The sequence below is a fragment of the Bacillus cereus group sp. MYBK195-1 genome (genome assembly GCF_051916605.1).
GTDB lineage: Bacteria > Bacillota > Bacilli > Bacillales > Bacillaceae_G > Bacillus_A > Bacillus_A cereus.
Map to the genome: position 1 here is coordinate 57,672 of NZ_JBQAGZ010000009.1, position 115,343 is coordinate 173,014.

The following is a 115,343-nucleotide window of genomic DNA, read 5'->3' on the forward strand; positions in this document are numbered from 1 at the left end:
AGAACGCAAAAACATGATTGAGTTTATTGAAAAGAAAAAAGGGATTGAGCGTGACGAATTACTGTTTATGACAGACGATGAAGTAGAACATATTTATAATGTAACGTACTTTTTATATGAGGAAATTGCAGAGTAGTATAATAATCCCCACCTTATTAAAAATATAAGGTGGGGATTATTTCGTTATTTAGCCCACTATTTGCAGGCAGTAAAACTCCCACCTTAAAATTCAGGTGGAGCAAGAAGTTAAGTTGAAGTCGCGCTTTCTATAAAGCTCAATTGCTTCAACTTTATACATGAGAATGATTTTCATGTATAATACTGTAAGATTGGAGGAATTTTACTATGAGTTCGTGGCTCTTATTTGCACTATTATCAGCAATTGCTGCTGCCCTTGTATCGATTTTTGGAAAGTTTGGTTTAGACGGCATCGATGCAAACGTTGCAACAACAATTCGATCTATTATTATGGCATTATTTATGATAGGCGTTATTATCATACAAGGTAAATTTCAAAATATCGGCGACGTACTGCTAAATAAAAAAGCACTGCTATTTATCACATTAAGTGGGGTTGCAGGTGCTTCGTCATGGCTATTTTATTTTCTTGCCCTCAAAACAGGAAAGGTTTCACAAGTAGCTCCTGTCGATAAATTAAGCGTCGTATTTTCTATCATTCTCGCTATGATTATCCTCGGTGAAAAGTTAAACTTTATGACCGGTGTTGGTGTAGTCTTTATTACAGCTGGTGTATTATTTATTGCTTTCAGCTAAAAAAACCGCTATTAGCGGTTTTTCTTTTTCTTTATGTACAACCATACAACACATGTAACAACTGCTGAAATTAATAAAATCCATATTCCATAATGATGTAAACTATACTCAACGAAGCGCCACTTCTCGCCTAACTTCCAGCCAAGCCCAATAAAAACACTTATCCAAATGAACGCACCACCGTAAGCGTACAAACAAAAACGCCAAAGTGTCAAATTTGATACCCCAGCAAAATATGCCGTTAAATGACGTACTCCCGGTATAAAATAACCAATCATTAAAAGAAATGGCCCATATTTTTCAAATAAAATATGTGTTTTTTCAATGTGATGTTCTTTAATTCTAATTTTCGGCCCATATTTCTTTAAAACAGGGAGCCCAAGTTTTAAACCTAATATGTAGCTTAACGTGATCCCTAACATCGCACCAGCCATCCCACTTAAAAAAGCAGCAGTTCCTGACATAACTCCTTTTGAAACATTATAACCAACAAAGGTCAATAAAAACTCGTCTGGTATCGGTAATCCGACAATCCCACCAGCCAAAGCTATAACAATTCCAAAATAGCCATAATGCGCGATTAACTCGCCAATATGTTGTTCCATTCGGAAGACACATCCTATGCACGATCGTTATTCCACATTGTACCCTTTCTATCTTTAAGGCAAACATGGTATACATATTCACTATACATTGTTTTTATAATGAACTCTACTTCTATTCTTTCCTTTAACAGAGATAAAGTGAAACTTTAATCAGTGGGAGTTTTCTTCATCCTCTACCAATTATTAACCTAAGCCAATCTTGCTTCTACAGACATCCCGACTCCCACATAACTTACTTATATTCACCAATTTTGAGATTAGATTCTTACTGCCCGCAAATAACCCGATAAAAAATAAAAATTCATATGCGTGTTTTTTTGTTACAATAAAGGAAAGTTACTTTTCGCAACGGTTTAACTCTCAAGAAAAATGATATATCTAGCAAAAACATAGTTTGGTCTATATAATGCAACTTCTACCTATTAAAAGAACATACACCCTTTTACATACGACATCATTTTTCTAAATTATACAGGGGGGAACGAACATGACCATTGAAAATCAATTTATTCAAAAAGTTTACTATAAAACATTTTTAACAGAAGAAACTTCTACTCCTGCATCGGAAGTACTCGGTGAAGCATATATAAATGAATCTAAAAATGAATTCTCCAACATTTCTAATATTCGATTTGCTCAAGGTGAATTTTATTATCAAAATAAAGATTTTGAAGCAGCTATATTTAAATGGGAAAAAGTAAATAATGCTCTTGCACTTTGGGCGACAAAAAATATTGCAGATGCTTATTTTGAACTAGGATTCTTACCAAAGGCAGAAGAACTTTATCAATCTATTCAAACGGAAGATACAACTCTTACGATGGAGGTTTCCTTACAACTTCTTTCTCTTTATATCGAACAAGATCGTTTAGGACTCGCTTTTAAGACGATTAGTGAAGCTGTTGCATTCCAACCGGATTATCCAAATATTACTGCAATTGCACGTTCTTTCTATGAAAAACAAGAAGATTGGAACAACGCTATCGAACTAGCTGTTCAAGAAGGTATTCGAACACAATCTTTACACTGGTTTGATACGTTAATAAATTACATAAACAAAGGATTTACAAAAAATATTAAGCCTGAATATTTCTATGAGTCTTTAAAAGCTCTATATGCTGTTGATCAAGCTCAATTTAAAGAACTTGTTATTGCTCTTTGGAATAGCTATCAACATGAATCCTTATACCTTCCTTGGATTCAAAGTATCAATCATTTATTCTTGCATATTGAAACAGACAATAATGACGATTGGAATGAAATTTCTACTCGCTATCAAGAAACATACTTTGCATTAATTACCGGAAATCACTTTATGCATGAATTAAACGGACTTGTACCAAATTTATTAACAAATTGGTTCAGTTTAACGAAAGCAAAAGATTCTCTAGTTGTCTCTGCAGCAGTGTTAGCATGGAATGAAGTCTCACCTACAACTTTAGAATCATTACTCGTAAAAAGTGCTGGATCCTTACTTTCTAATACATCAGCTGAAGCAGATGTAAATATGGAAACAGTTTCTCATTTATTCGAAACAATCGCTGTATGGGCTGAGAAAAATGATGTAGATTTAAGTCATCAATTTACGCTACTAGTCCATGAACTATGTGATTTAAATATCACACCACTACTAATAGCTGGAACTAGTGACCATGATAAAACATCATTTGTTAATTCAATATTAGGAGAGAACATCTTAACTGAAACTTTAACAACTCCTATTCTATTTAAAGACGCTAGTCAAACTGAAATAACAGAATTTACCGAGTTAGATATACGAAATATCCCTAACCTTGATGAATTCCATCAAATAACGGCTACATCTGCTCAGTCAGAACTTGAGAAAAAATGTATAGAAATTAAGCTACCAAGTAGGTTTTTAAGAAAAAATAAGTTTACATTTCTTCTTACACCATCCATTCAAGAGCAATTGGATAAAAGCAATGCATACTTTGAATACTTACAAGCAGCAGATAGTCTTGTTTACGTATTAAATTCTTCTTCACCATTGCATAGTAAAGAAATTGATACATTAATTTATTTACGTGAACAAGTACCAAACTTACAAATTCACTTCGTATTACACACAAATAATACGACTACTAATGAAAAACTAATTAGTAAACTTAAAATACATTTTCCAGATGCACAATTCTTCCCATACTCTCCTTCGCAAGAGAGTAGCCAGCAACTTGGAGATGTAACAGAATCTATTCTCTCTAATCTTGCAAAGCGCGATATAGAAAAAGAACGTATAGAAAAGCTAATATGGTTTACGCAAAAGACAATTGCTTATCTCATAAATGAACGTGTGGAATTAGAAAATACATTAGTAAAATCCGTACGCTGGAATAAACACATCTCAGTGAAACTTACTGGATTTATTAATAACCTTACTGCTCTTGAAAAAGATAAAATTCGCTCTATTACCGAATCTTATCTTTTAACGAAAGAAGAAATTACACGAGATATACATTCTCAAATTCCTGAATTATTACAGAGTTGCTCTGATCTTGTTCAAGAAGATAGTGATTTCAAACTAGTTCATGAAGAATTAAATGCTGCAATGAATGAACGTGTTCAAAAGCATGTACAACAGGTACTTCTTCCTAAATTTACTGGGTCTATTCAAGAATGGATTGAAACCGCACATAATGAATTTATTCAAGCTCAAGCTTATTTAGATGAAATGAGTGAAACGTTTAATAAATTATATAAAGAAGAACGTATGAAACTTCCTTGCGATTTCAAATTATTAGATGACTGGAATCGAGATGTTGCACGAATGACAAATCGAATTACAGTAACGAACATCAATATTTTATTACGCTTTACACCGACACAGTTTTTCTTAAAAAGTGCCGGAAAATTATTTGGTAATATGCAAAAAAACCAATCTATGCTCGCCAACAAATATAAACAATATATTGAAACAGAAGACTATACAGAAATTGCTCACACAATTTCCAAACAATTCTTCCTTCAATTTGAAGTATTTGAAGGTGCATTAGAACGTGATATCATGATGTTCTTCAAAGATCCACTTAATATATTGAAACAAAATGTAGATGCAGCTCAACTTGAGATACAGGAAGACGAGCAAACATTAGCGACGCTAAGAAGTAATCCAGAAACATATCATGATCCTTTGGCGTTATTTAAGCTACAATTACTACAACATAAATTTGTTTTAAGTACTACAAAGAAACATGAAGATATCTTTGTATCAAACGAATCTCCTACTGTTTAACAAAAAAACCAAGCAAACTAAAATTTGCTTGGTTTTTTTTACTTTATTATTTTCATATGTTCAAACGGATAATAAATGCCTGCTAACTTTCCTAACACATCTTCTCTATCAATAAAACCTAAACCATTTCTACTATCTTTACTTATTAAGCGATTATCTCCCATAACAAAAATCTTATTTTTAGGAACTGTAATCGGTCCAAAGTCCTCTGTTAAATTCATAAGTTTTTTTTCTGCTTGTTTTTTATTACTATCCAAATACTCTTCATCTTTCACTTCAGAATTTACATATAATTGATCATTTCTCATCTCAATTATATCTCCAGGCAATCCAATCACTCTTTTGACATAAAAATTATCTGTTTTCACAACAATAATATCTTCTCTCCCATAGCTTTCAAATTGTTTTGCTAACTTATTAACAATCACCTTATCTCCATCTTGCAACGTTGGCCTCATAGATGCTCCTTTTACAGTCGTCGGAAAAAACACAAAAATTTTCGCCAAAAACACCAATAAACATGCAATTGCAATAGTTCCAAAGAATTCACGCCAACGTTTTTTCTTTTGCATCATTTCACCAACTCATCGTCTTTTTACTTTTATTATAAATAATACGACCGATGATTTTCTACAAAATTCTGAATTATAAAATTATAATATTAGAAATTTTAAAATAAAAATACTGATCAAATTAACAAGCAAAAAAGATACTCTCAAAATAGTCTATCCACTATTTTTGAGAGTATCTTTTTATAATCCCACATATATAATACACATTTGAGCAGCTACATATGTAAACCAAATCCAAAGTGGCTCATACTTCAATTTACGCCCTCCGATATCTGTCACGCCAATAATGAAATCAGAAATTACAAACAGTAAGCCACCAAACGCTGGTATCCACCATATCCCTGTATTTTCATAATATAAGGCGAATGCAAAGCAAGCCATTCCTCCAACCCACAATCCGTAAATTAGAGCTCCTATCGTAAACAACTTATCCTGTTTATCATTTCGGATAAAGAAGAACCATCCTACAATTAGAAAGAGCCCATATACGAGTAAGCCAATCCAAAAACCATTCCATGAAATTCCTGTTTGCAAAAATGCTTTTACATAAAAGCAATGAGCAAGAGCGAAAGTAACCATCCCTCCAATTAATCGATGACCAATTGGAATCAGCCCAGCCATAAACAAATCTCCCACAGTCGATAAAGTCATACCAAGTGCAACCCACGTACTATACTCTACAGATGGATCTTGTAACCATATGCAAATTGCACTACCTGTTAAAGAAAAACTAAGAATAAGACGAATTGCTAAAGGTAACGGCATATTATCTTTCGTTTTTTTTGTCTGCCCCATTGCATAAATTGCACCAATAAAAAAAAGAAATATTTGCCCAATTAACACCACGTAAAGTAGATTCATAATATTTTCTCCTCAATAAATGCTTTTTGTATCTTTTTTCGTTACACTTAGTCTATTATCCTTTTTCTATGAAAAAAGAAGAACAGTACTGTTCTTCCATTGTAATCGCTTTTCTGCTCTCTATGCTACTTGTTTTTCTTGCTCCATTTTTTGCTTAGCTGGTGTCCTATTTACCACAATGATTCCCGCGGCTACACATGCTAAACCGAGTAGCACAAATGAATGAATTGCTTCACCTAAAATCATGCTCGATAATAACACACCAAATACGGGTATAAAGAACATGTACATAGATACTTTTCCAACCTTGTTGTACTTCATAATTGTATTCCAAATGCAAAAACCAGCTGCAGATAAGAAAGATAAATAAATTAGCATAAGTATTACATGTAGACTAAATGTAAATGGCATGACTCCAACTTGTAAAGCCCCTATACATAATAATCCTATAGAACCAAAAACCATTTGGTATGCTGTCATATAGCCAACATCTAATGTTTTACTACCTTCTTTTGCTAATATGTTTCCATATGAATACAGCATTGCTGCACTAAGAAGTAATAAGCTTCCGATCCCAAAATGAAATGATAAGCTACCATCACTCGGCACATTTACTAAAATGACGCCACAAAAACCAATCGATACCCCAATTATTTTTCTCATATTGAGAGCATCATCTTTATATAAAAAATGGGCGAGTAAAATTTGAAAGAATGATGATGTCCCTGAAATGATAGCTCCTTCAATTCCTGAACTATAACTCATTCCAATGTAAAAACAGATATATTGAAGAAACGTTTGGAATAAACCAATTTGTATTAACTGTTTCCCTGTTCCTTTTTTGAAGCTCATATCTTTTCCTAACACTTTAAAGAATAATAAGAGCATGACTCCAGATAAAAAGAAACGATAACCGGCAAATAATATTTGCTCTCCAACTTCTTGTGGTTGAATTCCAAGTTCAACATAACTTAACTTAATAAAAGGAAATGCGCTTCCCCATAAAAAAGTTGCTACTATTGCAGCAATAAATACGCCAATCGGATGGGTAAAAAATTTCTCTGTCTTCACTTGTTGTCTTCCTTTCCGACCTTTTTATGAACAATATTCATATATACCAGAGGAGTTGCGAAAACACAAGTTTTCCGTTTATACTTGAAACAAAACCGTACCATCTCATAAAAATATATGATATAATATAGAATAATTACAACATAATAACTATTAAAAACAGATTCAACAGAAATGCTGCTATCCATTATGGATGGCAGCTTTCGTCGTTTTATAGGGGTTTCGATTTTGATTATTTTTCTCAATAAGAATTCGGAAGGAGCGGGTAGTAATGAACTCAGAAGTAAAAACGTTACAGGCAAAAGAAACAATTTCCCATCCCTCTTTATGGGACACATTAAAAAAACATTATGAACTTGTATTTGCAGTAGCATCTGGTATTTTTATTTTAGTTGGCTGGTTATTCACAAAGAACGATGCAATGAATGTAGGTATTACTTGCTATATCCTTGCTTATATAGTTGGTGGATATGCAAAAGCGAAAGAAGGCATTGAAGATACGATTGAAGAAAAAGAGCTAAATGTTGAAATGCTAATGCTCTTTGCAGCTATTGGTGCTGCAATTATTGGCTACTGGGCAGAAGGAGCTATCTTAATCTTTATCTTTGCGCTCAGCGGTGCTATGGAATCTTATACGCTAAGTAAAAGCCAAAAAGAAATTTCCGCTCTTCTTGACTTACAACCCGAAGAAGCATTACGTATTTCTAACGGAACTGAGGAACGTGTTCCTGTTGGAGGGTTACAAATTAACGACATTATTTTAATTAAACCAGGTGAACGTGTTCCTGCTGACGGTACGATTCATAACGGTGAAACAAATATCGATGAAGCAGCAATCACGGGAGAACCTATTCCAAATGAGAAAAGACATGGCGATGAAGTATTTGCAGGTACTGTAAATTTACGTGGTGCTATCGAAGTTAAAATTACGAAGCCAAGCGATCAAACATTATTCCAAAAGATTATCCGTCTCGTCCAAAGTGCACAAAGTGAAAAATCACCATCACAACTATTCATCGAAAAGTTTGAAGGAACATACGTAAAAGGTGTACTACTCGTTGTTGCGCTTATGATGTTCGTTCCTCATTTCTTACTTGACTGGAGCTGGAATGAAACGTTTTATCGCGCTATGATCTTACTTGTAGTCGCATCTCCTTGTGCACTCGTTGCTGCCATTACACCAGCAACGTTATCTGCAATTTCTAACGGAGCAAGAAATGGAATTCTCTTTAAAGGTGGCATACATTTAGAACGCCTCGCTTCAGTAAAAGCAATCGCCTTTGATAAAACAGGAACATTAACAGAAGGAAAACCTACCGTAACAGATGTATATGTTCGAGAAAATATGACAGAAAAAGAAGTACTTTCTATTACAGCATCCATTGAAAGTCACTCTACACATCCTTTGGCTGAATCTATTGTTAAATATGCACAACATGCGTACGACATTACATTAAAAAAACCTGAAAAGGTTGAAGATGTAACTGGTTTTGGGCTAAAAGGAATATTGGAAAACACTGCTTATAAAATAGGTAAAGCTGATTTTATCGGTGAAGAAACAAAAACATTTCATAATGGTATTTCTGCCTCACTTGAAAAGGAAGGTAAAACTGTCGTTTATATTAGTGATGAGGGAGGCATTCTTGGACTTATCGCTTTAAAAGATACGCTTCGCCAAGAAACAATAGCTGCTATTCGTGAATTACAAAGCATTGGTGTCGAAGCAATTATGATTACTGGAGATAATGAAGAAACGGCAAAAGCAATTGCCTCTGAAAGTAATATAAAGGAATATTACGCATCATGTTTACCAGAAACAAAAGTTGAAACGATTAAAAAGTTAAAAGAAAAATATGGTACAGTAGCAATGGTCGGAGACGGTATAAATGATGCACCTGCACTAGCTACTGCTAGCATTGGTGTCGCAATGGGAGAAGGAACAGATGTAGCTTTAGAAACTGCGGATGTTGTACTGATGAAGAACGAACTATCTCGTCTTTCCCAAGCAATTCGTTTATCAAAACGAATGAACCGTATTGTGAAGCAAAACGTAATCTTTTCGCTAGCCGTTATTGCCATGCTAATTTGTTCAAACTTCTTGCAATTTTTAGCTCTTCCATTCGGTGTTATTGGCCATGAAGGAAGTACGATTCTTGTCATTTTGAATGGCTTACGATTATTAAAAGGCAGCAAATAAAACGGGTCCCTCATAGAGGACCCGTTTTTTTTAATGATAGCTATTGTGACCGTTCGCACTGCTACTCGTTTTATGCTTTGGATGCGAACTGCTCTTTTGTTTATTATTACTTTTATTGTTATGGTTCTTTTTATTATTACTCATGAAATATCCCCCCTGTTCCTTTTTATTATGGAACAAGAGCTCATTATTCATTACGGGAATTATTGTCACCGGTTCTATAATGGTGGAGTAAACCATTAATTTCACCGCCAAGTAAAATTACCCATCCAGTTAAGTAAAACCATAACATTAAAATAATGATACCACCGAGACCACCATATGTATTGGCGTAATTCGCAAACTTATCTACATAATAAGCAAATGAGTACGATACCACAATCCATCCTACAGTAGCAAATAACGCCCCTGAAATAACTTCTCTTCTTTTTAACTTTCGATCTGGGGCAAATGTATATAAGAAACTAAACAAAGCAAATAGCACGAAGAAACTCGCTACTAATCGTGTAATGCTCCACACGAAAGAAAAACTATCTGATAAACCGAGTGCTTTAAACACTGCTGCTCCAATAACTTGTCCGAATACCGGAACAATTAACGCAAAGACAATCATAAAAATAATAGCTAATGTAAACACAATTGATAACGCTCTTGTTGTAATAAAAGAACGTGTTTCCTTCACGTCATAAGCGCGGTTAAAAGCATTCATAACCGCATTAACACCATTTGAGGCAAACCATAACATGGATAATAAACCAAATGATAATAAACCACCATTTTGCTGGTTTACAACTTTATCTACATTTACCTCAATTAAGTTCATTGCATCATCTGGTACATAAACCTCTAATAAACTAAGCACATCCTCTGTTTGAATGGGAATAAATCCAAGAAGCGTAATTAAGAAAACGAGCCCAGGAAAAATTGCAAGCAAGAAGAAATAAGCGAGCTGTGCTGCCAAGCCCGCTACATCATCGCGCATCGTCCGGTCATATAAATCTTTACCAAACGAATAAGTACGATTTCTTCTCACCTTTTCTAAAATTTTTCTCATATATGTTTAAACGCTTTTCTTCTCTTCTTTATCTTGCTTTAACTCAATGTACGCTTCAGTTTTTTTTTCCACTGCATTTGAGTCTTTCATAAATAATTCACGCGCTTCTTTCATACCACCATCTTCAGCAACTACTGGCTCTTCTTCTGCTTTCAGCTCATCTACCTTTGGAGATACAGCTTGAATTTCAATCGTTTCTGGCTTTTCTTCTGGCTCAACTTTTTTCTTACTAAAAATTTCTTTCGTTTCTTTTAACGTCTCTACAACAGATGGCGTTAATTTTTTAATTTCTGCTACTTTCGCTTTTACCACATTGAAATCAGCAAGTTCGCGTCCTTTATCTGTAACAGTTTGCACTTTTTCTTTGATCTTTGCATTTTCACCAATTTCAATCATCTTTGTTTTTGCTTTTTCTGCTGTATTTTTTACTTTTTCACGGTTTTCTTTCTTTAACATGGATACAGCTACACCTGCCGCTACACCAATCGCAATGTTTCGAGCAATATTATTTTTCTTTGCCATATTCCTTCACCCTTTCATTTCTTATGTTAGAAAGTATTTCTTTCTAAGCTTCCTCATATTCCTTGTTCATTTCGAATGAAAGCTAATAGCTTTGCACACCCTTCTGTTACAAGGTCATATACTTCTTGGAAATTCCCTGTATAGTAAGGGTCAGGAACGTCTGTCCAGCCACCGTCTGGAACAAAGTCGGACAGCCTACCAATATAGACTCCAGTTTTACCTAAACTTTTTAAATCTGCTATATTCTTGTTGTCCATGGCAATAATATAATCAAACTTTGTTAAGTCTTCTTTTTCTACTTGCCTTGCTTTAATTCCTTCAAAAGTGACTGCATTTTCTTTTAAAATTTTTTGTGTTCCTTTATGTGGCGGATGGCCAACATGCCAATCTCCAGTTCCTGCAGAATCAATGACAATTTTCTCTTCAAGTCCCTCTTTTACGACAAGATTTCGAAAAATCGCTTCTGCCATCGGAGAACGGCAAATGTTCCCAAGACAAACAAACAATACTTGAACCATACTTTTGTTTCTTCCCTTCTTGGTGCATTTCTTAATATATACTTATAGTATAAACAACCAATTATTAAATATAAAGGAAATCCCTACTAATTTAATGGGATTGAAAAGATTCATTAACGAAAATGATAAAAAATGTTAAGATAGCCTTATGTTATTTTAAAGGGGGACACTTCGGTGGATTTATCCGTAAAGTCAGAAGAAAACGTTGAATATATGGTCGAAGCTATTAAAGAAAAATTACGTATGGTTAATGCTGGAGCGATGAGAGCTGCTAGTTTTAACGAAGAAATGTACGAAGATTTACGTGACATTTATGATCATGTTATGAAACGTGAAACATTCAGCATTAGTGAAATGCAAGCTATTACAGAAGAATTAGGTACATTAATTAAAAAGTAAAAAAGCCTCTCTTATATGAGGCTCTTTTTTATTTCCAACAAATTCATGACAACTCATCTCTTTCCCTCAACCAACTGTAAAATATTGTACAATAGAAGTAGAACCTCATCTTAGATTTTTTCTCCATACATACTACTCACAAATAATAGCAACACTACCATTGCTAACTGTTTTTACTGGAGGTGCTTACTTATGAGCAATTGGTACAGTAAGACGAAAGATCAAACATTAATTGACCTAGAAACAAACGAACAACACGGTTTAACAGATGAAATTGTAAGTGAACGTTTAAAGCAATACGGTTCTAATGAATTAGCTACAAAACAAAAACGCACTTTATGGCAGCGTATTTTCGCCCAAATTAATGACGTCCTCGTATATGTCCTTATTATTGCTGCCCTTATTTCTGCCTTTGTAGGTGAATGGGCGGATGCCAGTATTATCGCGCTTGTTGTAGTTTTAAATGCTGTTATCGGTGTTGTCCAAGAATCTAAAGCAGAACAAGCTTTAGAGGCACTAAAAAAGATGGCAACACCTAAAGCTATCGTCAAGAGACATGGTGAACTAAAAGAAATTCCATCTGAACACGTCGTTCCAGGGGATATCGTTATGCTCGATGCCGGACGATATATCCCATGCGATTTACGCCTTATTGAAACCGCAAATTTAAAAGTTGAAGAATCTGCTCTAACTGGTGAATCTGTCCCTGTTGATAAAGATGCAATCTACCACCCTTCCATGCAAAGTGATGAACAAGTACCACTCGGCGATCAAAAAAACATGGCCTTTATGTCTACTCTTGTAACATACGGAAGAGGCGTCGGTGTTGCTGTTGAAACTGGAATGAACTCACAAATTGGTAAGATTGCTACCCTTTTACATGAAGCAGACGATGATATGACACCACTTCAAAAAAGCTTAGCACAAGTCGGAAAATATTTAGGCTTTGTCGCTGTAGCTATTTGTATCATTATGTTCCTCATCGGTTTTTTACAAGGCCGGGATACGTTAGAAATGTTTATGACTGCTATTAGTTTAGCCGTTGCAGCTATTCCAGAAGGCTTGCCAGCTATCGTTTCCATCGTTCTTGCAATTGGTGTGCAACGTATGATTAAACAAAACGTTATCATTCGCAAACTACCAGCTGTTGAAGCCCTCGGTTCTGTCACAATTATTTGTTCAGATAAAACAGGTACGTTAACGCAAAATAAAATGACCGTTACTCACTTTTATAGTGATAACACATACGATCGCTTAGAAAGTTTAAATGTAAATAATGATGCGCAACGTCTATTGTTAGAAAATATGATGCTATGTAATGATGCGTCTTATAATAACGAATCACAAACGGGAGACCCGACTGAAATTGCACTTCTCGTTGCTGGAACCACTTTTAACATGCAAAAAGATTATTTAGAAAAAATACATGAACGTGTTAACGAAGTACCTTTCGATTCAGATCGTAAAATGATGTCAACCGTACATACATACGATGAAAGCTACTATAGCATGACGAAAGGCGCTATCGATAAGCTCTTACCTCGATGTACCCATATTTTTAAAAACGGCAAAATCGAGATTTTAACTGATTCTGATAAAAATCAAATATTAGAAGCTGCCGGAGCAATGTCTCAAGAAGCTTTAAGAGTACTTTCATTCGCATTTAAACAATACAATTCAAACGATATGGATATAAATCATCTTGAAGAAAATCTTATCTTTATTGGTCTTGTCGGTATGATTGATCCACCACGAACTGAAGTGAAAGATTCAATTAAAGAATGTAAAAAAGCCGGTATTCGCACAGTTATGATTACTGGTGACCATAAAGATACCGCCTTTGCAATTGCCAAAGAACTTGGCATTGCTGAAGAAATATCGGAAATTATGATTGGAACTGAATTAGATAACATTTCTGATACAGAACTAGCTAGCAAAATTAATCATTTAAATGTATTCGCTAGAGTCTCTCCAGAGCATAAAGTGAAAATTGTAAAGGCATTACGCGCGAAAGGAAATATCGTTTCTATGACTGGTGATGGTGTCAATGATGCACCATCTTTAAAGCAAGCTGATGTTGGCGTAGCGATGGGCATTACAGGAACAGACGTTGCAAAAGGGGCAGCAGATGTCGTGTTAACAGATGATAATTTCTCATCTATTGTGAAAGCCGTTGAAGAAGGTAGAAATATTTATCGTAACATAAAAAAATCAATTCTCTTTCTACTCTCTTGTAACTTCGGAGAAATTATCGCTTTATTTTTAGCGATTTTACTCGGCTGGGCAACACCACTACGACCTATTCATATTTTGTGGGTGAATTTAATTACAGATACACTGCCTGCATTATCACTTGGGGTTGATCCTGAAGATCCAGATGTGATGAAGGAAAAACCACGACATGCGAAAGAAAGCTTATTTAGTGGCAGCGTTCCTTTCCTGATTTTCAATGGAGTTATCATTGGACTTTTAACGCTAATAGCTTTTATCGCCGGAGCAAAATTCTATACTGGAGATACAAATTTATTCCCTCTTTTCCCAGAGCGAATTTATGACGATGCTCTATTACACGCTCAAACGATGGCATTTGTCGTTCTTAGTTTTTCTCAGCTCGTTCATTCATTTAACTTACGTTCAAGAACGAAATCAATTTTTTCAATTGGGATCTTTACAAATAAATATTTAGTCTTCTCCCTTCTTATCGGTGTTCTTATGCAAGTTTGTATCATCTCCATCCCGCCCCTTGCAAGTATATTCGGTGTACATGCATTAACGATGCGAGATTGGGGATTTGTTCTCTTATTAAGTATCATTCCACTTGTTGTGAATGAGATTATTAAATTAGTGAAGAGAAACTAAAAGGCAATGAGGACTCTTCCTCATTGCCTTTTCATTTACCCTTGTAATTCTTTTTTAATGTTCTCAGTTAATGTAGCCATACGTTTGCGGCTTTCTTCACGCTCACGTTTGTTTTGCTCTTCAATTTGTTGTGTTTCTTGCATACCTCTTGAAATAATGTTCCAAGTTTCCTCAAGTGTTTCCATCTTAATACTAGAAGAACCTGATAATCTCGCTACTTCTACACTTTGCGTTGCGATATTTTGTGCATTTTTCTTAAGTAATTCATTTGTACGGCGATCCAGTTCAGCCATAGAATCTGCAACAAGCTTTTGACGCTTCGCATTTACCGCTTGAATGATACCATTTTTAAAGATAGGAATCGTTGTAATAAATGCTGTATTGATTTTACCAATTAATTTATTATTACCACGTTGAATCATACGAATTTGTGGTGCTGTAAGTAGCGCAACCATACGCGCTTTTTCTAAATCATCAATACGTTGCTCTAAAATTTCAACAGAGTTTTTAAGCGACTCTAATTCAATACCTGCTAATTGATCATTATTACGCACACGCTCTTCATACATCGGAACTAATTCTGTATTTAAACGCTCTAATAGCATTTCTCCTGCTACTACGTACTTCTCTAAGTCTAAATAATATTTTAAGTTTTGCTCATACAAGCCATCTAACGTACCAATTGATTTTTTCATCTCATCTTGGTACTTCGTAATTTCCACATATACTTTATCAATTTCACGGCCCATCGTTTGATACTTGCTAAAAATTTGTTCTATCATTTTATCCGCTTTTTTGAACATACGTGAGAAGAAACCACTTTTCTCTTCCGCAAAGTCTTTGCTATCAAATCTGTCCATAATTTTACCAAGCTGTTTTAATAATTCACCAGAATCTTCTATCTTTGATAATGACATTGTATGTAAAATTTGATCAGCAAAACGTGAAATTTCCATAGAAGGTTCTTTTCCAAGTTCAATTAATTCTAATTGATCTTTAATATCTACCGCATTATAAATACGTTGTACATCCGCATCTTGTCTAAGTTGTAAGCGAACATCTTGTGCTGTTTGCTCATTTAATTCTGTTTTCGGATCTAGTACGACTGGGTTATTCATATAGTATTCTCCCTTTCCTTATAAAAATGGACGAAATAGTCCTTTTATTGTTTGTGATAAATTTTTATAAGCTGATGAACCATGAAACTCAAGATCGAAATTAACCTCTTCAAGCCAATGGGAATCAAATGCCCCCGCTTCAATATACGGTTCAATATCGTTTCTTCCCGTTGGATTGAAATGGAATACATCTACTCCAATTTGATTTAAAAATAGTAATAAAACAGCATCAGAACGAGTTAACTCTCCACTCTTCTCATTATTAAATATAACAATTTTCGGTACATCTTGTGAATAATCAAATTTCTCAAGCTGTTCTAAAATATTCGGTGGTATTTGAGAAAGTTGCGCGAAAACATATAGCGCTACATCTTGTTTCGTCTCTTTCGCAATTGGTTTGCACATTTCACTTTCACACGTATGGATAATCGCTTCTGCAATCCCATGTTGTAAACCTTCCGGTAAACGCTTATGCGGCCACCAATGGCTATTCATAATTAGATCCGGATGTAATTTCCCAGCTCGGTCCAATGCATCTCGATAATGATATTGGAAGTTTGCTTTTTGCTCTTTCGTAAATGGGAATGTATTAATTAGTAAACTGTTATCAAATGATGTAACAGCCTTTAATCGTTGAAAATACTCTTTATCATTCTTTGAAACACCTGATATTTTCACAAATAAAGAAGGGATATAAATGTGTTTATTTTCAACAAAGAATGTCGGGCGTACAAACGCCTTTTCTTTCGTAATTAAAAAGAGTTCATCATATGTTGTTTTTAGTGTACGAGCTACAGGCGTATAGGAACGGAATTGCCACGGCTTGTACAGCAGTGAATTATCATGGTGAAGTACTTGCTCAATTTCTTTTGAAGCTTGATACGCTACTGTTGCCACACGCTCGCGGCGGCGATCTGGAAATGGTTCAAGAGAAATACGGCCTGGATGAGACACAATAAAGGTCCTTCCCTCTTCATCGACATTCTCAAATCCATCTTTTCCTTCTGGATGATAATAAAGCACATCACAACCGAGCATAATAAGAAAGTATAAGAAATATATACGGCTTTCCTGTGCATCACCATACCAAACGATACGCGGCATTTGTTTCTTATAATTAATCGTAGAGAACCACTTCGCTACATAATTTTCGCTTAGTTTAATTATGTCGATTAAGAAACGACGGAAGCCTTCTGTCTTTAACGACTGATTATGTTGTTTCTCATATAATTTCAATAGTGAAATAAACGTCGTATGTATGTAATGCTGTAAATCAGGATTGTCTACTTTCGGTAAAAGTTGTTTCCCAGATAAGTGTGCAACTAACCTATTTACTGTCAGACCATTTGGTGCTTCTTGATGTAATCCGAACACTTCTTGAATATGACGAAGCTTTTCCGAATCAATCACTTTGTTTAAATTTTGTTCGTGTAAAACTTCGATTCCTTTCGCTTCACTATAATCAAACAGTTCATTAAAATATTCATCTACATCATTAGGAACGCCAAGGATTCGACATGCTATATAACTAAATTTCATCTCATTCTCTGTCAGTTCATATTGTGGACGTTTTTCTAAAAGCGTTTCAAATTGCTTTAAATCTGATTCATCTTTTAATGCATATGGTTGAAGTGTAAAACGTGAAAACACAACAGTTCACCTCCAAAAACATTTACGTTTTTTCTAAGTCCTTCTTCTATTATAAACTATTTTTGGTTATAAAAAATGGGCGCTCACAAAACGAGCAAACCCATTTCAATTATTTATTGTCTTCTTTAGTAGCTGCAACTTCTTCTTTAGCTTGTCCAGAATTCTTCATGTAGTGAATTATAAATGTTGCTCCAAATGCTACAACTAAAATAATAAAGAATAGTGTATGACTAATCTCAATCTCGATTAAAGACAGTAACATTTTCGATGCAATAATTAAGATTAAAATGTATGCTGTCGTTTCAAGCTCTGGAATACGCTCTAACAATTTCAAGAATACACCGGCAATACCACGCATCATTAAAATACCTAGCATTCCGCCTAATAATAAAATCCAAACTTCATTAGATACACCAAATGCAGCAAGTACACTATCTACAGAGAATGCGATATCCATTAATTCGACCATTGCAACTGTTCCCCAGAAGACACCGAACATTCTGAAGAAAATACTGTTTTGGTTCATACCATGAGCTTCCTCTTCTTCACCTGCACCTTTACGCTTATCAATAAAGTATTTTACTGATAACCAAGCAAGGTAAAGTGCACCAAGAAGTTTTACCCACCATAATTTAATTAAGAACATTCCAATTCCAATTGCAATAAAGCGGAATATATAAGCTCCAATAAGTCCATAGAATAATGCTTTTTTACGTTTCTCTTCAGGAAGGTGTTTTACCATTACTGCTAACACAAGTGCGTTATCAGCAGATAACAACCCTTCAAGTACAACAAGTGTACCAATTAATCCCCAAGATACTGGATCTTGCAACACTTTAATCCACATGTCCAAGTCAAAAAACTGAGCATACGTATCAAGGATTCCTTGCAAAATACTCATCTTACCTTTATCCCCTATTCTTTGCTAGATTTATAGAAAGGTCAAAAAAAGGAAACGAATATCGTTTCCTTTCTATGCATCCAAGCCATACGCTCTTACAAGCGCACCTAAACCACCTTGGAATCCACTTCCTACTGCATTAAACTTCCACTGTCCATTATGACGGTATAATTCACAAAAGACAACTGCTGTTTCGATGGAGAAATCTTCCCCTAAGTCAAAACGAAGAACTTCTTCACTCGTTTCTTCATTCGCTAAACGAACAAACGCATTTCCTACTTGCCCAAAGTTTTGACTACGGCCTTCTGCATCATAAATCGTAACTGTAATAGCAATTCTGTGCACATCTGCTGGAACTTTCTTCAAGTCCACAACAAGTTGCTCATCGTCACCTTCACCTTCACCTGTACGGTTATCTCCTGTATGTAAAACAGATCCACAAGGAGACTGTAAATTATTATAGAAGATAAAATCAGTTTCCTTCGTACATTTTCCGTTTGCATCTAATAAAAAGGCAGATGCATCTAAATCGAAATCAGCTCCACCGTCATAAGATTTAATATCCCATCCAAGACCAATTACTGCTTTTGTTAAACCAGGGCTTGTCTTACCTAAATCGATTTTCTGGCCTTTTTGTAATTGAATAACCATCTATATTCACCTCTATATGTTTATCTTTTAAAATATATCCATCAGTAAACATACATTTCACCAATGGATATATAAATCAAATCTATTACTCTACATCTAAACCAAAGTTATTACATAGAGACGCTAATCCACCTTGGAATCCACTTCCGATTGCATTGAATTTCCAGTCACCTGCATGACGATATAATTCACCTACTACTACGGCTGTTTCAATAGAGAAATCTTCTCCTAAATCGTAACGAATTAATTCTGCATTCTTTTCTTCATCTAAAATACGTACGAAAGAATTAGAAACTTGTCCGAAGTTTTGGCTACGGCCTTCTCCATCATAAATTGTAATTGTGAAACAAATACGTTCGATGTGAGCAGGAACATTTTTCAAATCTACTTTAATCGCTTCGTCATCGCCTTCACCTTCACCAGTGCGGTTATCTCCTAAATGCTCTACAGCACCATTCGCACCTTTTGGATTATTATAGAAAACGAAATCTTCAGCTCCTGAAACTTTACCATTCGCACCTACTAAGAAAATACTAACATCTAAGTCGAAATCGTTTTGTCCGTCATAACGATTCGTGTCCCAACCAAGTCCTACAAGAACTTTCGAAAGACCTGGATTCGTTTTTGTTAAGTCTACCTTTTGTCCCTTTTTCAATGAAATTGACGCCATATACAATTCCTCCTCAGTTTATTTTATTGATAACGTGATACAATCTCACTTAAGTTTTTATCTTGTGTTCCTTCTCCAACTGCTGAGAATTTCCATTCACTTCCTTGACGATACATTTCACCTGCAATTAGAGTCGTTTTGCCAGCATAATTATCCGATAAATTATAGCGTGCTAATTCTTCACCAGTTTGCGGGTTTTGAATACGAATATATGCATTACGAATCATCCCGAAATCTTGACGACGATTTACACAGTCATAAATATTTACAACGAATACTAAACGATTAATACGGCTCGGAACTTTATGTAATTCTACGAAAATTGTTTCGTCATCACCAGCGCCTTCACCTGTTAAATTATCTCCTGAATGAATAATACTACCACAAGTAGAAAGTTTATTTCCGAAGTAAACTAAATCATTTTTGTTTAAAAAACGATCTCCTTCTAACATAACAACAGATGCATCACAATCTACATTTGGTTTACTTCCAAATAATGAAGACAGAAATCCACCTGATTGCCCAATTGGATCCCAGCCTAAGCCAACCTGTAGTTTTGCTACTTTTGGTTGTCCTTTCGTTAAATCGATCTTTTGACCTTTTTCTAAAATAATAGGCATGAAGTTTCTCCCTTTCTACAAAGCATTTTCCAAATCGGAAAATATTGTATTCTTCTCTTATATTGTAGCATTATTTACCTAGCGATAAAAAGGATAAATTCTCAGTTATATGAAAACATTCATATAATTTACTTATGATGATGTAAGAAGTGGTAAATAGCACCAATCATTCCTGCACAATTACCGTTTTGCGCAAGTTCAATCTCACAATTATTATAAATCTCTTGATTTAAGTATTTACTGATCTCTTCTTTTACTTCTTTTAAAAACTCATTTCCTCTATCGGTAATTCCTCCACCAATAATAATCGTTTCTGGATTAAAAATATAAGCAAGATTACTAATTCCGATTGCCAAATGTTTAAAAAAAATCCCAACTGCTTGAGCAACTTCTCTATCTCCTTTATCATACAACTCGAAAATTCTTTTCCCATTCCACTCGCCTTTGCCTTTATATTTTCTTACAAGCCGAATTAATCCTGAAATCGAAGCAACCTCTTCAAACGTTTTTCCTTCTATTAGCATATTCCCCCATTCACCAGCACTAAATGAATGTCCTCGGTACAATTCTCCATCTATAAAAATTGCTCCCCCAATCCCTGTTCCAATGGTGAGCATAATAAAGTTATCTTTCTCTCTTCCACTACCATTCCACTTTTCTCCAAACGCTGCACAATTCACATCATTGTCAATCGATACTGGAACTTTTAATATCTCTTGCAATCTATCAATAATAGGAATCGTACTATATCCCGGAATATGATCCGCACCTCCCGTCACAATTCCTTTATTAATATCAACAATTCCCGTAGTGCTAATACCAATTCCTGCAATAGTATGTTCATTCATTATTTTTTGGGATACATATATAAGTTTTTGAATAATTTGTTCTCCGCCTAAATGAATTTCTGTTGCAACTGTTTTACGCTTTAATACTCTCCCTATTTCTGAAACAATACCATACTTAATTTGCGTACCGCCAATATCAAACGCTATATACTCTTTCATCTACTGCCACTTCCTCTACCGTTATAAATGTAAATTCTCCACCTCTACTATTTGTAGGAAATCTACATTAACTCTTTTCTGCTTTGACAAATACACCACCTTTTTCTATATATAGTTTTTTTTGCATAAAACTCTTTTTCCTAAGAAATATTACAAAGGGATGTATTGATGGAATATTAATTTCTTAGGAGGAAAACCATGACGAAAATCTTCATTTTAGCATCAACACTCTCTTTATCTTTTTTTAGCGGTTTAAATATCGGTAATGCTGCAACTGAAAACTTCCAACCATTAACAAACGCTATTGTACAAAATAGCGATCATTTTGCAGAAGGAAACTCAAAGGATAATAATAAACCTTCAGGAAATAACGGTTCTCAGGACGATAGTGGTTCTGGTAACAGTGGCTCTGACGGCAATGGTTCCGGCGGTAATGGTTCTGGTGGTAGCAGCTCTGACGGCAATGGTTCCGGCGGTAATGGTTCTGGTGGTAGCAGCTCTGACGACAATGGTTCCGGCGGTAATGGTTCTGGTGGTAGCAGCTCTGACGACAATGGTTCCGGCGGTAACGGTTCTGGTGGCAGTGGCTCTGACGGCAATGGTTCCGGCGGTAACGGTTCTGGTGGCAGTGGCTCTGGTGGCAATGGTTCCGGCGGGAACGGTTCTAGCGGTAACGGTTCTGGTGGCAATGACTCTGGTGGCAGCGGTTCCGGTGGCAGTGGTTCTGGCGGTAACGGTTCTGGTAGCAACGGTTCTGGTAGCAACGGCTCTGGTGGCAGCGGTTCTGGTGGCAGCGGTTCTGGTGGCAGCGGTTCTGGTAGCAACGGCTCTGGTGGTAACGGTTCTGGTGGCAGTGGCTCACACGGTGGGAATGGCTCTCAAGGTAGCAATCGCGTTAAAGGTGATAGCAGTTCTCAAGGGGGGAATGGCTCTCAAGGTGGCAAGCGTGTTAAAGGCGATAGCAATTCTCAGGGGGGCAACCGTTCTCAAGGGGGGAACGTAAAAGATAATACGAAAAAACAAGGTGATAAATTACCGAATACAGCAACACATTATCCTGCATCTATTTTAATGGGTCTTTCAACATTCTTAATTGGTATGTTACTGTTTATTCGTCGTAAAAACGTAAAATAAGAGCAACATCCTTCCATCTAAAGAATACATGAAATACTGTATAAAACTAAAAAGGACTTTGGATTATATTTTATTATGCAGCCCAAAGTCCTTTTTATCACCTATCAGAAAAAGTATTAATACGCTTTTCCCCAATACACCATTTGTTTAGCTTCTTTACCACAACAAATACATTCTTCAGCTAAATGCTCTTGCTCAAAAGACATACAGCGAGAAGATACTCCAACTTCTTCTTTTAGTTTCTCTTCACAAGCTAATTCCCCGCACCACATCGCTTTAATAAATCCTTGCTTTTCGTCAGCTATTTTTTTCATCTCTTCGAAATTTGTCGCAACATACGTATTCTCATCGCGAAATGCTTTTGCTTTATTAAATAAAGCAATATGAATTTCTTCAAGTAATGCTGGAATACGTTCTTCTAATTGATCCATTGGTACAAACTCTTTTTCCTTCGTATCTCTTCTTACAAGTACAACTTGATTCTTTTCAATATCTTTAGGGCCAACTTCTAATCGAATTGGAATCCCCTTCATTTCATACTCATTAAATTTCCAGCCTGGTGTTTTATTACTAGCATCTATTTTTACTCGTGCAACCTTTTGAATATGTGCTTGTAACTCTGTTGCTTTTGCTAAAACTCCTTCTTTATGCTGAGCAATCGGTACAATAACAACTTGCACTGGAGCGACTTTTGGTGGCATTACAAGTCCATTATTATCACTATGAACCATTATTAGCCCGCCTATCATTCTTGTTGATACACCCCAAGATGTTTGGTGCACATATTGCCACTTACCGTTACGATCTAAAAACTTAATATCAAATGCTTCTGAGAAATTCGTCCCAAAGTTATGAGAGGTTCCTGTTTGAAGTGCTTTTCCATCATGCATTAAACTTTCAATTGTATAAGTTGCCTTTGCTCCAGCAAACTTCTCTTTTTCTGTTTTTTGTCCTTTAATAACTGGTATTGCTAAATAATCCTCACAGAAAGAAGCATATAAGTTTAAAATATTTAATGTTTCAGCCTGCGATTCTTCTGCCGTTTCATGGATTGTATGACCCTCTTGCCATAAAAATTCAGTCGTACGAAGGAACGGCCTAGTTGTCTTCTCCCAACGAACTACTGAGCACCACTGATTATATAACTTTGGCAAATCATTATAGGATTGCACAATTTTTGAAAAGTGCTCACAGAATAAAGTTTCAGATGTAGGACGTACACAAAGTCTTTCCGCTAACTTTTCATCTCCACCATGCGTAACCCATGCTACTTCAGGAGCAAATCCTTCAACATGATCCTTCTCTTTTTGCAATAAACTCTCTGGGATAAACATTGGCATATATACATTTTCATGGCCAGTTTCTTTTAACTTCTCATCCATCACCTTCTGCATATTCTCCCATAAGGCATAACCATACGGACGTAAAATCATGCACCCTTTTACACTTGAATAATCAACAAGTTCGGCTTTTTTTACAATATCGGTATACCACTGCGCAAAGTCCTCTTCCATCTTCGTAATGGCTTGCACTTGTTCTTTTGCCATAGTCAGTCTTCCTCCTTCTAGAAAATACAAAAAAGCCCGCGTCCCTAAATAGGGACCGAGCTTTGCCGGCGTTACCACCCTGATTCATGCACAAAAATTGCGCATGCTCTCTTTTTGATAACGGGAAATTCCCGCTGCATATGCAGAACTCAAAGGCAGGTTCCATATTGCCTTTTTAAGAATCTTTCAGCCTGGCGGATTCTCTCTCTGCTAAAAAGGTTGAACATGTACTAGTCCTTTTTCATCGTTATAACGAAATAAATTTGTTGATTATCATAATACAAATTCTTTTTTAAAACAATAGCTAATTTTCTTATTATTATATATTCTTTTCATTTTTTGCAGTTTTATACGTAGCTTTTCCGCGTAATTTTCACAAGTTGATGTGCAATCATACCGATAAGTGTACCAAGTAGGACGAAGAAACCAATAAATCCATATCCCATTCCTTCCCACCCACCAATAACCATCATTGTAACGGGAAAGGACGCTAAGCAAAGAAGTATTAAACTAAGTGCAAATATAATATCGAACTGTTTGTCTGGAAACCGTTTCTTTAGTAAATATGAAATAGCAAATACAAGGATAATCGTGATTCCACCAATGATGTAAAAGATACCAAATCCATCTAACCAATCCATAGTGTTTCCTCCTTCCATAGATTCCCTTATACTTAATTATATGTTTAATTTTTCTGAAAATAAATAATAAATTTTCACCTAAAAATATATTTTTATTACTAGGTATTAATAGTAATATATAAGAATAGGTTTTATATAATCAGGAGGGAACTTTATGGATAAAGCATTAACAAACCATGTCATTATTTTATCATTCGACTGTTTATCAGCTTTAGATTTTCCTATACTACAAAAACTACCTCATTTCCAATCTCTAATAAAAAAGGGCACGGTTGTCGAAAAAGTAGAACCAATTTATCCTTCTGTAACATATCCAAGCCACTCAACAATCGTAACCGGTAATTACCCTAACAAGCACGGTGTTGTTAGCAATACGTTACTTCAACCAGGGCGTGAATCACCTGATTGGCATTGGTACCGAAAATCAATAAAAGGAACAACATTGTATGATGAAGCGCGCAAAGCAAATTTAACGACAGCCGCCCTTCTATGGCCTGTTACCGGAAGAGCGAACATCGATTACAATTTACCAGAAATTTTCCCCAATAGACCTTGGCAAAATCAAGTGTTAGTTTCCTTATTTAGCGGTAGCCCACTATACCAATTAGATTTAAATCGTCGTTTCGGCCATATAAGAAATGGTTTATCACAACCAGAGCTGGATGATTTCGTCCTCGCCTCTGCTGTGCATACAATCCAGACGAAAAAGCCTAATGTCATGTTTGTACATTTCACCGATCTAGACACCCAAAGACACTATCACGGCTTTGAATCTAACGAAACAATAGCTGCTATCCAGAGACATGACGAACGTCTAGGGAAAATTATTCAAGCACTAAAAGAAAGTGACCTATACGAAGAAAGTACAATTATTGCCCTTGGTGATCATAGCGCTTTAAGTGAAAACAAATCCATCCAATTAAATGTGCTATTCCATCAAAGAGGACTTATATCTCTTAATAAAAAAGGAAAATTAGTGGACTGGAAAGTCTATTGCCAAAGTTGCGACGGCTCTGCCTATGTATATGTAAAGGACAAAAATGATACGGATACAATTCGGGAGGTACAACTACTCCTTGAAGACCTACTTCAAAATAAACAAAACGGAATTGAATTTACACTTCATGATGAAGCTGCGAAAGACTGCGGTGCAGACGGTAATTGTTTATTCATGTTAGAAGCACGAGAAGGGTATTATTTCACTGAAAACTATACAGGAGATTTCATAAAAGAAATTACCGAAAAAGATGTTACGCCTAGTAAAAAATATACATTTGGTACGCATGGATACTCTCCAACAAAACCTAACTATGAAACAATTTTTATCGCTGCCGGAAAAGGCATAAAAAGTGGTGTGACAATCCCATATATGAGACTTATTGATGAAGGTCCAACTATCGCTAGACTACTAGGTTTACACTTAGGTGAAACAGACGGAGCAATTGTAGAGGATTTACTCCAATTGTAAAGAACTGTGTATATATGTAAAAGTTATGTAAAATTCATCACTGTTTCTCTTTTTATAATTTTTATTTTTGTACACTGTTAGTAAAACAAATTTAAGGGGGAACATTATATGAAAAAAATGTCCAGACAAGAAAAAAGCTGGATATTATACGATTGGGCGAACTCTGTATACTCGCTCGTCATTACAACTGCATTATTTCCAATTTACTTTAAAGCAGCTGCAAAAGAAGCTGGACTATCTGGGGCAACTTCAACAGCATATTGGGGATATGCAAACTCATTCGCAACACTTTTAATTTCTATACTTGCCCCTATTCTCGGCACAGTTGCTGATTATAAAGGATTTAAAAAACGATTTTTCACATTCTTCTTTGGACTTGGTATCGTATTTACAAGTATGTTAGCAATTGTTCCAACCTCTCAGTGGTACTTATTGCTAGGGTGCTATATGCTCGCCTTAATCGGCTTTGCTGGAGCAAACATTTTCTATGATGCATTTTTAGTGGACGTCACTTCTGAAGATAGAATGGACCGAATTTCTACAAGAGGATTTGCATTAGGTTATATCGGGAGTACAATTCCTTTTATCGGTTGTATCGCTCTTATTATTCTTTCTCAAAAAGGAACTATTCCCTTATCGGTCGGCATTGCTAGTCAAATTTCCTTTGCGATAACAGCTCTTTGGTGGGGGTTATTTACAATTCCAATGCTAAAAAACGTAGAGCAAACACACTATATTGAGCGTCATCCAAGACCTATTAGAATGAGCTTCAAACGTCTTGCTGATACTTTTAAAAATATTAAAGAATATAAAACTGTATTTATGTTTCTAATCGCTTACTTTTTCTATATTGACGGAGTCGATACAATTATTACTATGTCTACCGCTTACGGAACCGATCTCGGTATTAGTGCAACGAATCTATTAATCATATTATTTGTAACACAAATTGTCGCTTGTCCATTTGCTTTACTATACGGAAAATTATCTGAAACATTTACTGGCAAAAAAATGTTATATGTCGGTATCATTATTTATATCATTATTTGCACATATGCTTATTTCTTAAAAACGACACTTGATTTTTGGATTTTAGCAATGCTAGTTGCTACATCTCAAGGTGGTATTCAAGCACTAAGTCGTTCATACTTTGCAAAACTAGTACCAAAAGAATCTGCTAATGAATTCTTCGGATTTTATAATATATTTGGTAAGTTCGCCGCAATTATGGGTCCGGTATTAGTCGGTGTTACAACGCAATTAACAGGAAAAACAAACGCTGGTGTTCTTAGTATTATTGTTCTGTTTATTATCGGAGGATTCTTACTAACTAGAGTTCCAGAAAATAATACATCCGTTACACCACCTAGTCCAAAGACTAAAACGCTATAAGAAAAGATCCTCTTCTCATAAGAAGAGGATCTTTTTTATTTTTAAAGGTGCGCCTTATAACGAACGACTCTACTGCTTGTACAAAAATAATTTATCAACAGTTGTCCCTAATACTTCAGCTAAACGGAATGCTAACGCTAAACTTGGATCATATTTATTATTCTCAATTGCATTTATCGTTTGTCTAGAAACCTTACATTTATCAGCTAATGCGCCTTGTGAAATATTATTTTCAGTGCGTAATTCATGAATTTGATTTTTCACACCATTGCTCCTAATCTGTAAAATTATTTTTACAACATCAGTATATAATTGGCTCATATAGTTGTCAAAAGTTCCTCAAAGAAAAAGAGAGCAATTTTGCTCCCTTACAATAGTTATTTCGAAACTAACGAATTTGTTAGTGCCTCTTTATTAGCAACATCTTCTTTTTTTATTTGCATGCGTAGAACTGGCCCTATCGCTAATAAAATAAGTGCCATTGCTATACAAAACACAGTAACTAGTGAAGTTAGTTCCTTTAATCCTCCAGCTAGTGAAGTTCCAATTAGCATTGCCCCCATAAACAGTGGTAAAATCGTCCCATTTACTCTTCCAACCATATTTTCTGGTACAAGTTGAATCATAAGTGTACCGATAACGATATTAACACAAGCTAAACAAATACCTGTTCCAAATCTCATGAAACTAGTAATCCAAAATGATGTAGATAGCCCTTCTACTAAAAATGACATCGCTAATATACCCATACCGAATACAAACATCTTTTTCGGATTCACTTTTGAAGCGAAAACTGCAGCAACAATACCACCGAGTAACATACCTATTCCGTCAGCTGCCGCTAAATATTGAACAGCTTCTTTTTCCATGCCTAAACGTTCAATTACAAGGAATACTTCTAATGGATTCGTTAATCCAACAGCTAAACCCATAATTGTAAAAGTGATCGTAATCATACGTAAATTTTTCGTATGAAGAACATACTTCCAACCTTCTTTTATATCATTTTTTAATGAGTCTCTCGCCACCTGCTCTTTTTCAACCCATTTTGGTAAGAATGAAAGGGCGATAGCTGATAACAAAAATAAAATGATTAAGCTATATAGTGACATAAATAAACCAAGTTGTGTATACACAAGCGATCCTACCACTGGTCCAAAAATCAGAAATAATGACTGTAATGTTTGGTTAAATGCAATCGCATTTGCTACCTCTTCTTCTTTTACATAGCGCTTAAATATACGCGAAGATGAGGGCTGAGAAAACTGACCTACAATCGCGGAAATGAGTGTTGCAAAAAATATAGCCTGCCAATAATCCATTTTTAACAACAAGACAATTCCTATAATAGACAGTACACTTAATACATCTCCAGCGACCATTGTTCTTTTCGGATTCCAGCGATCAGCTAGCGCACCACCGATAAACGAGAAAATAAAAATAGGTGCATATTCCATAACTGATAACAACGAAACAGAAACTGGATCATTATTCGTTCGCTCCATTATAAAATACAAAAGAGCCATATTTCTGATCCAAATTGCAAATTGTTGTAAAATATCAGACGCCATAACGAGCATAAATGCTCGGTTTTTAAATAAAGCGTTCATTTTCATTCCCCTTTCACAAACCGACCGTTCGGTCTAATTTATTTTGTAAGAAAAGCAACTGACCTATTATTCAGCTGCCATTCCTTTTAACAATACATCTATTGCCTTTTTATAAATACGTTTCAGCTCTTTATAATCTAATTCGTAGTAAAGCACTCCAAGTCCTGATAATAATCCGTTTACAATATACATAAGATCACGAGTATTATCTTCACGGAACTCTCCAGACTGTATACCTACTTCAATTAATTTCTCAAACATAACATATGATTCTCTAGTTAAAGCTAACAGTTCATCCAGAATCTCTTTACTTACAACTTGGCTCATAGAGAATTCCTCTATTGCATTTGAAATTGGTTGCTGTATGTCCTCTACATGATATTCCGCGAGACCATATAGTTTTTCAGTACTAGTGCTATACAACTTCTCTTTTTCATTCCATTTTTCAATCCAATCATACGTATGCTGTTTCACTACAAATAAAAATAATTCTTCTTTACTTTTAAAGTGATAATAAATACTTCCTTTACTTCGCTCTGTAATTTCACAAATCTCTTCCATAGATGTAGCTGCGTAGCCCTTCTGTGAAAATAGACTTTCTACTTTATATGCAATTTCTTTCTTTATCTCTTCTGCGCTTCTTCTCATATTCACACCTCTTTAAACCGACCGTTCAGTCTAATAATAACAAATCAAAAACCCCTATCGCAAGAGGCTATATTCCTTATTTAAGAAAACGTACTTTCAAACCAAGTTCGAATCATATGTATGGTTCCAAATTTAAATGCTAATTTAACAAGAAATACGCCTCCCGCAGCTAATAAAAATAACACTACTTTCCCCTTATTTTTCACTTTCGGTTCCCTTTTCATTTCCATTCCCCTTAGTATGTTAAAAATATTAAACAAACGTTTGTTTAACTGTGTTTATGCATATGTAAGCCGACTAATCAAACGTTTGTTTAAAAAGAAATACGCCTAATATAAGGCGCATTTTTATCAATCACCACCGCCACCGCAGCTTCCTCCGCTATCTCCCCCAAAAGATCCTCCACAATCATGTGAGCCGCCATCATGCGAGCTATCATTATCAGATCCAGCAAAGAAAAATAATGGTGATGAGCTGTTAGATGAATTATGAATGTTATTTTGTTTTGTAAGATTTACCTTCTTCTTGTTCGATCGAACTGCTGTTACGATTGTTCCAACTACAACAAATAATAGTATGACAATAATAAATTCCATTTAAAAGCCTCCCTTATTCCTCGAATAATTGAATGGTTCTCTCTAGATTTTCAAGTGAAATGAAGCGTGATTCACGAAGAATTTCTTTTCCATTATGAAATAATAAAATTGTTGGCCCTGTAAATACTCCATATCGCCCCGCAATCTCTTGCATGTCTTGTAGTAATATCTCTATTTTCTCTACGTAATCATAATTCTCTAATACGCAATTTACTTTTCTTAGCATAACATCACAAACACCACAATTTTCCGTTTTAATAAACAGAAGTACCAATTGTTGTTCTTCGATATAGGTCGCTAATTCTTCTATCGTTTTAAATGTATTCATCTTATCCCTCTTAACGTAATTTACGAAATACTTTGTCTTGATACATACGAAAAGCTGAACTATCTTTAATCTTTCTCTTTTCCATTACCTGCTGAAAACGCAGAGTTTTTGCTGTTAACTCTTCTCGTAATTTCTTTCTCTCTTCTTCATCATAACAGCAAGCAATTAGATCCTCTATTTTTAATATATCTTTTTGTAGTTCCATTTCTGGTGGAATTATTCCCGCATTTTTTAAAATTTTATAACTCATTCTAAGTTCTGGAGGTACCATTGAAAGATCTTCTAATTGTAGTGATTTTCCTTTTCCCGGAAGATAATCAAGATCACCATTCCGTATTGCTTGTCGAATTTTTTCTTCAGCAATGTTCAAAAACACATCCACACCATTCCCTCCTTTACATATTTTTACTATTATTTTACATGATATTTCCTTATCTTTCTATGCCTTTAATAATTGGCTCCATACAATTTTTTCTCAAATTTATTTATAATGAGCTTTTTCCTCACATACCGATCTTTCGTTTTCATATACAGTTTGTATTCAAGCCTTTTTGTATTGAGAAAGTCTTTTTCAACTTAATAAAGCGTTTACACTAAATCTTACATTTGTTACGATTTAATCACCCCCAGCTCCCTTGTATAGACTTCGTGATGTCTGATCATTTTATCTAGACGTTTCACACGTCTAGATTCATTTTGATTTATTGGCGTATGCCTTTAAATATATCTTTTATTTTGAAAGGAGAAATGGCTATGAGGTCTCAAAAATTCACACTGCTATTACTATCCCTACTACTTTTCTTACCTCTTTTTCTCACAAATTTTATTACTCCAAATCTCGCATTAGCAGATTCACCAAAGCAAAGTCAAAAAATTGTTGGGTACTTTCCTTCGTGGGGCGTTTACGGACGTAATTATCAAGTTGCTGACATTGATGCATCAAAACTTACTCACCTTAACTATGCTTTCGCGGATATTTGTTGGAATGGAAAACATGGAAACCCTTCTACTCATCCTGATAATCCAAATAAACAAACGTGGAACTGTAAAGAATCTGGTGTACCATTGCAAAATAAAGAGGTTCCTAATGGTACTCTCGTACTCGGGGAACCATGGGCTGATGTTACCAAATCGTATCCTGGCTCAGGGACAACTTGGGAAGATTGCGATAAATATGCCCGTTGCGGAAATTTCGGTGAACTAAAACGATTAAAAGCTAAATATCCTCACTTAAAAACAATTATTTCCGTTGGTGGCTGGACTTGGTCTAACCGCTTTTCTGATATGGCCGCTGATGAAAAAACAAGAAAAGTATTTGCTGACTCTACAGTAGCTTTTCTTCGCGCATATGGGTTTGATGGCGTAGATTTAGACTGGGAATATCCGGGCGTTGAAACGATTCCTGGTGGTAGTTACCGTCCTGAAGATAAGCAAAATTTCACTCTCCTTCTTCAAGACGTCCGAAATGCTTTGAATAAAGCAGGTGCTGAAGATGGCAAACAATATTTACTAACAATCGCTTCAGGCGCAAGCCAACGCTACGCTGATCATACAGAGCTAAAGAAAATTTCTCAAATACTCGATTGGATTAATATTATGACATATGATTTCCACGGCGGATGGGAAGCTACTTCTAATCATAATGCAGCTCTATATAAGGATCCAAATGACCCAGCAGCAAATACGAATTTTTACGTAGATGGTGCTATAAATGTTTATACAAATGAAGGTGTTCCAGTCGATAAACTAGTATTAGGCGTACCCTTTTACGGACGTGGCTGGAAAAGTTGTGGCAAAGAAAATAACGGACAATATCAACCTTGCAAACCAGGTAGTGATGGGAAACTTGCTTCTAAAGGTACTTGGGATGATTATTCTACCGGTGACACGGGTGTGTATGATTACGGTGATTTAGCAGCCAATTACGTTAATAAAAATGGTTTTGTACGCTACTGGAATGACACAGCTAAAGTACCTTATTTATATAATGCAACTACAGGCACATTTATTAGCTACGATGACAATGAATCTATGAAATACAAAACAGACTATATAAAGACGAAAGGTTTAAGTGGAGCAATGTTTTGGGAACTAAGCGGAGATTGCCGCACAAGTCCAAAATATAGTTGTAGTGGTCCAAAATTACTTGATACGCTAGTAAAAGAATTACTTGGTGGACCTATTAGTCAAAAAGATACTGAGCCACCAACGAATGTTAAAAACATTGTAGTTACGAATAAAAATTCAAACTCAGTTCAATTAAACTGGACTGCATCTACTGATAACGTAGGAGTTACGGAATATGAAATTACTGCTGGAGAAGAGAAATGGAGTACAACAACAAATAGCATTACAATTAAAAACTTAAAACCTAATACGGAATACACATTTTCAGTAATTGCCAAAGATGCTGCTGGAAATAAATCACAACCTACCGCTTTTACTGTCAAAACAGATGAAGCTAATACAACACCTCCTGATGGAAATGGTACTGCTACATTTTCAGTCACTTCGAATTGGGGCAGTGGTTATAACTTCTCGATTATAATTAAAAATAATGGAACGACTCCTATTAAAAATTGGAAATTAGAATTTGATTATAGCGGCAATTTAACACAAGTTTGGGATTCTAAAATTAGTAGTAAAACAAATAATCATTATGTAATTACGAACGCAGGATGGAATGGTGAAATTCCTCCTGGTGGATCTATTACAATTGGCGGTGCAGGAACAGGTAATCCTGCCGAACTTTTAAATGCCGTCATTAGCGAAAACTAGACGTAATATCCATTAATTACTTCACTAAAGTTTGAATTTAGGTTTGAGTAATACCTCCTAAATTCAAACTTTTAATTTTACGTAAAATTAAATTATAATAATAACTTATTATAATTATATTAAGTTCATTACATTCATTTTATAATATGAAGTTTATATGAAGTTCATTTGAATTTTACATGAATTCCCTTTAATTTCTATTGTCTTCCTATAATATCCATATTATTCTTTACATATAGGAATTATTTTCATTCCACTTTGAACTATCTATATATATAAAGAAAGATAGTCACCTGTTAGGGAAAGGCTTTCGTATTATTATAAATATAACAAAAGAAAAAGCACGCTTATAAGCGCACCATAAGAGTGCTTCTTCATACAATTCTCATGTAAGAGTTCTCGAAAATCATGTTAATCACAAAGAAAAGGCATTAGCTCATAAAAGCTAATGCCTTTTCTTTATTCATATTGTTGAGTATTCCATTCTTCTATATTTCATACTTTTGTTATCCACGATTCATAGAAAGAAGGTTCATGTGAGACAATTAAAACCGTTCCTTTGTATTGTTGTAACGCTTCCTGTAAAGCCATCTTAGTTTCTACATCCAAATGATTAGTCCGTTCGTCTAAAATTAAAACATCAGCTTTTTCTATTTTTTCATATAAGGAGCTAACACACTTAAAATCTCTTCTTTATCCTTTTTTAATTCGAGTGATGTTAACATATCCATCGTTCTCGGTCTAGGTAATTTCACTTGTACCTCACCAACTATTGACGCTGGTCTTTGAGATAAAATAAATACGCGATCTGAAAGCAAGATTGCCTCATCTAAGTCATGTGTAACCATAATGATTGTTTGCTTCTCTTGATGCCAAGAGTTTAAAAGCCAGCTATGTACTTCCATTTTTGTAAATGCATCTAACTTTCCAAAAGGCTCATCAAGCAGCATAATTGGCTTTTCACATAAATATGTGCGCAGAAAACTAATTCTTTGACGCATACCACCAGACAATTCATCTGGATAATGGTCTGCATATTCATCTAGTTCGAACTGCTTTAATGCTTCCATTCCTTCTGTCAGCCTTTGCTTTTTCGGCTTTCCTTCAATTTCTAACGGAAGAACGATATTTTGCAAAGCTGATCGCCACGGTAGTAATAAATCTTGTTGTGGCATATAACTAACAACATCTTGCTCTTGTACTTGCTTATCTTTATACGTTACGTTCCCGCTTGTTGGTTTTTCAACATTTGCAATCATGTTTAATAATGTGCTTTTCCCGCAACCACTCGGTCCTACAAAGGAAACAAACTCTCCCTCTTGTATAGAGGCACTAATATTCTCTAATACATTCTTTCCGTCGAAAGATTTCACTATATTTTTTATTTGTAATCCGCTCATTTTTCACTTGGAAGGAATTCATTTGTAAAAGCATCTTTTACATCGATTTTCTTTTTAATAACTTTGTTGTCATATAAGAAATTCATGTAATTCGTCCAAATTTCTTCCTTCTGTACTCCCCATGCTTTAGCATCATCTTGATACTTCGTACTTAACCATTTTTGGCTTTCTTGAACTAAATCTTTATTCACATCTGGAACAGCTTTAATTAAAATATCAGCAGCCTCTTTCGGTTCCTTAATTGCAAAATTATAACCTTCTGTCGTTGCACTCATAAACTTTTTCACAAAGTCTTTATCTTGCTTCGTATGTTTTTCACTCGTAATAATAACAGGACTATAGAAATCAAGCGCTGGATCTAAGTCCTTCACCATAATCGTATTTAACTCTTTTCCTTGACGCTTCGCTTCAATACCATCCCATCCGTAATAAATCCATTCAAAGTCTGCATCACGGCCAATTGATTTAAAGAAATCTGTTTGTCCTAAGATGATTTTTTCAACTTTATTAAAATCAGCTTGATGTTTATCCATAATCGTCTTTAATGTCGCTTCTTCTGCTGGTCCTCCCCAGCCGCCGTAACGTTTACCTTCAAAATCTTTCGGTGACGTCATATTGTCTTTCTTAAGCGATGCAAACGCTGAAGTGTTATGCTGAATAATCGCTCCTACAGATACAACAGGAATTCCTTCTACACGAGCTAACGTTACATTTTCTTGTGCGCTTATTGCGAAGTCTGCTTTTCCTGATGCTATCATTTGCTCTGCTGTTACATTGTCACCTGGTTGAATAATTTCTACATCTAATCCTTGCTTTTTGTAATAATCTTTCGTTTGCGCTACATACAAGCCAGTATGATTCGTATTTGGAAACCAATCTAATACTACTTTTACTTTTTGATCTTTACTTGCACTTTCTTCTTTCTTCGCCGGATTACATCCAGCCACACCTACCGCTACTAAGGCAGCTAACATAACTTTCAAACCTTTTTTCATTTTCTGCCGTCCTTTCTATATATCCATGGTGCTGTTATTCTTGCCATAAACTCTACGATAAAATACAGGCATAATGTCACTATAACGATGATTGCTGCAACACCAAATACTCGGGCAGTCAAAAAGGATTTTGTAGCCCTCGTAAGCATAACGCCTAATCCTTCACTTGCACCGAGCCATTCTCCGATAATTGCCCCCATTACGCTATATGTAACTGCAATTTTTAAACCTGAGAAAAAGTATGGAAGCACTGCTGGAAATTTTACTTTCTGGTAAACTTGCCATTTCGTCGCCTTCATTGTTTGTAACAGTTTCAGCATGTTTTTATCTACTGTTTGAAAACCTTCTAAAATACTAAGCGCAATTGGGAAGAAACAAACGAGTATTACGACCATTACTTTCGGCAACATCCCATATCCAAACCAAATAATAAATAGCGGTGCAAGTACAACAATTGGAATTGTTTGCGAAATAACGAGCAATGGATTTATTAAAATACGAAATAACGGTATAACGTCCATAATAATTGCGATGCTCGTCCCCAATAAAATTGCAAAGAATAGTCCAATTATAACTTCCTGCAGTGTTTGCATCGTATTTGGTAATAGTAAATCTTTCATCCCAATTAATTCTTGAACAATGGCAGAAGGCTTTGGTAAAATCCACGGTTCGATTTTAAATAATGAAACAGATCCTTCCCATATCGCAATGAGAAGGATAAGCCAAATAGTTGTAATAAGTTTAGATTGCTTCTGGTTTTGCATATTCATCACGGTACTTCCAAACCTTTTCATCTATTGTTACACCAGTGCTTGGACGATAATGGATTTTAATAGAAGTAATCACTTCTTCTGCTCCAGCTTCGACGCAAGCTTGTTGCGCACGTTTAACGACATCAAGAAGTACATCTAATTCTCCTTCCAAAGTTGTTTCCATTGCCCCTACTTCATAACGAACTCCCGATTGTTGCACAACTTCAATTGCTTTATCGACAACAGAATATACATCTTTCGTTTTCGCTTGTGGTACTACTGAAAATGACATTGTAACTTGTTGTGACATAATAAAATCCCCCTTATAAAATTAAATTTCAAAAATAAGAAAAGGCTTTCCTACTGCGTAGGAAAGCCTTGTATGCAAGTTATTACAGAATAACATATGCTACATCACTTTAAGTAACTCCCTACGCTGGCATTATCCAGATCAGGTTGAGGGTCGATGTTTACTTACATCCTCTCAGCCAATTGGCTCCCCGGTCCTTAATTCGTTTTCATTGTAGCATGATTTATTTTATTGAACAAACAAAAGCATGCATAATCATTTCATTATTTTTGGAAAATAACCAACTTTTTCACCATGAGCTAATAACTGCTGTATAAATTCTTTATTAATTGCTGGTACTATCAATTCTTTTTTCTTAATCCATTCATTCGTTCTACGCGTACCCATTACAATTTCAGATTGCTGTGCTCCATCTCCTGCAACTTGAGAAGCAATTAACTCTGCTATTACTTCATTTCCCTTCGCTAATGCAAGTCCGGTATTTACATATTCTGAAAGTGGAACCATTTCAAGATTGTATCCACACTCTCCAATTAGCTGTATAAATTGTTCAAACTCAATTTGATGTGGATGACAAATATGTAACGTCTCTCCTACAATTTGCGCATCTTGTAAATACGATACAATTGATTTACTAGCAAAATCAATTGGTGTGAAATCAACTTTCCACTTCACATTTGGTGCTTTCCCAATTAATAGCATTGTTTTAATAAGACGATAAAATGCGTTTCCATCAATATTTTGTTGGAACGAACCTGTTTCTGAATGACATGCTAAATTACCTGCACGATAAATATTTCCACGCAAACCATTTTTCATTGCTTCACGAACAATGTTTTCCGCTTGTAGTTTACTATTTGAATATACATTCTCTAAGTCTACACTGTAATTAAAATCACCAGTTTTCATGTATGTATCCCATTGATCTACCGCTAATTCTAACGGGATACCAATTGTAGAAATAAAATGGAATGTAGCACCTTTCTCAGCTAATGCTAGCATACGGCTAGTTCCTTGGACATTTATATTTTCAAATTGTTTTACATCTCCAAAATGTCTTACATCTGCACCGCAATGAATTATCGTATCCATCTTAGAACTGATGAACATAAATTCTTCTTCGCTCATCCCAAGATACTCTTCTCCCAGATCACCAGCTACGGCCTGTATACGCTGTAACCATTCTTCACATATATCATTAAAGTAGCCTGTTAATGTATCTATAATTCTTTGCTGCACATCTTTCGTTGGTCTTACTAAACAATAAATAGTAGCAGATGTATCTCTCAACAATTCATATAATATGTGTGATCCTAAATAACCAGTAGCTCCTGTTAAAAAGACATTTGAAATCTGGGTTTCTTCCAAAACGTTTGCATACGTGATAGTATCTGGTTCGTGAATCACTTTATATTCACGAAATACTTCTTCTTTCTCTACTTTTACTTCTCGCTCAATTCGAGCTAATCCATATATCGTTCTTTCTTTAAAGAAATCTTGAATTGTTAAATGTGAGAAATCTTCTTTTAACAATGTTAAGACTCGTAATACTTTTAATGAATGTCCACCAATTGTAAAGAAATCATCATGTACTCCAACTTTTGAAATTCCTAATACTTCTGCCCAAGCGTTCGCTATTTGTTTTTCTGCTTTATTAGAAGGTGCAACATATTCTTGTAGACGAACCGGTTCATACTTTTCTTCTAACTGAGCTAACTTCTTAACATCAATCTTTTTATTAGGTGTAAGTGGTAATTCATTAATATAAATTAGTTTAGATGGCACCATATAATCTGGTAATTGCTCTTGTAACTGATAAACTAATTCTGGTATTTCTTTTTTATTTAAAGTTGTATAGAACGCGATTAAATATTGGCTACCTTCCTTACTCTTCTTAGCAAAAACAGCATTTTCTTTTATATTATGATTATGAGAAATTTTACTTTGGATTTCTCCTAGTTCAATACGATGTCCTCTAATTTTTACTTGATCATCTTTCCGATGTAAAAACTCTATATTTCCATCCTCTAGCAACTTAACGATATCACCTGTTTTATATATATTAACTATAGGATTAAGAGGGTTCGGAATAAAAGCTTCAATTGTTTTATTAGGCTTATTAAAATACCCTTTTGCTAATCCCACTGAATCTATATATAATTCACCAGGTACACCAATTGGACAAAGATTCATATTCTCATCTAAAATCATAACTTGATAATTAGCACATGGTTTACCAATGGGAATACTCGCAACATCCTCATTTAACTGACTAGGTATTTTATAGGTTGTCGTCACTACAGTACATTCTGTCGGTCCGTATACATTATAAATTTCAACATTTGTACCTATTCTTTCTCTCCACAATTTAATAACCTCTACAGGCAACATTTCACCGCCAATCGCAATTCTTTTTAGGGAAGCTAGCTTATATATATCTTCTTCTGCTAAATAAGTTGCTACTTGTCGAACAAAAATTGTTGCTAATGCCAAGATTGAAGTTGCTTTCACTTTATAGATTGCATTTGCAAATGCTTCTACAGACAATCGCTCTTCCTCTAGTAATACATACAAGTTTCCTCCGCAGAATAAAGAAGCAAATGACTCCCATACAGAGGCATCGAAACTAAAGGAAGGAAATTGGGCAAATACATCCTCTTCTGTCAATTCATATTGCTTTTTCATCCAAGTATACAGATTAACAACGCCTCTATGTGCTAACATCGTTCCCTTTGGATTCCCTGTTGAACCAGATGTATAAATCATATAAGCTACATCGTCACAATGAATAGACAACTTTACATCTATATCTTCATAAGTTTCACTATCATACATTGAAACTGTTTGAACCCCATCACATGTTATAGGCGTCTCTTTCATCAATATAACTTTCGCTTGGCTATCTTGAATAATGTAATGTATTCTACTTTCGGGATAATCTGGATCAATTGGAACATACGCTGCACCAGCTTTTAATATAGCTACCATACTTACTACTGTGTCTATGCTACGTTTCATAAATATTCCAACATAGTCTCCTAATTGGACGCCGTTTTTAATTAACATATGAGCTATTTGATTACTTTTTTTATTTAGCTCCTCATAAGTTAAAGTACCTTCCCTTGAAGATAAAGCTATACGATTTGGAAATTGAGTAACAGTATTATAGAACATATCGACGATACTTTTCTCAGGATATACTGCTGTCGTATCATTCACTTGACTATAAAGTGCCATCTCGGCCTCTGTAATAATATTAAAACGTTTTATATACTTATTAGTATTTCTTGATATATCAATTAAAACACCTTGTATTTGTTGTGCATAACGAGTAATCGTTGTCTCTTTCCAATTAACACTATTAAATATTATTTCTACACTTTTCATATTTTTACTAAATACAAATTGTAATGTATTCATGTCTTGTAGCTCATAATATGTTTCACCAATAATAATAGGTGACATTTCATATAATGTATTACCGTTTTGAAACTCTTCTATTTCTTCCTCATTCATTTCTTTAATTTGCTCCAGTTGCTCTTCAATTTGTAAATTTAAACTTTCATAGGAGAGAAAATTAGAAACTTCAATAGTAATCGGAAATAAACTTCCTCTTACATGATAAAGCACGACAATATGTTTTTCTTTAGAAATATGATATAACCACGTTGTAGTCGCTCCTATTAAATCCACAATGTGAGTCAAATTTGAAAACAGTTCCGTTTTCCTTTTTATCCTAAGTTCCGTTCCTTGCACATCTTTAGGTATTTTAATACTTCCTTCTACTTTTCCTAAAAATTCTTTTACCATCTCACTATAAGAAATTGCTAATTTCATATTTATGTAAATTCCTCTCTTAAATATAATAAAGGTGTGAAAATTCACACCTTTTTCATCCCTTATTAAAGGGCAGATTAGTTCAATTCATAATCAAGGGAGGATTCCCTTGATTAGAATTGAACTTTCTCCTTATTCGCTTTTAAACTCACCAATAAGCTCTTGTAATTCCTGAGAAAGCCAACTTAAAGAAGTCGCTAATTCTGCAATATCTTGTACTGATATTTCTTGCTCTTTCATGCTTTCTTCAACATTACTACTGCTGTTGGCATAAGTATTTGCAATATGTGATAATTCATTTACGACTTGAACAATATTCTGGCTATTTTGTAAAATGTCACTCGAATTACCAGAAACAGCTTTTACTTGATCTGTAACAGATTGCGCTGATTTTGAGATTTTTTCAAAGAAATCTCCACTACTTTGAACAAGCGAAATTCCAGTTTCTACTTCTCTTGAACCTTTTTGCATGGAAACTACAGCATCTTCTGTCTCAGCTTGTGTTTCACCAATTAATTTCGCTATATCTTTTGCAGACGCTTCCGTTTGTTCTGCTAATTTTCGTACTTCATCAGCAACAACTGCAAACCCTCTTCCAGCTGCTCCAGCACGTGAAGCCTCAATAGAAGCATTTAAAGCTAATAAATTTGTTTGATTTGAAATACCTGTAATTACAGTTACGATATCACTAATTTCTTTTGACCTTGTTTCTAACGAATAAATGATGGAAGATAAATCTTGTACTGCATTTTGGATTAAACTCATTTGATTAATAATTTGTCCAATCACTTCATTACCTTCAATTGAATGTTGTTCCATACCTTCAGAAGCAACCGCAACTTGTTTTGCAGCCCCAGTTATTTCTTCTACCTTATCTTCCATTCCATGTACAATTCCTAAACATTGTTGTACTGAAGTTTGTTGAGACTGTGCCCCTACTCTTAAACCTTCAATAGAACTTGCAATCTCTTGAACTGCCATGCTGTTTTCCTCTGTACTCGCCGACAATTCTTGTGAAGAAGAAGAAACTTGCTCAGCAGTTTGCCTTACTTTATCTATAATCCCTTTAAATTTTTCAATCGTGTTATTGAAATAAACATTAATAATTCCAATATCATCTGGTCTTTCTTTTAATTTAATACTTAAGTCACCTTCACCAATTTTACGTAACCCTTCTCGTAAATCTTTTAATGGAGCTAGCGAGTGACGCACGATAAAGAATTGAGTAATAGTCGCAATTGCTAATGAAATAATGATAAAGAGTAAGCCCTGTATCATAAACTTCTCTTTTGTAATAGGAACAATGGAAGCATCTAAGTCAGCCGCAATAATTGCAACAATATTGTTTTCTCCATCCGTAATTGGTTCTAATATTGTCACCCACGAACCTATTTCATCTTCATATACTTCTGTCATTTGTGCCTTTTTCGTATCAATCACTTTATCGTATGCCTTCATCCAATGAGCGGGTTGTTCATAATAATCTCCCGTCTTTATAGGGAATGCATTTGTTAACTCTGTAGTCAAACCAACGAGTTGTAATTCTCGCTTTTCATTCGGCTTTGCTCCTGTAACATACGTTTGTCCAACACTTTTCAATTCTTTTGACACTTCATCTAATTTCTCTGTTAACTTTTCTTTTTTCACTTTTTCGGCTGTAGGATCTTTCGCCATGTCTCTAACTAATTCTACATCCAATTTTTTCAATACTATTTCTCCTGTTTCAATAGACTGCCTTTCAAATAAAGACATCATACTATTTTGAAACATGTTGAAACTTAATGCACCCATACTTCCAACAAGTGTCAAAATAACTAATACGGTTAATAAGACGTTCTTTTGAAGGAACGATAACTTATGCCAATATTTTTTCATTAATATTCACCTTCCTTAATCAACATAAACAAAAAAACAAAATATATGAATATTTTGTTTAAAAATGTTTCTCAATATGTTCGAGAATAAAAAAAAGCCAATGTAAAAGCATTGGCCAAGACCAACCCTATCCGTCCGGTAACTGGCTAGCGTAGCCTTTCGACCTTAGCTCCTGTAGTTTTGCGTCCTCATGTTTCCATCAGTTTGCCTTTCTCGCTGAACGAGTTGAACGATATGGGAGTTTTATGAGAATTAATTTATTCTCTTTCAAAGATTACAACATATAAATCAAAATGTCTACTTATTTAGAGATATAAATACATTTTTAACGAATTGCTTTTTCAAAATAATTTCAAAAAGTACGTGAATGTTACTTTTTTTGTGTTATATAATAAAAAATGTATAAATAACAAGGATTTCTTCGGGTATTTATTTAATTTTCATTCAAATTAAACTATTCGAATATATCTTAACTAATGAATTTCGGAGGTAGTTTATCATGTTTTGGCTACAATTTCTTACCTTGTTACTCTGTATTTTTATTGGTGCACGCCTAGGCGGAGTTGGTTTAGGAGTGATGGGTGGAGTTGGTATGGCAATACTCGTTTTTGTCTTCCACTTACAACCAACCGCGCCTCCTATCGATGTAATGCTTATGATTTTGGCAGTAATTACAGCTGCTGGTGCACTCCAAGCCGCTGGAGGAATGGACTACCTTGTTCATCTAGCTGAAAAGGCATTACGAAAAAATCCAAAACGCATTACATTCTTTGCTCCAATTGTTACTTATTTATTTACACTTTGTGCAGGAACTGGTCACGTTGCTTATTCTGTACTTCCTGTTATCGCTGAAGTCTCTCGCGAATCCGGAATTAGACCAGAACGACCAATGTCAATTGCCGTAATTGCTTCCCAACAAGCAATTACAGCTAGTCCTATATCAGCTGCAACAGTTGCACTTTTAGCAATGTTAGCTGACTATAAAATCACCTTATTAGATATTTTAAAAGTAAGTATCCCTTCTACTTTCATCGCTTGTATGATAGCTGCATTTGTTGCTAGTAAGATGGGAAAAGAATTAAATGAAGACCCTGAATACTTAAAACGATTAAAAGAAGGATTAATTCCTAAGCTTGAAGAGAAAAAAGAATTTGTAGGTGTAAAGGGCGCAAAATTATCAGTTATCCTTTTCCTTGTAGGAACCTTCCTTGTTGTACTTCTTGGTTCATTTGAAGCACTTCGTCCAGGATGGATAGTTGATGGGAAGTTAGCCCGTCTTTCCATGCCGAACACAATTGAGATGGTTATGTTAACTATCGCGGCTCTTATTATTATTTTCTGTAAACCAAATGTAGAAAGCATTGTATCTGGTAACGTCTTTAAAGCAGGAGCAACAGCAGTTGTTGCTATTTTCGGTATCGCTTGGATGGGAGATACTTTCTTTAATGGAAACTTAAATATGATTCAAGGATCCATTCAGCATTTAGTAACAAGTGCACCTTGGCTATTTGCTATCGCACTATTCATTCTATCTATTTTACTGTACAGCCAAGCAGCAACAGTTCGTGCCTTAATGCCACTTGGACTATCTCTTGGTATTCCACCAGCGCTACTGATTGCGATGTTCCCTGCAGTAAATGGATATTTCTTCATTCCAAACTATGGAACAATCGTTGCTGCCATTAACTTTGACCGTACTGGTACAACAGGTATCGGTAAATACGTATTAAATCATAGTTTTATGATTCCGGGCCTAATCGCAACATTTACTTCTATCGGAATTGGAATGCTCTTAATTTCAATTATGTTTTAAAGAAAAAGCACAAACCTTTATTTAAAAAGGTTTGTGCTTTTTTAATCAAATATTTGTTTAAATTTTGGGCAGTCTATTTCTTCATGTAGCACTTAAAATACTACACTTCCTTCCCTACAAACTTCTCTTTACTTCTTCAACTAATTTTCTCGTACTTTCATACGCAGATTCCGCTAAACTAATTGCTGAAATAACTGAAACACCGTCCGCACCCGCCTCTATAACTGCCGCTGTATTTTCAATTGTAATCCCACCAATACCAACGATTGGCACTGTAATTCCTTGTTCTCTAAAATAAGCTAATCCTTTCGTTCCTTGAACCGCTTTCGTATCTTTTTTCGTACTCGTTGGGAAAATAGGACCAACACCTAAATAATCCGCTCCATTTTCGATTGCAAAACGTGCTTCTTCAATTGTATGAGCAGATACGCCGATAATTTTATCTCCTATTTTTTCACGAACAGATGTAATTCCTTCATCATCTTGTCCAACATGAACACCATCTGCATCTAATTCAATGGCTAATTCTACATCATCATTTACAATGAAAGGAACACTATATTCCTTACAAAGCGTCTGCAATTCTTTTGCAAAGCGCACTCTATCTTCTCCGATTAAAGAACCTTCCCCCTTCTCGCGAAACTGAAAAAGTGTCACTCCACCATCTAACGCTTCTTTCAATACAGCTAAAGGATCCCTCGTGCAGTTATTACTTCCCATAATAAAATACACTTGCAATAGCTTAGACATTTTATCTATTTCAATGCGTGCCATTTCTTTCACTCCCTCTTACTCTAACTCCACAATCTTCCCATACTTCTCAATATCACCTGAAGTTGTATTAGCTAATTGATTTAAAAATTCAATTTGGAAACTACCAGGCCCTTTTTCTACCGCCTTAGCAGCTGCCAGTTCCGAAGCTACACCATAAAACGTTAATGCGGCTACTGCTGCTTTTACATAATCTTTTTCCACTGCTACAAATGCTCCTATTACAGAAGTTAGTAAACAACCTGTTCCCGTAACTTTCGTTAAAATAGGGTGACCATTTCGAATAACAATAGTTCTCTCTCCATCTGTAACAACATCTTCTTTTCCAGTAATGACCGCAACTGTATTTAGTTCATCTGCTGCCTGCCTTGCAATACTTACAACATTGCCATTTCCAGTACCAGCGTCTACCCCTTTAATTTCCCATTTCTCATTAATAACATTTGCTATTTCAGCCGCATTTCCGCGGATAATTGCTAAATCTATTTCGGCTGGAATATGTCTCGCAACTTCTGTTCGATACGAAGTTGCTCCTGCACCAACTGGGTCAAATAGTACTGGCACATTGTTCGCATTTGCTGATTTACCCGCGAGTAACATCGCTTCTACTTCTTCAGGACGAAGTGTCCCCATATTTAATACTAACGCTCCAGCAATGCTAGCCATTTCTGCTACTTCTTCTTTTGCATACGCCATTACAGGCGATGCTCCAAGTGCCAACAAACCGTTAGCAGTAAAATTTGTTACAACAACATTTGTAATATTATGAACGAGCGGATTAGATTCTCTCACCAAATCCACTACTTTACTAATTTCTTTCATATTCATCCTTTTCATCTCCTAACTATAATGATGGGAGATACACAAAAAGACACTTTGCGCGTACGCAAAGTGCCTGAACATGTGCTTTTACACTCTCCCTACGCTGGCATTATCCAACAGGTTCAAATGGTCAATGACGGACTAGTCATACTCTCAGTTTGCATCCACAAACTCCCATGTGCTTCTTATTCATCTACTTCAAAGTCTACTCTTATTCTACTAAAATAACAAGTTCTTTACTTTTCTATTTAATATAGAAGCAACCTATATAACAATAAACATAATCAAGTGAAACTTTAATCAGTGAGTGTTTTGTTCATCCCACTAAAAACCGATCAAATATGGAGCGAAACTGAATCTCAAGAAGATGTATGCTATATTTAACTTATGGAAATTTGAAAGGATGTTTTTAATATGTCGAAAAGCGTTGTAATCGCTGAAAAACCTTCCGTTGCACGAGATATTGCTCGTGTACTTAAGTGCGATAAAAAAGGAAATGGCTACCTTGAAGGTAGTAAATATATTGTAACTTGGGCTTTAGGTCATCTCGTTACATTAGCAGATCCAGAAAGTTATGATGTGAAATATAAAAAGTGGAATTTAGAAGATTTACCGATGCTACCTGAGCGTTTGAAATTAACGGTTATTAAACAAACTGGTAAACAATTTAATGCTGTAAAAAGTCAGCTACTTAGAAAAGATGTAAATGAAATTATTGTAGCAACAGACGCTGGACGTGAAGGGGAATTAGTCGCACGCTGGATTATCGATAAAGTTAAGCTAAATAAACCAATCAAACGTTTATGGATTTCTTCTGTAACCGATAAAGCAATTAAAGATGGTTTTGCAAATTTAAAACCAGGTAAAGCCTATGACAATTTATACGCTTCAGCAGTTGCACGTTCAGAAGCTGACTGGTATATCGGTCTTAATGCAACTCGTGCTTTAACGACTCGCTTTAATGCCCAGTTAAATTGCGGCCGTGTACAAACCCCTACTGTTGCTATGATTGCTAGTCGTGAGGATGAAATAAAGAACTTCAAAGCTCAAACTTACTACGGCATCGAAGCTCAAACAATGGAGAAGCTCAAACTTACTTGGCAAGATGCAAATGGCAATAGCCGTAGTTTTAATAAAGAAAAAATCGATGGTATTGTAAAAAGTTTAGATAAACAAAATGCTACTGTTGTGGAAATTGATAAGAAACAGAAGAAGTCATTCTCTCCTGGTCTTTACGATTTAACTGAATTGCAACGTGATGCAAATAAAAAGTTCGGTTACTCTGCTAAAGAAACATTAAATATTATGCAAAAATTGTATGAACAGCATAAAGTACTAACGTACCCTCGTACAGATTCACGCTACATTTCATCTGATATCGTCGGAACACTTCCAGAACGTCTAAAAGCATGTGGTGTTGGAGAATACCGTCCCTTCGCACATAAAGTATTACAAAAGCCTATCAAACCTAACAAATCATTTGTTGATGATAGTAAAGTAAGCGATCATCATGCGATTATTCCAACAGAAGGATACGTTAACTTCGCAGCATTCACAGATAAAGAACGCAAAATTTATGATTTAGTTGTAAAACGTTTCTTAGCTGTTTTATTCCCAGCATTCGAATACGAACAACTAACGTTACGCACAAAGGTCGGCAATGAAACATTCATTGCACGCGGAAAAACGATTTTACATGCTGGTTGGAAGGAAGTATACGAAAATCGATTTGAAGACGATGATGTAACTGATGACGTAAAAGAGCAGATTCTACCTCACATTGAAAAGGGCGATACATTAACTGTAAAGTTACTTATGCAAACATCAGGTCAAACGAAAGCACCTGCACGCTTTAATGAAGCAACTTTACTTTCAGCAATGGAGAATCCTACAAAATATATGGATACGCAAAATAAACAACTTGCTGATACGTTAAAATCAACTGGTGGATTAGGTACTGTAGCGACACGTGCAGATATTATCGACAAACTTTTCAATTCTTTCTTAATTGAAAAACGTGGTAAAGATATTCACATTACATCAAAAGGTGGTCAATTACTTGATTTAGTACCAGAAGAATTAAAATCACCTACACTAACTGGTGAGTGGGAACAAAAACTTGAAGCAATTGCAAAAGGAAAATTAAAGAAAGAAGTATTCATTTCGGAAATGAAGAACTATACGAAAGAAATTGTTTCTGAAATTAAATCGAGTGATAAGAAATATAAACATGACAACATTTCAACGAAGTCTTGTCCAGATTGCGGTAAACCAATGCTAGAAGTAAATGGAAAAAAGGGGAAAATGCTCGTATGCCAAGACCGTGAATGTGGTCATCGTAAAAATGTATCTCGTACAACAAATGCTCGCTGTCCGCAATGTAAAAAGAAACTAGAATTACGTGGTGAGGGTGCAGGTCAAATTTTCGCATGTAAATGTGGCTATCGCGAGAAATTATCAACATTCCAAGAGCGACGTAAAAAAGAATCTGGAAACAAAGCCGATAAACGCGACGTTCAAAAATATATGAAACAACAGAAAAAAGAAGAAGAACCATTAAATAACCCATTCGCGGAAGCATTAAAAAAATTAAAATTTGATTAAACAAAAAGGTTCCTACCTCTATCGGTAGGAACCTTTTATTTTAGTGAATGATTTTACTTCCTTTTGCATTCTCAACAAATTTTTCACTTGATTTGTTAATTGGTGTTTTCAGTAATAACGCAGCAACAATCATAACTACTACGAAAGCACTTAACACAAGTAAATCTCGCGTTACGATATCCCAAAGCATTCCGCCAACTGTTTCACGAATTGCGCTAATTGCGTATGTGAATGGTAAGAACGGATAAATCGCTTGGAAGAACGCTGGTGTCATTTGGATTGGGAATGTTCCGCCCGATCCTGCTACTTGTAGTACAAGTAAAATGATCGCCATCGATTTCCCAACGTTTCCGAAAATAGAAACGAGTGAGTATACGATACAAACGAAGACTCCACCAATAAATAAACTAAATAACACAAACCAGAACTTATCGACTACGTACGTACCGAGTAAGAATATATCTCCCATCGATACGATAAACGCTTGTGAAAGACCTATCGTTAAGAATGTTAATAAACGTCCGAAGTAAATTTCATGGCTCTTATAATTCGCGCCCTCTTCGTGTACTTCTACCGTTAATAATGAAACCATTAATAATGCGCCTACCCATAATGCAAGCACTGTATAGAATGGTGACATCGCTGAACCGTAGTTCGGCATCGCAAATAATTTATTTTCTTTTAAATTTACTGGATTCGCAAAGTAATCACTTTGCTTTTCAACATCATTTTTCAATAAGCGTATAATGTCTTTTAAATCCTCTTCAGATTCAAAATCACGAATTTTATCTGCTAATTCTTTAATCTTTTTCTCAGTAGCTGGCATTTCAGCTTTAATGTCTGCTAATTTCTTTTTACCATCTACTAAACCTTTTGATGAATCTTCTAGTAATTTTTTAACATCTGGAAGCTTTTTGTCTGCCTCTTTTAAAATTTGAGATGTATTTTTAGACATCTCTTTTGTGCGAGCAATTGCTGCATTGAAATTTGGAGTGATTTCTGAGTCATATTTAGCTAAAATGTCACCAATTTGGCCCGAAACACTTTTAGACACTTGATTAATACTTTCAATAACATCAGCTGCTGGTTTTTGACCTTTATTAATAGCGTCAATTCCTTTATCAGTTAAATCCATTCCTTTTTGCAAACCATCTTTTGCTTTATTTAACTTAGAAATTGTACCATTAAGGTTTTTATCACTATTCACATCAGCTAACACTTTATTTGTACTTTCCAGAACTGGAATCATGTCATTAACTAAATTCCAACTTGCTTTGAACTGCCCATTCAAATCATTTAAGGCTACTTTTGTAGAATCTAATCCGTTAACACCTTTGTTACTTAAGTCTTCTCTTGCTTTTTCAAGCTCCGTTTTTAATCTACTGTAATCATTTACAGCTTTATCATATTTCTCTCTACCATTGTTTAATATCTCATTAGCCTTATTTATATCTTGATTTAAATTGCCTCTAAGCTGCTGTGCATTTTCTTGCGCATTTTCAGCCTTACTTTTCAGTTGCTCAGCTGTACTTACTGCTTTTTCAAAATCAGCTACAAACGTTGCATTATAATCCTTTTCAGCTTGATTTACTAAATTATTTACTGCATCTAATTTTTGATTTACAGCATCTCGCACATCTTGTTTAACTTCTTGTCCGGAACTAATTAAATCTCCTACATGCTTAACCCTATTGTTAGCATCCACCATAGAATTTTTAAGCACCGTTAAACTTTCCACTCTGTTTCCAAAGAACTGTTTACCGAATTCCGTAGAAGCTGATTCCTTGAAAGCTGTAAAGAAATCAATCAAATATGAAACACTATCGATACGCTCTTGGAGGAGCTTTGAAGCATCCTGCACATTTTTCTGTGCTACAGCTGGATCCACGCCTTTATTTTGAAGGCCATCCATAACACTCTTTACATATGCCGTTCCAACACGAGTAGAATTGAAAACAGTGTTTACAGTTTGATCAATATTTTTAGCAATATTTTTATACCCTTCACCATTCACTTGTGGTAATGCTGGAATCTCTGGTATTTGTGGAATAGTTATATTAGGTAAGACTGGTAATTTAGCTGGATCTGGCAATGTCAGATTAAAGTCAAATGCCGGATTTTTTAAGTAATCCGTAATTTTCGCTGCAGCATCCAATCCCTGCTGCATTACTGTTAAATTATTTTTAATAGTTCCCGGAGCGCGATTCAATGTTTCATCATTTCTCGCAAAGAATTTATCTAAATTCCCTAACGCTTCTTGCCCATCATTCATAATACTCTCTACAACTGGCAACTCTTTTTGCGCTACTTTCACAACATCTTCTGCTCGAGTTGCATCATCTAACGCCTTATCCATGAGTGTATTCATTTCTGGGAACTGCGCTTCTAGCTTAAAGACAAGATCTTTTACTTTCTCGATACTTGGTAAGTTTGTTTCTAAATCGATTCCAAGGTCATTGAAAATTTTAAAAATCTCACCGTTTGCTGTTTTAACAAAGTTTTTACTAATTTCTTCTGTAATACCTGATGCACCTTTTGCTGTAATCTTCGGTGCAATCGCGTTTACTTTTTCATTCACATAGTAATCCAGTTCTGGTTTTTTCGGATTTTCATCCAGAACAGTTGCGATTTTTTCAGAGAAGTCTTTTGGAATCGTAATACTTGCATAATAATCCCCACGCTCAACTCCGTAAATTGCTTGTTTTTCATCTACAAATTTCCAGCCAAGATTTTTGTTTTTCTTAAGGGAGTCTACAATCTCTTTCCCGATATTAATATCTTTCCCTCTTAAATTAGAACCTGCATCTTGGTTAGAAACTGCAATGGGAACCTCTTTTGTATTTCCATATGGATCCCAAGAAGCTTTAATGTTAAACCATGCATATAACGATGGTAAAATCATTAATCCTAAAACAATAACAATTGCAGCCCAATGTTTGGCTACATTCCGTAAATCTGTCTTATAAATACGCCAAATTTGTTTCATAGAAGTTATCACCTAATTATATATTTTTCCTTCTTTAGAAAATGATACATGCATTTTGCAATTATATCACTTTCTACATCGTGTATTAACCAAAAACGTACTATTTTTTCCCATTAACTTTCACTTACTTCATTATATAACGAAGTGAGTCAAAGTATGAATACAAAATGACCAAATCGGTTTTACATTCAATAATAACAAATATATATGAAATGTCATAAAAAATACAAGTATTTTCTCTTGGAAATACTTGTATTCCAAAAAAAAATCCTCACAGCTTTTATTCTCTGTGAGGATTTCTTCTATTATATATCCAATTGAACCTCTACACCGAAATGATCTGAAATTACATTTCTGTTTGTACCATTAAAAATAACTTTTGAAGAATGAACTTTTTTACTTTGGTTACACAATATTAGATCGATTCGCAAATTATGTTTATTTTCATCCCAACCAGCAATCTCACCTTGGACAGTCGTTCCTTCATCCTTCTCTATTGCTAATTCATATGTGTCATACAACCCTTTTTGCATCATATACTCATAACCTTCGCCTTCCAACCGAGCATTGTTATTAAAATCCCCCATTAAGAAGGCGAGCTTATTGCTATCTACATGCTCCATCAAACGATCGACTTGACCTTCGAATGACTCTTCTTCATCATTCCACCAACCGAGATGGCAAGAGTAAAACGTTATATCCTTACCATTATAAGCAATTGTTGTACTTACAATTTTACGCGTTTTCCAATACGTTGTATCCTCGTTTTCTGAAATGAAGAACGTATCTTCTTTTATAATATTATGCTTCGTTATAATCGCTAATCCTTCTTCGTACACGTCATAACCAATATGAGAGAAATCCCAAGTAATATTGTAATCTTTTACATGTAGCGCTTTTAACTCTTCTAACAGTAAAAGTCCAAAATTATCTTTTTTCTTGTTACCGCATACATTTTCAGCTTGTATGGACTGACTTACTTCTTGCAATGCGATGACATCGTACTCTTCTTCTTGAATTACTTTAGCAAGGTATTGTATCTTTTCTATTTGATTCTCTTCTTGCCAAGAATGACAGTTTAAAGTTAGCAATTTCATATTATTACGCACCTAACATATCTTGAATGTCTGACTTTAATACGTCAGCTTTCGGACCATATACCGCTTGTACACCTTTATCTTTTACAATAAGTCCTAAAGCACCATTTTGTTTCCACTGTGCTTCTGGTGCAACAACATCTAAATCTTTTACTGTTACACGTAAGCGTGTCATACAAGCATCTACGTCAGCAATATTTTCTTTTCCACCTAATAAATCGATAACTTTTGTTGCTAATGAACCGTCTTGTACATTTCCTGTTCCTTCTGATGCCTCATCTTCATTATCAATATAGTTACCTGCACGCCCTGGTGTTGGTAAATTGAATTTTTTAATTAAGAAATTAAATAGTGTAAAGTTAAGACCGAAGAACACTAATGAAACAATAACAAAGTTGATTAAGTCTCTTGTTAAACCTGCGTTAACCATCATTGGTGTACGAGTAATTAACTCAATGAATCCAAATGCATGAACACGTAAGTTAATTAAATCAGCTAGCGCGAATGCAAGCCCTGTTGTAATAGCATATACAACATATAATACTGGAGCAATAAACATGAACATGAATTCAATTGGTTCTGTTACACCTGTTAAGAATACTGCTAATGCTGCTGATAAAAACATTGGTTTATATTTTGCACGCTTTTCTTTATCAACGTTACGGAACATCGCAAATGCAATCCCCATTAACGCTGCTGTTGAGCCAATAACTTGTCCAGCTTTGAAACGAGCTGGTACAACGTTATTTAATAAATCGTTATATGCCTTCGTATCTCCATTTGCTAATAAATTATTTAAATCTGTAATCCATGCAAGCCATAATGGATCTTGTCCTGCTACAACTTGTCCAACTTTTGAACCAGTTAGCATCGTATATGTTCCGCCTAGCTCTGTATAGTTCATCGGAATCGTTAACATATGGTGTAAACCAAATGGTAATAATAAACGCTCTAACGTTCCATATACAAACGGTGCAACAACTGGTGCACTATCTTTTGAAGCTGCAATCCAACGACCAAATTCATTTAACCCACTTTGGATGAATGGCCATAGAAGTGATAATACAATCGCAGTAACGGTAGACCAAAGAATTACAACGAATGGCACAAATCGTTTTCCATTAAAGAATGCTAATGCCTGTGGCAATTTATTATAGTTATAATATTTGTTATATAGATTAGCTCCTAAGAAACCTGTGATAATCCCTACGAACACTCCCATGTTTAATGCTGGTGCACCAAGTACAGAAGTAAAGTAATCTTTTACAAGTAAATCTCCTGCTATTACTGAAGAAACTGTCGCTTTTGAATCCGCTAACATTTGAGTGTTTACGCCAAATATAGCTCCTGTAATTCGGTTTGTTAAGACGAATGCTAATAGCGCTGCAAATGCACCACCTGCACGATCCTTCGCCCAAGATCCCCCAATTGCTACTGCAAATAAGATGTGTAGATTTGTAATGATTGCCCAACCAATGTCTTCCATTACGCGAGCGATTGTATGAACTGCGTTAACATCCCCAGCAGACATACCAATTAACTTACCGATGGAAATCATTAAACCAGCTGCTGGCATTACGGCTACAACAACTAATAACGCTTTCCCGAACTTTTGCCAAAAATCAAAAGACGTAATTTTCATCTGTTCTTCCTCCCCTTTATTTATAACAACATAATGATTTAAATTATAATTTCTGTCCCTTTTATGAAAACGATTCCTCATATCATTTTTCTTTTTACGCAACCGTTTTCATAAATCTATTTTAATAAAAGCGTTTTCACTTTGCAATAGAAATTTATTTTTTTTCATAAAAAAAGATGCTCAAAGAGCATCCTTTTTTATTATGAAATGCGATAAACCCTTGTTTCATAAGGTTTTAAAACAATTGTTGTTACTTCTTCATATTCTGCAACTTCATAGTTATTTAAAAGCAAACGTTTGCGTTCTAGTGCAAATGAACCCTCATTATACACAGCTTCCTCTTTTGAGATATTACTAATTACAATGACTTTTTCATCCTGTAACGTACGTGTATATGCATAAATTTGTGGATCGTCTTCTAAAAGTAAATCGTACGTACCATAGTTCAGTACATCGTGCTCTTTTTTCAGGGCAATCATTTTCTTATAGAAATTGAAAATAGACTTTTCTTCATTTTTTTGCTTCTCAACATTAATTTCTTTGTAATTTGGATTCATGCTAAACCAAGGTGTACTTGTTGTGAAACCAGCATTAATCTCATCATTCCACTGCATAGGTGTACGTGAATTATCGCGGCAAGAAGCCCATATAATCTCCATCATATCTTGATGTGGTACGCCCTCTGCAATTTTCTCGCGATATAAATTTTTAATTGCTACATCATCGTAATCTTCAATATTTGGTAACTGAACATTTGTCATACCAATTTCTTGTCCTTGGTAAATAAACGGTGTACCGTGCATAAAGAAATACATCGCTCCTAGAGCTGTTGCACTTTCACGCCAATATTGTTTGTCATCTCCCCATGTTGAAACGATACGTGGTTTATCGTGATTCTCAATATATAAAGCGTTCCATCCTTTATTTTCTAATCCTTTTTGCCATTTCGTTAATACTTTTTTCAATCCTACAACATCAAGGTCTTTCTTCTTCTCTGCATCCCATAAACTTAAATGTTCAAACTGGAATACCATATTGAACTTACCTTGCTCTTCTCCAACCCAAAGCTCAGCATCTTCAATCTTAACGCCATTTGCTTCACCAACAGTCATAATATCGTACTTAGAGAATGTATTTTCTTTTAGCTCTTCTAATAAAGGTTGAATACCTTTCACATTCATATGTTTATCAAAAGATGGCACATATTTTAACTCTTTTGGATTTGGCATATCCTTAAGGCCTTCTTCTTTTTTAATATGACTGATCGCATCAACGCGGAAACCATCAATACCTTTATCAAGCCACCAATTAACCGTATCATATAGTACTTCGCGAACTTCTTTATTCTCCCAGTTCAAATCTGGTTGTTTACGTGAGAATAGATGTAAATAATATTGTTCTGTTTCTTCATCATATTCCCATGCCGAACCATTAAAAATACTTTCCCAGTTGTTTGGCTCCGCACCATCTTTACCATCCTGCCAAATATACCAATCACGCTTCGGATTATCTTTAGATGAACGTGATTCAATAAACCATGGATGTTCATCACTCGTATGATTAATAACTAAATCAATAATAAGCTTCATATCACGCTTATGAACTTCATCTAGTAAAGCATCAAAGTCTGCCATTGTACCAAACTCATCCATAATATCTTGATAATCACTAATATCATAACCATTATCATCATTAGGCGATTTATACATTGGACAAATCCAAATTACATCTATACCTAAATCTTTTAAATAATCCAGTTTTGCAATAATACCTTGTAAATCTCCAATACCATCACCATTTGAATCCATAAAGCTTCGTGGATAAATTTGATAAGCAACCGCTTCTTTCCACCATGTCTTATTCATAGTCATTCTCTCCTTTTGCATCCCATCGGAATTTTTATGCAAACGTTTTCGTAACACTATCATAACAAAATATGAACAGTTTGCAACTGTTTTCATTGAACTCTATGTAGATTCTTTATTCTTATGCTTTATTTATTTCTCACAAAGGTAAATCTCATTCTTCACCTCTCCTTGTCCATGCGTATTACAGACATTTTTCATATATTAATAAAAAGCTCTGATTATTTTAGAAAGGAATAATAAATTGAAGTAAACAAAATTAACAGGTCGTATCATTGTTCCCACAAATCCTAACTATGACGTAGCCCGAATGAATTTAAATTTAAGTATTCCAAAACTCCCTTGTATTATTGTTTTTTGTCAAAATAACAAGGATGTCTGTAACGCCTTAAAATGAGCACGTGAACGTCATATACCATTTCGGTTAAGAAGTGGGCGTCATTGCTATGAAAATTTTTCTCTTTTAAATAGAGGACTTATTATTGATGTGAGTGAAATGCATCGCATTACTGTTAATACAGAGAAATTAACAGCAACAATTGAGGCTGGTGCAAATCTTGGCACTGTTTATAAAGAACTTTGGAATTATGGTGTTACAATTCCTGCTGGTACAAGTGCAAGCGTTGGAATTGTTGGATTAGCACTTGGCGGTGGTATTGGTATGCTTTCGCGCTTATTTGGATTAACATGTGATCAATTAATGGAAGTGAAAATGGTACAAGCGTGTGGAAAATTTGGTGTAAAACTCATTCGTGCAAATGAACAAGAGAACTCTAACCTTTTTTGGGCATGCCGTGGTGGCGGTGGTGGCAACTTCGGAATTGTCACTTCCTTAACTTTTCGAGTCCACCCGATAAAAAATGTATCAATTTTCTCAATTACATGGGAACGGGAAGACTTTATTGCTGCATTTCAAGCGTGGCAAAACTGGGTACCTTATATAGATGAACGTCTCACTTCATCGATCGAATTATTCGCCAAACAACGAAATAAAATTGAAGCACAAGGCGAGTTTGTCGGTTCTCCCTCTGAACTCCATTCCCTATTATCCCCTCTTCTTGAAACTGGTAGCCCCTCTCTCTTTATAGAAGAAGTTCCTTATATAAAGGCTGTTGAATTTTTTAATGGCGGTAACATCCCTGAAAATTTCAAGCGCTCTGGTTCCTGTGTCTATAAACCTATTCCCCTTAAAGGCATTCAAATCATGCAATACTTTCTTTCTCATGCACCAAATAAAGATGCTAGTATTTGGCATCAATCGCCCATAGGTGCTGTTGAAAATATTTCGCCGAATAAAACGGCTTATTTTCATCGTAAAGCAATTATTTCTCAAGAATACATTACCTCTTGGAAATGCGATGATGAAGAAAATCGAAATATACGCTGGGTTAAAGGTTTACGAGAAAACTTAGATCCTTATACATTAGGTGACTATGTGAACTGGCCCGATATCGACATTAAAAATTGGCAAACTAGTTATTATGGCTCTAACTTTCACAGATTACGTAAAGTAAAAATCATGTATAATCCTTGTGATGTTTTTCATTTCCAACAAAGTATTCCTCCTTTTCATACGTGAAAAAAGGGATAACATAAAAAAATCACCCAATATACCGTTACCTCGCAGTATGTTGGATGATTCAAGTTGATTTTCTATATCGTTTCAAATTCTTGCTCCTACTCATAAACTTTTACTTATAGATTAATTGTATTTCGTATCATTTTCATGCAATGAATGTAATTTAATATTTGGTACTTTATCTTTTTCAATACCTCTATTATAAGAAACAGGAACTTGAAATTCGAATTGCTTTGTCTCATGTTTTTGTAAATAGACTGGTTTCGGTACTGGATAGCTTTTTGAATTCTCGTTTGCATTATCATATAAAACAACTTTTAATGCTTGTGAATGATTACGATAATTTTTTAAAGTAACAATGCACTTCGGTTGGATATTCTCTCCATTTTTCTCCATTCTACAATGGCTATCATCTTTTTTATATTCTATTGCTTCTACGCCTGTTTTTCCTGCATAGTACCATGTTTTATTCAATGTCTGGAGGATGTTATTTAAAATAAACGGCATCATTAAAATTAAAATACTAATGCCTACTACTTTTATCTTATTCGTTTTTCTAAATGTACTAGACTCCTTTTTTCCTAGCCATTTTAAAAATAATATAAATGCAATTACATGTAGTATGAAAGAAACAATCAATATATTTGAGACTTTATAATCCATATAGACATACGTATGTATCGGAACCTTATAGACATTGAATAGTTTTTCCCCAATTAATTCATTATCATTTGGAATTTTTAATAATAACAAAACCCCTATACTGTAACAAATAGCTACTAATCGATCATACTCAATACGAATCATTCTTTCTCCCCTTCACTTTGTATTTTATTATCGATTTTAGCTATTATTACCATACTATACAATCTTTTTATAGAGGATAACGTAAAAAAGTTCCTTATAAATATATAAAGAACCTTATTAATATACACTATGAATTAAAAAATCAATATACAATTTTCACATTGAAATTTCTTCAAAATATGTTGGATCATGTATTGTAATTTTTTTATCTAAAATTGTAACAATGCTATCATTTTTTAATTGTTTTAATACGCTGCTAACTGTCTCTCGAGATGTTCCAGATATTTTGGATATTTCAATTGTTGTAAGTGGACATGAAATTACAATCTTTTCCCCACTCTGTTCTCCTAAATCCTGCATTAAATAATTTAACGTTTGGATAACACGATCTTGTGCATTAGGAATTGTAATATTTTGCACTCGATTTTCGTTCAATTTTAATATAGATGATAATTGCTGAACAACGTACATCAATTGCGTTCTGCTGGATTTTACCATATCTTCAAAGATTACCGTTGGAATATAATATACCTCCACATCCGTCATTGCTTCTGCTGTATAGTTATATCCTCTGTCTGTAAACATACCACCATAAGGAAAAATAGAATATCGCTTTACATAGTCATCGTATAATAAGTTTCCATTTTGATTAACCCGCTCTAACTTTACAAAACCATCTAACATGAAGTAGATTCTTTCCCTTGAATCTCCTTCTAAAAATAAAAATTGACCTTTTTTATAAGTTCGCCAATAAACAAACTCTGTTAAGCCTTTCAATTTTTTTTCTGTTAAATGAGCAAATAATTCGAACTGCTTTAAGTCCTTAACTACGTTCCGTCTATTCATAAAATTCCCTCTCTCTTGCTGTATGTTGGAGCGAAAAATCAAGAAAGCGTATTCAATTTGAATTTTATCATAATTAACTTACATATTCAGATTTCATCATGAAAACTTTATGAACAATAAATACAAAAAATATTAATAAATAAAAAGAATGAAGTTACTAACTTCATTCTTTTTTACTAATAAGTAGCGTACATAATAATTTAAACATATATGCATACATTCTGTTTTGAAATAATAGTACCGGCTTTTTCTTCTAGTGCTTCATATACTTTTTCTAAAGACGTAATAATTGTTTTTCTTTTTGGATTTGTATTAACAAAATTAATAGCAGCTTCAATTTTGGGAAGCATGCTTCCCGCAGCAAATTGTTGTTCTTCAATATATTCTTCTAATTGATTCACTGTGACATGCTCTAATTTTTTTTGATTCGGTTGATTATAATTTACATACACATGATCAACTGCAGTTAAAATAACGAGCGTATCGGCATCTACTAATTCTGCTAATTTCTGCGCAGCGAAATCTTTATCGATAACCGCTTCAGTTCCTTCTAACCCTTCTTCGGAATCAATTACTGGAATTCCACCTCCGCCAACAGCTATCACTATATTTCCATCTTCGACCAAAGAATTAATCACTTTATGTTCATGAATACTTACAGGCTTCGGTGATGGAACAACGCGTCTCCACCCTCTACCAGCATCTTCTTTAAACACTGCTTTTGTTTCATCCATTAATCTTCTGGCCTCTTCTTCTGTATAAAAAGGACCAATTGGTTTAGTTGGATTTTTAAATGCCTCATCTTTTTTATCCACAACAACACGTGTTATAACCGTTGCTACGTCTTTTTTTATATTCCGTTTTTTCAATGCCTTTTCAATCGCATTTTCCATCCAATATCCAATCATCCCTTGACTCATTGCCCCACAAGTATCTAATGGCATTGCAGGTGTCTTTTCCGTTTCTGCAGCTTTTTGCTGTAATAAAATATTCCCCACTTGTGGGCCATTTCCATGCGCAATTACTATATCTACATCATTTTCCATTATTTTCACAAGTTGTTCTGCCGTTTTTTCCAACGCTTCTTGCTGCGCTCCCGCAGTAGCTTCTCCAGACTGTATCGCATTTCCCCCTAGTGCAACTACAATTTTTCTTCGTGCCATATTCCAGCCCTCCAGTTGATTTCGCTTTCACAGCGCTTTATAAAGTAATACTGCCTGTAATTAATCCATAAATCGCAAAGAATGCTAAAGCACCAATTGCTACGGATGATGCTAATTCCACTCGAGTAAATATTTGCTTCGAACTCTTTTGCTTTTGAACATTGTAAAAAATAAAAATACCTGGCGCATATAAAGTCATTGTTAATAATAAATACTCTAAACCAGCTGCATAAACTAACCACACGCCATAAATACTGGCTATCAAACCAATTACTATATTTTTATTTCGATCTACTTCTTCAGAATTTAAGCTATGCTTCAGTTGATAAAATGCTGAAAAAGCATATGGAATTAAAATAGCTGAAGATGCTAAAGAGAATGCAAAGTTATACGCCTGATCAGAAACAACGAATGTTAACAAGAACATTTGTATTAAACCATTTGTTATCCACAATGAATTTACTGGAGCCTTATTTTTATTTTCTTTTGCGAACCATTTTGGAAATACTCCATCTTTAGCCGCTAAATATGGAATTTCAGAAGCGAGCAAAGTCCAACCTAACCAAGCACCTAATACAGAGATGACCAAACCTAAATTAATAAAGATAGCACCCCATTTTCCAACAACACTTTCAAATAAATAAGCCATAGCCGGATTTTTCAAACCCGCAATATCTGCTTGCTGCATAAGTCCAAGAGACAATAATGTGATTAAAATATAAATGATGAGTGTACCAATTAAGCCAATAACGGTTGCTTTCCCTACATCACTTCTATTTTTTGCTCGACTGGATAAAACAACAGCCCCTTCTACCCCAATGAATACCCATAAAGTTACAAGCATTGTACTTTTAACTTGGCTGCCAACTGCTCCCCATGAAAAAGAACCAGTTTGCCCCCAAAATCCATCTAAGAACGTATCAATATGAAACGCGAAGATTCCTATGACAATAAATACAAATACAGGTACTAATTTTGCGATTGTAGTTACTAAATTCACAAGTGCTGCTGATTGAACTCCACGTAAAATTAACATGTGAACACACCATAATAATACGCTTGCACCAATAATGGACGCTACATTTTGCCCGCCTTCAAAGATTGGGAAGAAATATCCTAATGAAGAAAACAATAATGTACCGTAAGCTACATTTCCAAGCCAAGCAGATAGCCAGTATCCCCACGCACTATTAAACCCCATAAAATTACCAAATCCTGCTTTTGCATAGCTAAAAATACCACCATCTAAATCTGGCCGTTTTACAGTTAGATTTTGAAAAGATAATCCAAGTGCAATCATCCCAATTCCTGTTATAACCCAGCCAATAATAATGGCTCCAGCACCAGCACCTTTTGCCATATCACTCGCTAAATTAAAGGCTCCACCGCCAATCATAGACCCAACTACAAGAGCCGTTAGTGTAAACAACCCTAATTTCTTATCTTCACCCATTCCACTCACCTCTCTTAAATTGCAATAACAATACAAAAGCAATAGTGAATGATCGTGTCTAAAGGAGGAGAAAGAAGAAAGGAAGACTCCCTTTCTTCTTTACTCCATGTTTCCTAAAGTAGCTGCCATAACCGCTTTAATTGTATGCATTCTATTTTCAGCTTGATCAAATACTTTTGAATGTTTACTGCGGAATACTTCGTCAGTTACCTCCATTTCTTTCAACCCATATTTCTCATAAACTTCTTCGCCATACATCGTTTCAACATCATGAAATGCAGGTAAACAATGTAAGAAAATCACGTTTTCATTCCCTGTTGCTTTAATCATTTTCATATTTACTTGATAAGGTTTCAATAACTCGACACGTTCAGCAAATTTTTCTTCTTCCCCCATAGACACCCATACATCTGTATAAATTACATCTGCATTCGCAACAGCTTCTTCCACATTACTTGTTATCATTACCTGTTCATTATATTTTTTTGCTAAATCAATTACTTCTTGTGCAGGCCATAAAGATTCCGGTGTACAAATACATACATCCATTCCAACGATTGCTCCACCAACTAGTAAGCTATTAGCAACATTATTTCGTCCATCGCCAACGTAAACGAGCTTCACATTTTTCAATTTCCCTATATGTTCTCTAATTGTTAATAAATCTGCTAGTGTTTGTGTTGGATGCCACATATCTGTTAATCCATTCCAAACCGGCACACCAGAATTTTGTGCTAAAGATTCTACAGTTTCATGATTAAATCCACGAAACTCAATTCCGTCAAACATACGCCCTAACACTTTTGCTGTATCCTCTACAGATTCTTTTTTCCCAAGTTGAATATCACCTTTCCCTAAATATTCAGGATTTGCCCCTAAATCTGTACATGCTACTGTAAATGCACAACGCGTACGAGTAGAAGTTTTTTCAAATAAGAGCGCTACATTTTTACCTTCTAAATAATGATGCGGAATACCATTTTTCTTTTTCTCTTTTAATTCTGCTGCCAAATCTAGAAAATATAACAATTCTTCTTGTGTAAAATCTTTTTCTGCTAGAAAGCTTCTTCCTTTTAAATTTGGTCTAGTCATTAACATAATTCATCCCTACTTTCTCCGTTATTTATACTAAATATCTTTACGAACAATTGGCATACTCATGCAACGTGGACCCCCACGACCACGAGATAATTCCGAACTTAGAACCTCAATCACTTCTATACCGTGTTCCCGTAATAACGTATTAGATACATAGTTGCGATCATATGTAACAACTACACCTGGCGCGATTGCTAATGTGTTCGAGCCATCATTCCATTGTTCACGAGCAGAAGCAATTACATCTCCTCCTCCACATGGAATTAGAACTAATTCACTTAAGCCTAATACCTCTTTTAATGCTTCCATTAAAGAAGTACGATGTGTAATTTTAAGAGTTTCCTCATCTGATCCTTTTTCTAAAATATAAATATTCATATTCCCTTTTGGCCCTTGAATGGCTGGATGAATTGTAAACTTGTCATAATCAACCATTGTAAATACTGTATCTAAATGCATAAATGCTCGGCATTTTGGAATTTCTATTGCTAACACTTTCTTAATTTTATTTTGTCGGCTAAAGAGATTTTTAGCTAAACGTTCAATTGCTTTAGCTGAAGTACGAGCAGATACTCCAATCGCAATTGTTTCTTCATTTAAAATTAGCTCGTCGCCACCTTCAATTGGAAATTTATAATCACGATCTAACCAGATTGGTACATTATGTTTTGCAAATCTTGGATGATATTTAATGATGTACTCCATGAATAATGATTCACGTCTACGCGCTGGTTCTCTCATCTTATTTATCGTTAAGCCATCGCCCACGCTAGCTGCTGGATCACGAGTAAAATATAAATTAGGCATTGGATCTAAGTAAAACGGATAGTGATCTTCCATTAATTCATATAAATGTGTCTTCTTACTTGTTTCAATTTCGTTTTTCCGTACACCGCCCATAATTTTTTGAATTAATTCTTCATTTGAAAAGGAAAGTAAATATTCTTTTAAAGTTTGATGTGCAACATTTACGTCGGCCTGTCCTTCTTTTAAAATACGATCAACAAATTCTTCTCGAAGTTTTTTATCTACTAACGCCTCAGCGGCTAGTTTTTCTAAATAAAGAACTTCAACACCCCGATTGCGTAACGTTTGTGCAAAATAATCATGCTCTTTTTGAATAATTGGTAAGTATGGAATATCGTCAAATAATAATTGCTGCAAATAATCTGGCGTCAAGTTTTCCACTTCTTTACCCGGTCGTTTTAATAAAACCGTTTGTAATTCTCCAATTTCTGAAGTAACATGTATCGGATGTTTCATTTGTTGTACCTCCTTTTAAATATGTTTGATGTCTTACAAGTACATAATAAATGCTCTGCACTTTCATCTTTGTGAAAGTATCCACATTATCATTGTGAAATATTAAACAAGTTATTTTTTTAAAATCATACGAATATGTATTTTTATAACAAACTATCTCGCTTTCTCAATAAAAAATACATATATTACGCATATATGTTGAATATTTAACTTCCGTATTTAAACAAAAATCCTGTTTTTAATTTTATTAAAAACAGGATTTTTGCATCTAAATAATTAAATTTAATCTTTCTTCTATAATCTCCCTATCTGATTTCGACTGTGAAATTATAAGGCATGTATCATTTCCGCATATACATCCTATTTTTTCTTTCCAATCTAACTCATCAAATAAAACACCAATAACATGTGCATTACCAGGTAATGTTTTAATAACCATTAATTGATCTACACAATCAATTTTTACAACAACTTCTCGTAATTTTTTCTTTAACTTTATATCAGTTTGTACATGCTCTTCTGAGAAAACTTTATATATCATTAATCCTTCTTGAGAAGGTACCTTCGTTAAGTTTAACTCACGAATATCGCGAGAAACCGTAGCTTGTGTTACTAATACATCTTTTTTTGCTAACAATTCTACTAATCTTTCTTGCTTATCTATTTCATACTCCTTTACAAATTGTTTAATTAACCGTTGTCTTTTTTCTTTTTTCATAAAAGACACCCCTTTTAATATTATAGCTCGCTATAATTTTCATCCGAAAGGGACAGAAAAGAATGTTGCGGAAACGTTCATAGTTTAAATGTAAATATTAAATCAAGCTAAATAAAAAAGAGAAGAACAGCATTCTGTTCTTCTCTTTTACATTGAAAATCGTTCAATTGTTTGTTTCAAATCAGTTGCTTGCTTCTCTAAATCCTTTAATAATTGATCGATTACTATCATATTTTTAGACTGTTGTAGCGTCACACGCGCCACTTCTTGCGAACCAGCTGACGTTTCTTCAGCAATTGCTGCTACAGCTTTTGTTTGTGCTCCTGTTTGATGAATGTGGCTCACTTGTTCATTCATATAACTACTAATTTGCTGAGTTGCATCGGCTACTTCCATAACACTTGATGACATTTCTTTTAAAATTAATTCCGTAGCTTCCCCACGTTTCGCCTCTTCTTTAGCTATTTTCACTTGTTCTGTCATTTTCATTGCAACTTGTTGTACTTCATCTTGCATATTCCGTAATAACTGCGATATGTTTCTTGCAGAATGATCACTTTCATCAGCAAGTTTACGTACTTCTTCCGCAACAACCGCAAAGCCTCTTCCATGCTCTCCTGCGCGAGCTGCCTCAATAGAAGCATTTAGTGCTAATAAATTCGTTTGGCTAGCAATCGCACTCACAACAGACACAATATGTTCTACTTGTTTCATTCGTTCTTCTAACTTCTGTACATTTTGCATTGAATCTTCATTTTCTTTTGCCAATGTTTGAATACCTTGAATTAAAGACGTAAAGACACGAGTACTATGCCCTAAAGCTTCAACCATTTCTGAAGACAATGTATCAGACTGCTTCGCTTTTTCTTCTACTTCACTTGCAATAGAAGTCGTTGTATCAACAGCAGAAACAATTGCTTGAATTGATGCCGCTGATTGCTCAGCGCCTGAAGAAATTTCTGCAAGTGTCTCTGATACACCTTGCGCTTGTCTCGTTGCTTCGCCTGTTTGTTTTCTAATCTGCTGTACTTGATTATTTGTATACGAAAATGTTGTATCAATATTTTTTACCATGCCCCTTAAGTTTCCTAACATCATATTAAATGCAACACTTAAAGATTTAATTTCATCATCTGTCTTCGGTAATGGAACATCTTCACGAATATCACCCTCAGCTGCTTTTCTTGCCGCTTCCTCTAACTTGCGAAGCGGTTTAATTAAAAATACGGCTGCTCCATATGCTAAAATTCCAGACCATACTACCCCTAATAACATAACGATAATATTATATACAGTTTGACTTACATAACTTTGAAAATAATCGTATATCACGTAAATAAAAAAGATACTTGTTGAATATGTAATAAAAGCTAAAACTGTAGTGAATAGCATAAGTTGTGTACGTAATCCAAAAGAAAATGTTTTCCTTTCTTTTTCCATCTTCCCTTTCCCCCTTTTTATAAGCAATATAAATACTACCTATATATTATTATCCATATTTTCATCATAGAAGGATATAGAGATTTCAAAAAATATTATTTCTTTGAATATCAAATTGCACGAAAAAAATAAAGGATTCTGACAATTTATGACTAATAACAGAAATAAGGGGCAACATTTGTAAAATATATTTTTAACTGGGGGTTTTGTATGATTCAAGTTCGAAATCTAGTAAAATCATTCGGTTCACTTGATGTGTTAAAAGGAATTGATTTAGAAGTAAAAGAAAAAGAAGTTGTTGTTTTAATTGGTGCCAGTGGTTCTGGTAAAAGTACATTACTTCGCTGTCTTAACTTTTTAGAAATGTACGATGAAGGCGAAATTCACTTACAAGGTGAGCGAATTGAGCCAAAGCATTCAAATTTAAATAAAGTCCGTGAAAATGTCGGTATGGTTTTTCAGCACTTTAACCTCTTTCCTCATATGACCTCACTAGAAAACATCATAGAAGCACCTATTCACGTAAAAAAATTAGAGAAAGCAAATGCAAAGGATATTGGAACTCAACTTCTCCAAAAAGTCGGCCTTCAAGATAAAGCAGATGTAACTCCTCATCTTCTTTCAGGTGGTCAAAAACAGCGCATTGCCATTGCACGAGCTCTTGCAATGAGCCCTAAGATTATGCTATTTGATGAGCCTACCTCAGCTTTAGACCCTGAACTTGTTGGAGAAGTATTGCAAGTTATGAAAGAACTTGCTGAAGAAGGGATGACAATGGTTATTGTTACTCATGAAATGAATTTCGCAAGAGATGTAGCTGATCGCGTCATCTTTATGGATGATGGAAAGATTGTAGAAGATGCTCCGCCAGCACAATTCTTTTCAGCTCCATCACATGAACGGGCAAAACAATTTTTACGCAACGTTTTATAATGTAACTTTTGTTTCGAACGAAAAAGAATACATTCATACGGTGCACAACTAATCATCCAAATAAAATATTTCAATAACATACTAAAAAACCATCCGTATGATCAATATATAGGAGGGATTTTATGAAAAGAAAACTATTAACCATTGTTGCTAGCATTACACTATGTACATCTTTCATACTAGGAGCTTGTAGCAAAGAAAGCTCTACTACTTCAACAAATGGTGAAAAAGAATTTCGCTATGCGATGAGTGGATTATACAAACCTTTTAACTATAAAGAAAATGACGGCAAACTTGTCGGTTTTGATGTAGAAATCGGTGAAGCTCTTGCTAAAAAGATGAACATGAAGGCTACGCCAGTTACAAACCCATGGGAAACGCTGATTCAAGGTCTTCAAGCGAAGAAATATGATGTAATACTGGGTAGTATGGCAATTACAGAGGAGCGCTTAAAAGCTGTTAGTTTCTCAAATCCGTACTATCGCTCCGGCGCCCAAATTTTTGTAGCTAAAAAGAATAACGCTATCTCTTCTCCAGAAGATTTAAAAGGTAAGAAAATTGGTGTTGTAAAAGCTAGTACCTTTAAAAATCTTGTTGCAAAATATACAGATCAAATCACAGAATATGACAGCGATATTACTGCTCTTATGGATTTAGAGCCTGGGCGTGTTGACGCAGTAATTACGGATCAAATGGTTGGTCTACGTATGATAAAAGAAGGAAAATCAAATATAAAAGAAGCTGGAAAACCATTAAATCTTGATGAAATGGGAATTGCTATTCGCAAAGATGATAAAGAAATGGTTGAGAAAGTAAATAAAGCGTTAGATGAAATCATTAAAGATGGTACGTATGAAAAGATCAGTAAAAAATGGTTCGGGCGTAATATTCTCGGTGAAGAGGAAAAAACGAAGTAAGTTAGCCATTCAAAAGATTCATAAACAGTGCCCCACTGATTAATTGTTCATTTCATGTGGGGCATTTCATTCTCTACTAAAATCTATACAATATGAGGTGAAACGCATGTTTGAAATTTTTATCTCTACCTATCCCACACTCTTAAAGGCTACTATTGTCACATTACAATTAACATTAACCTCCCTAGTACTCGGTTCATTAATTGGATTATTATTTGCTTTCTTTCGAATCTCGAATAACAAAGTTTTAAATAGCATTGCTCATATCTATATTGCTATTATTCGTGGTACACCTTTAATCGTTCAAATCGCAATTCTCTATTTTGGCATTACATCTGTCATTGTTTTCTCCCCTTTTTGGGCAGGAGCAATCGCTTTAGCAATTCATAACGGTGCATATATTACGGAAATTTTCCGGGGATCCATTCAATCCGTCGACCGGGGACAATTGGAAGCCGCTCGCTCCTTAGGTATGCCTTATCCTTTAGCTATGCGCCGGATTATATTACCACAAGCATTTCGTCTGTCTCTTCCTCCTCTAGGAAACCAATTTATTATCGGATTAAAAGACTCTTCACTTGTCGCTTACGTAGGACTGTCCGAATTATGGGGATCAGGTTTATCAATTGCAGCAGGTAACTTCCAACAATTAGATACTTACATAATCGTTGGTGTATACTATCTCGTACTTGTTCTTCTATTTACTTATTTTGTTAATCTTTTAGAAAAACGACTACAACGAAAAGAAACTAACTCCGTCCAATTCCATAAAAAGAACAAAAAAGAAGTTTCTTTATAAGAAAAAGCAAGCCTGAGATGGCTTGCTTTTTCATTGCAAAAATATATTAATTTTTACTGATTTACTTTTTTAATACTCTTTTCTTCCTCTATATGTTCCTCACGATATGAAATATTATGAGGATCTAGTCCATTTCCTAAAGAACCATAGAAATGCTCTCTATGCGGATCCACTAATTCACTTCCTTGATAATACACACGTGGTGTATTCCATAGCGCTGCCAAAGCTTTTGTCATCGGCATCTCATGATAGCGTTCCGGCCACATTTCTTTAATCTTCTCTTTTACTAACGGATAGTATTTAGAACTCATAGCAGGAAACAGATGATGTTCTGTATGATATGAGAAATTGAAATGTAAAACGTCTACCCAGCGCGGCACTGTTACTGACAAACAGTTTGCTAACGGATCATTTACTGGAACAATTGGATTTAAGCGGTGATTTGTTGCGATATATGCCATTACAATAAAGTTAGCAATTAACAACGGAATGACATATGCAAATAACCATTTTCCAGGTCCCATAATAAACAATAAACTAATCCAAACTGTCCAAGGCAAAAGAAGTTGAAGCCATACAGATTTTTGATTGGATGACTTGAACTCTTTTATAAAATGAAAGAACATTCGAGTCGAATGCAATGTAAATTGAATTGTTAGTGACAGAAAACTAAAGAATGAACGTACATGTAAAGGCATACGATATACCCAACTCAAAAACTTACTCTTCTTAAGTTTCTCAAGTGTCGGCCATGCATCCGGATCATTCTCTTCATGCTGTGTATGAACATGATGCGTTGCATTATGCCACTTTCTCCAAAGCTTTGGCCCTGTTGATAATGGCATAAATGCAATCGCGCCTAAGAAGTCACGAAGCCATGCCTTTCTTACAACAGTTCCATGTAAAATTTCATGTCCTAAAAATCCAAGTGAAGCAAAACATAATCCAAGAACAATCGCAATTCCTAGATTCGCCCACACATTCAATTCAAATACACCAATCAATATTAACCCCGCCAATGCCACAAGCAAATAAGCCAGTCCACCAAATAAACGAGTAGGCACTGGTTTAAATGCTTTTTTCGGCAAATGTGGTGATACACGTGCTGCATACCACCCAAACGTATGAAGCTCCTTCATCCTTTTGCTCCTTTCTTATGCCGCGCCTTGCGCAACTTACATATATCAATTCTTGCTTCCAGATTGATTTTACTAGATGATCCAAAAAGCATCTATTATAAGGAAAATATACTCACTCTATCGTCACTTATTTTTCGCTTTTATTATCAATGAAAAACATTTCTCTTTTTACTCTCTATCAACCTTTCCACATGATGAATCATAACAATAGAATTTCTATATTGTCAACACCTTTTATGACCTAGTAATAAAAGTTGGTTATATTTTTATAATCATACTTTATTTCACTAAAGAAAATGTATATATTCCATAAGGATTTACCCACTCTATATAGACATTTTCTTAAACGCCATAGACTCTATCTCATTCAATAACTCCCTATGTAATCAACAAACAGAATCACTTGAATTTAGTTTTATATAAATCCTACTACTTCATAATGCCCCACCTAATTAATTATATTAAAATAATTTATAACCTCTTTTAATAAAAATAGACTATACTTCTAAAACAACACACATAAATTTCATATAATATGGAAATATTAAAAGGAAAATTGTTCTAAAATCAGGAGGTTTCCGCAATGACAAGTGATACATTTCCACAACTGCCGCTATCTTATTGGATTGAATCTACTCAGCTTCCTACTTTCCCTCGTTTATCCGAAAATATAAAGACGAAAGTTGCTATTATCGGTGCTGGTATTACAGGTATTACTACTGCCTATTTACTTGCAAAAGAAGGCATCGATGTTGTTTTAATTGATTCTGGTCGTATTTTAAACGGAACGACTGGGCATACAACAGCGAAAGTAACAGCACAACATGATCTTATTTATGATGAATTAATAAACCATTTCGGTGTAGAAAAGGCCGGGCTTTACTATGAATCAAATAATCAGGCTCTACAATTCATAAATGAAACTGTTCAAACATATAAAATCGACTGTAATTTCTCAAATGAAGATTCATATTTATATACAACTACCGATAACGGATTAAGAAATTTATCGAAAGAATATGAAGCTTATCAAAAATTAAATATACCTTGTGACTATGTTCAATCTCTATCGATTCCTATTCCAGTACAATCTGCGCTTATAATGAAAAATCAAGCACAATTCCATCCCCTTCTTTATTTAAAAACACTTTTAGAAAAGTTTGTGGAGATGGGCGGAAAGCTCTACGAACAAACAACAGCTATGGATGTGGAAAAGGGAGATCATCCACAAATAATTACAAAAGAGGGCCATCATATCACTTGTGAATATGTCGTCTCTTGTTCACATTTTCCTTTTTATGATGCGAATAGCTTTTTCTTTACGCGAATGTACGCAGAACGCTCCTACGCTCTTGCAATAAAAGCAAAAACGGATTATCCAGGTGGCATGTATTTGAGTATTGATGATCCAAAGCGCTCCTTACGCTATATAACAAACAATGGAGAAAAATTAATTTTGATTGGCGGAGAGAGTCATAAAACAGGACAAGGAATAAATACGATGCTTCATTATGAAGCACTTTATTCTTTTGCTGAAGCAACTTTTGGAATAGACGAAGTTCCTTATAGATGGTCAGCACAAGATTTAATCACTCTAGATAAGCTTCCTTATATCGGACATATTAACGAAAGAAATCCAAATATATTTGTTGCAACTGGATATCGCAAATGGGGCATGACAACTGGAACTGCTGCCGCTCACCTACTGAAGGACTCCATCCTAAAAGTCCACAGTCCCTATAAAGAACTGTATGCACCATCACGCTTCCATGCAAATCCAGATATAAAAACGTTCCTCTCCCAAAACATTGATGTTGCGAAACATTTAATTGAAGGAAAGATTGAAACCGCATTACGTAAGCCAGAAGATCTCGAAGTTGGTGAAGGATCTGTCGTACATGTTAACGGTAAACGAGCAGGTGCTTATAAGGACAAAGAAGGAAAATTACATATCGTCGATACAACTTGTACACATCTCGGCTGTGAAGTTGAATGGAATAATGGTGATTGTACTTGGGATTGCCCTTGCCATGGTTCTCGTTTTTCAATTGAGGGAGACGTTCTTGAAGGCCCAGCAGATCAACCGTTAAAACGAGTTGATAATGAATAAACAAATAAAGAAGTTCAACAGAATTACTGTTGAACTTCTTTATTTGTTATAAAATCTTTTCAGATAAATTTCGACAAAGGGAGGGAAATATTAACATTAAATAAAATAATATATTCATCTACAAATTAAAAGGGGTGAATATTATGCAACCTTCAGCTCCACCTCATCTAGAATCTACAGAAACTATCTTTTCAAGCTCTATTACAAAACTTGTTGTTTTTATTTGTTGGCTAGCCATTTTAGCTGATGGATATGATTTAGGTATTTACGGTGCCGTTCTACCAAAGCTCCTAGAAGACAAAAGCTGGGCGCTATCACCAGCGCACGCTGGTACAATTGCAAGCTATGCTTTATTTGGGATGTTTATTGGGGCTATTCTAGTTGGAGCGATTACAGATCTAATTGGGCGTAAATGGACGCTTATATGCTGTTTAGCACTTTTTTCTATCACAATGGGTTTAGCGGCTATCGCTTCTTCTCCTGAGTTATTTGGATTATCTCGATTTATAGGAGGAATCGGATTAGGCGGTGTTATCCCAACGGCTTCAGCACTTACTGTTGAATATTCACCAAAAAAAGGCAATCTTTTATTTATGCTCTTATGTTTACTGGCTATCCTTTAGGTATCGTATTAGGTGCTATTTTGTCTATGTTTATGTTAGAAGATTTCGGATGGAGAATTATGTTTGGTATCGGAATGATTCCACTACTCCTCATTCCTTTCATTATTCGCTATTTACCTGAGTCCATTCAATTTTTATTATCACGTAATCGCCAAGAAGAAGTGAACCAAATTCTTAATCGTTTTCAAATTGAATTTCATGTAAAAAATAAAACTCATCAAGCTCCATCTACTATACGAAAGAAAACTGGATTTTTTACTTTATTCTCAAAAGAATACATAAAAGCAACGCTACTTTTTTGGATCACTTATATAATGGGAATGTTTTTAATATACGGTTTAAATACTTGGTTACCACAGATGATGCGCCAGGCGGGATATCCTCTTGGATCTAGTCTGTCTTTTCTACTTATGCTAAATATTACCGCAGCTGTTGGTGCGTTATTCGCTGGAGCAATTGCTGATCGTATAGGCGCAAAAATTGTTATTAGCATCTCTTATCTTATGGCAGCCATATGTATCGGACTATTAACAATCAAGCCATCTGTTACAATCATTTATCTTTTAATTGGCCTTGCTGGTATTGGATCGGTCGGTATTACTCAAATATTAAATGCATATGTAACACAATACTTCCCATCACATATCCGAGCTACCTCCTTAGGCTGGGGACTGGGACTTGGCCGAGTTGGTGCAATTGCTGGCCCTATTCTCGTCGGTATTATTATGACAATGCAATATGACTTAGCATGGAATTTTTACTTATTCTCCTTTGCAGGTCTTATCGCAGCTATATCTGTTTTCTTCGTTCCTACAAAATAAAAAGAGCACAAACTTACTTGTGCTCTTTTTCATATGCTTCAAACAACATGTCTCGAAATAGTGTATTTAAAATTTCAATATCGATCCCTGATCCCTTTTCAATTCCTTTTACATATTGCCCATAGTAATGAATTTGTTCTTCTAAAAATTGATTTAGCACCTTAATTTTCAATCCAACATCTAATTCAGTACCTGCTTTTTTCTTTATTAACAACTTTTCAATCTCATCTAATACACTACGTTCTAATGGTAATTCTGTAATCAATCGATCAAATTCTACAGGTGGTAAAGTTGCTTTCTCTTCTAGCCACTTACAAGCTAAAATAGGACGTAATACATAAAAGTACTTTTTCAGCTTTACATTCTCACCTTGCAAAAATTCACGATAATTTTTCGACGCCATATGTAAATAATGATATATCGTTGCTTTTGGATCAAAATTCTTCTCACTCATCTGTTGAAGTAGTTCTGGAAAATTAGAGTTTTTCAAATAAAAAATTGGTGATCGAATCCACTCAAGTAAAGCTGGGTTCGACTTCGCGAATAGTTGCAACGCCTTTTTAATATCCCAACCGCTTATATCTAAATCATCACTAATTGGATATTCAATTACATCTCGTTTGTCATGAATTGATAAATACCATTCTACCGGATGTATATAAACAAATCTAACATCATAATCGCTATCTTTCGATGGAAACCCCCAAGCACGACTCCCTGATTCCACCGCAAATAAAATTTTCACATCATTCTCTTTTTCAATTCTTTCTAACTCCAACTCGATTTTCTCTCTCATTTCATAACATCTCCATTTTTTGATTATTTCCTTGGAAATTCGACAATACACTATTAATTTTACTACATACTAAAAAAACTGTCAGAAATTACTGACAGCCTAATGAAACTTCTATTGTTGCTTTTCAATTACAGTAGCAGCAATTCGTTCAAACTCTTTTTGAATCTCCTCTTTATATGCATCTACTATTGAAAAATCCATAGCAGCAATATAAATTCGTTCTAATTTATCACGAACCGATTTTGCTTTCGCTAAGAAAGACATTGCCTCATTCATTTTTGCTTTATACTGAATGGAAACATCACGAATTTCCTTCGCATATTTCTCATCAGTCCCTGGCGTAACAATAAGGGCATACATATCAATAATTTCATCACCCTCACGACTTGGAAAATATTCATGCGGTGCGGTGCTATCAAAAATTGCAAAGCCTAATTCTCTTACGATAACCATATCAAGACTATGCGGGTCAAATCCGCAATGATATACTTCAACTTCAAATCCTTTTTCTTCAGCTGCCTTAGCTAACTTTTTGAGCATCGTTGATTTTCCAGAGCCTGGGCGCCCTTTTATAAAATAACGATGTGGTAACCCTTCTGTTAAATTAGGAATAAAGTCAACTGCTCCTTTCGGTGTTGCAGCTCCTAAAAAACGATGTTTTACAAGCGATTGTCTCCCGCTTTTATCTGCAAATAATTTCTGGATTAGCTGATCGGTTAGTTCATTTGCTTTATTAAAATCTATATTATCAATATATATCTTCTCCCACTCATCATGTATAACCAATGCCTCTTTAAAACGTGCGTAAGCAGACTGAAAAGCTTTGCTTGCTTCTGAAACAAATCTTTCAATTTCTAACTTCTGCTTTCTTAGTTTATCTGAGTCCCAAGCAATTCCTAAATTTATATACTCTTCAACAACTCCTGGCATTTTTGGCTCAATAACATGCGGTGATGTCCCATCAACAATTCCTACTTTTAATTGTGGGATAATTACACCATCAACCGATTTATTGTCAGAAGAACAATGTAAAAATTCAATATCATATCCTTTTCCAACCCATTCACGACCTATTGCCTTTATTAAAGAAGATTTTCCCGTTCCTGGGCCACCCTTTAAGATAAATAATCTGTCTAATCCTTTTAAATTCTCTTCGTATAAATTGTGAAATCCCCTAGCTGTATTACCACCAGCATAATAATTCAATACATTTCCTGTCACTGCACTCACTCCTTCGCAGCATTCTATTTACATAAGCTACAATATGCGAGCGGCTTTATTTGGGTGAATACCTATTTTGTATTGCACACAAAAAGGAAATGAATTACAATTTAACTATCAGAAAATTAAGATTTTAAAACTGAATACTTCTTTATCAAGAGAGGCAGAGGGACCGGCCCTTTGAAGCCCAGCAACCTCAGTTTATACGAACTGAATAGGTGCTAATTCCTGCAAAATGCATTGCATTTTGGAAGATAAAACTCAACTAGCATGTAAAGCTCATCTTTCTTGATACTGAAGGATGAGCTTTTTATTATTTGAAAAACATATATTGGAGGTATGTAAAATGAAAGTAATTGATTTATCACAAACATTTGAAAATAATATGTCTCAATTTCCTGGAACACCTAAAATACAACTAGAAGCTGTTACAAGTGTTGAAGAATCAGGCTATCAAGTTACAGATTTTCATTCTGTCGTTCATGTTGGCACGCATTGTGATGCTCCTGCGCATTTTATTTCAGGCGCAACGACCATCGATCAATTACCGCTGGATCAATTTGTAGGTGAAGCTGTTCTTATTGATGTAACTCATGTACAAGAACGAAAACTACCTAAAGAAGTACTGCACGATGCTGATATAAAAGAAGGAGATATTGTTATTTTCCATTCCAATCTATCTACTAAATGGAACACGGAGGCGTATGAGAAAGAAGCTTTTTATCTTTCTGAAGAATTAGCCGAGGAACTAGTACAATTAAAAGTAAAATCTGTCGGTTTAGATTTTATTTCTCCTGATGAGGTAACGACAGAAACATCACCAATTCATCACATACTACTTGGGAATAATATTTATTTAATCGAAAACTTAACAAACTTAGATGCCATTCACACGAAACGTTTCTTCTTCTCAGCAGCACCTTTAAAAATTAAAGATAGCGACGGTGCTTTTGCAAGAGCATTTGCTGTAATTTTTTAAACAAACTATACAAAAAAGCAAAGATCATCATTGACCTTTGCTTCTATTTTTTTTATTTAAATTAAGAAAGAATTGCTCAACATGAGGACGTAACCAAGCTAAATAATCCTTCTCTTTCTTCTTTGTACAAGCTATTTCTTCCCCATCTACCATTTCAACAAGTTCTAGTTCTAACAGTTGCTTCGTGAATGCTAACATATTCACTTCTTCGGATGGATACTCTTCTTTTAATTTCTCCTCAATTTCCCCCAATAAAAAACCGTCACGCATCATTGCCAATGCATCAATCCAAAGTGGCGGCATTTCATATTTTTCTCCTGTAATTGTGTCTTTTACAGTATAATTCTTTTGCTCTTTTCGAAATTGAATCGTGTGTAAACATACAGTCGAATTTAATGTTAATTCCATCATACCACCTCTTTCATAATATCTGCATAGAAAAAAGGATGCGCGTGCACCCCTTCTTATCTTTTCATAACACTACTGAACCGTTACATGAGCAATCAATCTCATGTCGATATTTTCCTCCATTATAAACGAAGTATTTTATAAAAAAAACCCTTCTTGAAACATTTTATAAAATGTTTATATTTACACAACAAGAACACTTTTCTGAAAAATCTTTTCTCAAATACATTAAACGGTCGGCAGAAAAATTTCTACTTTCGTTCCTACTCCTAGACTACTTTGGATCGTGATACTCCCTTGATGTTCCTTAATAATTTTATATGTAATCATTAATCCAAGTCCTGTACCATTCTCCTTTGTTGTGTAAAACGCCTTGCCGATTTTTTCTAACTTCTCATTCTCTATACCGCATCCTTGGTCTTCAACAGAAATACACAAATGTCCTTGCGTTTTTTGATATGCACGGATATGAATTTCTCCACCCTCTGGCATTGATTCTATTCCATTTTTAATGATATTTAATAACACTTGTTTTAATTGCTTATCATCACCGTTTATAGCCGGTAAATTTCCATCTACTTGTAAATTACATTTAACTCTATATTGCGTTGCATAACTTTCCATTAGATGCACAACATATAGAAGGGTGTCTCGTATATTACACCTTTCATAATTTGTTGGCTTTGGTTTCCCTAACAACATCAATTCACTAACAAATCCATTAACCCTTTCAATTTCTTGTAGCATAATGTCGTAGCTCATCGTATCAGTTGGATTTCTTTCTTTTTGCATTTGCGTAAACCCTTTTAACGCTGTTAGTGGATTTCGAATTTCATGGGCAATTGTTGTAGACATAGTCCCAATCACAGCTAAATTTTCCGTCTCTTTCATATTGTTCATCATTTCAACCACTGTTCTTACATAAGATTGAAATCGTTTTAATAAAGAATGTGAAATAATGAAATAAAATACACATAAAACAAGTGGAATTATCACTTTTAAATCTTGTAATAGCAATGTGAAAAATACGTACTTTCCAATTACACTAAAGGAAACTAAATAAAAGTATTTTCTATTCACGAAAACTGGGGCAAATAAAATTAACAACATTTCTACCATACTACCATGTTCAAAAGGTCTATCCGTTCGCAAATAAATCATTAAATTATTAACAAGATTGATAAACATGTATCCAAATAAAAATAAATATTTTACAGAATATACATACCCTCTTTTTTGAAGATATATAGAAATAGGAAATAATGCTATTACAAATATAGGCACACCTATCCCAAGACTACCTTCTGGCCACCCTACCGCTGTTCCACTAATATTCATAGCAGGATATACAAAATAATATATAGCGTCATATAAAAAGAATATAATATAAAATAATAATATAAATACCTTTAAGGCTCTTCTTTCTTCATAAATCAAGCTCTTGTATTTGTTCATATAAAAACTCCCCTTGATCGATACAAAAAACTTTCATTGTTATCTCCTTAAAGTATAAGTATGAAATTGCTTTCAGGGCAATATTTAACCTTATAATACTAAAAGGAAGGAGATCTCTCCTTCCTTTTAGTAACAACTTATATCCAACTTACCCTATCATGTAACAATCCATCAGTAAAATTATTATGCCCTATTACAAAATCCTTCATATATAAATTTAAATACTCACCGTACTTACTTTCTGTATTTAATAACAACTCCTCGACGTAATAAGCACCTTGTTCAAATTGATCTAAAAGTAAACTAGACAAGCCCGCATAAATCCCGCACCCTACCTGAAAATACGTTGCATTCGTTTTATATTTACGAAAAACTTGGCTACTATTCATTACATTATACATATATGTCTCACTATTTTCATAAACGAGTAACACACCGACCAAGTCCTCTCCAGCAACCTCTTCTTCCGCTGGATTAAACACTTTACGATTCCAGTTCCATAAATCTTCTACTTGATCTAAGTTCTGTCTAATTATATTTGTTGTATACTCATTAATTCGGTAAAGAAAACCAACTTCCATATTGAAGTTTTTCCCTAAAATTAATACTTCCTCATGTGGCATTAAACAACCATAGAATTCTTTTTCTCCTAACTTCACTTTATACTCTGAAGCATATACATCTTCATAAAAGTAAAGAGGACGATGATGACTCATATACATAGGATAACTCCAGATTGCTTCATCTAAAAATCGCTCTACTGCCCATGAAGCATAAAGTGTATGTGGCTTTATAAGTGCTGTATCATGCAAAAACGACGTGTCATGTTCTACAATATAACATGCTCTTGGCCTTTCATTTGGTCGTTCCTTCATAAGCTCAACAACCATCCATTGAACAACACCTGGATTCATACCTGAACCTATAATCGCTTTTGTATTTGTAAATTTCTCTTTCTCCTTCTCAAACCTTGTATATCTTTCCGTAAGCTGAAAGCCGATTAAGCTGTCGTCCTGATCTACTGCTTCATTTTCCAAGGCTGAATTAATATAACAAATTCCTAATTCATTACAGCAGCTTAATACTCTAATTGTATCTGCCCCTGAAACATCAATCACAACACTCGTACTTTTTTCTTTTAAATGTTGTTTAAATTCCACTACATTTTGAAGGTTTATCTCATATAAATATAATTGACCTTTCAAATTCGAAAACAACTCATCATAATAAGTCCTATCTTTTTGTTTTATATCCACTAAATGAAATTTGGCATTCTTTAATACTTCATAAATTGGATCTTTTTCATTTGCTATCGCTTGATTTAAAATTGCTAAAACTGCTTTTGCTGCTCCACCAGCACTACCAAGCAATGTAATTGATAACGAATTCGGAAACTGCTCCACAAACAAAACCCCTTTAATAAATTAGTTGAGCAACTCCTCCTCAAAAAATAAATTGAATACATAAAAAGATAGCTCGTACACAATTTTTATAAGTTAGTGCAAAGTTACCTTTTAAAAAATCACACTATACTATGTTTATATTCAATTCATTTTTCCCCTCATCTTCAAATTAAACTAAAACAAATAGGCTCGACCTTTTCTTCTGCATATAAAAGAAAAAGTCAGCCCTTCCAACTAATCTACGGACAATGGACGGATTTTACATGTTGAATATTCACATACATTTTTGCATCACGTGCTTTTGATATTTCAATATGACCTTCATCAATTTTCGCCATTTTTCCAATTTTATTGGACTCCTCACCTAAATCAAACACCATAATTTTCCCAGTCATTTTAATAAGCTGCTCTTCAAATGTTCTAGCTAATGTAATATTTAACGGATTTACGGGGAGTTCATTTTTATTGAGGGCATACGGTACTTGGTTTTCTTTATACGGAATTAACCATTTTAAATGCTTTAAAGATATATATACCGTTTTATAAACCGGACTATAAAAAACAATATAGTCGTTCATCACACTTGTAACATAACCATGTATTGGAGCATTTCCTGCTACATAAACTTCTGTAAAAATCCCTTTAGAAGTACTTAATACTTTTCTCAAAGAAATTGAAGGGGATTCCCTCTTAATTACAGAATCAACATCTGGTTTTAGTATGTCTTCGTCATGTGGTCTTAAAAATTTATAGTATTGTACATGATATAAAGATATATATACATAGTCTTGTCCATTGTAAAGAACAATAATGTCATTTCCTACGTCTATTAATATACCTTTAAACCTTTTTTCACCGATTAATTTAACATATATATTTTCCCCAATACTTTTGTTTAACTCATTCATCTATATCCTCCTTCCTATGAATTTCAGCTTTCCTATCTTTCGTTTCAAAAAAATAATCAGGGCAATGTTCTGTCTTAATAGTAAGTAATTCCTTTTCATACTATCGAAATAAGAAATTGTTCTTCTCTTTCCCTCATAATGCCCCTCTTATTTATTAAACATTATTCATCTTCATTCTTTTTACATTTCACTACTTGACTCACACTCTTAATATGATAATTAATGATATAAATAACTTCATCACCGTTTACTAGCGTAATACATTCTTCATGCACTTCACTTAATAAGCCTTCTACACACTCTGGGCCGCCACGATTAATCTTTACCCACTTATACTTCAAGTCACATAATACATCGACAAAAGTATCATCATCAGAGCAGAAACATGAAACATAGCCGTCGCCACATTTACTTTCTTTCACTTTCTTAACTAGACTTTTCACATGTTTCAATTGGTAATATACTAATTCACCAAGAGGAAGTTGTAATGTAAGGTAATCTCTTCCTAACGATACAAGTACCCCCACTCGACTCTCTGGTCCACGAAGATTTACTTTTACAGTCTCACCGACTAAGCCTTTAATTTGTTCACAGCATAATATACTTTCCAAATTTATATCCTCCTTTCTTATTATCTTCCTCTTCTTGACTGTCTTTGTGCGCGAGCTCGACCTGAATTATTACTTTCACTTTCGCTTTCACTTTCGCTTTCTTCGCTCTCTCTACAAGGTACTGTTACACTCTTAATATGAGATACTGCAACTAATATAACTTCTTCTTTTACAATTAGTGTCACAAATTCACAAGAAACATCTTGTAAAATACCTTCAACTTTCTCTGGGCCACCACGATTAATTTTCACCCAGCAATATTTGAAGCTTTGAAGTAACTTTTCAAAGTCATCTTCACATTCACATTCCAACCATCTGCAATCATCTGCTTTACAATCTTTCGCATTTTTTGTAATACTTTTCAGATGACGAATCTGATAGTAATAGAGCTCTCCTTTTTCATTCTTTAATACAAAGTAATCCGAACATACAGCGACTATTGTCCCTTTTTGAGATTCTGGACCACCCCTGTTTACTCTCACAAAAGATCCAATTAAGTCTTTCAGAAAATCACAATGAAATAAACTCACGAGAAAACCCCTTCCATTAATTTATAAGCTTTTGCACTGATAGTATATGTATCTGTACAGGTTACGTTCTCTATGTTTGTCCTAGCTAGAAAAAAATATGCTTTTAACATGGTAGACTACTACCTATCAAAATTTGAGGAAAGGCTAAGAACTCCTTATGTTTTTGATATCTTCAAACAAAAAATCCCTTATGAATATACATTTCTGCATATCTTCATAAGGGATTTTCCATAGTTTAATCTTCGTCTTTAACATCCATATCTTCTGGAATTGGTTCGTTCAATATTTCTTCCACTAATTGCTTATATTTCTCCATTTGCTCTAAATGTGTATTAAATTGTTCTTTATTTACTAAATATTGCTCTCCATCGAATAGCGCACGAATTTTCTTTTGCTGAATTAACTCTTCAATATACGATTTTGGTAAATTCAAATACTCCGCAGTCTCTTCTACTGTTATATACAATGCGTTCATTCCTTTATTATTTTTTCATCTATACTGTATCTTACTTTATTTTTGTAAACAAATAAAAAAGATTTTGTAAATGCAGTTCAAAAAGCAGGTAGATGCATTCCATATATTGTATAGTATTATATAGTAAGAATTTTTTAAATATAGAATGGTATTACCCATTTACACAAAGGAGAGTTAACATATGGCTACTCGTCACATCATTACAATGTTAGAAAAAACACTACAAGTTGAAACAGAAAACACAATTTCTCATTTGAATGTATCTTTATCTGATCGTTTTCTTTCTCAAAGCACAGCAATACATGAAAACAATTGTTATCATACAATTGGTGAATGGTACAAAAATCATTTCTTATTCCAACAAGATGATTTCCTTTGGGCTAAATATGCCTTCTATGACGCATATTGTGAAGCCATCAAAAAACAAGGTCATCTTACAAAACGTGTTCGCCAAATATTAGAATCATTAGCTCGAATGCATGGAAAACAGTATATTGCTTCTATACTAAATATGCCATTTCCTAATGAACGCGCTAAAGGGACAGCGTAATTTAGCCATGTTCTGCGTAAGCAAAACATAGCTAAATTGTTTTCTAGGATGCTTTACCAATAAAATGTTCATATCATATGAACTGATGAAACCGGTGTCATTATAATGATAGAAAATATAGTAAACAGGAAAACCCCCACGTACATCTCTCATCCATTTGAATAGAGAAATACGTGGGGGTGTACTTGTTCCTTATTATTTCATCATCTGCTTAATCAGTTCGCGATTTCTCTTCTTAAATACTTCATTATGAGAAGAAACCATTCCGTACTCACTTGCATCTGGTTGGATAAATTGTTTTGCTTTATTCACAGCATTTCCCGCATCTTGGAATGCACCTGCAATTAAGTGTAGTTTCCCTTCGTGCTTTAAAATATCTCCAGCAGCATATAATCCATCTACTGAAGACTCACTATTTGCATTACCTGCAATATAATAATTATCTATAATTGCAACGTCTAACTCACTATTTTCTAATAATGTAATGTCGCGTTCATATCCATGATTAATAATAACTTCATCAATAGGTAAATGAGAAACCTCACCTGTTTCATGATTTGTTAATTCTACATATTCGATTGCTTCATGATTATCACCAGCAATTAATTTTGTAATCGATGTATTAAAGAAACACTCCGCTGAGCTGTTCATAAGTTGTTTTACTTGTGCTTCATGACCAGGTAATTCTTCTTTTCTATACGTTACATACACTTTTTTCGCAATTGGTTCCAATTCATTTGCCCAATCAACAGCAGAATTGCCTCCACCGGAAATAATAACTGTTTTACCTTTGAAACGCTTTAAAGATTTAACTGTATAATTTAAATTCGATACTTCAAATCGCTCAGCACCTTCAATAGATAACTTTTGCGGTTTCAATATACCACTTCCTGTTGCGACGATAACTGTTTTTGAAAAGTGTTCTTCCCCAGTACTTGTTTTTAATGTAAAAGTACCATCTTGATTACGAATAATTGATTCCACTTTTGTATCTAATACAACTTCTGGCTTAAATGTTAACCCTTGCTGTACAAGTTGTTCAATTAACTTATCACCTGTAACTGGCAATAGTCCTCCTACATCCCAAATCATTTTTTCCGGATACACATGTATTTTTCCACCTAACTGTGGTTGAAATTCTATTATTTTTGTTTTCATCTCTCTGAGTCCACTATAAAAAGCTGAATAAAGCCCTGCAGGTCCCCCGCCTATCACGGTTACATCAAACAATTCTTCTCTATTCATTAACCTTCACTCCTCAGCTACTAATCATTGATTATCATTCTCAATAAAATATAACCTGTTTCTGCAAAATTTACAATTAAAATTACTATTGACAATACAACTAGATAAAATTATATTATTTAATGAATCAATAGTGATAATCATTATCAATTTGTTAATAATTAGCAAATTTGAGATTACATCTTCTTTTATTAATATGGTTAATACTATATTGTAGAATCTCACATTCAAGATTTTTAATAAACATTTTGCATTACCACTACTCTTTCAAAAAAATTACAGTTAAACAAATTATTGTATACACATATCATCTATGTTAAAGGAGAAAGACGATGAAAAAGTTATTTATTTCACTAACAGTTCTTTTCGTTCTTGTTATGAGTGCTTGTAGCAATGGCTCTACAGACAAAAAGAACGATACAAAAGGTAGTAAATCAGAAACAATTACATACCAATCTGAAAATGGTAAAGTAGAAGTGCCTGCAAATCCAAAACGCGTTGTAGTTTTATCATCATTCGCTGGTAACGTAATGTCATTAGGAGTAAATCTTGTTGGGGTAGATTCATGGTCTAAACAAAACCCACGTTTTGATAGCAAATTGAAAGATGTTGCTGAAGTATCAGATGAAAATGTTGAAAAAATCGCTGAGCTAAACCCAGATTTAATCATTGGTTTATCAAATATTAAAAATGTTGATAAGTTAAAGAAAATCGCTCCTACTGTAACATACACTTACGGAAAAGTTGATTACTTAACACAGCATTTAGAAATCGGTAAGTTATTAAACAAAGAAAAAGAAGCAAAAACTTGGGTTGATGACTTCAAGAAACGTGCACAAGACGCTGGTAAAGAAATTAAAGCAAAAATCGGTGAAGATGCAACAGTTTCTGTTGTAGAAAACTTCAACAAACAGCTTTATGTATACGGCGAAAACTGGGGCCGTGGAACAGAAATTCTGTACCAAGAAATGAAATTAAAAATGCCTGAAAAAGTAAAAGAAAAAGCGTTAAAAGAAGGTTACTACGCATTATCTACTGAGGTATTACCTGAGTTTGCTGGTGATTACTTAATCGTAAGTAAAAACAAAGATACTGATAACTCATTCCAAGAGACAGAATCATATAAAAACATCCCAGCAGTAAAAAATAATCGCGTATATGAAGCAAACATGATGGAATTCTATTTCAATGATCCACTTACATTAGACTTCCAACTAGACTTCTTCAAGAAGAGCTTTCTTGGTAAATAATACAAACATGAGGAATTCTTAATTTAAGAATTCCTCTTCCTTTATTCTATGAACAGAAAAGATGTGAAACGAATGACAAAAGATCATGACAATCCACGTTCTATAGCTTTTACATACAAACTAATTTTAAGCTTAATTGCATTCTTTCTTATTTTTATGGTTGCAATGGTATTAGGTGCTGCAGATACTTCGATAAAAGATGTATGGTCAGCACTCACTTCCTCCGCTAAAGGAGACAAAATATCTATTATTCGAGAAATACGTTTACCACGTGAAGTTGCTGCTATTTTTGTAGGAGCTGGATTAGCCGTTTCTGGAGCAATTATGCAAGGATTAACACGAAATCCACTTGCGGATCCTGGATTATTAGGGCTATCTGGTGGAGCAAATGCTGCGCTTGCACTGACACTTGCTTTCAACCCTTCCATCAGCTATCTTTACTTAACATTAGCTTGCTTTATCGGTGCTGCAATTGGCGCAATTATGGTATTTGGAATTGGTATGGTGAAAAAAGGCGGCCTTTCTCCTCTTCGAATTGTATTAGCGGGTGCTGCAGTTTCAGCATTTCTACTCGCAATTTCAGAAGGAATCGGCATTTACTTTAAAATTTCACAAGATGTATCACTTTGGACTGCTGGTGGCGTAATTGGAACAACTTGGAACCAATTAAAAATTATTATTCCAGTCATTTCAATTAGTATCTTTATCGCTATCTTACTAGCAAAAAAATTGACAGTTCTTAGTTTCAGTGAGGAAGTGGCTATTGGACTAGGTCAAAAAATTATTGTTATTAAAACTATTTTATTTATCATTATTATCTTACTTGCAGGTGCATCTGTAGCGCTTGTCGGAAATATGGCATTTATCGGCTTAATGGTACCTCACATGGTACGCCCAATTGTCGGTCCAGATTACCGATTTGTTATACCGATGTCAGCAATTGCTGGAGCTTCCTTTATGCTACTTGCAGATACAATCGGACGTACTATTAACGCTCCATACGAAACACCAGTTGCGGCAATTGTCGCGATTGTAGGGTTACCATTCTTCCTATTCATTGTACGTAAAGGAGGAAAAACATTCTCATGATGCAATCTATTCTAAGAAAACAGCGTCTCATTATACTCGCTTTACTTATAGTAATCATCACAACCATTGTAGTTGGAATGGGACTTGGTTCAGCATCTTTATCTTATGATCGACTACTCCCAACATTAATGGGACAAGGGACGTTTAAAGAGGAGTTCGTTTTATACTCTTTAAGACTACCTAGAATTGTCATTACATTATTAGCTGGTATGGCTCTCGCTTTATCAGGTGCTATCCTACAAGGAATTACCCGAAATGATTTAGCTGAACCTGGTATTCTCGGTATCAACTCTGGGGCCGGTGTTGCTGTCGCTATTTTCTTTTTATACTTTCCAATAGATGTAGGTTCATTTCTCTACTTACTACCTGTCGTTGGATTTATCGGAGCATTTCTGACAGCTGTTCTAATTTACGTATTTTCATATAGTAAATCAACTGGACTTCAACCAATCCGATTAACATTAACCGGTATCGGTTTTGCATTTGCACTATCTGGAACGATGATTGTCCTTATTTCATCCGCGGATCGTATGAAAGTAGACTTTATTTCAAAATGGATTGCCGGAAATATTTGGGGAGATGACTGGATATTCGTTTTCGCAATGCTCCCATGGTTAATCGTATTCATTCCGTTCGTTTTCTATAAAGCAAATCGATTAAACATTTTAGCATTAAACGAGCCCATCGCAATCGGCGTTGGAATTGAAATTGAAAAAGAACGCAGATACTTATTAGTTGCAGCCGTTGCGCTTGCTGCTGCAGCTGTTTCTGTAACAGGAGGAATTAGCTTTATCGGACTAATGGCTCCTCATATCGCAAAATCTTTAGTAGGTCCGAGACATCAAATTTTCATGCCTATCGCCGTTTTAATCGGCGGATGGCTATTGCTATTAGCAGACACAATCGGACGAAACATCGTTGAGCCTAATGGCATCCCAGCAGGTATTGTCGTTGCTTTAATTGGCGCTCCTTACTTTATGTATTTGTTGCTTAAAAAAGCTTAAAAAACACCCTCAAGATTTCTTGAGGGTGTTTTTGTTTCATTCTACTGCTGCCCATACCCTTCAAACTTCTTCGCCAAATTCTCCATCTCATCTTCTGGCAATAGCTTTGGTTCCCCAATGCTTTTCGTTTGATAATAAATTTGAGCACAAAACTCAATCTCTTCTGCAACAGTAAATGCCATTTTTATATTATTTGCACCTGCAATTAAACCGTGATTTGCAAGTAGCACAGCACGACGATCAATCATGCCTTCAAAAGCAGCCTCTGCTAATTGCTTCGTACCAAATGTTTCATACGGTGCACAGCGCACATTCGGTCCTGCGAAAGCAATTAAATACGACACAGCCGGAAGCTCCCATCCTAATGATGCAATCGTCTTCGCGTAAGGAGAGTGTGTATGCACAAGCGCATTTATATCTTCACGCTTCCTATAGTAAATAAGGTGCATATCTAATTCACTTGATGGTTTTCTCTCTCCTTCTATTACTTCACCATCTAAGTTTAATATAACTACATCTTCAGGCTTTGTTTCATAATACTCTAAACCACTTGGGCTAATCGCAACAAGACCTTGTTCACGATTAAAGATACTAATATTACCGCCCGTTCCCTTTGTTAAACCACTAGAAATCATTTTCTTTCCATACGCTACAATTTCTTCTCTTTCTTTTGGTAATAACATATACATCCCCCTAAGTATGAAGCTTATGATGACTGACTTTTACATTTATCTACTTATTGAAATAGCTTTTTTAAATTCTCCGTAAACGGTGCCTTTACAATCCCTTTTTCTGTAATAATCGCTGTTACATTTTCATGTGGAGTAACATCAAATGCTGGATTATATACTTTACTTTCTTTCGGAGCTGAATATTGTCCGAAGCGATTAATCACTTCAGAAGCATCTCTTTCTTCAATCGGAATTTCTTTTCCTGTCGATGTCTTTAAATCAATTGTCGGCGTTGGTGCCGCTACATAAAACGGAATGTTGTAGTATTTCGCTAAAATAGATACGCCTAATGTTCCAATTTTATTTGCTATATCACCGTTCGCTGCCACACGGTCGCATCCAACAATTACAGCGTCAATCTTCCCTTGTGACATGACCATAGCCGCCATATTATCCGTAATGACAGTAACATCAATTCCCGCTCGCTGTAGTTCTAATGCCGTTAACGTTGACCCTTGTAATCTTGGACGTGTTTCATCCGAAAAGATTTTTAAGTCCCATCCTTTTTCTTTCGCTAAGTACATTGGAGCCGTCGCAGTACCATACTTAGTCGTCGCTAACGCACCAGCATTACAATGTGTTAATACTCCCATTCCATCATGGAATAATGTTAATGCATGTTCTCCAATTTGACGGTTAATTTCTTCATCTTCTCTATGAATCTCTTTTGCCTCTTCTAGTAATCTATTTTTCAGCTGTGAGATTGATAAATGAATATTATCTGTCGCTACACTTTCCATTCTTTCAAGTGCCCAAAATAAATTTACGGCAGTCGGTCTTGATGTCGCCAAGTATGTACATACCTTTCTTACTTCATCCATAAATCCTTCTTCCGTACCTTCAGCAAATTCCTTTATCCCTAAATACACTCCATAAGCTGCTGAAACACCAATCGCTGGTGCACCTCGTACTTTCATTACTTGAATGGCATCCCACACACTTTCAGCTGTTTTAAAAGATTCATAAACAATTTCATTCGGTAATAACGTTTGATCTAACAAAACTAAAGCATCATCTTTCCACTGAATTGGTATTAATTGCTCTTCCATCATATTCTCCCCTTACTCCGCGTAGTGCATTGACTGTTCTTTTAACGTTGCTACAAAACTTGTACCCGTTCTATATTGATTCGCTCGTAAAATAAAACTCTTCGCTACTTGAAGACAAATTCGCTCCGCTCTAGCACGTGCTTCCTCATTCTCAATACAAGTAATATCTTTTACTTTCGCTAATCCAACAATACGGCGGATTAATTCAAGACCTGTCACTGCAGCTGTATCCTCTAATACAGATTGTAAATAGGCTTCGTTAAAGCCTTCTTCCTTCGCCATAATCTCGGTCACATAAATATCCCAAGCATCTAAAAACTTCTTCTTAAATAAATCAATTACCTCTACCATCGTAGTTTGTAACCAATCCATATACGTATCTTTCTCAGCTCCAGGTAGCATCGTTGCATCTGCATTCACCCAAGCAAACATTAAATTCGCCATTACATTCCCGACGTCATATCCCATAGGTCCATAAAAAGCAAACTCAGGATCAATAACCTTTGTAGAATCATCTCTTACAAAAACAGAACCAGTATGTAAATCACCATGAAGCAATGCCTGTGCATTCGTCATAAAAGAAAATTTACGTTTCGCTACTTCCATACGAAGCTCTTTATCACTATAAATATGCTCCCTAATCCATCCCTCATTTAAAGGAAATAACTCATTACGCTTATTATGATTTGTAAATGGTTCTGAATATACGAGGTCCTCTGTAATCTCACATAATTCAGGATTTATATAATTCTTCACAAGTTCCTTCTTCTCTTTATGATTCATTACAACATCAGATGTTAATAAAAGTGTATTTACCATAAAAGTAGTTAAGTCGTCAGCAAGCTGCGGAAATATTTGATGATTTATAAGTGCTGTACGTAATATTGTGTGATTCGATAAATCTTCCATTACGCAACAGTTCATCACACTATCAAATAAATACACCTTAGGAACAAGTCCAGGTGCTAACTCATCCTCTAACTGCAAAACATCTGATTCTATACGAATACGATTCGTCGATAACTTAAACTCATCTGAAATGCGAGCTGTATCCCCAGCTTGCTTTACGATGACAGACATGTTCTCTTTTTCATCCCAAACGCGGAACACATAATTTAAATTGCCATCACCTATTTCTTTACACTTTAGCCCCTTTGCATGTTCAAACTTAGATAATTTCTCTTTCACATATGCAATCACATCTTTAGCTTCCATTAAAAAATACTTTGTGAACTTAGACATGGTTTCCCCTCCACACCAATTGTAAGCGTTTTCCAAAAGCTATAAAAAATAATAGGTTGAATTTTTTCATCCTATAAATATGTATTCTTCTTTTTGAAAGGTATATCTAGGTTTTATTATATCTTGTTAGCATTTTGAGTCAATGTTTCTAACTGTCATCTCAAATATATACTTCCTAATTATATATTTGAGATGACAAAAATTGTTCAAAAAGATTTCGATTCATTTTATTTTATTTATCGCACAATTCTTTGTAAAATAGAAATAAGCAGTTCCTTTTCAAATACATAACTTCTAAGAAATATTTCCTTCCTAAGAATTTACACTTACACCATATTTCTAACATACACACTACTCTTTCAAACAATCATTGAAAATTTATAAACTTAAAGTTACCTTTCCATTCCCTGTTAGCCTTAATTGAGAATAAATATTAATTAAATTGGTATAAAGTTGGTTTATTCTCTTGACAAAATAACCACTTCTATATGATAATTAATATCGAATTAGAATTATTATAGTTAATTAAAAAATATATTTTATGAGCACACTATTTTTTGATGCTCAAAACCAACATTTAGGAGGAATTTTAACATGTTATTAATCGGCACAGAAGTAAAACCGTTTAAAGCTAATGCTTACCATAATGGAGAATTTATCCAAGTTACTGACGAAAGTTTAAAAGGAAAATGGAGTGTAGTTTGTTTCTACCCAGCTGACTTCACATTCGTTTGCCCAACTGAACTTGAAGACTTACAAAACCAATACGCAACTCTAAAAGACTTAGGCGTTGAAGTATACTCTGTATCTACAGACACTCACTTCACTCACAAAGCATGGCATGATAGCTCAGAAACTATCGGCAAAATCGAGTACATCATGATTGGTGACCCAACTCGCACAATCACTACAAACTTCAACGTTTTAATGGAAGAAGAAGGTCTTGCTGCTCGTGGTACATTCATCATCGATCCAGACGGCGTTATCCAATCTATGGAAATCAATGCTGACGGTATCGGCCGTGACGCAAGTATTCTGGTTAACAAAATTAAAGCTGCTCAATACGTACGTAACAACCCAGGTGAAGTTTGCCCAGCTAAATGGCAAGAGGGTTCTGCAACACTTAAACCAAGCCTTGACCTTGTAGGCAAAATCTAAGGAGTTCGATCAAAATGATACTAGATGCAGATATAAAAACACAACTATCCCAATACCTTCAATTAATGGAGAACGATATTTTACTTAAGGTAAGCGCAGGAGACGATAACGTATCTAAAGATATGTTAGCTCTAGTAGACGAATTAGCTACTATGTCATCTAAGATTACAGTAGAAAAAGTTGAATTAGAGAGAACACCAAGCTTTAGCGTAAACCGCCCTGGTGAAGACACTGGTGTCGTATTCGCTGGTATTCCATTAGGACACGAATTTACATCATTAGTGTTAGCTTTACTACAAGTAAGTGGACGCGCTCCAAAAGTTGAACAAAAATTAATCGATCAAATTAAAAACATTCAAGGCGAATATCATTTTGAATCTTATATCAGCCTAAGTTGTCATAACTGTCCTGATGTTGTACAAGCTCTTAACGTAATGAGCGTTCTTAACCCTGGTATTACACATACTATGATTGATGGCGCTGCATTCAAAGAGGAAGTAGAAAGCAAAGACATCATGGCAGTACCAACTGTTTACCTAAACGGCGAATCTTTCGGAAGCGGTCGTATGACACTTGAAGAAATTTTAGCTAAAATGGGTAACGGTCCAAATGCATCAGAGCTTTCTGATAAAGATCCATACGATGTTCTTGTTGTTGGTGGCGGCCCTGCTGGTGCAAGTGCAGCAATTTACGCAGCACGTAAAGGCATCCGCACTGGTATCGTTGCTGAGCGCTTCGGTGGTCAAGTAATGGATACTATGGGCATTGAGAACTTCATCAGCGTAAAAAAGACTGAAGGTCCTAAGCTAGTAGCAAGCCTTGAAGAACACGTAAAAGAATACGACATCGATGTAATGAATCTACAACGTGCGAAACGTTTAGAGAAAAAAGAACTTATTGAAGTGGAACTTGAAAACGGCGCTATTCTGAAAAGTAAGAGCGTAATCGTTTCTACAGGTGCTCGCTGGCGTAATGTTGGCGTACCAGGTGAAGCTGAGTTCAAAAATAAAGGTGTAGCATATTGCCCACACTGTGACGGTCCATTATTCACTGGAAAAGACGTAGCAGTTATCGGCGGAGGTAACTCTGGTATTGAAGCAGCTATCGACTTAGCAGGTATCGTTAAGCACGTAACTGTTCTTGAATTCATGCCAGAATTAAAAGCTGATGCTGTATTACAAGAGCGTCTTAACAGCTTACCAAACGTAACTGTTCTGAAAAACGTTCAAACGAAAGAAATCACTGGTACTGATAAAGTAAATGGTATTTCTTACATCGATCGTGAAACTGAAGAAATTCATCACGTTGAATTACAAGGTGTATTCGTACAAATCGGTCTTGTGCCAAACACAGACTGGTTAGGCGAAACAGTTGAACGCGTTCGCGGTGAAATCGTAACAGACAAGCACGGCGCTACAAACGTACCAGGAGTGTTTGCTGCAGGTGACTGTACAAATAATCCGTACAAACAAATCATCATCTCTATGGGTTCAGGTGCAAACGCAGCTTTAGGTGCATTTGATTACTTAATCCGTAACTAATAAAAAAGACGCGCTACCTATTGGTAGCGCGTCTTTTTTATTATATTTCATGTAAATAGTTATCAAATTCCTTCCAACTCATTACTGTATAAGGTGTTCCTACATTCAATACTACTTTTACATTTTCTGCTACTACTTGCATTCTCTTAGTTGGATTATCTCTTTTACCTGAAGGATAAATAGCAAGTTTCATCATTTCTTGCTTTCCATCTTCATAAATCCTTTTCTTTAAACCGAATTGGTTAATTTGTTCCTTTGAAGGAACTTCTTTGCCTTCCCAGTCACATATTTCAAATAGAGGATACCGATCTCCGTGCCATTCCTCAATAATCTCAATGACTTTAAGAATAATATAACTCCCTGATACTAATTCATAACTAACAGCATCACCTGCTTTTAAAGAAGTATTAGCTATAAATCTCTTCGGCACTTTTTTAGCTTCTGGCTGCGGAGAATGCAACTGTTCTCTTAGTTTATTTAAAACTGCTTCACGTTTCTTCTGTAATTTAGGTTCTTCTTCCCAGCGGGCTAAATCTGCACCACTCTCTATTATTTGCAATGCCTCCTGCTTAACATTCTCTTGAAGTCTCCCTAACTTCCATTGTATGGAAGAAAATACTAACCAAAAAACAATAGTCTCTTCATCATCTAATTCATTCTTGTATTCCTCAATTACAATCCTACTTGCGTCCTCATTTGAATATTCATTTGCTAACAAATCCTTATACAGTAACTTAATATCTTCAGCAATATCGTCTGATAATATTGCTACTCCCCAAGCACCCATACATTAACACTCCAATCTATACACTAAAAACCTCTCATTCCCATTCTTCTCATAAGCACCTGACAATCTAACTTCTTTCTTCAGCTCAAACGCAGTCTGATTTTCTAAGAAGAAAATATAGTCCTCAGAAGGATAATATAAAATAATATCCACTTCTCTCCCCGTTTCTTCTACTGAAAGCAAAATGTTATTTACTACATTCATAAACACTTGTACAGAAAATGGATTAAAGAAATAAAACCTATTATCATGTGGATCAATCTCATATTCCTGCGCTAAACAACATTGGAATTGAATTTTCCCCTTACTGTTTCGTGCCTTTCGTGCATAACGATCTCGATTATCGATCGCTTCTTTATAAAACTCTTCATTCATTTCAATTCCAACTGCTGATGCACCACATTTATGATGCATATAAAAGTTTAATCGCCCTTTTCCGCACCCAAAGTCTACAATTCGGTCACTACTTTTTATTTCATATTGATTCAGTAACTCATCTAATCCGCTATACGGCGTCGGTTCATAACGGTGATAATGCATAGATTTGTTAAATCCTTTTTGCTCACCGACTGTTTTTATATGTAAAACTGCATCGTAATATTGTTCGTTCATTCGTTTTCTCCTATTAAAAAATGGTACTTATTATTATACACCATGTACTGGAGGCTCATTTTTCATCAAATTAATAGGTACGTGAAATTATATTAACGATTTTCTTAATATATCTATCGTAACTTCAAATATATCAACGATTTTCTCAATATATCTATCATAACTCAAAATATATCAACGGTTTTTCAAATATATCGATTTGCCGACAATTCACGACAAAAAACAGGGGCTCTCTAGCCCCTGTCTTCTAACACTTTCAATACAGTTTGTTTCAATATTTCTACCCCATCCATAATACAACTATGATCAAATCTCATATACGGATGGTGTAATCCAGGTTGTAGGTCTGCTCCTAGTCCAAGCATGACAGCTTTTAAATGTGGTCTTTTCACTGTATAGTAATGGAAATCATCGCTTCCCGTCGTATAGAGCGGCCCCGTACATCTCTCTTCCCCATACACTTCGAGAATACCTTTACGCATAAAGCGCTCTGCTTCTTCAGAAACCTCCGCTCCTGGTGCAAGATCCATCCATTCGTATGAAGTTTTTGATCCCATCGATGCAGCTGATTCTATTACATGCTCAATCTTTTTCTTTAATTCTTCTAATAGTATATTACTCTCTGCTCTTACATCTAAACTGAAATGACCATTTCCCGGAATAATATTTAAATTATCACCACCAGCTTGGCATCTCGTCATTTTTACTGAATAGGAACTTTGCGGTGGCAGCCAAATATTTTTCAAACCGATATTAATCATGGAAATAATATCAATTGCATTCACACCTTGGTGTGGTCTTGCACCGTGTGCATCCTCCCCATGAATCATACCCTCTAAAAATCCTGCTGCTCCATGGCGAATAGATGGGGCTGCTTGTTTCAAAGATAGTTCTTCAATTGGTCTTAGATGGACACCAAATAAGAAATCAGCATCATCTACAGCACCTTTCTCCACCATCTTCAAAGCACCATTCCCCTTCTCTTCTGCCGGCTGAAAAATAAATCTAACCGTACCACTTTTCCATCTCATATTTTTCAATTGTAAAATAAGTCCCATTACAATGGTCATATGAGCATCATGGCCACATGAATGGTTCGCTTTAAATTCTCCATTTACTTCTTGCCAAAGTGCATCCATATCAGCACGAATCGCAATAACTGGATTCCCGCCTCCAATCTCAGCAATTACACCTGGACAATCATCAAATGTTCTATATGAAATTCCTTCTTCTTTTAAAAAGTCAGTAATATACGTTGTCGTTTCATATTCTTTCCAACTTACTTCAGGGTTTTCGTGTAAATGCTGAAAAATCTCCGTTAAGCGCTCTTGTAGTTCTAATGTTTTCAACGTTCCAGTCTCCTTCCCACATTACAAACGATTCGGGTTAATTATACTTATGAAAAACAGATGTTTTTATGAACATATTGAATTTTAAGAAAAAAGTCAATTGTTTATTTTTAAATACTTAAAAACCTTACTCTGCACTTATATTACAAACTAAACAAACAACTAGAACATTCTTTATTTTCTGTTTTTTATATTGACGCTTACATAAACTTTTAGTTATCATAACCTAATAAACGTCTATTTTACGACAATTCTAAAAATACAAACAAACATACGTAACAAGGAGGAACTTTATGAAAAAAGAAATACCTTTTGGAATAGCGATTATCCCTATTATCATTACCGTTGCAGTTATGATGGTTACAATTGTTGTATTAAAACAAACCCCTCACGTTCCACTTATTATCGGTACAACCGTTGCTTCTATTGTCGCTTGGCGTTACGGTTACAAATGGAATGATCTTGAAGAAGCAATGTATAAAGGGATTCGTCTTGCATTACCTGCTATCGTCATTATTATTCTTGTTGGCTTAACAATTGGTGCTTGGATTGGCGGTGGAATCGTCGCAACGATGATTTATTACGGTTTAAAACTTTTAACTCCATCACTATTTTTAGTTTCCATTACCGTCATTTGTTCTATCGTTGCATTAGCAATTGGTAGCTCTTGGTCTACAATGGGGACAATTGGTGTTGCTGGAATGGGAATTGGCCTAAGTATGGGAATCCCAGCTCCAATGGTTGCTGGTGCCATTATTTCAGGCTCTTATTTTGGCGATAAAATGTCACCGCTTTCAGACACAACTAACTTAGCCGCAGGATTAACAAATACAGATTTATTCGCACACATTCGTCACATGTTATTTACTACAGTTCCAGGTTTAATTATTACTCTTATCGTCTATGCTCTCTTAGGAAGAAGCTTCGGCGCTAACAATATTGATGCGAAGAGCATCGATCAAACGTTACAAGTATTGCAACAAAACTTTGTTATCTCACCTTTCCTACTCATTATACCCGTAGTCGTTATGGTATTGGTCGCAAAAAAGGTCCCTGCTATACCAGCGATTCTCGTCGGTATTATTTTAGGATTTTTATCACAAGTCTTTATTCAAGGTGGTTCTGTCTCAGCATCTGTCGGTGCACTCCAAGCTGGATTTGTTATAGACACTGGAAACAAGCTAGTAGACGAACTATTTAACCGCGGTGGCTTAGATTCGATGATGAATACAGTCTCTATGACAATTGTCGCTATGACTTTCGGAGGAGTATTAGAACATACAGGTATTCTTCGCTCAATTGTAAATCAAATTTTAAAGTTAGCGAAATCAGCAAAAGGGCTTATCGCTTCTACTATCGCATCTTGTTTTGCAACAAACCTTACTTGCTCTGAACAATATATTTCAATTGTTGTCCCTTCAAGAATGTACGCAAATGCATACACAGAAAAAGGACTACATTCAAAAAACTTATCCAGAGCATTAGAAGATGGCGGAACATTAACTTCTGTCTTCGTTCCTTGGAATACGTGCGGTGTATTTATTCTCGCTACACTTGGCGTAGGTGCATTTGAATATGCCCCTTATGCTATTTTGAATTTCATCGTACCTATTATCTCAATCATTTATGGTATAACAGGCTTCACAATTGTAAAACTATCAGACATTGAAAAAGCAGAACTACTAAAGAAACAAAAAGCTCAACTAGAAGCTTAAAAATAGCGGTAAATTCAGTTCATATAGCGCGCGAGGTCTCCCTTGTTGATAGGGCATTTCCTCGCCGCAAATATGAGCATACCCGTAATCAACTAATTTCTTTAACAACCTTTCTGTCGATCTTCGAGTCACTTGTAAGTACTCAGAAAGATCAGCTGCTGTAAACTTCAATGACGGATGCGATTGACTAAATTGAATGATTTTTGACAAGTTCGCCGGACTAAGCTTCGTTTCCTTCGCTATTTTCATTAGTTCCGGATTATCATTTTTCAAACTTTGTACTCTCTGTTCTTTCGGGAACGGCCCAAACAAATCTTTATCACTTGTTAGTATATAAAAACAACGATCTATTGGATTATTCTTTGCAAAACTTTGAGCAATTTTTGCATTTTGCTCCGCCTCTTTCACAGTTTTCCCATAACCAAATCCAATAGCTATCGTTCCTTCTACGCTTGCAAACAAGTTATTTATCGCATTTGTTTTAATAATCGATTCGATATCACCACGAGTTGTATACAAAATACATGTCATTTCATCCACTTGTTTAAATGAACCACGTAGTTCTTTTGAAATGACATCTAGTTTTTCAAGCAAACGCGTTCGTAATTCTAAAGAAGAAATAATACAAGCACCAACAGTAGCTGAATAGCTTTTTGCTAACTCAGCTTTTATTTTTGCATCTTTTAGCCCATGTATAATGGACTGTGTTGGATCAATCATACGCTCTGAAGGAACACCTATTTTTTGAAGCTCATCGTAAACAGCGTGAATACTAGTTAAAGCTAAATGAGCCTCTCCAGATTGATATTTAGCTACATGAAAATCGATAACTCTATTTATTTCATCTTTACTCCACAGCATATTTTCATAATCCAACACTTGCGGGCTTTCTTTTATACCAATATCATGGAACACATTTGTAATAAACGAGCGGTCTACTAAATCGATGGAAATGTTATGTGGTTGAATACTTTGATGATACATGATAGAAAGAATTGAAGATGCGACAGTTGTCTCGTTTTGCTGTAAGTATGTACTTGGAATTCGTAATTGTTCTCTTATTTCTTTTGCCATATAATAAGGTAAAGCACCTGAGAAAAAGATGACATCACAAGGCTTTAGACACTTTAATAGTTCAGAAGATTCCGTCGGATGAAGGTAAATATATGGATCAATTTCTATTCCTTCTAATTTTTGAGCAATAGGAAAAAGGTTCTCCATAAACTCCTTTGAACCGACAACTGCAATTTTTATCATCATTTTCTCTAACTCCTTATCATTAATTAACGACTATTTAACGTCAACTATATCAAATGTACAAAACTATTGTAAACAGGAAGGGGTTTCTATTCAATGAAAATTACAGCTATTCATCTTTACGCAATTCGTTTACCGCTTCGCAATCCGTTTGTTATTAGTTATGGCTCTTATTCTGATATGCCCTCTATTATCGTCAAAATGGAAACAGATGAAGGTATTATCGGTTACGGTGAAGGCGTTGCTGATGATCACGTCACAGGTGAATCATGGGAAAGTACTTTCCATACTTTAAAACATACGCTAACCCCTGCTCTAATCGGGAAAAATCCAATGAATATCGAAAAAATACACGACATGATGGACAATACAATTTACGGTGTTCCAACAGCGAAAGCTGCAATTGATATTGCTTGTTTTGATATAATGGGCAAAAAACTAAATCAACCTGTATATCAATTAATTGGCGGGCGCTATCATGAAGAATTCCCTGTCACTCACGTTTTAAGTATTGCCGATCCTGAAGATATGGCTGAAGAAGCTGCTTCTATGATTCAAAAAGGTTACCAATCTTTCAAAATGAAAGTTGGTACGAATGTAAAAGAAGATGTGAAACGTATTGAAGCTGTACGAGAACGTGTAGGAAATGACATCGCTATTCGCGTTGATGTAAACCAAGGCTGGAAAAATAGCGCAAACACATTAACAGCACTGCGGTCATTAGGACATTTAAACATTGACTGGATTGAACAACCTGTTATCGCGGACGATATTGATGCCATGGCTCATATTCGTTCTAAGACAGACCTCCCGCTTATGATTGATGAAGGACTAAAAAGTTCTCGTGAAATGCGCCAAATTATTAAATTAGAAGCTGCTGATAAAGTGAATATAAAACTAATGAAATGCGGTGGCATATATCCAGCTGTAAAGCTCGCTCATCAAGCTGAAATGGCCGGCATTGAATGCCAAGTGGGATCAATGGTCGAATCATCTGTTGCCTCTTCCGCAGGATTCCATGTCGCTTTCTCAAAGAAAATCATTACGAGCGTAGAGCTAACGGGACCATTAAAATTCACGAAAGACATCGGAAACTTACATTACGATGTACCATTCATTCGCTTAAACGAAAAGCCCGGACTCGGCATTGAAATAAATGAAGATACACTACAAGAACTAACCGTCTTTCAAGACGTTGTACGCTAAAGGAGGACTATCATATGACGGTTCTATACGAAGGAACATTAAAACAAAATAACGAATCATTTCACGTTACATTACTATCACTAGAGCACATCGAACAAATTTTATCACTACAAAACATTGTAGTTGAAGCACTAGAAGATAAAAGTCGTTTACAACCACTCTCACAAGAAGAATTTCAATACATTCTAGAAGGAAACGGCATGATGATCGGTGCTTTTATCGAAAACGAACTCATCGCATTTCGCGCTCTACTCGTCCCTCCTATCGACGATGAACATTTAGGGTTTGATATTGGTTTGCCAGAAAGTGAACTACACCGCGTCATCTATCAAGAAATCTCAAACGTTCATCCGAACTGCCGAGGAAATGGTATGCAAAAAATATTAGCAAAGGTCATCATGGCCGAATTGCAAAAAGAAGACAGCAAATATGATTATGTATGCTGCACCGTTGCTCCTTTTAACATTCCGAGTTTGAAGGATAAGTTTGCGCAAGGGATGGAGATTGCTGCACTGAAAGAGAAGTATGGTGGTAGTCTGCGGTATGTTTTTGTGAAGGAATTGCGCGGAGATAAAGAAAGAGATTGGACGGATGTTCAAAGTATTCTAATGAATGATGCTGTTGGACAGCAGGCGTTGCTTTCGGATGGATATCGTGGGTATGATATGGAGAAAGTTGATGAAGATTTTGTTGTGAAGTTTGGACGATAATCTATATACTCGAAAAGAGGAGATGTCTGCTGTGACATCTCCTTTTACTTTCTCTTCATTGAACATATCGATTGCAACTCCAAATATATCGGCGCAACTCCAAATATATCAGCGATTTTCGAAATATATCGGCGCAACTTCAAATATATCAGCGATTTTCGAAATATATCGACTTACCGACAAAGATTGACAATAATCGCAACCTATACAAAGCGCAACATTAAACCGTCATCTTCCAACTAGATAAAGCTAACCAGTTCTCCATTTCCTTATAGTCAGGCATTATCTTCCCGACAAGACGCCAAAAAGATCGATCATGATTTAAATGAACCATATGACACATTTCATGAACAACTACATAATCAATTACTCGCTGTGGTGCCATTGCTAACTTCCAATTGAATGTTAGCTGTAAATTCGAATCGCAAGTACCCCAAGTACGACTACTATCTGTAATACGAATAGAACGTGGTTTTGTTTTGAAATTACCTTGATGCGATTTAATACTCTTCTCTACTAAAGTTTTACACTGCTTATAATAAAATCGTTTTAAAGCTTGCTGTATTTTCTCATCCTTAAGCTCTTTCACATAAATATGTAACTTATCCCCTTCAAAAATCGCATTGTCTTGCTCAATGCTTACATCTTGGGAAATCTGTATCGGATACGTATTCCCTAAATACAAAAAGCCTTCTCCTTGATCGTAATCCTTTTCCTGTGGTCCATGCGCTCGCTCCTGCATTTCCTTACGTGTTGTCTTAATCCAATCCCACTTCTCCTCTAGCAACTGGACTAAGTATTCAACAGGTGTTCCTTTCGGAGCTTGCACTTCCACATTTCCGTATGAATCTACAAAAAGACGCACAGACTTTTTCTTCTTATAAGTTATATGAAAATTAATTGTCTCACCTAAATATGTATGTACCATTTCATCACCTAGCATAGTATTTTTACAAATAAAAAAGAGTAGGATACAAACGTCCTACTCTACCTATTATATCATTTACTGCTTTAACGAACTCATTATCCTCTATACTTTACAGCTAATCCTTTAATGAAATTCCTTGCGTATTTATCGCCGCACTCTTTGTAATTTTTATGGCCTTTTTTTCTTAATAGAGCGCCTAACTCTCCTTTTGTTACCGTAACGCCCACGCTATCTAATATATCAAGTACATCCTCACTCGTTAAAGATAGTGCGATTTTCATTTTCTTTAGAAGAAGGTTATTGGCACTCTCCTTGCTCTGTACAGGTGCAGGCTGCCCTGGTTTCGGATCTTGCTTCCCTCTTTTTAAGGTAATAAATCCATTTAAAAACGCCTCTAACATCATCATATCGCATGTTTTTACGTACTCATCTCCAGCTACCTCATCATTTTCAGCTTCATGCTGAGGCGCTCTCTTTATTTTTGTAAGCATATCAACTACGTCTTCTTTCGTTACTTCTACGCCACCTAGTTTAAAGATTTCTACCATATCTATATCTTTTATATCTAAAGCGTATCTTACTCTTTTTAATATATCGTTGTTGCTCATTGCCATTGGGTTTCCCTCCTGAAATGTTGATTATTTATTCAGCGGTTAAAGTTTATGCTATAACCTGCTTTAAATTATCATGTTTAATCTAACCTTTTAGTTATTGTCCGCTAAATTAATACTTTAACATTTTAAAGATATGTTTTATAGTCTTACCCGAACTTTTCTCTATCATTGTATCTACAGAGCTCTTACATGTTTTTTATATGCCTATAAAAAGATTTCTCTCTTAACATTAACTAAAAGAAAAAAACAGTGCTTTGATTTCTCAAATACACTGTTCTTTTCCAGCTCTGCACTTATTTTCAACTCACTCATGTCATGCACTACATATGAAATGATTTAACTGCTTAAAAGTTAAACCGTCTCACTATCCTGAGCCACACCAACACTATCCTCAAACTTATCCAACAAAGCACGCACTTCATCCGTCGACTTCGTGCTCATCAATTGATTTCTTAGTTCAGCAGCTCCTGGGAAGCCCTTCACATAAATTTTGAAGAAGCGATGTAATCCTGTTATGGATCGTGGTAATACTTCTGCATATTGATCTTGAAGATCAAGTTGTAGTCTTAAAAGATCTAGATGTTCTTTGCTGCTATGCTCTCTTGGCTCTTTTTCAAAAGCAAATGGATTTTTGAAGATGCCTCGTCCGATCATTACGCCATCAATGCCGTATTTTTCAGCAAGTTCCAGCCCCATTTTACGATCAAGGATGTCTCCATTGATTGTTATTAACGTATTGGGTGCAATGCGGTCACGTAATTTTTTTATTTCCGGAATTAGTTCCCAATGCGCATCTACTTGGCTCATTTCTTCTCTTGTGCGTAAATGAATAGAAAGGTTCGCAATATCTTGTTTGAAAATGTGCGTTAACCAATCTTCCCACTCGCTTAACTCTTTAAAGCCAAGTCTTGTTTTTACGCTGACAGGTAGTCCGCCCGCTTTTGCTGCTTGAATAAGTTCTGCTGCAACGTCTGGACGTAGAATAAGGCCACTACCTTTCCCTCTTGATGCTACATTCGGTACTGGGCAACCCATATTAATATCGATGCCTTTAAATCCTAGTTCTGCCATACCGATACTCATTTGACGGAAGTATTCGGGATTGTCTCCCCAAATATGTGCTACCATCGGTTGTTCGTCTTCTGTAAAAATTAAACGGCCACGTACACTTTTCATACCTTCTGGATGGCAATAGCTATCCGAGTTTGTAAACTCTGTGAAGAATACATCCGGACGACCAGCTTCACTTACTACGTGACGGAAAACAACGTCTGTCACATCTTCCATTGGTGCAAGTACGAAAAATGGTCGTGGTAATTCACGCCAAAAATTATCTATCATTTCAAATTCAAATCCTCTCACTATGAATACAATTTCAAAATCTAAATTTATAATTTGTGAAAATCAGCAATATTTATTTTAACTAAAATCGCTTATGAATGGTATTTTTGTAAACCAAAAAGCAGGTGGTATAGATTTTTTCTATATCAACTGCTTTCCTATTATACTAACTTAAGCCAAGCCACACACTCCACATGAGTCGTATGCGGGAACATATCAACAGGTTGTACTTCCTGTGTTTTATATCCGCCTTCTTCTAGTACTTTTAAATCACGTGCTAATGTTGCTGGGTTACATGATACGTATACGACGCGGTTTGGCTTCATGTCAATGATTGTGTTTAGTAATGCTTCGTCACAGCCTTTACGCGGTGGGTCTACGACCATTGTGTCAGCAATTACGCCTTCTTTGTACCATTTTGGAATAACTACTTCTGCTTCTCCTACGCCAAATTCAGCGTTTGTCATGTTGTTTAGTGCTGCGTTTCGGTTTGCGTCTTCGATTGCTTCTGGGACGATTTCAACGCCGTACACTTTTTTCGCTTTTTGCGCTAGGAATAACGAGATTGATCCGATTCCGCAATAGGCATCGATTACTGTTTCGTTACCATTTAATTTTGCGTATTCTAACGTTTTATCGTAAAGCACTTTCGTTTGTTCTGGATTTACTTGATAGAATGAACGTGCTGAAATCGCAAATTTAATGTCACCGATAAAGTCATAAATGTATTCTGATCCGTACAGTACTGTCGTTTTGTCTCCGAAAATTACATTCGTACGCTTCGTATTTACGTTTTGAACAATTGATTTTACTTCTGGGAATTTCGCTGCAATTTCTTCAATGATTGCCTTTTTGTTCGGCAATTCTGCTGTACGTGTAATGAAGACAAGCATAATTTCCCCTGTTACTTGTCCGTAACGAGCCATTACGTGACGAAGTGTTCCTTTGTTACGCTCTTCGTTGTACGCAGTGATACCGTGCTTTTCACAAATACGTTTTACTTCTTGAATTAATGTATCGTTTTCTTCTGCCTGAATTAAGCATGATTCCATATTAATGATGTCATGCGTTCCTTGGCGATAGAAACCAGCTACAAGTCCGCCTTCACGTTCTCCGATTGGTACTTGTGCTTTATTGCGATATACCCACGGGTTCTTCATGCCAAGTACAGGATGAACAGGAACATCGCCTAGTCCTCCGATACGTTGCATAACGTCACGTACTTGTTTTTCTTTCGCTTGTAATTGTCCTTCATAAGTTAAGTGCTGAAGCTGACAACCGCCGCACTGATTATATACTGGGCATTCAGCATCTTTACGATATGGACTTTCTGTATGAAGCTTCATTAAACGACCAAATGCGAAGTTTTTCTTCACTTTAATAATTTTAATTTGCGCTTCTTCACCTGGTAATCCGTTTTTAACGAAAATAGGATAGCCCTTTACTTTCGCAACACCGGCACCATCATGTGTTAAATCTTCAAATACTACATCTATAAACTCGTTTTTCTCAACTGGTGGCGTCATTTTAATACTCATTTTCCGACCTCTCTTTTTCATAACACTGCGTTACATTTTATCATACTTATATGGTCTTTTTCTATTGGAAGAAAAAAAGCTATTGACGATACTTCTCTGTTAATGTTACGCTACTACTAATTTAATACGGACGATGTTACCTCATATATACTTGATAATATGGATCGAGAGTTTCTACCCGGCAACCTTAAATTGCTGGACTATGGGGAAAACTAATGAATATTAGCCTATGCGCAAAAAAGGACTCATATTGATTAGCTTTCTCTCATAGATGAAAGTGAATCCATATGGGTCTTTTTTTATTTTTATTTTTCTAAAAGGTCAGACATCTTACGTATGACATAAAACCTCATTCCTTTATTTTTAGTAATATAACGAGCGTTTTATGTACAAACTTTATACGAACTTCTGAAAGGGGCAACTACATGCAATATGTAATGAGCATTATCGGTATTATTGCCGTGTTAGGTTTATGTTTTGCTTTGTCAAACAACAAAAGTAAAATCAACTTCCGTGCAATTGCAATTATGATTGGTTTCCAAATTTTAATCGGTTGGTTTATGTTTGCTACAAAGATTGGTCAACAAATCATTATTTTCATTAGTAAAGTTTTCAACAAACTAATTAAACTTGGTACGACAGGTGTCGATTTTCTCTTTAATGGAATTCAAAGAGATTTTGTCTTTTTCTTAAACGTATTATTAATTATCGTATTTTTCTCAGCACTACTTTCAATCTTTAGTTATTTAGGTGTTTTACCATTCATCGTTCGCGTTGTCGGCGGTGCAATTTCAAAAATCACTGGTTTACCACGCGTTGAGTCATTCCACGCAGTAAACTCTGTATTCTTCGGTTCAAGTGAAGCGTTAATCGTTATTAAAAACGATTTACAGCATTTCAATAAAAACCGTATGTTTATCATTTGTTGTTCTGCGATGAGCTCCGTTTCTGCTTCTGTTACAGCATCATACGTAATGATGTTAGATGCAAAATACGTACTAGCAGCTCTTCCGCTAAATTTATTCTCAAGCTTAATCGTTTGTTCGTTATTAACACCAGTTGATACGAAGAAAGAAGATGAAGTGATTCAAAAATTTGATAGAACGCTATTCGGGGACAGCTTTATCGGTGCAATGATTAACGGTGCGCTTGATGGTTTAAAAGTAGCTGGTATCGTTGCCGCATTAATGATCGCCTTTATCGGTGTGATGGAAGTTGTAAACTACGTAATTAGTGCAGCTTCAGGCGCAATGGGACATGCCATTACTTTACAACAAATCTTCGGTTACGTACTTTCTCCATTCGCATTCTTAATGGGTATTCCAACTCAAGATATTATCCCAGCTGGTGGTATTATGGGTACGAAGATTGTTTTAAATGAGTTTGTAGCAATCCTTGATTTAAAAGACACAGCTACAACATTAGCTCCACGTACAGTTGGAATCGTTACAGTATTCTTAATTAGCTTCGCAAGTATTAGCCAAATTGGTGCAATCGTTGGTACAATCCGTGCCCTTTCTGAAAAACAAGGAAGCGTTGTTTCTAAATTTGGTTGGAAAATGCTATTTGCATCAACACTTGCTTCTATTTTATCTGCGACAATCGCTGGATTGTTTATTTAATAAAAAATCACCTTACTTTAACGAGTAAGGTGATTTTTTTGATTCTTTATGAAACCGAGTGAAATTCAACTGCTTCTTCTGTATTGATAATCCTATCTTTATATATACCTTTTATTGAAATGTAAATGATAGATTTGTTTATGTTTTTTAACTTTCCTAATGAAAAATGATAAAGCAATCCATTGCTTTTTAAAGTCCACATCTTCCCACTCCATGGACCAGTAGCTTTTTGTTCATCCGACGCCTTTATTTCACCTTCATATTCGCATTCTCCCAAAGGAGTTTTAATTGTATTCTTCTCTGTATCAATTCGAATATTTTTAATTAGATTCAAATTTTCATCAGAGAGAATTTGAATTTCATGATCTTTCTTTTTAAAAAAGAGTTTTCCGTCTTTGGTATTTATATATTCTGCATTATCCATTTTATCTATCATAAAATCATATTCTTCTTTTGTAATACCTAAGTTTTGATGATAAGGAAACGTTTTTTTCGGTATAATTTCTTCTTCGGCATACTTCAAATACCAATCTAAATTATTTGTAATACTATCGCTCATTTTATTTCCGATTTTCTCTAATTTCTCTTTTATCTCATAAGGAAATTCAAGTGTCATAATATCCGCCGTTACTTCCGCATTCATAAGATGCGATGGAATATACTCTTCCACACTATTTGCTTTACTCACTTCACTTTGACAACCAACTATAAATAGCGATATGAAAAAGATATATATTATTTTTTTATATTTCATTTCTATTCTCCACTCCATACATTATTCTTACTTAGTTTTATAGCGGTTTTCATTATAGTATAAAATCTTTATATTTTAATAAAATACATATCCTTATGCAAAATTGCATATTAATAAGTCTTCTTCTTACTTTAAAATTAGCTTAAATCACTTTCCAAATTATACTAATAACAAGCATTAAATGTTATAATTTGTAAAAAACATTGGAGGACCTTATGAAAATTCACGCCCTTTTCGATTTCTTACATTTACTAGTCTTAACCCTGAAAAGCTATTATGTATGGGGAATGCCTATCTATGTCTTCATTATTCCTCTTATCTTTGTAGTCGGTTATATTATTATTAATTCTAATAAGAAACAAAAAAACACATCTATTCAAAGTCACTAATCTATTACATTAATAACCTCCTAAAAATCATATTCCCCTCATTTTCTTCAAATGATATGATGAACAAGGGTATATCCCCACCACTCTTATAGCGGTGGGGATTTTAATGTAAATATGCAACATACTACACAATAGAAGGTGATTTTTATGAGAAAATACGCAGCAATTGCTTTATGTACGTCTGCCATTCTAGCAGGCTGTAATACTAACAATGTAAGTCCAGAACCTAAAAAAGAGAAAACGGCTCAAGGGATTAAGAAACAAGCAGAGACTGTGCAAGAACAAGGTAAAATCTCATATAATGCAATTACACATGAATCTACAAACACAAGTATTCATATTACAGACATAAAAGATTCTTTAAATGAAGTACAATATAAAATTTGGCGCACAGCTGATGGAAAGGAACGTGCTAAATCTTTTTCTTCTAAAGAAAAGGAGAAAAAATTTGCAATTTCTTTTGATATAAAAGAATTTGAAGGAAAACGCGGTGAGTTTCAAATTGAAGCAACAGGAATGAAAGAAGATGGGAAAACAATCCCGCTTACGAAATCTACTATTACTTTCGAACAAAAGGTTCCTGTTCTTATGTATCACGCAATCGATGATTATCATGGTCAAGGTATTAAAGACTTATTCGTATCACCAGCTAACTTTGAAGCACAAATAAAATATTTAAAGGATAATGGTTATACGCTTTTAACGTTTGAACGCTGGGGCGATATAAATAAAGTAAATAAGCCGATTTTTGTTACATTTGATGACGGTATGAAAAATAATATGAATGCATTTCGCATTTTACAAAAGCTAAAAGATGATACTTTTAAACCGGCAGCAACAGAATATATGATTGTTGATAACGTTGATGTAGAAGGAGCATTGTCTACTTCTGAAATAAAAGAAATGGTTGATTCCGGCATTTTCTCGGTGCAATCTCATACTGCAACACATGCAGATTTACCGAAAATTACAAACTATGAGGAAGAGTTAAAAGGTTCAAAAGAAAAGCTAGAAAAAATAACAGGTAAGCCTGTTATCGCGATTGCTTATCCATTCGGTCATGTAGATGATAAGGTTGTTGCAGAAACGAAGAAGTATTATCAATTTGCGACGACGACAAAGCCTGGGCAATTCATTACGAAGGGTGAACCTGATGAATTGTTAAAGATGAAGCGCGTTCGTATACACCATACAACGACTGTAGAGCAGTTTGCTTCTTCAATTAAGTAAATATAAGGGCTCAATACATTTTGAGCTCTCTTTTTACTTTATATTTATATATATTTTTAGAATTTTCTTGTATTATATATAGTAAGAAATCTTTCAAATTAAAGGAGATTATACATATGTCATTTGAACAAACGTTAGAGAAATATGCTGCTCTTGCAGTTAATGTTGGTGTTAATATTCAACCTGGACAAACTTTATCAATTAGTGCACCTCTTGAAGCTGTACAATTTGTACGCCTCGTTACAGAAAAAGCATATAAATCTGGTGCAAAACACGTATATGTAGATTGGAATGATGAGACGTTAACACGCTTAAAATTCGATCTAGCTCCTGAAGAAGCTTTCGCTGAATTTCCATCTTGGAAAGCACATGCTCGTGAAGAATTAGCAAAAGAAGGCGCTGCATTTATGTCTATCTATGCAGAAAACCCTGATTTATTAAAAGGTGTAGAACCATCGCGTATCGCAACAGCTCATAAAGTAGCTGGAGAAGCAATGAAAGTATACCGTGATTACGTACAAGCAGATAAAGTAAGTTGGTGTGTCATTTCTGTTCCTACGAAAGAATGGGCTGCGAAAGTATTCCCTGACGTAGCGCCAGAAGAACAAGAAGCAAAGTTATGGGATGCTATTTTCAAAGCTACTCGTGCTGATTTAGAAAATCCTGTAGAAGCATGGAAAGAACATGATGAAACATTACATACAAAAGTGGATTACTTAAACGAAAAGCATTATAAAGCTCTTCACTATACAGGTCCTGGAACAGATTTAACAATCGAACTTCCAGAAAAACATGTATGGGCTGGTGCTGGTAGCTTAAATGAAAAGAACGTACCATTTATGGCTAATATTCCAACTGAAGAAGTATTTACAATGCCACTTAAAACAGGTGTAAACGGCCAAGTTTCTAGTACAAAACCGTTAGTATTTGCAGGTAATATTATCGATAATTTCACGTTAACATTTGAAAACGGACGTATCGTAGACTATAAAGCTGAAGCTGGTGAAGAAGCTTTAAAACATTTAGTAGAAACAGATGAAGGTTCTCACTTCTTAGGGGAAGTAGCTTTAGTACCTCATGACTCACCAATTTCAAACACAAATGTTTTATTCTACAATACACTATTTGACGAAAATGCATCTTGCCACCTTGCGATTGGAAATGCTTACGCATTTAACTTAGTTGGCGGAAAAACAATGTCTAAAGAAGAACTTGCTGAAAACGGCGCAAACGCTAGTATCACACACAACGACTTCATGATTGGATCAGCTGAGCTTGATATTGACGGTATTACTGCTGATGGCAGACATGAGCCTATCTTCCGTAAAGGTAACTGGGCGTTTTAAATTTATTACCATAAAGAAACACATTAGATAATCCAATGTGTTTCTTTATTTATTTGGTTTCAATTCAAATTTTATTATTCTATTTTCACGCGTAAACTCTGGTCTATACGTAGCGATATACGTATTTTCTTTCGCTACGTCAAATAGCATGATATCTTGAATTTTTTCTTCTGGTGCTAACTTTTTACTAATAAAGCTATCAGGGTTATTATATTCTTTAAATCTTGTACCTTTCTTATCGGTAATCTCAAATTCATAAAATGCAAAAGGTATTTCCTTTTTACTATTATTTTCCACTTTGAAAATAATCCCCAAAATCTCCTCTTTCTTTTTATCCTCATCATAATCCGGATATCCTAATTTAACTGAATCGATAGTTACTTGCAAACCATCTACTTCTACTGTCTCCCCTATTTTATACACTTTATCTTGAACATCTTCTTGTTTACTTTCATTACTATCTTTAGTCTCAGTGCAAGCACTTAAACTAAAAGCTATGCCAAAAATCAAAAAAATTTGACTCACCTTTTTTAACATACTCTTTCCCCCACATAAGACAATATTTCATATGTATCATAACAAAATGCTTTACGCTTTCTTGTCATATTTTGTCGTATTAATTGCTAACTGCACAAATAGAAAAAAGCTATCTTCTACAAAAGATAGCTTTCATGATGCCGATGAAACCTTAAGCCCAATGACACCCAAAACAATAAAAAGAATACAAAATGCTTGGAATAAACTAATATGCTCTTTAAAAAAGTAAACACTAATGATTGTAATAAGTAATGTTCCAACGCCAGACCAAATAGCATAAGCAATGCTTAAATGAATCTTTTTAACGACGATAGCAAATACGCTAAAACAAATACCATAGAATACGAAAATTAGTACACTCGGAACGAGCTTTGTTAAACCATTTGATAGTTTCATCGCAATTGTTCCAGCTACTTCAAAAATAATTGTAACAAGTAATAATAGCCAATATACCATACTAAAATCTCCTTCTCTGTTACCTTATAGAGATTCTAGTATACTACTTATAGTCCCAATGAAATATATTTAATTTCTAAATATTCCTCGATGCCGAAATGGCCTCCTTCACGACCGATACCACTTTCTTTAAAGCCACCGAATGGTGCTTGTGCAACTGATGGAAGACCGTCGTTTAGACCGATAATACCGTACTCTAACGCTTCACTAATTTGGAATGCTTGGCTAATGTCTTTCGTGAAAATATACGCAGCTAAACCGTATGGTGTATTATTTGCACGTTCGATTACTTCATCAACTGTTTTAAATTTCGCAACTGGTGCCACTGGCCCAAATGTTTCTTCATTCATACAAAGCATCGTATCATTTGCCAATCCAATTACAGTCGGTTGAATGAAATGTCCCTCTAACTCTGCGACCTTTTGACCACCATATAAAACTGTTCCACCTTTTTGAATAGCATCTTCAATATGTTCTTGTACTTTTGAAACTGCATTCTCATCAATAAGTGGTCCGACAGTCGTTCCGTCACTGAAACCGTCTCCTACTTTCAACTGCCCTACTGCCTTTTGGAACTTCTCTACAAATACTTCGTATACTTCTTCTTGAACGAATACTCGGTTTGTACATATACACGTTTGTCCTGCGTTACGGAATTTCGAACCAATCACCGCTTCTACTGCTTTATCTAAATCTGCATCATTCATTACGATAAACGGAGCGTGACCACCTAACTCAAGTGAAACTTTTTTCATCGTTTGCGCCGCACTAGCCATTAACTCTTTCCCAATTTCCGTTGACCCTGTAAAGGACACTTTTCGAACGCGACTATCTTCCATCCATGTATCAGCAATTGCTTTTGCACTACCTGTTACGATATTGATTACGCCCTTTGGAATATCTGCTTCATGAGCTAATTCAGCTAATTTCAATGCAGTTAATGGCGTTTGACTCGCCGGTTTCACAACGGCTGTACAGCCTGCTGCAAGCGCTGGGGCTACCTTTCTCGTAATCATCGCTGCCGGGAAGTTCCAAGGTGTAATAGCTGCCATAACGCCAACTGGTTGCTTCATAACTAAAATGCGCTTATTCGGATGAGAAGCAGGAATCATTTCACCATACACACGTTTCCCTTCTTCTGCATACCATTCAACAAAACTATTTGCATAATTTACTTCACCAAGCGCTTCTGCAAACGGCTTTCCTTGTTCCTTTGTCATAATCGCTGCGATCTCTTCTTTGTTTTTATCAATAAGCATGAACCACTTTTTTAACTTCGTTGCACGATCTGCTGCCGTTAACTTAGACCACGTTTTAAAAGCTTCATGTGCAGCATCAACAGCTTGCTTTGCCTCTGTTACTCCGCCTTTTGGTACAGTTGCAAATATTTCCTTCGTCGCAGGATTATTTACTTCAATTTGTTCTTGTAGTGTAATCCACTCACCATTTATATACATCGCCTTTTTATCTATACTTACGAAAGTCGCCTTTTTATCCAATGTTTTCTTCCTCCTCTATGAACTTCTTAATTTTCCTAGTAGCAGCAGATTGACTAATTTGCAAAAACTCAGCCACTTTATAACTTGATCCATACGTTTTATACGCTTTAAGAATAATATTTCTCTCTACCTCTTCCAGCATTTTATAAAGGCTTTGCCCCGATTGTTCAACTGCAGCCTCTTGCATAGAGAGTGGCAAATCCTCTACCGTTACAACATCATCGACAGTAATAACAATTCTCTCAATTACATTCTCTATTTCTCTATTGTTTCCTTCCCACGGATATCCAACAAACATTTGTAACGTACTCGGCGCTAGTTTCACATCACGTCCGTACTTTTTATTAAAGTGCTGCAAGTAATGATAAATAAGCGGCAAAATATCTTCTGTTCTTTCCCTAAGCGGGGGAATTGCAATTGGAATAACATTCAGACGATAGTATAAATCTTTCCGAAATGTTCCTTGTTTCACCATCATACTTAAATCTCTATTTGTTGCCGCCACAATTCGAACATCCACTTTTTTTAATTCTCTTCCGCCTATAGGACGAAATGTTTTTTCTTGCAATACTTGCAAAAGCTTCGCTTGAATTTCCAGCGGCATTTCACCGATTTCATCTAAAAAAAGAGTTCCTTTATGCGCGGATTCTAATAGTCCCTTTTTCCCTTCACGATTCGCACCTGTAAAAGATCCACCTGAATATCCAAAAAGCTCCGATTCAATTAAATTAGTTGGCAATGCCGCACAATTAATTTCATAGAAACTTTCATTCTTACGGTGACTCACTTCATGTAAATGGCGTACTAATCGACTTTTCCCAACTCCAGTCTCGCCTAAAACGAGAACAGTACTATCCACTACAGATACTTTTTTGATTGTATCGACTATTTTTTGCATAGCTAGACTTTTAAAAATAAGTCCTTCATGCTCATATGTTTCTCTTAATTCTTTTTTATATGTTTTTAGCTGATTATCCATTTCCTCTACCTTTTGACGTAATTGATAGAGTTCAGTAAGGTCCCGAGAATAACTAATCACTCTTCTTAAATTTCCCTCATCATCAAAAACAGGCCTTGTACGAACGTGTAAATACTCTCCTGATTTTGTAGTTTGAACGAGTTCAATTGGCCTCTTTTTTTCAATCACTTCTAATGTCGCTGATGGATAAAAGATTCCATCCTTTTGTAGTTCTTTTACATGCTTACCAACTAACTCTTCGGCAGCTAGTTGGTAGTGCCTTTCACATGTACTATTTACACGCACAACGATCCCCTGCTCATCTGTAACAAAAATTTCGTCAAACGCATATTCAAATACATCTTTTAAATCCATTAACACTCGTTCCTTTTCTGCAACCATCCTAGCCACCCCTAACTTCAAATCCATCGATCCACTTCACTACCTTTATTATAAAGTGAATTTTCTGCATTTAATATAGAGTCAGCTAGAATGTTTGCTATTTATACTTCAGTTTTTAAACGCGAGCGATGTTTGTTTGCTCATAACAAGCTTGCAATGATTCTTCAATTATTGTTAAACCTTCTTCAAGTTGCTCATCTGTAATAACTAAAGGCATTAACACACGGATAACATTTCCATATGTTCCTGCTGATAATAACAGTAACCCACGCTTATTTGCTTCTGCACATAGATTAGCCGTTAACGTTTTGTCAGGTGCTTTCGTCTTACGATCTTGAACGACCTCAAATGCACACATTGCACCTAACCCACGCACATCGCCGATGCAATGATATTTATTTTTCATCTCCTTGAATCGGTTCATTACGACTTTTCCTAATTCTATCGCTCTATCATTTAATTTCTCATTTTCTATTACATCGAGAACAGCTAATGCAGCCGCACATCCTAATGGACTTCCTGCATACGT

General features: G+C 35.1%; 99 protein-coding genes, 5 pseudogenes, 5 riboswitches and 1 other annotated feature (2 of these 110 cut by a window edge). Of the genes and pseudogenes, 31 read left to right on the plus strand and 73 right to left on the minus strand.

Translation table 11 applies throughout. From position 1 onward, the window contains the following. Positions 1-136 carry the 3' portion of a BH0509 family protein gene (locus ACTFRY_RS25575; protein WP_000817786.1) on the plus strand. It extends 11 nt beyond the left edge of the window, so 136 of the gene's 147 nt are visible here — the last part of the coding sequence; its start codon lies beyond the left edge, outside the window; it ends in the stop codon at positions 134-136. Positions 137-345: 209 nt separating this feature from the next. Then, the gene (locus ACTFRY_RS25580) at positions 346-774 is read left to right on the plus strand and encodes an EamA family transporter (RefSeq protein WP_000100296.1); all 429 of its coding nucleotides are present in this window, start codon (positions 346-348) and stop codon (positions 772-774) included. A gap of 11 nt (positions 775-785) precedes the next feature. On the opposite strand, the gene ACTFRY_RS25585 is transcribed toward ACTFRY_RS25580, so the two are convergent. Further along, positions 786-1,379 carry a DedA family protein gene (locus ACTFRY_RS25585; RefSeq protein ID WP_000434874.1) on the minus strand — a complete coding sequence of 198 codons (594 nt, stop codon included), beginning with the start codon at positions 1,377-1,379 and terminating at the stop codon, positions 786-788. A 487-nt stretch (positions 1,380-1,866) separates the two neighbouring features. Here ACTFRY_RS25585 and ACTFRY_RS25590 point away from each other — a divergent pair, with 487 nt between their 5' ends. Continuing rightward, positions 1,867-4,629, plus strand: coding sequence for a tetratricopeptide repeat protein (locus tag ACTFRY_RS25590; RefSeq protein WP_016117117.1), 2,763 nt, complete (start codon positions 1,867-1,869; stop codon positions 4,627-4,629). A 38-nt stretch (positions 4,630-4,667) separates the two neighbouring features. On the opposite strand, the gene lepB is transcribed toward ACTFRY_RS25590, so the two are convergent. The 3 genes from lepB to ACTFRY_RS25605 all read right to left on the minus strand — a co-directional run bounded on the left by lepB (position 4,668) and on the right by ACTFRY_RS25605 (position 7,133). Next, entirely contained in the window at positions 4,668-5,204 is a 537-nt protein-coding gene (lepB, locus tag ACTFRY_RS25595; RefSeq protein ID WP_000983308.1) for a signal peptidase I, read from the minus strand. Between the two features lie 177 nt (positions 5,205-5,381). Then, positions 5,382-6,062: a lysoplasmalogenase gene (locus ACTFRY_RS25600; RefSeq protein WP_098616492.1), complete on the minus strand. Its 681-nt coding sequence runs from the start codon at positions 6,060-6,062 to the stop codon at positions 5,382-5,384. A 120-nt stretch (positions 6,063-6,182) separates the two neighbouring features. After that, positions 6,183-7,133 carry a DMT family transporter gene (locus tag ACTFRY_RS25605; RefSeq protein ID WP_000845706.1) on the minus strand — a complete coding sequence of 317 codons (951 nt, stop codon included), beginning with the start codon at positions 7,131-7,133 and terminating at the stop codon, positions 6,183-6,185. 271 nt (positions 7,134-7,404) lie between these two features. Here ACTFRY_RS25605 and ACTFRY_RS25610 point away from each other — a divergent pair, with 271 nt between their 5' ends. Then, positions 7,405-9,330, plus strand: coding sequence for a heavy metal translocating P-type ATPase (locus tag ACTFRY_RS25610; protein WP_001083770.1), 1,926 nt, complete (start codon positions 7,405-7,407; stop codon positions 9,328-9,330). A 187-nt stretch (positions 9,331-9,517) separates the two neighbouring features. Here ACTFRY_RS25610 and ACTFRY_RS25615 read toward each other — a convergent pair whose 3' ends face one another. The 3 genes from ACTFRY_RS25615 to ACTFRY_RS25625 are packed head-to-tail and all read right to left on the minus strand — an operon-like array spanning position 9,518 to position 11,424. Continuing rightward, a complete protein-coding gene (locus tag ACTFRY_RS25615) occupies positions 9,518-10,384 on the minus strand; it encodes a YihY/virulence factor BrkB family protein (RefSeq protein WP_001226536.1) in 867 nt (288 codons plus the stop codon). 6 nt (positions 10,385-10,390) lie between these two features. Further along, positions 10,391-10,906, minus strand: a complete 516-nt coding sequence (locus tag ACTFRY_RS25620; protein WP_001085388.1) for a DUF4075 domain-containing protein — start codon at positions 10,904-10,906, stop codon at positions 10,391-10,393. Positions 10,907-10,959: 53 nt separating this feature from the next. Then, positions 10,960-11,424, minus strand: a complete 465-nt coding sequence (locus ACTFRY_RS25625; RefSeq protein ID WP_440032446.1) for a low molecular weight protein-tyrosine-phosphatase — start codon at positions 11,422-11,424, stop codon at positions 10,960-10,962. Positions 11,425-11,598: 174 nt separating this feature from the next. Between ACTFRY_RS25625 and ACTFRY_RS25630 the strand changes: the two genes are divergently transcribed. Together ACTFRY_RS25630 and ACTFRY_RS25635 are read left to right on the plus strand one after the other, a co-directional pair. Next, positions 11,599-11,823 carry a DUF1128 domain-containing protein gene (locus ACTFRY_RS25630; RefSeq protein ID WP_000366196.1) on the plus strand — a complete coding sequence of 75 codons (225 nt, stop codon included), beginning with the start codon at positions 11,599-11,601 and terminating at the stop codon, positions 11,821-11,823. A 192-nt stretch (positions 11,824-12,015) separates the two neighbouring features. Next, the gene (locus tag ACTFRY_RS25635) at positions 12,016-14,682 is read left to right on the plus strand and encodes a cation-translocating P-type ATPase (protein ID WP_098616494.1); all 2,667 of its coding nucleotides are present in this window, start codon (positions 12,016-12,018) and stop codon (positions 14,680-14,682) included. A gap of 35 nt (positions 14,683-14,717) precedes the next feature. On the opposite strand, the gene ACTFRY_RS25640 is transcribed toward ACTFRY_RS25635, so the two are convergent. The 7 genes from ACTFRY_RS25640 to ACTFRY_RS25670 form a co-directional block, all read right to left on the minus strand. Continuing rightward, a complete protein-coding gene (locus tag ACTFRY_RS25640) occupies positions 14,718-15,800 on the minus strand; it encodes a toxic anion resistance protein (protein ID WP_001064409.1) in 1,083 nt (360 codons plus the stop codon). An 18-nt stretch (positions 15,801-15,818) separates the two neighbouring features. Further along, the gene (locus ACTFRY_RS25645) at positions 15,819-17,450 is read right to left on the minus strand and encodes a YceG family protein (RefSeq protein ID WP_098616495.1); all 1,632 of its coding nucleotides are present in this window, start codon (positions 17,448-17,450) and stop codon (positions 15,819-15,821) included. Positions 17,451-17,559: 109 nt separating this feature from the next. Further along, a complete protein-coding gene (locus ACTFRY_RS25650) occupies positions 17,560-18,351 on the minus strand; it encodes a TerC family protein (protein ID WP_000025688.1) in 792 nt (263 codons plus the stop codon). A 72-nt stretch (positions 18,352-18,423) separates the two neighbouring features. Next, positions 18,424-19,002: a TerD family protein gene (locus ACTFRY_RS25655; RefSeq protein WP_000236643.1), complete on the minus strand. Its 579-nt coding sequence runs from the start codon at positions 19,000-19,002 to the stop codon at positions 18,424-18,426. An 85-nt stretch (positions 19,003-19,087) separates the two neighbouring features. Beyond that, positions 19,088-19,672: a TerD family protein gene (locus ACTFRY_RS25660; RefSeq protein WP_000146726.1), complete on the minus strand. Its 585-nt coding sequence runs from the start codon at positions 19,670-19,672 to the stop codon at positions 19,088-19,090. 23 nt (positions 19,673-19,695) lie between these two features. Beyond that, the gene (locus tag ACTFRY_RS25665; protein WP_016117112.1) at positions 19,696-20,292 is read right to left on the minus strand and encodes a TerD family protein; all 597 of its coding nucleotides are present in this window, start codon (positions 20,290-20,292) and stop codon (positions 19,696-19,698) included. 128 nt (positions 20,293-20,420) lie between these two features. Beyond that, positions 20,421-21,299, minus strand: a complete 879-nt coding sequence (locus ACTFRY_RS25670; protein WP_000666112.1) for an ROK family protein — start codon at positions 21,297-21,299, stop codon at positions 20,421-20,423. Between the two features lie 198 nt (positions 21,300-21,497). Here ACTFRY_RS25670 and ACTFRY_RS25675 point away from each other — a divergent pair, with 198 nt between their 5' ends. Beyond that, positions 21,498-22,433 carry an LPXTG cell wall anchor domain-containing protein gene (locus tag ACTFRY_RS25675; RefSeq protein ID WP_350369400.1) on the plus strand — a complete coding sequence of 312 codons (936 nt, stop codon included), beginning with the start codon at positions 21,498-21,500 and terminating at the stop codon, positions 22,431-22,433. Positions 22,434-22,549: 116 nt separating this feature from the next. Here the strand turns inward: ACTFRY_RS25675 and proS are convergent, their stop codons facing one another. Beyond that, positions 22,550-23,980 (minus strand): proline--tRNA ligase, encoded by a 1,431-nt coding sequence (gene proS / locus ACTFRY_RS25680; protein WP_098616497.1) that lies wholly within the window; start codon positions 23,978-23,980, stop codon positions 22,550-22,552. Positions 23,981-24,027: 47 nt separating this feature from the next. Next, positions 24,028-24,234: a binding site (T-box leader), on the minus strand. A gap of 93 nt (positions 24,235-24,327) precedes the next feature. Then, a complete protein-coding gene (locus ACTFRY_RS25685; protein WP_000383853.1) occupies positions 24,328-24,621 on the minus strand; it encodes a YesK-like family protein in 294 nt (97 codons plus the stop codon). A 154-nt stretch (positions 24,622-24,775) separates the two neighbouring features. Between ACTFRY_RS25685 and ACTFRY_RS25690 the strand changes: the two genes are divergently transcribed. Both ACTFRY_RS25690 and ACTFRY_RS25695 read left to right on the plus strand, forming a co-directional pair. Beyond that, positions 24,776-26,089 carry an alkaline phosphatase family protein gene (locus tag ACTFRY_RS25690; protein WP_098616498.1) on the plus strand — a complete coding sequence of 438 codons (1,314 nt, stop codon included), beginning with the start codon at positions 24,776-24,778 and terminating at the stop codon, positions 26,087-26,089. 108 nt (positions 26,090-26,197) lie between these two features. After that, positions 26,198-27,481: an MFS transporter gene (locus ACTFRY_RS25695; RefSeq protein WP_044795638.1), complete on the plus strand. Its 1,284-nt coding sequence runs from the start codon at positions 26,198-26,200 to the stop codon at positions 27,479-27,481. 69 nt (positions 27,482-27,550) lie between these two features. Here ACTFRY_RS25695 and ACTFRY_RS25700 read toward each other — a convergent pair whose 3' ends face one another. From ACTFRY_RS25700 to ACTFRY_RS25730, 7 genes are all read right to left on the minus strand, one after another. Further along, positions 27,551-27,802, minus strand: coding sequence for a helix-turn-helix transcriptional regulator (locus ACTFRY_RS25700; protein WP_080119155.1), 252 nt, complete (start codon positions 27,800-27,802; stop codon positions 27,551-27,553). Positions 27,803-27,858: 56 nt separating this feature from the next. Then, a complete protein-coding gene (locus ACTFRY_RS25705; RefSeq protein WP_086423817.1) occupies positions 27,859-29,091 on the minus strand; it encodes an MFS transporter in 1,233 nt (410 codons plus the stop codon). A 66-nt stretch (positions 29,092-29,157) separates the two neighbouring features. After that, positions 29,158-29,739, minus strand: coding sequence for a TetR/AcrR family transcriptional regulator (locus ACTFRY_RS25710; protein ID WP_098616499.1), 582 nt, complete (start codon positions 29,737-29,739; stop codon positions 29,158-29,160). 80 nt (positions 29,740-29,819) lie between these two features. Next, positions 29,820-29,963, minus strand: coding sequence for a hypothetical protein (locus tag ACTFRY_RS25715; protein ID WP_000817981.1), 144 nt, complete (start codon positions 29,961-29,963; stop codon positions 29,820-29,822). Positions 29,964-30,089: 126 nt separating this feature from the next. Continuing rightward, positions 30,090-30,335 carry a hypothetical protein gene (locus ACTFRY_RS25720; protein ID WP_000394369.1) on the minus strand — a complete coding sequence of 82 codons (246 nt, stop codon included), beginning with the start codon at positions 30,333-30,335 and terminating at the stop codon, positions 30,090-30,092. Between the two features lie 13 nt (positions 30,336-30,348). Then, positions 30,349-30,663, minus strand: coding sequence for a thioredoxin family protein (locus tag ACTFRY_RS25725; RefSeq protein ID WP_001091336.1), 315 nt, complete (start codon positions 30,661-30,663; stop codon positions 30,349-30,351). Positions 30,664-30,673: 10 nt separating this feature from the next. Next, on the minus strand, positions 30,674-31,045 hold the full coding sequence (locus ACTFRY_RS25730; RefSeq protein ID WP_098616500.1) for a J-domain-containing protein: 372 nt from the start codon (positions 31,043-31,045) through the stop codon (positions 30,674-30,676). 371 nt (positions 31,046-31,416) lie between these two features. Here ACTFRY_RS25730 and ACTFRY_RS25735 point away from each other — a divergent pair, with 371 nt between their 5' ends. Further along, a complete protein-coding gene (locus ACTFRY_RS25735; RefSeq protein ID WP_016117105.1) occupies positions 31,417-33,441 on the plus strand; it encodes a glycosyl hydrolase family 18 protein in 2,025 nt (674 codons plus the stop codon). Between the two features lie 495 nt (positions 33,442-33,936). On the opposite strand, the pseudogene ACTFRY_RS25740 reads toward ACTFRY_RS25735, so the two are convergent. The 7 genes and pseudogenes from ACTFRY_RS25740 to ACTFRY_RS25770 form a co-directional block, all read right to left on the minus strand. Beyond that, a pseudogene (locus tag ACTFRY_RS25740) lies at positions 33,937-34,095 on the minus strand (ABC transporter ATP-binding protein); the annotation flags it as partial. Next, complete coding sequence (locus tag ACTFRY_RS25745; RefSeq protein ID WP_000016081.1) at positions 34,092-34,841, minus strand: ABC transporter ATP-binding protein; 750 nt, start codon at positions 34,839-34,841, stop codon at positions 34,092-34,094. The gene ACTFRY_RS25745 and the pseudogene ACTFRY_RS25740, both read right to left, overlap by 4 nt. Further along, a complete protein-coding gene (locus ACTFRY_RS25750; RefSeq protein WP_000715573.1) occupies positions 34,838-35,836 on the minus strand; it encodes an ABC transporter substrate-binding protein in 999 nt (332 codons plus the stop codon). The genes ACTFRY_RS25745 and ACTFRY_RS25750 overlap by 4 nt, the downstream gene beginning before the upstream one ends. After that, positions 35,833-36,606, minus strand: coding sequence for an ABC transporter permease (locus ACTFRY_RS25755; RefSeq protein WP_001057164.1), 774 nt, complete (start codon positions 36,604-36,606; stop codon positions 35,833-35,835). The genes ACTFRY_RS25750 and ACTFRY_RS25755 overlap by 4 nt, the downstream gene beginning before the upstream one ends. After that, positions 36,578-36,898 carry an MTH1187 family thiamine-binding protein gene (locus ACTFRY_RS25760; protein WP_000082907.1) on the minus strand — a complete coding sequence of 107 codons (321 nt, stop codon included), beginning with the start codon at positions 36,896-36,898 and terminating at the stop codon, positions 36,578-36,580. Before ACTFRY_RS25760 ends, ACTFRY_RS25755 begins: the two co-directional genes overlap by 29 nt. A 101-nt stretch (positions 36,899-36,999) precedes the next feature. Beyond that, positions 37,000-37,101: riboswitch (TPP riboswitch) on the minus strand. A gap of 52 nt (positions 37,102-37,153) precedes the next feature. Next, complete coding sequence (locus tag ACTFRY_RS25765; RefSeq protein ID WP_098616502.1) at positions 37,154-40,735, minus strand: non-ribosomal peptide synthetase family protein; 3,582 nt, start codon at positions 40,733-40,735, stop codon at positions 37,154-37,156. A 132-nt stretch (positions 40,736-40,867) separates the two neighbouring features. Continuing rightward, the gene (locus tag ACTFRY_RS25770; RefSeq protein ID WP_098616503.1) at positions 40,868-42,610 is read right to left on the minus strand and encodes a methyl-accepting chemotaxis protein; all 1,743 of its coding nucleotides are present in this window, start codon (positions 42,608-42,610) and stop codon (positions 40,868-40,870) included. A 134-nt stretch (positions 42,611-42,744) separates the two neighbouring features. Next, a riboswitch (cyclic di-GMP riboswitch) is annotated at positions 42,745-42,829 on the minus strand. Between the two features lie 280 nt (positions 42,830-43,109). On the opposite strand from ACTFRY_RS25770, the gene ACTFRY_RS25775 reads away from it, so the two are divergent. After that, positions 43,110-44,423: an anaerobic C4-dicarboxylate transporter family protein gene (locus tag ACTFRY_RS25775; protein WP_000498691.1), complete on the plus strand. Its 1,314-nt coding sequence runs from the start codon at positions 43,110-43,112 to the stop codon at positions 44,421-44,423. A gap of 114 nt (positions 44,424-44,537) precedes the next feature. Here the strand turns inward: ACTFRY_RS25775 and thiE are convergent, their stop codons facing one another. After that, complete coding sequence (gene thiE / locus ACTFRY_RS25780; RefSeq protein ID WP_098616504.1) at positions 44,538-45,197, minus strand: thiamine phosphate synthase; 660 nt, start codon at positions 45,195-45,197, stop codon at positions 44,538-44,540. 15 nt (positions 45,198-45,212) lie between these two features. Then, the gene (gene thiM / locus ACTFRY_RS25785) at positions 45,213-46,022 is read right to left on the minus strand and encodes a hydroxyethylthiazole kinase (RefSeq protein WP_001056095.1); all 810 of its coding nucleotides are present in this window, start codon (positions 46,020-46,022) and stop codon (positions 45,213-45,215) included. Positions 46,023-46,094: 72 nt separating this feature from the next. Then, a riboswitch (TPP riboswitch) is annotated at positions 46,095-46,204 on the minus strand. A gap of 226 nt (positions 46,205-46,430) precedes the next feature. Between thiM and topB the strand changes: the two genes are divergently transcribed. After that, a complete protein-coding gene (gene topB, locus ACTFRY_RS25790; protein WP_098616505.1) occupies positions 46,431-48,620 on the plus strand; it encodes a DNA topoisomerase III in 2,190 nt (729 codons plus the stop codon). 40 nt (positions 48,621-48,660) lie between these two features. Here the strand turns inward: topB and ACTFRY_RS25795 are convergent, their stop codons facing one another. The 4 genes from ACTFRY_RS25795 to ACTFRY_RS25810 all read right to left on the minus strand — a co-directional run bounded on the left by ACTFRY_RS25795 (position 48,661) and on the right by ACTFRY_RS25810 (position 56,210). Further along, positions 48,661-51,606: a YhgE/Pip domain-containing protein gene (locus ACTFRY_RS25795; RefSeq protein ID WP_098616506.1), complete on the minus strand. Its 2,946-nt coding sequence runs from the start codon at positions 51,604-51,606 to the stop codon at positions 48,661-48,663. Positions 51,607-51,911: 305 nt separating this feature from the next. Further along, positions 51,912-52,703: an endonuclease/exonuclease/phosphatase family protein gene (locus tag ACTFRY_RS25800; protein WP_098616507.1), complete on the minus strand. Its 792-nt coding sequence runs from the start codon at positions 52,701-52,703 to the stop codon at positions 51,912-51,914. 4 nt (positions 52,704-52,707) lie between these two features. After that, a complete protein-coding gene (locus tag ACTFRY_RS25805; protein ID WP_098616508.1) occupies positions 52,708-54,345 on the minus strand; it encodes a PTS transporter subunit IIBC in 1,638 nt (545 codons plus the stop codon). Positions 54,346-54,545: 200 nt separating this feature from the next. Then, positions 54,546-56,210, minus strand: a complete 1,665-nt coding sequence (locus ACTFRY_RS25810; protein ID WP_098616509.1) for a glycoside hydrolase family 13 protein — start codon at positions 56,208-56,210, stop codon at positions 54,546-54,548. Positions 56,211-56,481: 271 nt separating this feature from the next. Between ACTFRY_RS25810 and ACTFRY_RS25815 the strand changes: the two are divergent. Further along, positions 56,482-57,789 (plus strand): annotated as a pseudogene (locus tag ACTFRY_RS25815) (FAD-dependent oxidoreductase). Positions 57,790-57,912: 123 nt separating this feature from the next. Here the strand turns inward: ACTFRY_RS25815 and ACTFRY_RS25820 are convergent. From ACTFRY_RS25820 to ACTFRY_RS25860, 9 genes and pseudogenes are all read right to left on the minus strand, one after another. Further along, positions 57,913-58,596, minus strand: a complete 684-nt coding sequence (locus tag ACTFRY_RS25820; RefSeq protein ID WP_000619193.1) for a hypothetical protein — start codon at positions 58,594-58,596, stop codon at positions 57,913-57,915. A gap of 156 nt (positions 58,597-58,752) precedes the next feature. Next, positions 58,753-59,442 carry a Crp/Fnr family transcriptional regulator gene (locus ACTFRY_RS25825; protein WP_001081905.1) on the minus strand — a complete coding sequence of 230 codons (690 nt, stop codon included), beginning with the start codon at positions 59,440-59,442 and terminating at the stop codon, positions 58,753-58,755. A gap of 200 nt (positions 59,443-59,642) precedes the next feature. Beyond that, complete coding sequence (arcC, locus tag ACTFRY_RS25830) at positions 59,643-60,605, minus strand: carbamate kinase (RefSeq protein WP_098616510.1); 963 nt, start codon at positions 60,603-60,605, stop codon at positions 59,643-59,645. Positions 60,606-60,642: 37 nt separating this feature from the next. Continuing rightward, entirely contained in the window at positions 60,643-62,058 is a 1,416-nt protein-coding gene (gene arcD / locus ACTFRY_RS25835) for an arginine-ornithine antiporter (RefSeq protein WP_000503402.1), read from the minus strand. Positions 62,059-62,157: 99 nt separating this feature from the next. After that, positions 62,158-63,156, minus strand: coding sequence for an ornithine carbamoyltransferase (gene argF, locus ACTFRY_RS25840; protein ID WP_000930288.1), 999 nt, complete (start codon positions 63,154-63,156; stop codon positions 62,158-62,160). Between the two features lie 30 nt (positions 63,157-63,186). Beyond that, on the minus strand, positions 63,187-64,419 hold the full coding sequence (arcA, locus tag ACTFRY_RS25845) for an arginine deiminase (protein ID WP_000682331.1): 1,233 nt from the start codon (positions 64,417-64,419) through the stop codon (positions 63,187-63,189). A gap of 268 nt (positions 64,420-64,687) precedes the next feature. Then, positions 64,688-65,137 carry an arginine repressor gene (argR, locus tag ACTFRY_RS25850; RefSeq protein WP_000711827.1) on the minus strand — a complete coding sequence of 150 codons (450 nt, stop codon included), beginning with the start codon at positions 65,135-65,137 and terminating at the stop codon, positions 64,688-64,690. Between the two features lie 147 nt (positions 65,138-65,284). Then, a pseudogene (locus tag ACTFRY_RS25855) lies at positions 65,285-65,857 on the minus strand (methyl-accepting chemotaxis protein); the annotation flags it as partial. 369 nt (positions 65,858-66,226) lie between these two features. Then, positions 66,227-66,577: pseudogene (locus ACTFRY_RS25860) on the minus strand (HAMP domain-containing protein); the annotation flags it as partial. Between the two features lie 210 nt (positions 66,578-66,787). On the opposite strand from ACTFRY_RS25860, the gene ACTFRY_RS25865 reads away from it, so the two are divergent. From ACTFRY_RS25865 to ACTFRY_RS25875, 3 genes are all read left to right on the plus strand, one after another. After that, positions 66,788-67,510 (plus strand): amino acid ABC transporter ATP-binding protein, encoded by a 723-nt coding sequence (locus tag ACTFRY_RS25865; RefSeq protein ID WP_000616934.1) that lies wholly within the window; start codon positions 66,788-66,790, stop codon positions 67,508-67,510. 122 nt (positions 67,511-67,632) lie between these two features. Continuing rightward, positions 67,633-68,427, plus strand: coding sequence for an ABC transporter substrate-binding protein (locus tag ACTFRY_RS25870; protein ID WP_000823768.1), 795 nt, complete (start codon positions 67,633-67,635; stop codon positions 68,425-68,427). A gap of 43 nt (positions 68,428-68,470) precedes the next feature. Then, on the plus strand, positions 68,471-69,226 hold the full coding sequence (locus tag ACTFRY_RS25875) for an amino acid ABC transporter permease (protein ID WP_115735448.1): 756 nt from the start codon (positions 68,471-68,473) through the stop codon (positions 69,224-69,226). A gap of 53 nt (positions 69,227-69,279) precedes the next feature. Here ACTFRY_RS25875 and ACTFRY_RS25880 read toward each other — a convergent pair whose 3' ends face one another. Next, positions 69,280-70,365: a fatty acid desaturase family protein gene (locus ACTFRY_RS25880; RefSeq protein ID WP_098616511.1), complete on the minus strand. Its 1,086-nt coding sequence runs from the start codon at positions 70,363-70,365 to the stop codon at positions 69,280-69,282. 583 nt (positions 70,366-70,948) lie between these two features. Between ACTFRY_RS25880 and ACTFRY_RS25885 the strand changes: the two genes are divergently transcribed. Continuing rightward, positions 70,949-72,475, plus strand: a complete 1,527-nt coding sequence (locus tag ACTFRY_RS25885) for an FAD-dependent oxidoreductase (protein ID WP_000199992.1) — start codon at positions 70,949-70,951, stop codon at positions 72,473-72,475. 143 nt (positions 72,476-72,618) lie between these two features. Continuing rightward, a pseudogene (locus tag ACTFRY_RS25890) lies at positions 72,619-73,919 on the plus strand (MFS transporter). A gap of 13 nt (positions 73,920-73,932) precedes the next feature. Here ACTFRY_RS25890 and ACTFRY_RS25895 read toward each other — a convergent pair. After that, positions 73,933-74,715, minus strand: a complete 783-nt coding sequence (locus ACTFRY_RS25895; RefSeq protein ID WP_098616512.1) for a nucleotidyltransferase domain-containing protein — start codon at positions 74,713-74,715, stop codon at positions 73,933-73,935. A 111-nt stretch (positions 74,716-74,826) separates the two neighbouring features. Next, positions 74,827-75,936 carry a PRK06851 family protein gene (locus ACTFRY_RS25900; RefSeq protein WP_098616513.1) on the minus strand — a complete coding sequence of 370 codons (1,110 nt, stop codon included), beginning with the start codon at positions 75,934-75,936 and terminating at the stop codon, positions 74,827-74,829. A gap of 148 nt (positions 75,937-76,084) precedes the next feature. Continuing rightward, positions 76,085-76,197, plus strand: a riboswitch (SAM riboswitch). A gap of 85 nt (positions 76,198-76,282) precedes the next feature. Here ACTFRY_RS25900 and ACTFRY_RS25905 point away from each other — a divergent pair. Further along, positions 76,283-76,915 (plus strand): cyclase family protein, encoded by a 633-nt coding sequence (locus ACTFRY_RS25905; protein ID WP_000862983.1) that lies wholly within the window; start codon positions 76,283-76,285, stop codon positions 76,913-76,915. A 27-nt stretch (positions 76,916-76,942) separates the two neighbouring features. On the opposite strand, the gene ACTFRY_RS25910 is transcribed toward ACTFRY_RS25905, so the two are convergent. The 7 genes from ACTFRY_RS25910 to ACTFRY_RS25940 all read right to left on the minus strand — a co-directional run bounded on the left by ACTFRY_RS25910 (position 76,943) and on the right by ACTFRY_RS25940 (position 82,705). Next, positions 76,943-77,323 carry a hypothetical protein gene (locus tag ACTFRY_RS25910; protein ID WP_000424119.1) on the minus strand — a complete coding sequence of 127 codons (381 nt, stop codon included), beginning with the start codon at positions 77,321-77,323 and terminating at the stop codon, positions 76,943-76,945. Positions 77,324-77,551: 228 nt separating this feature from the next. Beyond that, positions 77,552-78,778, minus strand: a complete 1,227-nt coding sequence (locus ACTFRY_RS25915) for an ATP-binding protein (RefSeq protein WP_001046106.1) — start codon at positions 78,776-78,778, stop codon at positions 77,552-77,554. A gap of 137 nt (positions 78,779-78,915) precedes the next feature. After that, a complete protein-coding gene (locus tag ACTFRY_RS25920) occupies positions 78,916-80,181 on the minus strand; it encodes a hypothetical protein (protein ID WP_000434721.1) in 1,266 nt (421 codons plus the stop codon). A gap of 239 nt (positions 80,182-80,420) precedes the next feature. Next, positions 80,421-81,089 carry a hypothetical protein gene (locus tag ACTFRY_RS25925; RefSeq protein ID WP_001004268.1) on the minus strand — a complete coding sequence of 223 codons (669 nt, stop codon included), beginning with the start codon at positions 81,087-81,089 and terminating at the stop codon, positions 80,421-80,423. A 161-nt stretch (positions 81,090-81,250) separates the two neighbouring features. Then, a complete protein-coding gene (locus ACTFRY_RS25930) occupies positions 81,251-81,700 on the minus strand; it encodes a hypothetical protein (RefSeq protein WP_000443835.1) in 450 nt (149 codons plus the stop codon). A gap of 20 nt (positions 81,701-81,720) precedes the next feature. Beyond that, positions 81,721-82,230 carry a hypothetical protein gene (locus ACTFRY_RS25935; RefSeq protein WP_000051534.1) on the minus strand — a complete coding sequence of 170 codons (510 nt, stop codon included), beginning with the start codon at positions 82,228-82,230 and terminating at the stop codon, positions 81,721-81,723. A gap of 235 nt (positions 82,231-82,465) precedes the next feature. Continuing rightward, positions 82,466-82,705: a helix-turn-helix domain-containing protein gene (locus ACTFRY_RS25940; RefSeq protein ID WP_001998970.1), complete on the minus strand. Its 240-nt coding sequence runs from the start codon at positions 82,703-82,705 to the stop codon at positions 82,466-82,468. 181 nt (positions 82,706-82,886) lie between these two features. On the opposite strand from ACTFRY_RS25940, the gene ACTFRY_RS25945 reads away from it, so the two are divergent. Beyond that, on the plus strand, positions 82,887-83,255 hold the full coding sequence (locus tag ACTFRY_RS25945) for a hypothetical protein (RefSeq protein WP_000235475.1): 369 nt from the start codon (positions 82,887-82,889) through the stop codon (positions 83,253-83,255). A 195-nt stretch (positions 83,256-83,450) separates the two neighbouring features. Here ACTFRY_RS25945 and ACTFRY_RS25950 read toward each other — a convergent pair whose 3' ends face one another. Beyond that, positions 83,451-84,500: an NAD(P)/FAD-dependent oxidoreductase gene (locus ACTFRY_RS25950; protein ID WP_098616514.1), complete on the minus strand. Its 1,050-nt coding sequence runs from the start codon at positions 84,498-84,500 to the stop codon at positions 83,451-83,453. A gap of 332 nt (positions 84,501-84,832) precedes the next feature. Between ACTFRY_RS25950 and ACTFRY_RS25955 the strand changes: the two genes are divergently transcribed. The 3 genes from ACTFRY_RS25955 to ACTFRY_RS25965 are packed head-to-tail and all read left to right on the plus strand — an operon-like array spanning position 84,833 to position 87,843. Next, the gene (locus tag ACTFRY_RS25955; RefSeq protein WP_000732587.1) at positions 84,833-85,750 is read left to right on the plus strand and encodes an iron-hydroxamate ABC transporter substrate-binding protein; all 918 of its coding nucleotides are present in this window, start codon (positions 84,833-84,835) and stop codon (positions 85,748-85,750) included. A gap of 48 nt (positions 85,751-85,798) precedes the next feature. After that, the gene (locus ACTFRY_RS25960) at positions 85,799-86,839 is read left to right on the plus strand and encodes a FecCD family ABC transporter permease (protein ID WP_001998969.1); all 1,041 of its coding nucleotides are present in this window, start codon (positions 85,799-85,801) and stop codon (positions 86,837-86,839) included. Then, complete coding sequence (locus tag ACTFRY_RS25965; RefSeq protein ID WP_098616515.1) at positions 86,836-87,843, plus strand: FecCD family ABC transporter permease; 1,008 nt, start codon at positions 86,836-86,838, stop codon at positions 87,841-87,843. The genes ACTFRY_RS25960 and ACTFRY_RS25965 overlap by 4 nt, the downstream gene beginning before the upstream one ends. 41 nt (positions 87,844-87,884) lie before the next feature. Here ACTFRY_RS25965 and ACTFRY_RS25970 read toward each other — a convergent pair whose 3' ends face one another. From ACTFRY_RS25970 to mtnK, 3 genes are read right to left on the minus strand one after another with little or no spacing between them, the layout of a single operon-like run. Then, a complete protein-coding gene (locus ACTFRY_RS25970) occupies positions 87,885-88,526 on the minus strand; it encodes an L-fuculose-phosphate aldolase (RefSeq protein WP_000926291.1) in 642 nt (213 codons plus the stop codon). A 53-nt stretch (positions 88,527-88,579) separates the two neighbouring features. After that, positions 88,580-89,626, minus strand: coding sequence for an S-methyl-5-thioribose-1-phosphate isomerase (gene mtnA / locus ACTFRY_RS25975; RefSeq protein WP_001998967.1), 1,047 nt, complete (start codon positions 89,624-89,626; stop codon positions 88,580-88,582). Positions 89,627-89,635: 9 nt separating this feature from the next. Then, positions 89,636-90,865 carry an S-methyl-5-thioribose kinase gene (mtnK, locus tag ACTFRY_RS25980; RefSeq protein WP_098616516.1) on the minus strand — a complete coding sequence of 410 codons (1,230 nt, stop codon included), beginning with the start codon at positions 90,863-90,865 and terminating at the stop codon, positions 89,636-89,638. 594 nt (positions 90,866-91,459) lie between these two features. Here mtnK and ahpC point away from each other — a divergent pair. Both ahpC and ahpF read left to right on the plus strand, forming a co-directional pair. Next, the gene (gene ahpC, locus ACTFRY_RS25985; protein ID WP_000924420.1) at positions 91,460-92,023 is read left to right on the plus strand and encodes an alkyl hydroperoxide reductase subunit C; all 564 of its coding nucleotides are present in this window, start codon (positions 91,460-91,462) and stop codon (positions 92,021-92,023) included. 14 nt (positions 92,024-92,037) lie between these two features. Further along, the gene (gene ahpF, locus ACTFRY_RS25990; protein WP_098616517.1) at positions 92,038-93,564 is read left to right on the plus strand and encodes an alkyl hydroperoxide reductase subunit F; all 1,527 of its coding nucleotides are present in this window, start codon (positions 92,038-92,040) and stop codon (positions 93,562-93,564) included. Positions 93,565-93,604: 40 nt separating this feature from the next. Here the strand turns inward: ahpF and ACTFRY_RS25995 are convergent, their stop codons facing one another. From ACTFRY_RS25995 to ACTFRY_RS26005, 3 genes are all read right to left on the minus strand, one after another. Continuing rightward, positions 93,605-94,351: a hypothetical protein gene (locus tag ACTFRY_RS25995; protein ID WP_098616518.1), complete on the minus strand. Its 747-nt coding sequence runs from the start codon at positions 94,349-94,351 to the stop codon at positions 93,605-93,607. 3 nt (positions 94,352-94,354) lie between these two features. Next, positions 94,355-94,963: an SAM-dependent methyltransferase gene (locus ACTFRY_RS26000; RefSeq protein WP_098616519.1), complete on the minus strand. Its 609-nt coding sequence runs from the start codon at positions 94,961-94,963 to the stop codon at positions 94,355-94,357. A gap of 233 nt (positions 94,964-95,196) precedes the next feature. Continuing rightward, complete coding sequence (locus ACTFRY_RS26005) at positions 95,197-96,312, minus strand: M20 peptidase aminoacylase family protein (protein WP_098616520.1); 1,116 nt, start codon at positions 96,310-96,312, stop codon at positions 95,197-95,199. Between the two features lie 293 nt (positions 96,313-96,605). Here ACTFRY_RS26005 and nhaC point away from each other — a divergent pair, with 293 nt between their 5' ends. Then, positions 96,606-98,027, plus strand: coding sequence for a Na+/H+ antiporter NhaC (gene nhaC, locus ACTFRY_RS26010; RefSeq protein WP_000711520.1), 1,422 nt, complete (start codon positions 96,606-96,608; stop codon positions 98,025-98,027). On the opposite strand, the gene ACTFRY_RS26015 is transcribed toward nhaC, so the two are convergent. Next, complete coding sequence (locus tag ACTFRY_RS26015) at positions 98,016-99,287, minus strand: transcriptional regulator (RefSeq protein WP_098616521.1); 1,272 nt, start codon at positions 99,285-99,287, stop codon at positions 98,016-98,018. The genes nhaC and ACTFRY_RS26015 overlap by 12 nt on opposite strands. A gap of 93 nt (positions 99,288-99,380) precedes the next feature. On the opposite strand from ACTFRY_RS26015, the gene ACTFRY_RS26020 reads away from it, so the two are divergent. Both ACTFRY_RS26020 and ACTFRY_RS26025 read left to right on the plus strand, forming a co-directional pair. Beyond that, positions 99,381-100,490 carry a mandelate racemase/muconate lactonizing enzyme family protein gene (locus tag ACTFRY_RS26020; protein WP_098022947.1) on the plus strand — a complete coding sequence of 370 codons (1,110 nt, stop codon included), beginning with the start codon at positions 99,381-99,383 and terminating at the stop codon, positions 100,488-100,490. A 14-nt stretch (positions 100,491-100,504) separates the two neighbouring features. Next, positions 100,505-101,200 carry a hypothetical protein gene (locus ACTFRY_RS26025; protein WP_044795621.1) on the plus strand — a complete coding sequence of 232 codons (696 nt, stop codon included), beginning with the start codon at positions 100,505-100,507 and terminating at the stop codon, positions 101,198-101,200. A 220-nt stretch (positions 101,201-101,420) separates the two neighbouring features. Here the strand turns inward: ACTFRY_RS26025 and ACTFRY_RS26030 are convergent, their stop codons facing one another. The 4 genes from ACTFRY_RS26030 to rlmD form a co-directional block, all read right to left on the minus strand. Then, positions 101,421-102,128, minus strand: coding sequence for a M48 family metallopeptidase (locus ACTFRY_RS26030; protein ID WP_098616523.1), 708 nt, complete (start codon positions 102,126-102,128; stop codon positions 101,421-101,423). 95 nt (positions 102,129-102,223) lie between these two features. Then, complete coding sequence (locus tag ACTFRY_RS26035; protein WP_098616524.1) at positions 102,224-102,742, minus strand: DUF1456 family protein; 519 nt, start codon at positions 102,740-102,742, stop codon at positions 102,224-102,226. Between the two features lie 351 nt (positions 102,743-103,093). Next, positions 103,094-104,083 (minus strand): tRNA dihydrouridine synthase, encoded by a 990-nt coding sequence (locus ACTFRY_RS26040; RefSeq protein ID WP_000566708.1) that lies wholly within the window; start codon positions 104,081-104,083, stop codon positions 103,094-103,096. Between the two features lie 161 nt (positions 104,084-104,244). Beyond that, a complete protein-coding gene (rlmD, locus tag ACTFRY_RS26045) occupies positions 104,245-105,621 on the minus strand; it encodes a 23S rRNA (uracil(1939)-C(5))-methyltransferase RlmD (RefSeq protein ID WP_098616525.1) in 1,377 nt (458 codons plus the stop codon). Positions 105,622-105,742: 121 nt separating this feature from the next. Next, positions 105,743-105,844, plus strand: a riboswitch (purine riboswitch). Between the two features lie 202 nt (positions 105,845-106,046). On the opposite strand from rlmD, the gene ACTFRY_RS26050 reads away from it, so the two are divergent. Further along, the gene (locus tag ACTFRY_RS26050) at positions 106,047-107,243 is read left to right on the plus strand and encodes a NupC/NupG family nucleoside CNT transporter (RefSeq protein WP_044795616.1); all 1,197 of its coding nucleotides are present in this window, start codon (positions 106,047-106,049) and stop codon (positions 107,241-107,243) included. Between the two features lie 46 nt (positions 107,244-107,289). Here ACTFRY_RS26050 and ACTFRY_RS26055 read toward each other — a convergent pair whose 3' ends face one another. Beyond that, positions 107,290-107,997: a hypothetical protein gene (locus ACTFRY_RS26055; RefSeq protein ID WP_000875595.1), complete on the minus strand. Its 708-nt coding sequence runs from the start codon at positions 107,995-107,997 to the stop codon at positions 107,290-107,292. Positions 107,998-108,533: 536 nt separating this feature from the next. Here ACTFRY_RS26055 and ACTFRY_RS26060 point away from each other — a divergent pair. Continuing rightward, positions 108,534-109,616, plus strand: coding sequence for a polysaccharide deacetylase family protein (locus ACTFRY_RS26060; protein ID WP_098616526.1), 1,083 nt, complete (start codon positions 108,534-108,536; stop codon positions 109,614-109,616). A gap of 116 nt (positions 109,617-109,732) precedes the next feature. Beyond that, the gene (locus ACTFRY_RS26065; RefSeq protein ID WP_000007357.1) at positions 109,733-110,962 is read left to right on the plus strand and encodes an aminopeptidase; all 1,230 of its coding nucleotides are present in this window, start codon (positions 109,733-109,735) and stop codon (positions 110,960-110,962) included. Positions 110,963-111,007: 45 nt separating this feature from the next. Here the strand turns inward: ACTFRY_RS26065 and ACTFRY_RS26070 are convergent, their stop codons facing one another. From ACTFRY_RS26070 to gabT, 5 genes are all read right to left on the minus strand, one after another. Then, positions 111,008-111,499, minus strand: coding sequence for a DUF4352 domain-containing protein (locus tag ACTFRY_RS26070; protein ID WP_000915099.1), 492 nt, complete (start codon positions 111,497-111,499; stop codon positions 111,008-111,010). A 132-nt stretch (positions 111,500-111,631) separates the two neighbouring features. Next, entirely contained in the window at positions 111,632-111,955 is a 324-nt protein-coding gene (locus tag ACTFRY_RS26075; protein ID WP_000263262.1) for a DMT family transporter, read from the minus strand. Between the two features lie 47 nt (positions 111,956-112,002). Beyond that, a complete protein-coding gene (gene gabD / locus ACTFRY_RS26080) occupies positions 112,003-113,454 on the minus strand; it encodes an NADP-dependent succinate-semialdehyde dehydrogenase (protein WP_000358129.1) in 1,452 nt (483 codons plus the stop codon). Further along, positions 113,447-114,814 (minus strand): sigma-54 interaction domain-containing protein, encoded by a 1,368-nt coding sequence (locus ACTFRY_RS26085; protein WP_044795613.1) that lies wholly within the window; start codon positions 114,812-114,814, stop codon positions 113,447-113,449. The genes gabD and ACTFRY_RS26085 overlap by 8 nt, the downstream gene beginning before the upstream one ends. Positions 114,815-114,929: 115 nt before the next feature. Further along, positions 114,930-115,343, minus strand: partial view of a 4-aminobutyrate--2-oxoglutarate transaminase gene (gene gabT / locus ACTFRY_RS26090; RefSeq protein WP_016117078.1) — the end only. It continues 951 nt past the right edge of the window; the window shows 414 of its 1,365 coding nt (coding positions 952-1,365); the start codon falls outside the window, past its right edge; it ends in the stop codon at positions 114,930-114,932.

Coding starts and splice junctions, on each gene's coding strand:
- ACTFRY_RS25770 (WP_098616503.1), bottom strand. CDS start 42,610: ATGAAAAAATATTGGCATAAGTTATCGTTCCTTCAAAAGAACGTCTTA.
- rlmD (WP_098616525.1), bottom strand. CDS start 105,621: ATGAGTATTAAAATGACGCCACCAGTTGAGAAAAACGAGTTTATAGAT.
- ACTFRY_RS26050 (WP_044795616.1), top strand. CDS start 106,047: ATGCAATATGTAATGAGCATTATCGGTATTATTGCCGTGTTAGGTTTA.
- ACTFRY_RS26055 (WP_000875595.1), bottom strand. CDS start 107,997: ATGAAATATAAAAAAATAATATATATCTTTTTCATATCGCTATTTATA.
- ahpF (WP_098616517.1), top strand. CDS start 92,038: ATGATACTAGATGCAGATATAAAAACACAACTATCCCAATACCTTCAA.
- ACTFRY_RS26070 (WP_000915099.1), bottom strand. CDS start 111,499: ATGTTAAAAAAGGTGAGTCAAATTTTTTTGATTTTTGGCATAGCTTTT.
- ACTFRY_RS25695 (WP_044795638.1), top strand. CDS start 26,198: ATGAAAAAAATGTCCAGACAAGAAAAAAGCTGGATATTATACGATTGG.
- ACTFRY_RS25865 (WP_000616934.1), top strand. CDS start 66,788: ATGATTCAAGTTCGAAATCTAGTAAAATCATTCGGTTCACTTGATGTG.
- ACTFRY_RS26040 (WP_000566708.1), bottom strand. CDS start 104,083: ATGATAGATAATTTTTGGCGTGAATTACCACGACCATTTTTCGTACTT.
- ACTFRY_RS25895 (WP_098616512.1), bottom strand. CDS start 74,715: ATGAGAGAGAAAATCGAGTTGGAGTTAGAAAGAATTGAAAAAGAGAAT.
- ACTFRY_RS25650 (WP_000025688.1), bottom strand. CDS start 18,351: ATGAGTATTTTGCAAGGAATCCTTGATACGTATGCTCAGTTTTTTGAC.
- ACTFRY_RS25710 (WP_098616499.1), bottom strand. CDS start 29,739: ATGAGAAGAAGCGCAGAAGAGATAAAGAAAGAAATTGCATATAAAGTA.
- arcC (WP_098616510.1), bottom strand. CDS start 60,605: ATGGCACGAAGAAAAATTGTAGTTGCACTAGGGGGAAATGCGATACAG.
- ACTFRY_RS25635 (WP_098616494.1), top strand. CDS start 12,016: ATGAGCAATTGGTACAGTAAGACGAAAGATCAAACATTAATTGACCTA.
- ACTFRY_RS26035 (WP_098616524.1), bottom strand. CDS start 102,742: ATGGCAATGAGCAACAACGATATATTAAAAAGAGTAAGATACGCTTTA.
- argF (WP_000930288.1), bottom strand. CDS start 63,156: ATGTTAATGACTAGACCAAATTTAAAAGGAAGAAGCTTTCTAGCAGAA.
- ACTFRY_RS25915 (WP_001046106.1), bottom strand. CDS start 78,778: ATGAACAAATACAAGAGCTTGATTTATGAAGAAAGAAGAGCCTTAAAG.
- ACTFRY_RS25705 (WP_086423817.1), bottom strand. CDS start 29,091: ATGAACGCTTTATTTAAAAACCGAGCATTTATGCTCGTTATGGCGTCT.
- ACTFRY_RS26000 (WP_098616519.1), bottom strand. CDS start 94,963: ATGAACGAACAATATTACGATGCAGTTTTACATATAAAAACAGTCGGT.
- nhaC (WP_000711520.1), top strand. CDS start 96,606: ATGAAAAAAGAAATACCTTTTGGAATAGCGATTATCCCTATTATCATT.
- arcA (WP_000682331.1), bottom strand. CDS start 64,419: ATGAAACATCCGATACATGTTACTTCAGAAATTGGAGAATTACAAACG.
- ACTFRY_RS25925 (WP_001004268.1), bottom strand. CDS start 81,089: ATGAATGAGTTAAACAAAAGTATTGGGGAAAATATATATGTTAAATTA.
- argR (WP_000711827.1), bottom strand. CDS start 65,137: ATGAAAAAAGAAAAAAGACAACGGTTAATTAAACAATTTGTAAAGGAG.
- ACTFRY_RS25750 (WP_000715573.1), bottom strand. CDS start 35,836: ATGAAAAAAGGTTTGAAAGTTATGTTAGCTGCCTTAGTAGCGGTAGGT.
- ACTFRY_RS25610 (WP_001083770.1), top strand. CDS start 7,405: ATGAACTCAGAAGTAAAAACGTTACAGGCAAAAGAAACAATTTCCCAT.
- ACTFRY_RS25580 (WP_000100296.1), top strand. CDS start 346: ATGAGTTCGTGGCTCTTATTTGCACTATTATCAGCAATTGCTGCTGCC.
- lepB (WP_000983308.1), bottom strand. CDS start 5,204: ATGATGCAAAAGAAAAAACGTTGGCGTGAATTCTTTGGAACTATTGCA.
- ACTFRY_RS25765 (WP_098616502.1), bottom strand. CDS start 40,735: ATGAAATTAGCAATTTCTTATAGTGAGATGGTAAAAGAATTTTTAGGA.
- ACTFRY_RS25825 (WP_001081905.1), bottom strand. CDS start 59,442: ATGAATAGACGGAACGTAGTTAAGGACTTAAAGCAGTTCGAATTATTT.
- ACTFRY_RS26020 (WP_098022947.1), top strand. CDS start 99,381: ATGAAAATTACAGCTATTCATCTTTACGCAATTCGTTTACCGCTTCGC.
- topB (WP_098616505.1), top strand. CDS start 46,431: ATGTCGAAAAGCGTTGTAATCGCTGAAAAACCTTCCGTTGCACGAGAT.
- ACTFRY_RS25600 (WP_098616492.1), bottom strand. CDS start 6,062: ATGAATCTACTTTACGTGGTGTTAATTGGGCAAATATTTCTTTTTTTT.
- ACTFRY_RS26060 (WP_098616526.1), top strand. CDS start 108,534: ATGAGAAAATACGCAGCAATTGCTTTATGTACGTCTGCCATTCTAGCA.
- ACTFRY_RS25735 (WP_016117105.1), top strand. CDS start 31,417: ATGAGGTCTCAAAAATTCACACTGCTATTACTATCCCTACTACTTTTC.
- ACTFRY_RS25965 (WP_098616515.1), top strand. CDS start 86,836: ATGATGCAATCTATTCTAAGAAAACAGCGTCTCATTATACTCGCTTTA.
- ACTFRY_RS25800 (WP_098616507.1), bottom strand. CDS start 52,703: ATGAAATTGCTAACTTTAAACTGTCATTCTTGGCAAGAAGAGAATCAA.
- ACTFRY_RS25675 (WP_350369400.1), top strand. CDS start 21,498: ATGACGAAAATCTTCATTTTAGCATCAACACTCTCTTTATCTTTTTTT.
- ACTFRY_RS25625 (WP_440032446.1), bottom strand. CDS start 11,424: ATGGTTCAAGTATTGTTTGTTTGTCTTGGGAACATTTGCCGTTCTCCG.
- ACTFRY_RS25660 (WP_000146726.1), bottom strand. CDS start 19,672: ATGGCGTCAATTTCATTGAAAAAGGGACAAAAGGTAGACTTAACAAAA.
- ACTFRY_RS25960 (WP_001998969.1), top strand. CDS start 85,799: ATGAACAGAAAAGATGTGAAACGAATGACAAAAGATCATGACAATCCA.
- ACTFRY_RS26025 (WP_044795621.1), top strand. CDS start 100,505: ATGACGGTTCTATACGAAGGAACATTAAAACAAAATAACGAATCATTT.
- ACTFRY_RS25665 (WP_016117112.1), bottom strand. CDS start 20,292: ATGCCTATTATTTTAGAAAAAGGTCAAAAGATCGATTTAACGAAAGGA.
- ACTFRY_RS25940 (WP_001998970.1), bottom strand. CDS start 82,705: ATGAACGCATTGTATATAACAGTAGAAGAGACTGCGGAGTATTTGAAT.
- ACTFRY_RS25885 (WP_000199992.1), top strand. CDS start 70,949: ATGACAAGTGATACATTTCCACAACTGCCGCTATCTTATTGGATTGAA.
- ACTFRY_RS25970 (WP_000926291.1), bottom strand. CDS start 88,526: ATGTTATTACCAAAAGAAAGAGAAGAAATTGTAGCGTATGGAAAGAAA.
- mtnA (WP_001998967.1), bottom strand. CDS start 89,626: ATGATGGAAGAGCAATTAATACCAATTCAGTGGAAAGATGATGCTTTA.
- ACTFRY_RS26075 (WP_000263262.1), bottom strand. CDS start 111,955: ATGGTATATTGGCTATTATTACTTGTTACAATTATTTTTGAAGTAGCT.
- ACTFRY_RS25655 (WP_000236643.1), bottom strand. CDS start 19,002: ATGGTTATTCAATTACAAAAAGGCCAGAAAATCGATTTAGGTAAGACA.
- ACTFRY_RS26085 (WP_044795613.1), bottom strand. CDS start 114,814: ATGGTTGCAGAAAAGGAACGAGTGTTAATGGATTTAAAAGATGTATTT.
- ACTFRY_RS25755 (WP_001057164.1), bottom strand. CDS start 36,606: ATGAATATGCAAAACCAGAAGCAATCTAAACTTATTACAACTATTTGG.
- ACTFRY_RS25720 (WP_000394369.1), bottom strand. CDS start 30,335: ATGGAATTTATTATTGTCATACTATTATTTGTTGTAGTTGGAACAATC.
- ACTFRY_RS25870 (WP_000823768.1), top strand. CDS start 67,633: ATGAAAAGAAAACTATTAACCATTGTTGCTAGCATTACACTATGTACA.
- ACTFRY_RS25690 (WP_098616498.1), top strand. CDS start 24,776: ATGGATAAAGCATTAACAAACCATGTCATTATTTTATCATTCGACTGT.
- ACTFRY_RS25955 (WP_000732587.1), top strand. CDS start 84,833: ATGAAAAAGTTATTTATTTCACTAACAGTTCTTTTCGTTCTTGTTATG.
- ACTFRY_RS25760 (WP_000082907.1), bottom strand. CDS start 36,898: ATGTCACAACAAGTTACAATGTCATTTTCAGTAGTACCACAAGCGAAA.
- thiM (WP_001056095.1), bottom strand. CDS start 46,022: ATGAATATGAAAGAAATTAGTAAAGTAGTGGATTTGGTGAGAGAATCT.
- ACTFRY_RS25700 (WP_080119155.1), bottom strand. CDS start 27,802: ATGAGCCAATTATATACTGATGTTGTAAAAATAATTTTACAGATTAGG.
- ACTFRY_RS25820 (WP_000619193.1), bottom strand. CDS start 58,596: ATGATTCGTATTGAGTATGATCGATTAGTAGCTATTTGTTACAGTATA.
- ACTFRY_RS25640 (WP_001064409.1), bottom strand. CDS start 15,800: ATGAATAACCCAGTCGTACTAGATCCGAAAACAGAATTAAATGAGCAA.
- ACTFRY_RS25795 (WP_098616506.1), bottom strand. CDS start 51,606: ATGAAACAAATTTGGCGTATTTATAAGACAGATTTACGGAATGTAGCC.
- ACTFRY_RS25995 (WP_098616518.1), bottom strand. CDS start 94,351: ATGGGTGCTTGGGGAGTAGCAATATTATCAGACGATATTGCTGAAGAT.
- ACTFRY_RS26065 (WP_000007357.1), top strand. CDS start 109,733: ATGTCATTTGAACAAACGTTAGAGAAATATGCTGCTCTTGCAGTTAAT.
- ACTFRY_RS25775 (WP_000498691.1), top strand. CDS start 43,110: ATGTTTTGGCTACAATTTCTTACCTTGTTACTCTGTATTTTTATTGGT.
- arcD (WP_000503402.1), bottom strand. CDS start 62,058: ATGGGTGAAGATAAGAAATTAGGGTTGTTTACACTAACGGCTCTTGTA.
- ACTFRY_RS25810 (WP_098616509.1), bottom strand. CDS start 56,210: ATGAATAAGACATGGTGGAAAGAAGCGGTTGCTTATCAAATTTATCCA.
- ACTFRY_RS25745 (WP_000016081.1), bottom strand. CDS start 34,841: ATGAGCGGATTACAAATAAAAAATATAGTGAAATCTTTCGACGGAAAG.
- ACTFRY_RS25590 (WP_016117117.1), top strand. CDS start 1,867: ATGACCATTGAAAATCAATTTATTCAAAAAGTTTACTATAAAACATTT.
- ACTFRY_RS25715 (WP_000817981.1), bottom strand. CDS start 29,963: ATGAAAAGGGAACCGAAAGTGAAAAATAAGGGGAAAGTAGTGTTATTT.
- proS (WP_098616497.1), bottom strand. CDS start 23,980: ATGGCAAAAGAACAAGTGCAAGCCATTACGAAGATGGAAGAGGACTTT.
- ACTFRY_RS25670 (WP_000666112.1), bottom strand. CDS start 21,299: ATGAAAGAGTATATAGCGTTTGATATTGGCGGTACGCAAATTAAGTAT.
- ACTFRY_RS25945 (WP_000235475.1), top strand. CDS start 82,887: ATGGCTACTCGTCACATCATTACAATGTTAGAAAAAACACTACAAGTT.
- ACTFRY_RS25615 (WP_001226536.1), bottom strand. CDS start 10,384: ATGAGAAAAATTTTAGAAAAGGTGAGAAGAAATCGTACTTATTCGTTT.
- ACTFRY_RS25905 (WP_000862983.1), top strand. CDS start 76,283: ATGAAAGTAATTGATTTATCACAAACATTTGAAAATAATATGTCTCAA.
- ACTFRY_RS25685 (WP_000383853.1), bottom strand. CDS start 24,621: ATGGATTGGTTAGATGGATTTGGTATCTTTTACATCATTGGTGGAATC.
- ACTFRY_RS25725 (WP_001091336.1), bottom strand. CDS start 30,663: ATGAATACATTTAAAACGATAGAAGAATTAGCGACCTATATCGAAGAA.
- ACTFRY_RS25620 (WP_001085388.1), bottom strand. CDS start 10,906: ATGGCAAAGAAAAATAATATTGCTCGAAACATTGCGATTGGTGTAGCG.
- ACTFRY_RS26030 (WP_098616523.1), bottom strand. CDS start 102,128: ATGGTACATACATATTTAGGTGAGACAATTAATTTTCATATAACTTAT.
- thiE (WP_098616504.1), bottom strand. CDS start 45,197: ATGGCACGCATTGAAATAGATAAAATGTCTAAGCTATTGCAAGTGTAT.
- ACTFRY_RS25910 (WP_000424119.1), bottom strand. CDS start 77,323: ATGGAATTAACATTAAATTCGACTGTATGTTTACACACGATTCAATTT.
- ACTFRY_RS25880 (WP_098616511.1), bottom strand. CDS start 70,365: ATGAAGGAGCTTCATACGTTTGGGTGGTATGCAGCACGTGTATCACCA.
- ACTFRY_RS25805 (WP_098616508.1), bottom strand. CDS start 54,345: ATGAAAATTACGTCTTTTGATTTTTGGCAAAAGTTCGGGAAAGCGTTA.
- ACTFRY_RS26015 (WP_098616521.1), bottom strand. CDS start 99,287: ATGATGATAAAAATTGCAGTTGTCGGTTCAAAGGAGTTTATGGAGAAC.
- ACTFRY_RS25585 (WP_000434874.1), bottom strand. CDS start 1,379: ATGGAACAACATATTGGCGAGTTAATCGCGCATTATGGCTATTTTGGA.
- mtnK (WP_098616516.1), bottom strand. CDS start 90,865: ATGTCTAAGTTCACAAAGTATTTTTTAATGGAAGCTAAAGATGTGATT.
- ACTFRY_RS25950 (WP_098616514.1), bottom strand. CDS start 84,500: ATGAATAGAGAAGAATTGTTTGATGTAACCGTGATAGGCGGGGGACCT.
- ahpC (WP_000924420.1), top strand. CDS start 91,460: ATGTTATTAATCGGCACAGAAGTAAAACCGTTTAAAGCTAATGCTTAC.